This is a genomic window from Streptomyces sp. NPDC059092 (genome assembly GCF_042756365.1).
Classification (GTDB): Bacteria; Actinomycetota; Actinomycetes; order Streptomycetales; family Streptomycetaceae; genus Streptomyces.
Genome location: NZ_JBHZEJ010000022.1, coordinates 1 through 105059, shown reverse-complemented (window position 1 = coordinate 105059; position 105059 = coordinate 1). Strand labels below are relative to the sequence as shown.

Here is a 105059-nt window from a genome sequence, read left to right as displayed (position 1 = left end):
CCATCGGGCCGGTGGCGCCCCGCCCGCACGTGCCTCTGTCTCGGCGCCGGCTGGTTCCCCGTGTGTTCCCCCCCTCGGATTCCCGGATCACAGCACCCGTCCCGCCGCATCGGCCGTCCCACCGCGTGCCGGTCGTCGTCGCCGCGGTCGGCGACGCGGCGCGCCGGGGTCTCGAACGCGGCCACCAGGCCCTCGGTCGTGTACGGCACGCCTCCCCTGAGTACGGACGCAGGTGGGTCGTCAGGTCCTGCCCCAACTGGACGCCGGGCGGGAGCGGATGGCTGCCCGCCCGTACACCGGGTCGCTCGTGCGCGAACCGTGCCGCCCGTTCCATCACCCAACCAGGCGCTCTGGCATAGGTTCGGCGGCATGGACCCGCGCGACGCGGCGGACTCCGCGGGCCGAACCGAGAGCAGCGCTCAGCGCGGAATCTCCTTGTAGTGGTGCTCGTCGTACTCCGACTTCAAGTAACCGTTGACGGTGTCGTTGAAGTGGATCCAGTGCGGCGTCCTGCCGTGCGCGTCGAGGTGCTCCTGCGATTCCCAGTGCTCGACGAGGACGTAGCTGTAGGGATCATGGTCGTTCCGCCACAGCTGGTACAGGCCGCACCCGTCCTCCTTGCCGGACTCGACGACCATGTGGTTCAAGAGCTTCAGGAAGTTCGCCTCGTGCTCCTGAAGCACATCGAAGAAGACGTTCAGAGTGATCATGTCTCTCCTTGTGCCACGCGACTCCGCTCGTCATGCGTGGCGTCGACCGCGTTACGCACTTCGACGGCTCGAAGCCGTCTCACCTGCGGCGCCGACAGCGGCTTCGCCGGACGGGCACCCGTGTGAAGCGGCCGAGTACGGCCAGGACGGCTACGGGTGCGTCCGCCGAGGCTCTGTGGCATGCCGTGAACTGCCGTGGAGTGCGTCCTTGATCGCGGCGACGGCGATCCGGCGGGCCACGTCGGTGGCGTGGCAGTCGCGGAGGCTGTCGAGCATCAGGAAGTCGTGCACCATGCCCAGGACGCGTACGGCGGTCACCGGGACTCCGGCCTCCCGCAGGCGGGCCGCGTAGGCCTCGCCCTCGTCACGCAGCACGTCGGCCTCATCGGTGATCACGACGGCCGGAGGCAGGCCCTTGAGGTCGTCCACGGAGGCACGCAACGGGGACGCGTACCGCTCCTTGCGCTGGGCGTCGTCGGTTGTGTACTGGTCCCAGAACCAGAGCATGCCGTCCCTGGTGAGGTAGTGGCCCTCGGCGAACTGCAGATAGGAGGCGGTGTCGAAGTTCGCGTCGGTGACCGGGTAGAGCAGCACCTGCGCGGCGAGCCGGACGTCCCCGCGGTCCTTGGCCATCTGGGCGAGGACCGCGGACATGTTGCCGCCGACGGAGTCGCCGCAGACCACCATGCGCGAGGGATCGAGCCCGTGCTCGGCGCCCTGGGCGACGACCCACCGGGCGACGGCGTAGTTCTGCTCGATCTGGGTGGGGTACCGGGCCTCGGGGGCCCGGTCGTAGACGGGGAACACGGCGGCCGCGCCCGCGCCGACGGCCAGCTCGCGTACGAGGCGGTCGTGCGTGTTCTCGTCCCCGAAGACCCAGCCGGCGCCGTGGATGAAGAAGATCACGGGCAAGGGACCGCCGGCGTTCTCGGGCCTGATCACGCGAGTCCGTACAGCGCCCCATTCGCCGGCGTCGACAGTGATCCATTCCTCGTCGATGCCCGGCTTGTCCACGCCCTCGCCGGTCTGCAGGCCGGCGAGGACGTCACGCCCCTGCTCGGGCGGGACCTCGTAGATGCGGGGATGGGCCGCGGTGGCGTCGGCCAGTTCTCTTGCCGCGGACTCCAGCGTGGGAGTGGGCGGCGGGGGCAGTTCCTTCATGCTGAACCTCCACATGTGACGGGCCGCCGGCACGGGAGGGCCGGTGGATACGGCCCCTCGGCGTCACCTTCCAGACTTACCCGTACGCCTGCCGCACGCATCACGGGCGGCGGGCTCCGTGCGCGCCGCGGAGACGTCCGGTCACCGGACTCACGCGCATCAGGCGGCCTCCGGGCTGACGAGAACGGGTCTCGGCCTCGTCTCATCCCGGTCGTTGCGGCCGGTCGGAGCCTCGATGGCCAAGCTACCTGCGCCTGCCGGCCGCTGACGTCGGGGCCTGTCGACCACGGTGTGTTCTGTCGGCAAATGGTTCAGTGGAGTGCTGGAACCATCAGGTACAGGCCGTACGCGATGACGGCGGCGCAGGCCGTGAAGCACAGTGCGGCGACCGCCTTCATCAGCGGAGCCGGCCGGTGGGTTTCGCTGTCGGCGGGCGTGTCCCCGAAGGGGGCTCCCGGTGGTGCGAGCGCGCGGACGCCCAGTGAGAACACCGCCACGATCCCGACCGTGGCGGCGACGCCGATGAGGGCCACTTCGCCCAGACTGCTCCAGTTCAGAGTCATGGTCCGCCCTTTCAGGCTTTCGCTTTCGCGGTGTCCGAGCGCAGGGTCACGGTGTGCGCGTCGTTCACATTGCCGGAGGTGACCGGGTGGCGGCGGGAGACGACCACGATGAACGTTGCCGCGGCGACTGCGGCCAGGGCGACGAGGACGGTGCCGACAGTGCCGCCGTGGACGACCACGACCGAGGCGAACGCGCCGACGGACGCGGCGGCGGGCAGGGTGACGCACCAGGCGATGGCGATACGCGCGGCGATACCCCAGCGCACTGTGGAGAGTCTGCGGCCCAGGCCAGCCCCGAGGATGGCTCCGGAGCAGACCTGCGTGGTCGACAGGGCGAAGCCCAGGTGGGCCGAGGTCAGAATCACGGTCGCGGAGGACGACTCCGCGGTGAAGCCCTGCGGAGCCCTGATGTCGGTGAGGCCCCTGCCCATGGTCCTGATGATCCTCCAGCCGCCGAGACAGGTACCGAGGCCGATCGTCAGGCCGGCGGACACGATGACCCAGAGCGGCGGCCCCGAACCAGGGGCCAGCGCACCGACGGAGATCAGGGTGAGCGTGATGACGCCCATCGTCTTCTGCGCGTCGTTGGTGCCGTGGGCCAGGGACACCAGCGAGGCGGAGGCGATCTGCCCGAGCCGGAAACCGCGGTCGACCGAGGCTTCCCGGCCCCGGGCGGTCAGCCGGTAGGCGAGACGGGTGGACAGCAGCGCCGCGAGCCCCGCCACCAGCGGAGAGGCGACGGCCGGAAGAATGATCTTGTCGATCACCTCGTCGAAATGGACTCCCGCCCGTCCGGCCCCCACCCACACGGCACCGATCAACCCGCCGAAGAGAGCATGCGAGGAACTGGACGGCAGCCCCAGCAGCCAGGTCGTCAGATTCCACAGAACCGCACCGATCAGCCCGGCGAACACCATGCCCGGCGTGACCAGTCCGTCGCTGACGATGCCGCCGGAAATCGTCCTGGCCACCTCCGTCGACAGAAACGCGCCCGCGAGATTGAGTACGCCACTGACCAGAACGGCGTGCCTGGGGCGCAGCGCCCCGGTAGCGACCGAGGTCGCCATCGCGTTCGCCGTGTCATGGAAGCCATTGGTGAAGTCGAACGCCAGAGCGGTCAAGATCACTACAGCCACAAGGAACGTGATGTGGTCCATCCGACGGATACAACCGCAGCCGGTGGCACCCTTGTCACCGGACGCAGCGAGAACACCTCAGCTTCCCACCAACGGCGCAGCGCCTTCGCCCCCGGAACAAGCCGCCGGCCGGTCTTCGCCGGCGCGGCCACCAGCCCGGGCTTCGTCCCGGCCGGCCGGCTTCCCACCCTCCGCCTCATCCTGACGCGCTTCCTCAAGGCGCGGCCTGGCTCCTCACGACGGCCCCGGTAGCCGTGCTCCGCCCCGGGGGCACGCCTGGCAGGTCGGTCGGGCGACCCGGCGTGTTCACCAACAGCGGGTGGCCGGAGCGGTTCGCGCCCGGCATACGACGCCAGGCCCGTCGGGACGCCTCGCGCAGCCGGCGCGGCGCCGGCGTGACCACCGGCCCGCACCTTCTGTCCCGACGGACCTCGTGTCCAGCGGGCCGCTCAGTCGGGCAGGCGGTCGAGGACCCACTCGCCGAGTTCGGCCGTCATGCCGGCGTGCGGATCGTTGCTGCCGGAGAGCACGTAGTCATCGAGTTCGGACTCCTCCGGGGGCAGCTCGTCGATGTTGGCGTACAGGTCTTCCTGCCGGTCCAGGTCGCGGATGGCGATCGCGCTGACAGAGGGCACGAAGCACACGGACCGGTGGGCCGTGTCCACGCTCTCCCCGGAAGCGGTGAGAGCGTCGCCAAGAATGCCGAACGATTCGAGGGTGCCGCCCGGCGCCCCGTCCAGTTCGGCCAAGCCGCCCGTGGTGATCGTGTGCGGGCCGCCGAGGACACCGCTCAGCACGGCCGCCTCCGCCTCGCCCTGCGACTGGGCGAGGAAGTACGTGCCGTCGAAGGCCGCTCCGGAGCAGGTCAGCGCCTTCGCTCCGGCCCGCACACCGTTGCCCACACCGTCGCCGCGTCCGCTGGACACCCCGAGCAGCCTCGGGATACGGGGCCACGAACCGACCCGCTGGAGCTGTTCCTTGAACTCGGTCCGCAGCGGGCTCTCCCGCGGTGTGCCCTTCACGCCGTCCAGGTACCTCCAGAGCATCTGCTGCGCGGCCGGGCTGCTGATCTGCCGCAGGTAGGTGTCGTCGCCGGTCTGGGCGAGGTAGTGCGCGAACGCTTGCAGACCGATCGGCACCCACGCCCCGCGGTGCGGGCTGTCGAAGGACAGATGTACGCCGGCCCTGTGGTCCATGCGCTGCGTTTCCATCTTGGCCAGCGCGTACCGGGTGACGAGGCCGCCCATGCTGAACCCGCCGACGAGGAGCCGGGTGTCGCCCATCTGCTCGGCGATGGTCCGCAGGATCGCGGCGGTCACCGTCTCGGCGTTGCGCGGGACCGAGTCGCCGCGCTCGTCGAACCCCACGAGAACCAGCGTGCGCCCGCGGCGCCGAAGCTCGCTGATGAACGGGTACCGTCCGCTCTCCAGTCCGGCCCAGAGCCGGTCGAAGTCGCTCGGCCCGAGGTCGAACCCGTCGGCCAGCACGACCGGCCGGACCACACCCTTCGCCCCCTGCCCGTAGTACACCCGGGCGTTGCCGCCGGGCAGCTGCCACTCCTCGTCGGCGGCGGGCGCCTGGGGCGCCGCCGGCCTGCCCAACGGAGTCACGAGCCCGATCGACCCGGCGGCTTTCCTGGCTGTCTCAGTCCTGCTGTCGGCCACTGACGTCCCTTTCCCTACTGCGGTCGAAGATCAAGGGACATGATCGGCTCAGGAACCTCGCCATTACACGCATACCACGCGGACTTCACCATTTTGAGCGATCCTGCGAGCAGGCCGCTCCAAGAGCGCGCCGTCCTCGTCGTCCGCGCCGCTACCGCCCACCCCGGCCAGTCGAGGACGCGTGCGGGATCTGGAAGGAGCTGGACCGGCCGTACGCGAAACGGCCCACCGGCCCTCCGGTGGTGAACACCCGCCTCGTGATCCGCGGCCAGCGACGTCTACGGAAAACCGCTCCGGCGACCTCCCCGTGGCCGACCGTCGCTACACCTTGGCCGAACCAGGCTGGGCCGTCGGGATCCGGTGGGTGAAGAACAGAGCGACGAGGGCGGTGAGCGCGAGGACGGCGAGTGCGGCGCGCAGTCCGTCGAGTCTCGCCGCGGCGTTCGCGTCGAGTGCGGCGGAGGTCACGTCCGCGCTCGCTCCGGCGTCCTTGAGCGCGGTCTTGAGCTGGGCGTCCGACAGGAAGGGCACGCCACTGCCGAGTTGGGTGTTCGCCTGGTTCTTGACCTCGGACGGGACCGCCGGATTCTGTTCGATGCTGGTCAGGAACGACGTGGTCAGCGTGGCGATCAGGATCGACCCGGCGAGGGCCGTACCGATCGAGGCCCCGAGGTTGGTGACGGAGTTCTGGATGCCGCCGACCTCCGCGCTCTGCTCGTCCGGCACCGCGGACACGGTGACCGAGCCGAGCTGGGACGCCAGCGCGCCCATGCCCAGCCCGATCAGCAGCAGCGGAATCGTCACGATCTCCGCGCCCGCGCCCGCGTCGAGCGCGGCCATCAGGGCCACCGCCCCCGCGAACATGGAGAGGACCCCGAGCCGCACCACCCGCCGCGGCGAGACGTCCGGGAGAAGTCGCGGGATCAGGATCGCGGCGGCCAGCAGCGTCAGCGAGAGCGGCAGGATGCGCGCGCCGGTACCGAGCGCGGAGAGACCGAGCGCCACGGACAGATAGAGCGGTACGACGAAGAACACACCCATCTGTACGAGGTACTGGAAGAAGAACATCGTCAGGCCGCCGGTGAGCTGCTTGTTCCCCAGCAGGGCCGGGTCCACGAGCGGCTCCCTCCCGCGTACGACGAGCCGCGCCTCCCAGCGGAGGAAGACCCAGATCAGGAACAGGCCTGCCAGCACCAGCCATACGACCGGCGAGACCCCCAGCCACGCGGGAGCTTCAGGTTTCGGCCGGAACCAGCCCCATTGGTCCGAGCGCAGGACACCGAACACGAAGATCCCGAGCCCGAGGGCGGAGAGCACGCCCCCGACGAAGTCGACGCGCGAACGCCCGCCGGGCGCGGCGTCGGCGACCCGCCGGGCGAGCACCAGAATGGCGAGCACGAGCACCACCTCACCGGCGAACACCCAGCGCCAGGAGAAGTACGTCGTCGCCACACCTCCGATGAGCGGCCCCACCGCGATCGCCACGGCCCCGGCGGCGGCGACGAGTCCGTAGGCGCCCGGACGCCGTTTCACCGTGAAGTTCCCGGCGACGAGCGCCACGATCGCGGGCAGGATCAGCGACGCCCCGACCCCCTCCAGGAACGCCCAGCCGACCAGCAGCACCGACAGGTTGGGGGCGAGCGCGGTCGTCAGCGAACCGCATCCGTAGATGCCACAACCGATCATGAACGCCCGCTTGCGGCCGATCAGCGCGCCGACCTTCCCGCCGGGGATCATCAGCATCGCCATGACGAGCGTGTACGCGGTGATCGCGCCCTGGATCCCGGTCACGGTGGTGCCCACGTCGTCGGCCACCGTCGCGATGGACACGTTCATGACGGAGCTGTCGAGCGCCATCAGGAACTGTCCTGCCGCGAGCGTCAGCAGGACGACCCACGTCGATGCCGAACTCCCGCGCGTGTCCGCCTTGGGGGTCATGACCGTATTGTCGCGACGGTCGGGCACAACCGGCCGTGACCCGCCGCAAAGATCAGCCGGTTGGCCGGTGGCCGCCTCGGCACGTCGCCGCGGCCCCGCCCGGCCGTGCGTCGAGCGGCTCCGGCGGCGCGTCAGCGAGCAGGACCACCGGCACGTGTGCCGGCGGGCGGGGCGGTGCCCACGTCCAGGAATTCACGGATCGCGAAGCCGGCCAGTGTGAGTACCGCCGTCCACACCACGACCATCATGGTCGGGTAGGTCCAGGTGAACAGGACGATCGCCGCGACCACCAGGATGGCGACCCCGATCCAGCGCTTGAACCGGTGCACGAACCGTCCGACCGCACCCAGGCGAAGTCCCGCCGACATCGCCACCTCGCGCAGCGCGGCGATGCTCCTGCGGCAGCCCGTACGGGTGAGAACGGCGACCCGGGACGGGCCGGAGAGGAACGCGCCGACGGCCGTGAGGAGCGCGACCGCGGCGAGCGCCCGCACGGCGGCGCGCAGGAACGTGACCAGTGCGTCGTACACGGCTCCGGCAGCCGCCTGGGACGTCCCGGGGGGCAGATGGTCGAGGTAGACGTCGCGTGCGACGGTCAGGGAGACACCGAGGACGAGCATGGCGACGAACACCGCCAGTGCGGCCCCGATCAGCGCATGCCGGCGGTTGAACGCCACGTACACCCCGGCAGCGGCGATCAGCAGGGCGATCACGGGCAGCCAGCCTCCGAGGATCTGCAGCACTCGCAGGTAGGCCTTGATCTTTCCGACATCCTTCGACGCGAACACGACGAAGCTCGTGTGGACGGCCGGGATCTTCGCGGCGGGAGCGAGACCGGCGCTGACCAACTGGTCCTTGACTTGGGCGACGATCGGGGCCACGTCGATGGTGACCTGGTTGTCCTTCAGCGAGACCGCGCTGTCGGCCTGCCCCGTCAGGGCCTTGTCGAGAGCAGCGTGCGCACGGCGGTTGCCCTTCACCCAGACCGTCTCGAAGGCGCTGCTGGTGACCACCCGGTCCACTGTGCCGCTGATCAGCTGTTCGAGCCCCTTGGTGATCGGTCCGTCCAGGCTGTTCAGCAACTTCGCCACGCGCGGCGGGACGCCCTTCTGCGACGCCGCCGTCGACACTTCCTTGACCAGCGCGTCCACATTGATCTGTGCCAGTACCACGGTGGTGACCCGATGGGTGACCGCCTTCTGCACCTCGCGGTTGCCGGCCAGCGGTCCGACGGTGGCGACGTAGCGGTCGGTGTCCCGCACGATGCTGTTCGCCCATACCGCCACGACGGACAGCAGCGACAGCAGCGCGGCGAGAAGAATCAACAGGACCGAGCCGAACGAGCGGAGCCCGTGATGGCCCGCCGCCCTCGGCGGCCCAGCCTTCTCCAGGACGTTCAACCGGTTTCGCAGTTCGTCCAGCTCGCCGCGCTCCTGGTCCGAAAGCCCGGCATCGCCATCGTCACTCATGACCACAAGGGGACCCCGGCGGCGGGCAACGCGCGACCTGGGCGAACCGTGCGCGTGAACGCGCAGTTCGGTGCGGGCGGGCCGACGCGTCCCGCCACTCCTCGCGAACGCGGCGCCGACGGCCGGAGGGGCGGGGCCCCACAGGTTCCAGGCGAGGAAGAAGGCAGATCCGAGCTGTTCGCCCCCTCTGCGGGAAGGACCGCCACAACCGTGGCCGCCGCGACGGCCGACCCCCGGCATTCGACCGGCAGACCTACCGTCGGCGCAACATCGTCGAGCGCTGCTTCAGTCGAGCGCTGCTTCAGGGCTCACGGGCGCCGTGGAATCGTCACCGGCTACGACAGGCCGCCCTGGTGACCGACGCTGTGACGGGGAGGCTGTCAGTGTGCGGGTCCGGTCACTTCTTGGGTGCCGAGGACGGCGAGGAGGCCGAGGAGGCCGGCGCTGTCGGTGCCGACCGCGGGGGTGAACCAGAGCAGCCGCTGTCGGCCGTCCTCGCTGAACAGGTTGAGGCAGTTGACCTCGATCAGGCCGAGTGCGGGGTGGTTGAGGCGTTTGCGGTCGTCGCGCCGGAATGCCACGTCGTGGTCGGCCCACAGGGCAGCGAATTCGGAGGAGGCGTCGAGCAGCGAACGGATCATTGAGCCGGCTTCGGTGTCTTTGGCATCTCGTCTGGCGGCGGCTGCCCGCAGGTCGGCCACGAAGGCCCGGGACTGGCCCTGATGGTCGGCTTCGGGATACATCCGCCGGGCGTCGGGGTCGGTGAACCACCGGTGGACGAAGCTGGCCCGAGCGCCCCGGAGGCCGGAGTGGTCCCCGAGCAGAGCCACCGCCAGCGGGTTCTGTACGAGGGTGACGTGCAGGTCGGTGATGACCTGTGCGGGTGTCGATGTCAGACGGGTGAGCAGGTCGAGCATGCCGGGGTGGACGTGCGAGGCCGGTCCGCCGTGCGCGGGCACCGGGCGCTCGGCCAGGTGGTAGAGGTAGTCGCGCTCGTCAGCGCTCAGGCGCAGGGCCCTCGCCAGCGCGGCGATCATCTGCTCGGAGGGCTGAGAGCCGGCGCCGCGTTCGAGTTCGTTGTAGTAGTCCACCGATGCTCCGGCGGGCCGCCGACACAGGGGATGACATCCCCTGGCTCCGTCGGCCGATGCCGGGCATCGTGGAGGACATGACGACGAACCACACCACAGCGACTCCCCCTCCGGCAACCGTGCGGGTTGCCGTCGTTACCGGCGGATCACGCGGCATCGGCCGGGCGGTCTCCCTCAAGCTCGCCAAGGACGGCCTGGCCGTCGTGGTGAACTACGCCCGCGACGCGGCTGCCGCAGAGGAGACGGTGGCGGCGATCGCCGCCACCGGCGGGCGGGCGATCCGCGCGCAGGCGGATGTGGCGGACGAGCACGCGGTCGCCGCGCTCTTCGACCGGACGGAGCAGGAGTTCGGCGGCGTGGACGTCGTGGTGAACTGCGCCGGCCGACTCGCCCTGTCGCCCATCGCCGACCTCGACCTGGCGGTGCTCGATGCCATGCACCGCACCAACATCCGCGGCACCTTCGTCGTAGCCCAGCAGGCCGCCCGGCGACTGCGCGCGGGCGGCTCGTTCGTGGGGTTCTCGACCTCCGTGGTCGGTACCCGGTTCCCTGCTTACGGCGCGTATGCGGCGAGCAAGGCGGCCGTCGAGTCGCTCACGCTGATCCTCGCCCGCGAGCTGCGCGGTCGGGACATCACCGTGAACGCCGTCGCCCCCGGCCCCACCGCCACGGACATGTTCCTCGAAGGCAAGACTCCCGAGCAGATCGACCAGCTCGCCAAGGCCGCGCCCCTGGAGCGGCTGGGCACCCCGGAGGACATCGCCCAGGTGGTCGCCTTCCTCACCAGCCCGGCAGGGCACTGGGTGAACGGCCAGGTCCTGCGGGCCAACGGGGGCATGGTGTGATGACGCAGCCGAACGTCGTGGTGGTCACCGGCGCATCCCGCGGCCTCGGGAGCCTCACCGCACGGGCCCTGGCCGAGGCTCGCCACATCGCGTACGCCGGGACACGCGCCACCGCGGACCGCGGCGCACTCGAACCGCTGCCCCCACCCACCGGCGCCTGACCACTCCGGCACCAGCCGATAAAAAGCCCCACGGACCCCCACTCCCGGACACGCGCTTCCGCATCACGGCAGAACCCGCCCAAGGAGAAGCACCCATGCCTTTCGCCCACTTCAAGGTCCCCGCGAACACCGTCACCGCCGCGGACAAGAAGAAGATCGTCGAGCGCACCACCGACCTGTACGCGGAGATCTACGGCGAGCGGGCCCGTCCCACCACCGTCGTACTCATCGACGAGGTCACCGACGGCGGCTGGGGCGTCGGCGGCAACGTCCTGACCGCCGCCATGCTCAACGGCGACGCCTGACCTCCCCCTCGGTGCCGGGCCCGGCACCACAGCGCCGGGCCCCGCACCGCCGCGGATCCTCGGCCGAAGGACCACGGCCATGTACCGGTCCGCTCAACGTCTCGGCCCCACGAGGGCGCGTCCACGCGTACCGGCCACCCAAGAGCGCCGCAAGAACCCCCGCCGGCGCCCTCGATCGTCGACGGCGTCAGGCGGGCGGCCAGGTCCGCAGGGCCATGTCGGCCACTTGCTGGAGATCGTCACGCAGGGCACCGCCGGCGGCTTGGACGGCGATGCCGTTCGACACCGTCATGACGTAGCGGGCGAGCAGTCCGGTGTCGGTACCCGGCGGCAGATCACCGTCGTCAACGGCCCGCTGGAAACGGTCACGCAGGCGCGAGCAGGATTCGTCACGCCAGGCGGCCAGAGTGTCGCGAGCCGGCCGAGCGGGGGCACCGGCGGCCAGCGACCCCTGCACGGCCAGGCATCCGGCGGGACAGTCGGGGCGAGTGGTCGTTCGGACCGATCCGGCGAGGAACGCTGCGGCCACCTCATGGGCGGTCGGCTCCTCCAGCGCCCGGGCCACGTAAGCGGCGGGGCCTTCGGCGTACTTGCGCAACGCCTTGCGGAACAGCTCTTCCTTGTTCCCGAAGGCCGCGTACATGCTGGTGCGGGTGATGCCCATGGCGCTGGTCAGGTCGGTGAGGCTGGCACCTTCGTACCCCTGCTCCCAGAAGACCCGCATGGCCCGCTCAAGAGCCTCCTCGGCGTCGAAACCCCTCGGCCGACCGATCGGCGCTTTCTGCGGCATCTCCATGAGGCCGATCATACCCCTTCCGTACCGGACGGTGCGTATGTGCTACGGTCTCCCTCAGTACTGATCGGTACTGAACTCCGTGGAGGCATCTTATGGGACAGTTCGAAGGTAAAACCGCCGTCGTCACCGGCGGCAGCTCCGGAATCGGCCTGGCCACCGCCATGCGGCTGGCAGCCGAAGGCGCGCACGTGTTCATCACCGGTCGGCGTAAGAACGAGTTGGACGCAGCCGTGAAGACCATCGGCTCGGCGAGGGCCACCGGGGTGACCGGTGACATCTCGGACCTGGATGACCTGGAACGCCTGTACAACACGGTCCGTGCACGGGGCCGGGGCCTGGACGTGCTCTTCGCGAACGCGGCGAGCGCCTCGTTCGCCACGCTGGAACAGACCACCGAGGAACACGTCGACCGGATCTTCGGCGTCAACGTGCGGGGCACTCTGTTCACCGTGCAGAAGGCGCTGCCGCTGCTCAACAACGGCGCCTCGGTGATCCTGAACTCCTCGGTGCGCGCCGATGACGGGGTCGCGGAGTTCGGCGCGTATGCGGCCTCCAAAGCGGCGATCCGGTCCTTCGCCCGGACCTGGGCCAACGAACTCAAGGGCCGGAACGTCCGGGTCAACGCGATCTCCCCGGGCACCATCGACACTCCGGCGCTCGACAGCATGGTGAGCGCGGAGGACGCCCCGGCCATCAAGGCACAGTTCGCCGCGAATGTCCCCCTCGGCAGGATCGGGCGTGCCGAAGAGGTCGCCGACGTGGTGGCTTTCCTCGCTTCCGAGCAGAGCAGCTTCATCCTCGGAGCCAACGTGTACGTCGACGGCGGCGAGATCCAGGCCTGACCCGCGGGTCGACATCCGCTGCAGGACGAAGCGGCGCCGTCACGAGCGGCATCGCTCCCGTGAGGGAACGGCGGGTGACAATCCCGGCGCCGCTTCGACGCGCCTGTGGCCGAACGGGCGAGGGAAGACTGGGACGGCATACGACGGGAATTGTTTCGGGCTCATCGCCGCAGGTCGGCGCAGCCGGCCCCGCAGTTTCCGTGCCACCGGCGGCAGTTCCGGGGCGGTACGCGGTCGCCGGCGCAGCCCGTCACCTCGCCGAAGCGGGAGGTCCCCATCCGGATCCTTGCCGGCCACCTCGATCTCCTCGTGCGAACAGCCCGCGAAGTTCCACCACATCTCACGCGGTTTCGGCGTTCCAGCAGGACCGACGTGCCTGAGGGCGGGAGGGGTCGGCGAAAGGTCAGCATCACGACAGGATGCTCACCTGCAGGCCACGAGACGGCAGCGCCCCGAGCGGTACGGCGTTCAGCGGTACGCGCCCGAGCCAGGTCCTCTCGTTCGGATCTTGCCGGGCTCGCGCGCCCGCGGTGACACCAGCCGCTGACGCTGCGGGCGCTCCCTGATCCGGCCGGATCCAGACGAAAGACCCTAGTCCTCCGCGAGCACCACGACCGTGTCGCCCTCCCGCAGGGTCAGCGGCGCGGTCTTCGAGGGGTTGAGACGCACCCCGTACAGCGGCGGTTCGTCGCTGCGCTCCGCGAGCCGGTAGCCGATGGCCGTCTCGCCGCGCTGCCGGGCCGCCTCGATCACGGTGGCGAAGTTCGCCTCGGCTCCCGCGAGGAGATAGCTCGGCGCCGGTTTGAGGTAGATCTCCGAACCCTCGGGGTCGAAGAGGTCGGCGAACACCGCTTCCAGCCGGCGGTTCTCGCTGAGCTGGGTGAGCAGCAGGCTGATCAACTTGGTGCTGACGATGAAGTCGTCGGCCTTGGTGACCTGCGCGACCTCGCGGTTGGCGTCGTCGTTCATCTCCGTGACGATCGAGTACGGATCGCCGAGCCGGATCTCGATGTCCCGCAGGTGGAGCAGGGTGACCAGGGTGCGGTCGTCGGCCCGGCCGGGATCGATGGTGTCGTCCGTGAGCACCACGATATGGCGATAGCCGTCCACTTCCAGGGACTCCAGCGACGGGCGGCTGACGGGGTCGCAGTGTTTGAAGCCGACGGTCAGGTTGTCCAGTCGCCCGGTCAGGTCCTCCCGCGGCTGCCGGGGGGCCGCGATGTCCACCACGGAGCCGGGCTGCACCAGACGGTCCAGCAGTGCAACGATCTCCGCCGCACGGGGGTTCCAGCCGATGATCAACGTCCGGTCGGGCAACGGCTCCGGAGCCTCGGCCGTGGTGATCGCCGACCGTACGATCGTGGGCGGGACAGCCGCCCGCTCGATGAGCAGATCGTCCTCGGCGACCATCAACAGCCGGTCACCGCGTTCGATGACGGCGTCCATCGACGGGTTGACCTGTATCTTCCCGTCCTCCCGCTGCAGGCCGATGGGGATGCCGCGTTCGAAAGCCGTCAGCGATTCCCCGTAGGTGGCACCGGCCAGTGCCGGCTCGCTCCAGGGGTAGATCTCGTTGCCCATGAAGCTGAGCAGTTCGTTGAAGACGGTGGACAGCCCGGACTGCCGGTGGGCCTGCACGATCAGCCGTACGGCGATGTCGTCGACATCGATCACCAGCGCCGCATCGCCCGCGGCCAGCCGGGCCGCCGCCAGGTTGGTGGAGTTCTGCACCGCGGCCACCACATTGGGGCGCTGCCCCGGCCATCTACGGTTGTTGAGCAGCAACAGCACCTTGATGACGTCGATATCGCTGTCGTCGGTGAGCGGCGGCAGCACCATGATCGCCTTGGCGGTGTCCGGACTGACCAGCTCCAGGTCCTCGCGCTGCAGGGGACTGCCGGAGCGGCAGATCACCCGGGTCTTCCCGGTGTCCGGGATGCGCCGCCGGATCTCTTCGTCCATGTCGACCTTGTCGCGGTCGGCGAGGATCACCACACAGGAGCGCCGCTCGCTCTGATTGGCCTCCACCAACTCGGCGATCACCGTGAAGATCTGGTCCGACCAGCCGAGCACGATGGTGTGCCCGCGCTCGATCAGTTGCGACTTGCCCTTGCGCAGTTCCTGGATATGGGTCTCCAGGCCGGTCGTGATCACACCGATCAGCGCGCTGACGATGAAGATCCCGCCGATGGTCACCGTGAGCATGAGGACCAGGAACAGCGGCTGCCCGGTGTCCCCGCCCATCGTGCCCGGATCGAGGGTGCGCAGCAGACTCATCCAGACGACGCCCGCCCAGCCGCCGTTCTCCTCCGTGTCCTTGTGGGCCAGCACCACCACCGTGCTGGAGACCAGGGTGATCAGTGCCAACGAGGCCAGCCCCAGCCAGCCGATCAGCGCCGGGGTGCCGCGGTCCATCGTGCCGTCGAACCAGTACCGCAGCCGCTCCCGCAGCGTCTTGCGCATGCCCAATTCCTCCATGTTTCCATCCGCCGCCGTGCCCAACAGGGTGCTCCGGACGGCGTGTTACCCATCAGAGGGTGTCGTCCCGCCCCTGACCACGCCAATCGCGGTGACAAAACCGCACAGAGCGCGGCATGTGGCCGCCGCCCTGAGGGCGATACGGGTCCCGACAACAGCCCTACGCCGCACAACCATTCGCCGCACCCATCTGTCACACCAGGCATCCGTGAGAAGACTTCCAACGAACGGAAGGGTGTATGCGACATGTCATTTCCTGGACGGCGTCGGCGCTTTGGCGCCTTGACCGCCATCGCGGTCGCCCTGCTCGGCGTGGGGCTGATCGGCGCCCCCGCCCAGGCCGAACCATCGGCCGGCAGCGCCGCGCAGCACGGCCCTGAACTGAACTTCACCGTCACGCGGGACAAGATCGGTGTGCCGCAGCCGCTGGTCTACCCGGGCGACCCGGCGCAGATAGGCTGGGGCCTGCCCGGCGATCCTGACGGGGGCACCGCGCGGGACGTGGTCGTCACCATCGACGTGTCCGGCATCTCCGCCTTCGCCGACGTCTCGGGCTTCGGTTGCTCCGGGAACCTGTGTTCCTGGCCGGTCAGGGACATCGAGGCGGACGGTTTCTCCGGCGGCTTCCTGGAGCTGATGGCCAAGCCTGACGCTCCGCTCGGCACCACCGGGACCGCCCGGCTCACCGCGACGTCCTCCAACGCGACGATCGCCCCTCTCACCGTGCAGGTCACCATCGGCACGATGGAACTGGTCGTCAACCGGCTGCCGCAGAAGAACGGTGCGCAGCCCGGCACTTCGCTCCAAGCCCCCTTCACCGTCGCGAACATGGGCTCGCTCCCGGCGCCCGGCGTGGAACTGAAGCTGACCACCACCCAGGGCCTCGACTTCGCACCGCGCTTCGCCAACTGCGCCTACGGCACGACCGACGACTTCCCCTACGGCCATGGGCGAACGCTGGACTCCGCCGTGTGCCGGGTCGACACACCGGTCGAACCGGGCAAGCGCTACCGGCTGTCGGCCCCCGTGGGCCTCGACGTCAAGGGGACGGCCCTCTTCGAGTTCCTGGACTACCGGGTGAAGCCGCTGGCCCGCGCCGTACCCACCGCGGGGGACCCGCGCGGCGGCGGATCCAGGAACCCCGGCCCGAACGACGGAGCGCCTGTGCTCACGCTGGTGCCGGACGGCGAAGCGCCCCCGCCCGGCACCGTGACGGAACAGGCGATGTGGATGATCAACGCCGCCAACACCGCCGATCTCGCGGTCACCGGCGACTCAGCCGAGGCCGGCCCCGGCACGGAGGTGACGCTGACGGCGAAGCTCCGCAACGACGGACCCGCCACCTTCGACCTCCTCACCTCCGACGACCAGATCGGGCTGCTGGTCGACATTCCCGAGGGCACCAGTGCGGTGAGGGTCCCCGAACGCTGCCGCCCCTGGAACGGCCTGGGAACGGACGACCCCCGCCCCGGCGCCCCGCAGTACCTCTGCGCGTTCTACTCGAAGTTCGCCGTGGGCCAGGCCGTGGACCTTCCGTTCACGCTGCGCGTCACCCAGGACGCACCGGGCACCACCCGTGCCACGATGCGCACCATGTCGGTGAACGGCGTGGAGCTGGCCTTCGACACCCATAAGGCCAACAACACCGCCCAGTTCACGGTGCGGGTGAAGAACGGCGGGGGCAACGGCCCTGCGCCGGGAGCGGACGGCGCCGCCGGCGGGAACAGCAACCAGCCTCACACCCAGACCATCAGCGCACCCCGGACCGCCCCGGACACTCCGGGCATGCTGGCCGCCACCGGCAACAGCGGTGTGGCCGCCATCGCCTGGGGGAGCGGCACGGCACTCGTCGCGGGCGCCGCGCTCCTGGCCACCACCCGCGGACGCGGACGCCGCACCGCCGGCTGACCCTGGCGCGACGAGGCCGGCCCCGTCGTTCCTCGGCCGGCCTCGTCGCCTCTCGGGCCCTGGAGGCGCCCGTTGTGTCCCGACGGTCTTCGTGGCGGGCGTTTCCGGGGTGCCTGTCTCGGGAGTGCCGGTCTCCGAGGTGCCTGTCCACGGGCGGCCGGCACCTTCACGTCGCCCGCCACCAGGCTGCTGAACGGGTACGGGCCACCACCCACAGGGGCGCGCGGCGGGCCCGCTCGCCGCGCGCATCCGGAGATCGAGGTCGATCCGGACGTCGGGCAGGTCGACAACGGACAGATGCTCACCCCGGCGGGCACCGCCGCGGGACTGGACCTGTGCCTGCACCTGATCCGCCGCGGCTTCGGCTCGGCCGTCGCCGCCGACGCCTCCCGGCTGCGCTGGTCACGAGCGTCACAGAGCGCTGTGAGGGCGGCGAGAGCGGATCGGACAGCATTGCTCTCGTCTTCCGAACGGGACAACAGCATCGGCAGCTCGCTGCCGATGGCTCGCCGTGTCAGGTATTCAGCCGCGGACTCCTCCCGGGCACCCCCGAGTGCGGTGATGCGATCGGCGAGGGAGACTGCTGCCGCCGGCCCCGACGCGGCAAGCCGCAACAGGTCGCCGAGCAGAACCAACCGGCAGCCGGGAGCGACGCTGTCGTCGCAGACCAGCGCCGTTAGGAACGGGACAGCCTCGATCGTGGTGTCGGTGCAGGTGCCTCGGTGGGCCACGGCATCAGCCAGATCTCCGAGGAACTCACCCGTCGCCTCATAGGGCTCCGGAACGCTCTGCCGGACAGCAACCGAGCCGCCGTCCTTCAAAACGATCAGCCGGATCGTGCATTTCTCTGATGCCAGGACCGTCTCGCCAGCCCGACGGGCACCCTCGTCATCGTGCTCTACCTGGGGGAAGTGAACCTTCACGCCACAAGGGGTTGACCGTACACGCGGCTGCCCCTACCTTTCTCGCAACCCGCTGGTACATCGATTAACCATCACTGGTTGACGTCCTCTGGTTGGAGACATCCCGCTGTGCGCTCACCCCTGAGTCGGCGTGGCTTCCTTGCCGCAGGTTCCGGTATCACCGCCGCCACCGCTCTTCCCGCCCTGTCCGGCTGCTCCTCCATCGCCGCCGCCGACTCCGATCCCGACACCCTGCTCGTCCATACGCAGTTGGGCACCACCGCGCCCGGTTCGGTCACGTACACCGCCATGGTGAAACGGTTCCGGAAGGAGAATCCGGGGCTCCGGGTCAAGAATCTCGTCAACGGCGACGACCTCGCCCAGGTGTACGAGACCTCCCGGCTGGCCCGCAAGGAACCCGACGTCGTCATGGTCAACCTGTACGACAAGACGCTGGCCTGGACCGATGTCGGGGCGACCGTCGACGTCAAGGAGTACCTCGACGACTGGGGGCTGCGGAAGCGGGTCCTTCCCGCCGCCCTGGAGGCGTGGACCGACGGGAAGGGACGGCTGCGCGGCTTCCCGTACTTCGCCACCAACTGGCCCGTCGCCTTCAACACGGCCCTCCTCGACCGGGCCGGGGTGGGTGCGATACCGACCACAGGCGACGAACTCATCGGCGCGGCACGCAAGTTGCGCGCCAAAGGCATCGCCCCCGTCACCGTCGGCGGCAACGACTGGACGGGGCAGAAGCTGCTCGCCCAGATCATCCAGACCTTCCTCACTCAGGAAGAGGCCCAACAGGTCTACGCGAGCGGCGACTTCGGCGGCAGGGGCGCCCGCGAGGGCATCGAGTACTTCGTCTCCCTTCGGGACGCCGGAGTCTTCGCCGACAAGGCGCAGGGGCTCACCTCCGACACGATGACCACGCAGTACAACACCCAGGCCGCCGCGATGGCGTCCGCGATGTCCTCGGCCCTCGCGAAGGTGCCGGCGGGGGTGGCCGCGCACACCGAGGTCGGCGGCTGGCCGCTCGCGCCCGGCGCGGCGCACGACAAGCCGACGATCATGCGCGCCTTCACCCTCGTCGGCTTCTGGATCAGTCCGAACGGCGCGAAGAAGCTGCCCGCCGTGGAGAAGTTCCTGCGCTTCATGTACCGGCCCGACGTGGTCTCCCGCTTCATCACCGAGAGCGGCCGGGACATGGCGCTGGTGACGGACACGGTCAGCGCGGACTTCCCGCTCGTGGCCGCGGCGCAGCGGCTCGGCGACCGGGTCGGCCAGGTGCTGCTGCCCGATCTGTACGTGCCCCCGGCGGCCACGCAGCCGCTGATCACCGCGACCAGTACCGCCTTCACGCGGGGTACGAGCGCCGCCTCCGTACGCTCCGCCCTCGAATCCGCGTACCGCGGGGTCTGAGAGGTCACGCGGACGGGCGGGACGTCGCTCCCCCGTCAGCGTGTCCTCCGGATCCCTCGCCCGAGCCTCCGAAAGTCAGGCCATGACGACGCTCTCGTCCGCCGCCCCCGGCGGCACCAAGGCCCACCGCGTCCCCACCCGTCCGTCCCCCTCCCCCGCCGGCCGCGACCGCCGCAACCGGGGCGGCGTCATCCTGGCCGTTCCGGCGCTGTTCTGGTACCTGGTCTTCATGGTCGGCCCGCTGGTCGCCATCTTCGTCATCGCGGCCCTGCACTGGCCCGGCATGCTCCAGCCGGTGTCCTTCGCCGGCCTGGGCAACGTCCGTACGGTCCTCGCCGACCCGGTCTTCCGGGACGCGGTGGCCAACACGGCCGTCCAGCTCGCCGCCGCGGTGCCGGTGATGATCGTGGCCGCGTACATGCTGGGCTACTACGTGGCGCAGCAGCCGCCGGGCCACCGTGTGCTGCGCTACCTCCTCTTCATCCCCGGTCTGATCTCGACCCCGGCCAAGGCCATGGTGTTCTACGCGGTCCTCTCCCCGGACGGGCTGTTCAACGGGGCCCTGGAGAAAGTCGGTCTGGGCTCGCTGGCCGACGCCTGGCTGGCCTCGCCCTCCACCGCGCTGCTCTGTCTGATCGTGGTGGACGTGTGGAGCGGCATCGGTTTCACGGCGGTCCTGTTCGCCGCGCGCCTGGGCAGTGTGCCGGAGGAGATCGGCGAGGCCGCGCAGCTCGACGGGGCCGGGCACTGGCGCGCGATGTGGCGCGTCCACTTCCCCGTCATCCGGGACTTCGTGGGCGTCGTGACGATGCTCCAGTTCCTGTGGACGCTGTTCGGCTCCGCCCAGAACGTACTGCTGCTCACGCAGGGCGGTCCGGGAAGCTCGTCGACGACGTTGTCCTTCCTCGTGTACCAGAAGGCGTTCATCGCGGCGGACCTCGGCTACAGCCAGACCGTCGGTGTGATCCTCTTCCTGGTCGGGCTGGCCGGTCTGCTCGTCATCCGCCGTGTCTTCCGCCAGAACTACTGAACCGATCCGCAGATCTGGAGCCCGTGCCATGAAGCCCAGTGCCACGAAACTCGGAAAGTCCTGGCTGCCGGCGCACATCCTCGCGTGGCTGTACGCGGTGCTGCTGGTGGTTCCCCTCTACTACCTGCTGGTGTCGGCGTTCAAGACGAACGACGAGGTCTTCGGCAGCCCCTTCGCCCTGCCCACCTCCTTCTCCTTCGGCAACTTCGGCGAGGCGTTCTCCTCCGCGGACCTGGGCCTGGCCGTGGTCAACTCGGCGCTCGTCACCGTGTTCGCGCTCGTTCTGACCCTGCTGCTCGCCATCCCCGCGGCCTTCGCGATCGCCCGCGCGGAAGGGCTGCTGGGGGCGCTGGTGGAGCGGGTGTTCTCGCTCGGGTTCCTGGTGCCCACGTTCGCCGCGCTCTTCCCGACGTTCCTGCTCTCCGCGGCCACCGGCCTGTTCCACACACGCGCCTTCATGGTGCTGTTCCTCCCGGCCACGGCGATGCCGCTCTCCGTCGTCATCCTCGTCCAGTTCATGCGGACCATCCCGCGCGAGATGGAGGAGGCCGCGCGGATCGACGGCGCGTCCACCTTCGCGGTGCTGCGGCACGTCTACACACCGATGTGCATGCCGGGCATCGCGACCGTGTTGCTGCTGAACTTCCTGACCTTCTGGAACGAGTACCTCTACTCGCTCGTGATCATCGGCCCCGATCCCGCGCAGCGCACGGTGCAGGTGGCGCTGCCCACCCTCAGGTCGGTGACCGGCACCGACTACGGGATCCTGACCGCCGGTACGGTATTGACACTGGTGCCGGTGTGGATCGTCTACACCGTGCTCCAGAAGCGGATGCAACAGGCTCTCGTCAGCGGGGCGGTGAAGATGTGACCCAGCATCCCAAGAGGGCGCCCCGGCAACGGGACACCCCGCTCGCCCGGGAGCGCCCCACGATCAAGGCCGTGGCCGCCGCGGCCGGCGTCTCCACCGCCACGGTCTCCCAGACCGTCAACGGCACCGGCCGGATCACCGAGGCCACCCGGCGCCGCGTCCTCGACGCCGTCGCCGAGCTGGGCTGGTCACCGAGCGCGTCCGCGACCGCGCTGCGCCGGGCCCGGACCCGTACGATCGCGCTCGTCGTGCGCCGCGCCACCGATGTGCTCGGCGCCGACCCGCACTTCGGCGAACTCATCACGGGTCTGGAGGGCGAACTGGCCCCGCGCGGCTACGGTCTGCTGCTCCACCTGGTCGCCGACATGGCGCAGGAGAGCGCGCTGTACGAACGGCTGGTCGCCGAGGGCCGTATCGACGGAGCGGTGCTGACCGACGCCCGGGCCGACGACCCGCGCCCGCCGCTGCTGCGTGGGCTCGGGCTGCCGGCCGTCCTGCTGAGCGCGCCCGACCCCGCCTCCCCGGTCGTGAACGTGGGGCTCGGGCAGCAGGGCGCGGGGGTGCGCGAAGCCGTCGCGCACCTGCTGGCGCTGGGCCACCGGCGGATCGCCTGTGTCACGGGCCCCGCCGAACTGACGCACACCCGGCTGCGGCTCGCCGCCTTCGAGGAGGCGCTCGCCGAGGCCGGGGTACGGCCCGCCGCGGTGCGCGAGACCGACTTCACCGAGGCGGCCGCGGTCGCCGCCACCGAGGAACTGCTGGCCCTGGCCGACCGGCCCACGGCCGTCGTGTACTCCAACGACTCGATGGCCGTCTGCGGGATCGGCGCGGCCCAGCGCTCCGGGCTCCGGGTGCCGCACGACCTGTCGGTCGTCGGGTACGACAACCTGCCGCTCGGCCGCTGGATGTACCCCCGGCTGACCACGGTGGACCAGCAGGTGCAGGCCGTCGGCGCCGCCGCGGCCCGGGCCCTGCTCGCCGAGTGCGGTGAGGACGTACCGGCGCCCGTGCTCGACGGCCGGCCCCGGCTGGTCGTACGGGAGACCACCGGCCCGGCTCCCACCGCGCCCTGACCGCCTTCCGCTCCCCACTCGCCCCCTCTCCCCCGTCCCACCTCCCCGTCTCGACCTGTCCACCCGCCGAGATCCAGAGAAAGACCCCATGCGACGCCACAGCGCCCAGCTCACCCATGACTCCGCCGTTCTGCCCTGGCTCGGCGCCAACTTCTGGTCCCGCAGCGGCGGTCCGCTGATGTGGCGGGACTACCGGCCGAAGACCGTCCGCGAGGAACTGGCCGTCCTGCGCGACCACGGCCTGACGATGACCCGGTCCTTCTTCTACTGGCCGGACTTCCACCCGGAACCGCACCGGATCGACGAGGAACTGTGCGACCGCTTCCGTGACTTCCTCGACGCGCACACCGAGGCGGGGATGGGCACGGTCCCCACCTTCATCGTCGGCCACATGTCCGGGGAGAACTGGGACCCGGCATGGCGCGGCGGCCGGGATCTGTACGAGGACGTCTGGCTCGTCGGCCGCCAGGCCTGGTTCGTCTCACAGATGACGCGGCGCTTCAAGGACCATCCCGCCGTCACCGGCTGGCTGATCACCAACGAGATGCCGGGGTACGGCCGTGTCTACCAGGTCGATCCGCCCTCCTCCGACGTCGTCACCGCCTGGGCGCAGTTCATGTGCGACGCGGTGCGCGCGGCGGGCGGTACGCAGCCGGTGTCGCTGGGCGACGGCGCGTGGGGCATCGAGGTGACCGGCCGGGACAACGGCTTCTCGCTGCGCGACACCGCCGAGTACGTCGACTTCGTCGGACCGCATGTGTACCGCTCGGACACGGACCGGCCGCGCCAGCACTACCGCGCCGCCTTCGAGTGCGAACTCGCCGCCGTCACCGGGCAGCCGGTCGTGCTGGAGGAGTTCGGCCTGTCCACCGACACGGTCTCGGCGGCGAACGCGGGCGTGTTCTACCGGCAGACCCTGCACAACTCGCTGCTCGGCGGCGCCACCGGCTGGATCGCCTGGAACAACACGGACTACGACGACCTGTGGGATCGGTCGCCGTACGACCACCACCCCTTCGAGATGCACTTCGGCATCACCGACCACACCGGCCGGCCCAAGGAGCCGCTGCGCGAACTGGCCGCCTTCGCCGCGGTGCTGGAGCGCGTCGACTTCGCGCGCTGCCGCCGCACCGACGCCGACGCGGCGCTGGTGGTGCCCGCGTTCCTGGAACGCGGCTACCCCTACAGCAGGCCCGCCGACCGTCCGCTGATCTTCACCTCGCTGCATCAGGGGTACGTGGCCGCGCGCGGCGCCGATCTGCCCGTCGCCTTCGCCCGGGAGGCGGACGGGCTGCCCGCCGACGCGTCGCTGTATCTGCTGCCCTCGACACGGCAGTTGACCACGCGCACCCGGCGTGAGCTGGAGCGGCGGGCGCGGGAGGGGGCGACGGTGTATCTGTCGTTCTGCTCGGGCGAGCACCCGGCGACGCGCGGCCCGTGGTTCCACGACCTGGACGGGCTCTTCGGGGTGGAGCTCCAACTCTCGTACGGGGTGGCCGAGCCCATCGAGGACGACGTGCTGGAGATGACGTTCACCGAGGACTTCGGCTCCGTCGCGGCGGGCGAGACGCTGCGCTTCCCGGTCGCGGGCAACGAGGACAGCCGCGCCTATCTGCCGGTCGTCCCGGCCGGGGCGCGGGTCGTGGCCACCGACGCGCACGGCCGTCCGGCGCTGCTGCTGCACGAGACGGGCCGGGGCCGTACGGTCCTCGCCACCTATCCGCTGGAGCACATGGCGGCCCGCACCTCGCGCGTCAACCCGGAGGAGACCCACCGGCTGTACGCGGCGCTCGCGCGGATCGCCGGCGCGGCGCGGCCGGTGACCGTCGACACGCCGTACGTCTCGGCGGACACGCTGGTACGGGAGGACGGGAAGCGTTTCGTCTGGCTGGTGAGCCAGGCGGAGCGGGAGCTGATCGTGCACCCCCGCGCGGAGGGTGAACTGCGCGACCTGGACAGCGGGGAGCCGGTGCGGGACGTGGTGATCGCCCCGTACGGGGTGCGCGTCCTGGAACTGGGCTGACCGCGCTCCAGCCGGGTCCCGGCACCTCGTCGCCACCGTCCGTCGATCCTGTCGAGGAGATCCGTCCCATGTCCCAGCCCCGGTACCGGGATCCGGCCGCGCCCGTCGCGGACCGGGTGTGCGACCTGCTCTCCCGGATGACGCTCACGGAGAAGGTGGGCCAGGTCAACCAGCGCATGTACGGCTGGCAGGCGTACGAGCGCACCCCCGCGGGTCACCGCCTCACCGAGACGTTCCACGCCGAGGTCGCCGCGTACGACGGCATGGGCGCGCTCTACGGGCTCCAGCGGGCCGACCCCTGGTCAGGGGTGACGTTCGGGACGGGCATCGGCGCCGCCGAGGGCGCCCGGGTGTCCGACGCGGTGCAGCGGCACGTCGTGGAGAACACCCGGCTCTCCATCCCCGTGCTCATGGTGGAGGAGATGCCGCACGGCCATCAGGCCCTGGACGGCACGGTCCTGCCGGTGAACCTGGCGGTCGGCGCGACCTGGGATCCGCGGCTGTACGAGGAGGCGGCGGCCCTCGCGGCGGCCGAACTGCGGGCCCGCGGCGGCCATGTCGCGCTCGTCTCCGCGCTGGATCTCGTACGGGACCCGCGCTGGGGGCGCGCGGAGGAGTGCTTCGGCGAGGACCCTTATCTGGCAGCCCGTTTCACCGAGGCGCTGGTGCGCGGCGCGCAGGGCCCCGGTGAGGGACGCGGGCGCGGGCCGGTGTCGTACGGCGCGGACCGGGCGGCGGTGGTCCTCAAGCACTTCGCGGGCCAGGGCGCGACGGTGGGCGGCCGCAACAGCGCGGCCACCGAACTCGGCGCCCGTGAACTGCACGAAATCCACCTCCCGGCCGCGCTGGCGGGGGTCAGGGCCGGGGCGGCGGGCGTCATGGCGGCGTACAACGAGTTCGACGGGGTGCCGTGCGCGGCCAGCCGTGAGCTGCTGACCGGGCTTCTGCGCGAACGCTGGGGTTTCGAGGGCCTGGTGATGGCGGACGGGTGCGCGCTCGACCGGCTGACGCGGCTCGCGGGCGGCCCGGTGGCGGCGGGGGCGCTCGCTCTGGCGGCCGGGACGGATCTGAGCTTGTGGGACGAGAGCTTCCCCCGGCTGGCCGAGGCCGTACGGCGTGGTCTGGTCCGCGAGAGCGTGCTGGACACGGCGGTCGGCCGGGTGCTCGCGCTCAAGTTCCGGCTCGGCCTGTTCGAGCGGCCGTACACCGGCGAGCGGCGGGCGCCCGCCGGGCTGCGTGAGCTGAGCGAACGGATCGCGCGGGAGTCGGTGGTACTCCTGCGGCACGACGGCGCCACGCTGCCCCTGCCGGAGCGGATCCACGGGATCGCCGTCATCGGCCCGAACGCCGACTCCGTACCGCGGCAGATCGGCGACTACACCGCGCCCCAGCGCCCGGCGGCCGGGGTCACCGTCCTCGACGGGATCCGGGCGGCGGCGCCGGCGGGCGCCGAGGTCGGGTACGCGCGCGGCTGCGAGCTCGTCGGCGGCGACCGGTCAGGCATTCCGGCGGCGGTCGCGCTGGCCGCCTGCTGCGAGGTGGCGGTGCTGGTGCTCGGCGGATCGAGCGCGCGGGAGTCCACCACCCGCTTCGACTCCAACGGCGCGGCGGTGGTCGGCTCCGGACTTCCCGTGGACATGACCTGCGGCGAGGGCGTCGACCTCGCCGAACTCGGGCTTCCCGAGGGCCAGTCGGCGCTGCTGAGCGCCGTGGCCGCCACCGGGACGCCGGTCGTCGTCGTACTGGTGCAGGGCCGCCCGCACGCCGTACCGGAAGACCTCGCCGCACGGGCGGCGGCGGTGCTCAGCGCCTGGTATCCGGGCCCCTGGGGCGGGCGGGCGATCGCCGACGTGCTCTTCGGCACGGCGGGACCCGTGGGCCGACTGCCGGTCTCCGTACCACGCTCGGCGGCGCAACTGCCGGTGTTCTACAACGGGAAGGACCACGGTTACCGGGGATACGTCGACCAGCCGGCCACCGCCCACCACCCGTTCGGGCACGGCCTGTCCTACACGACGGTCGAGTACGGCGCACCCCGGCTCTCCCGGGAATCGGTCACGGTCTCACCGTCCGGCTCCCTCCCTCCGCTGACCTGTGTGGTGGAGGTCGCCAACACGGGGGCGCGGCCGGTGGACGAGACGGTGCAACTGTACGTGCGCCGGGTGCTGGGCGGCTCGTCCTGGCCGCGCGTACGCGAACTGCGCGGCTTCGCACGGACAGCGCTGGCGCCGGGTGAACGGGCCCAGGTCTCCTTCACCATCGGCACAGAGACCCTGGCCTCGGTCACCCGCTCCCTGGAACAGGCCGTGGAACCAGGGACGTTCGAGATCGGAACGGGCCCGTCCGCCGACCGGACGACCGGGACGGTCCTGACCGTGGGGCCCGGGCAGGAACCGTCCCCGTCCTGACCCGGCGGCCACGGCCGGTCAGCCGCGGACGCCGCCGAGCAGGCGGGGCGACACCCCGGACACCGCCTCCTGGCGCGTCGGCCGCCCGCCGGTACGCCGGAAGGCCCACGTGGTGTTCTCGCGTCGGGAGCGAGGTGCCCCAGCCGGGCGCCGTCCGGTGTCGTGGCACCGCGCAGGTCCGCGGTGATCATCTCGCCGGAACCGGAGTCCTTGAGCGCCACGGCGATGTCGTCCTTCGTGCGGATCGGCCGGGGACACGCCGTGGAGATCCACTCGGCCTCCGGACCTCGAAGTGAGATGAACCGCGTTTCGTAGAGTCCGCCGGTCATGTTTCAGGCCGCGAGCGTGGCGGCGATGTGTTCGGTGGCGGGCAGGTGTCCCCTACGGCGGCCCCACCGCCCGCTCCTGGATCCTCACCCTCGGCCCCCGCGCCCCTCCACAACGGCCGCCGCGAATTCTCTCCCCCACCCTCCACCGCCACGCCGCCCCCACCGGCCCCGACCTCGCCGCCAGCCTCAGCGACTACGCCGGCGCCATCATCGAGGACCAGCTCCTGGTCGCCGTCGACGCCGACGGCTCCGTATCCGGGGCGGGTAGGAGCAGCGGTCGGCCGGCACGTGCCCTCGCACCCGGGCTGGTGACTCAGTGCTGTGCATACCGCCGGCGAGGCCCCCCTTCGTTCCCACCGGCCCAGAGTGCGGGCGGAGTGGAAGCCTCGGAGACGGCAGGGCCAGGAACGCTCTTGCCGTCAACGTGGCGGAGCCCAAGAGCAACCTCGGCAGCGGAACCTCGCAGCGGGCGGAGACGGATCCGGCGTGAACGAAGGCGGCGGTTTCAGGGCGCCGGCCCGCGGATTCTCCGGTGGCAGGAACCGGCCCGTCCATGGCCTCCAGTGAGCTGCGACAATGACGATCTTGTCGCGTCATCTGGGGGGGGATCGTTGATGAAGGTCGGGCCGGCACGTGCCGCCGCGGTCCAGTGGGTCGCCGGGCATGCCCAATCCGTTGGCGGGTTTCGGGGCGCGTACTTCAGTGGTTCGACCGTGGGGCTACCTGATGACGCCGAGCTGCCGCCGTCCTCCGATGTCGATGTCTTCGTCGTCACCGCGACCGATGTCCCGCCGGCCAAGCCGGGCAAATTCCGTTACCGGGGCGCGCTGCTGGAAGTGAGCTACCTGCCCTGGGCCGAGCTTGCCCGTGCTGACGATGTCCTCGGGTCATACCACCTGGCGGGCAGCTTCCGCACTGACGCGATCATCAGCGACCCCACCGGCCATCTGCGCAGGCTGCACGCGTATGTCGCGCCTCGTTTCGCCGCCCGGCCCCAGGTCCGCCGCAGATGTCAGGACGCGTGCCATCGCATCGAGACGCGCCTCGCGTCGATCGACACCTCGGCGCCGTTCCACGAACAGGTGACCGGGTGGCTGTTCCCCACCGGCGTGACCTGCCACACGCTCCTCGTCGCGGCCCTGCGCAACCCCACGGTCCGCTTGCGCTACCGGGCCGCACGCGACGTCCTCACCGAGTACGGCCACCTCAGCCTCTACCCGGAACTCCTCACCCTCCTCGGCTGTACACATCTGCCACCGGAGCGTGTCCAGCACCATCTGCGTGAACTCGCCGCAACCTTCGACGCCACCGTCCGGGTCGCGAAGACCCCGTTCTTCTTCAGCAGCGACATCACCGCCACCGCGCGGCCGATCGCCATCGACGGAGGCCAGAGGCTCATCGACCGCGGCGACCACCGCGAGGCGCTCTTCTGGATCATCGCGACCTTCGCCCGCTGCCACACCGTCCTGGCCACGGACGCTCCTCACCTGCACGAGGCCCTCACTCCGGCGTTCCGGGAAGCCGTCGCGGACCTCGGCCTCACCTCCACCGGTGATCTCCTCGACCGCGCCGCAGAGGTCACCCGGTTCCTGCCCCGGCTCTGGCAGACCACCGAGGACATCCTGGCCGGCAACCCCGACATCACCGAATAGCAGAGGGGAGCGGCGAGGCGTGCGGATGACCAGGATGCACCGAGACCTGGCCGACAACGCGCGGCACGCCCTTTCCCGAGCGGAGGCGCCGGGCGCGTACGGTGCTCGGCGCCTCCGCCGGCCGTGACCTCACCGCGCTCACCCGGGCGAGCGCCTCCGCGCAGTTGGGGAAGGGGATCGGCGAGCCTCGCTGGAAGTCTCTCCTCCCTGGCCTTGACGCGAGTGTGTTCAGGGCGCGCCGACCAGGCGATCCAGCGATGGCGCCAGAACCGGGGCGAGCGCGTTGGCGTACGCCTCCGAGAGGTGGCTGTCGTCACGGTAGACGGCGGTGTCGGCGACGACCACGGGGCAGATGCCGGTGTGGGGGGCGCAGAGCCAGGGGGTGGGGTCGATGACTGTGGTGGCCGTTGTGGATGCGGCGGCGCTGATGGCAGCACTGCGGGTCGCGTCGCGGGTCGCGTCCGGCAAGTGGTGTGCGCAGGCGTGTAGTTGCAGGGGGTTCCTGGCGGCGCAGTCGATCGGGTCGCCCTTGGGCCATGGGGTGTCGAGCAGGGCGGCGACGCGGGCGCCGGAGGTGCCCAGATCGCGGAAGGTGTTCGCGTAGCCGGTGGTCCATTGGCGGAGCGGGTCGGCGGCGGGGCGGGCCGGGTCTCCCGCGTCCGAGGAGGAGACGACGATCAGATCGGGGCGCAGCGCCTTGATCCTCGCCGTGGCGTTGGAGCGCCAGGTGTCGCAGGCGGTGTACGGCTTGTGGCCGCTGAGGATGGTCACGTCGGCGACCTTGCAGGAGGCCTTCGTCAGCGAGACCAGCTTCCAGCCGCGTGTGGTCGCGAGCCGTTGCAGGGCCGGGAACCACTGGGCTGCGTGGGAGTCGCCGAAAAGGACGGCCGTACGGGAGGAAGTCCGGTCGCCGTAGACGCAGGGCCGGGTGGCGGTGGCGGCGTAGTCGACGTGGCAGCCGTCCCGGTAGACCGCGGAGCGGGAGGACTTCGCCTTCGGCAGGGGCGGGACGAGGTTGCTCGGCAGGGCGGTGGGAGACGACGCCAGGAGTTCGGTGAGACGCGCCCGCGGGGCCGGTGCGTCGGAGAGAGCCCGCGCCAGCGCGGGCGCGGGGGCGCCCACCTCGATCGTCGGCGGGACCGCCGTCGCTGTCAGGGACAGCGTCGAGGCACCGGCCGTCAGCGCGGCCCCGAGTGCCAGGGCGCGCCGGGGGCGCCCGTGGAAGGCCCGGTGGAAGCGGACCGGGTTCTCAAGGAGGCGCTGGGTAAGCCACGCCAGGCCCAGCGCCGCCGCGGACAGCCCGAGCGCGAGGGGCATGTCGGCCGTCCCGTCGGCGCGGCCCAGCGCCGCCGGGGCTATGACCAGCAGTGGCCAGTGCCACAGGTACCAGCCGTACGAGAGTCCGCCGAGCCACACCAGTGGTCGCCGCCCCAGCAGCCACCCCGCGCCGTGCGGGGTGGGCGCGCAGCCGCCGGCCAGGACGAGGGCGGCACCGGCGACCGGCAGGAGGGCGTGGTGGCCGGGGAAGGGCGTCCCGTCGTCGTACCAGACCGCTGCCAGCGTGACACAGGCCAGGCCGAGCCAGGTCAGTGGTGCCGCGAGGGCGGCGGGCAGCCGTTCCAGCCGACCGGCGCCCAGCGCCAGGAGCGCGCCGGCACCCAGCTCCCAGGCCCGGGTGAGGGAGCCGAAGTACGCCCAGGGCGCCGAGGAGTTCGTCACGAGGACGCCCGCCGCGAACGACCCCAGGCACAGTGCGCCGAGCGGCACCGCGACCATTCGGCGCCGACCGCGGGCGGCCCGCCAGGTGAGCAGCAGGAGCGGCGGCCACACCAGGTAGAACTGCTCCTCCACGGCGAGTGACCAGAAGTGCTGGAGGGGCGACGGCGGGCTGTTCTGGGCGAGATAGTCCGTACCGGCCGCCGCGAGCCGGAAGTTGACCGCGTACAGCGCGCTGGCGAGGGCGTCGCCCGCGTACTCGGCGAGCCGCGCCTTCGACAGGAACAGCCATGCCCCGCCCAACGTGACGGCGATGACCAGGGACGACGCGGGAAGCAGCCGCAGTGCCCGGCGGGCGTAGAAGGAACGGACCGACACCCGTCCGGTGGTGGCGAGTTCGCGCAGCAGCAGCGACGTGATGAGGAAGCCGGAAATCACGAAGAAGACGTCGACACCGATGTAACCGCCGCTGACCTGGGACACGCCGGCGTGGGAGAGCACCACCAGCCCGACGGCCACCGCACGCAGCCCTTGGATGTCGAGCCGCGGGCCTTTGGGCGGTGCGGATCTGCCGCTCTCCGGGACAGTACGTATCTCGGCGGGCGTGATGCTCGACACCAGGTGACTCCTCGGGGTGACTGACGTGCTTCGGCCAAGAAGATCGGTTCGGCCGCCACACCGGTTCCGCGGCCGGCGCCCCGAACCGCCTCAGCCGCGAAGGTTCAACCGTGTGAAACCACGGGTTAACCCCGATTCAGCCCACACACTCACTCGCGCCCAGCGCGCTGACCGGGAGACTTCCAGTTGGCGGGTTCACCGCACGGGTTTCACCACATGTGCCAGCGCGACGAGGCCTGTTCCGATGCCGAGGAGTGCTGGTGAGCGGACGTACTCGCTGACCAGCATCGGAAGGGTTCCTGCGCCCCCAATGCCTCGGCTGCCGCACTCGCCGCTGGAGCCGGCGGCCAGGTATGCGGCCGAGAAGCGGATCGCGCACCTCAAGGCCGGGACTGCGTGAACGCGGGGTTCGGGGGAGCAACGCCGCCCCGGAACCCCGCGTTCCCTCCGCCGAGGGCCAGGGGTTGCGCGTGCGGTCCGTCCCGGCGCCGAGGGAGAAAAGCCGGAAACGGCATACCTCTCGTGCTCCAGGCACATCCGGTGACGCCTCTTTGCACGATACGACACGACACGGCCGAGGCGACGGGACCGGGCGGTCGAAACCCGATGTGCTCCATCGTGAGCAGGTACAACGGAGTTCCCCCGCCGGTGCGGCGGGGGAACGCCGAGGGCGCTCGGGGCGGGAATCGTTCCGAGCATATCGCCGCAGGTCAGCGCACCCGTCCCCGTGGTTTCAGGGCCACCGGGGGGAGTTCCGGGGCGGGGAGGCGGTCGCCCGCGTAGCCCCGTACCTCTCCGAAGCGGGAGGTCTCCGTCCAGTCCTTGCGGGCCGTCTCGATCTCCTCGTGCGAACGGCCCACGAAGTTCCACCACATGACCAGTTCCTCCTCGAAGGGCTCGCCGCCGAGGAGCATCAGGCCGGCGTCGGACTCGGCGCGCAGGGGGAGTTCGGTGCGGCCGCAGCCCAGGTAGAGCATGGAACCGGGGAGTACGGGCACGCCGTCGACCTCGGTCTCGCCGGACATGCACAGGACCGCGTATTCGAAGTCGGGTTCGAGGGGTAGCCGGGTCTCGGCGCCGCGCGCCAGGGAGAGGTCCGCAGCGACCAGGGGGGTGTAGGTGGTGCCTGGGGAGACCGCGCCGTCGAGCGCGCCCAGGATGACGGTTGCGGCCAGGCCGGGGGCGGTGACTTCGGGCAGGTCGGCGTAGTGCTGGAAGTGCGGGGCGACTTCGCGGTGGGCGTCCGGGAGCGCGACCCAGAGCTGCGCGCCGTGCAGGAAGCGGGCGTGGGAGCGGGGGCTCTCCTCCGAGTGGGAGATCGCCCGGCCCGCGGTCATCAGGCCGAGTTCACGCGGGCGTACGGTCTGGAGGCTGCCGAGGCTGTCGCGGTGCAGCACCTCGCCGTCGTGCAGCCAGCTCACGGTCTGGAGCCCCATGTGCGGGTGCGGCGGGACCTGCATGCCGGGCTCGTCGGCGATGTCGTCGGGCCCGTAGTGGTCGACGAAGGCGAACGCGCCCACCATGCGGCGGCCGAGGTTGGGCAGCAGTCTGCGGACTTCGGTGGATTCGCCCAGCCGGACCGCGCGGGGGCTCAGCAGTTCTCGTACCGGCTCGGCGACGACGAAGCCGCGACCGCCGCAGACGGTGGCGGCGGCCTGACGATCAAGATTGCTCATGGCGACCAATCTAGCGCCGGGGCAGGGGCCGGCGGTCCTGTCAGCGTTCCACGGTGTCCGGGGCGTGCCACACCGTGGTCGTGTTGCAGAAGGCGCGGATGCCCTGCCCGGACAGTTCCCGCCCGTAACCCGAGCGCTTCACGCCGCCGAAGGGGAGGGCGGGGTGCGAGGCCGTCATCCCGTTGAAGAACACACCGCCCGCCTCCAGGTCGCGTACGAAGCGGCCCACTTCGGTCTCGTCCCGCGTCCATACGTTGGAGCTCAGGCCGAACGGTGTGTCGTTGGCGAGCGTCACGGCCTCGTCCAGGTCCTTGATCCGGTAGAGCGTGGCGACGGGGCCGAACGTCTCCTCGTGGTGGATGCGCATCGCGTCCGTGATGCCGGCGAGGACGGTCGGCTCGTAGAACCAGCCCTTGCCGTACTCGTGGGGGCGCTGTCCGCCGCAGAGCGCGGTCGCGCCCTGCCGCAGCGCGTCCTCGACCAGCTCCTCAAGGTCGGCGCGGCCCCGTTCGCTGGCGAGCGGGCCGATGTCCGTGGACTCGTCCAGCGGGTCGCCGACCGTCAGATCGCGCATGCCGGCGGTGAACAGGGCGGCGAAGGTGTCGAACACGTCCTCGTGCACGATGAAGCGCTTGGCGGCGATGCACGACTGGCCGTTGTTCTGCGTCCTGGCGGTCACCGCGGTCCTCGCCGCCCGTTCGATGTCCGCGGAGGGCATCACGACGTACGGGTCGCTGCCGCCCAGTTCCAGGACGGTCTTCTTGATCTCGTCGCCCGCGACCGCCGCGACCGCGCGGCCGGCCGGTTCGCTGCCGGTGAGGGTGGCGGCGGCCACGCGGGGGTCGCGCAGGACGGCCTCGATCGCGTCCGACCCCACGAGCAGCGTCTGGAAGCAGCCGTCCGGGAAGCCGGCCCGGCGGAAGAGGTCCTCCAGGTAGAGCGCGGTCTGTGGGACGTTCGACGCGTGTTTGAGCAGGCCCACGTTGCCGGCCATGAGGGCGGGGGCCGCGAACCGTACGACCTGCCAGAGGGGGAAGTTCCACGGCATGACGGCGAGGACCACCCCGAGCGGCCGGTGGCGGACGATGGCCCGGGCGGCGCCGGAGTCCTTCACGTCGGCGTCCGAGGGGTGCTCGTCGGCGAGCAGCCCGGCGGCGCGGTCCGCGTACCAGCGCATCGCCTTCACGCACTTGGCGGCCTCGGCCCGGGCCGCGGCGACGGGCTTGCCCATCTCGGTGGTCATGGTGCGGGCGATGTCGGCCTCGTCGTGCTCCAGCAGGTCGGCGGCGCGGTTCAGCAGCCTCGCCCGCTCGGCGAAGCCGGTGGTGCGGTACTGCCGGAACGCGCTGTGGGCCGCCGCCAGGCGGGCCTCGATCTCCTCGGCCCCCAGCGGGTCGAAGGTCAGCAGCGTCTCTCCGCTGGCCGGGTTCACCGTCGCGATGGGCATGGCGATTCCTCCTCGAATTCGGCCGCCGGCCCCGTACTCCCGGCTCTTCGGACCTTTCCCCGACTCGCCGCGCCCCGCAACAGGGGAGATACGGCACAGACGTACGGCGTCCAGGGCCGGGCGGGGCCGTACGGCCCTGTTACCGGCCGTTTGACACGGAGGTGAGAGGTGGGAGGGTGGGAGAACAGGGGGACGGCCACGGCCGTCCTGGCTACGGCAGCAAGGGGAACGGAGAGCGACGTGAGCGGCGACAGCGGCCCGGCGATGGGAGACGAGGTCTACCAGCCCGACGGCTCCGACATCGGCGAGGACGAGGGAATCCTCGACGCCGAGGACACGCTGCTGGACCGCGGCTCCGACCCCTTCGACGAGGGCTGGTCGCCGCCCGAACGGCCGCTGGGCGTCGAGAGCAGGGGCACGACCGCCGCCGAGCGCTCCGCGGGCGAGTCACTCGACCAGCGGCTCGCCGAGGAGGTCCCCGAGCTGGGCCCGCCGGACGGGGACGGTATCGGGGACCTGCCGTACGGCGAGGGCGAGCGGCTGGACGACGAGGTGGGCGACGACCGGTCCGGGCGGCTGGTGGCCCCCGACGAGGGCGCGCATGAGGACGCCGAGAAGGACATGATCGCCAGCGATGTGGGGATCGACGGCGCCGGCGCCTCGGCGGAGGAGGCCGCCGTACATCTCGTCGCCGAGGCTGCCGACGAGGCCGAATCCGACGTGGAGTGACCGACCGTCGTCGGCCGGCATGGAGTGCGGCCGAATGGCCCACCGCGACACCGGCACGGCCCCGGGCTCAGCGGTTTTCCAGGCGTACCTGGATCTCCTCCTCCTGGTCGCCGGAGGCCTTGCCGACGACTCGTACGGTGAACGCCGAGGCCAGGGCCTTGCGCACATGTTCAACGGCCGTGTATCCGCCCTGGAGGGTGGCCATGACCGGCGCCGTCAGCCGGGTGGCGGCGGGATCGTGCCGTACCTCCGTCGCGTCGAAGGTCGCGATCCACACGGTGGAGCGCACACCGGGCACGTCCTGCGGGAGATCGTTGGGTGCCCGGTCGCAGATGTAGGCCGTCCGGAGCGCGCCGAACACCGCGTGCGCGTCCTCCTTCGCCCCGCCGGTGAGGGCCACGACGACCTCTGCCCCGGCGTGGTCCGCCGCTCCCGACTCGTCCGCACTGTTCACGTGGATCGTTCCTCTCCGCCATCGCCTCGGATGCTCTCCCCTCCAGGCTCTCCCCGGCGGCGCGGGGCCGCGACCCGGACGCGCACCGCGGTGACCTGGGCGCGCGCGGCGGTGACCTGGGCGCGCAGCCGGTCCAGCGGCGTGGGCGGCAGTTCGCGGGCCGCGCCGCGTGCGTAGTGCCGCTCGACGAAGAACTGCGCCACCGACAGCACGGTGGTGACCATGACGTACCAGAGCGTCGCGACCATCAGCAGCGGGATGATCTGGTACGTGCGGTTGTAGACGAGCTGTACGGAGAAGAGCAGGTCCTGGACGGCGAGCACACTGACGATGCTGGTGCCCTTGAGGGTGCCGATGAGCATGTTGCCCGCCGTGGGGACGATCGAGCGCATCGCCTGCGGCACGATCACCCGGCGCAGCACCCGCCACCGGCCCAGTCCGAGCGAGGCGGCGGCCTCCGTCTGGCCGGCGTCCACGGACAGGATGCCTCCGCGCACCACCTCGGCCGCGTAGGCGGCCTCGTGCAGGGTCAGTCCGATCAGCGCGGTGAGGGTGGGGCCGAAGAGGTTCACCGTCCTGAAGGTGAGGAACTCCGGGCCGAAGGGGATACCGAGGCCCAGGGTCGGGTAGAGCGCGCCGATGTTGAACCAGAACAGGAGCTGCACCAGCAGCGGTGTGGCGCGGAAGATCCAGACGTACCCCCAACTGATCGAGTTCAGCACGGGGTTGGCGGAGAGGCGCATGACGGCGAGGGCGGTGCCGATGAGGAAGCCGAGCACCATCACGGCGGCGGTCAGCCACAGGGTGAGCAGCAGGCCGTCGAGTACGGCGGGGGTGGTGAAGTACCGGCCGACCACGCCCCATTGGAACCGTTCGTTACGGATGACGGAGTTGACGGCCATCGCGAGCGCCAGCAGGGCGACGGCGGCCGACAGCCAGCGGCCGGGGTGGCGGCGGGGAACGATGCGGGTGATCCCGTCGGGTTCGGCCGGGTCCGGTGGCCTCTGCGAGGCGGTGGGTGGGGCGGACGCGTCGGCGGTACGGGGTCCGTCGAGCGAGGGCGACAGGGACATGTGAGGGCTCCGGCGGGGAGGCGGCGGGGTACGGTCGGTGGCGTGGACCGGGCGGCAGGTGTCGTCACGCGTACCGCGTCCCTCAACACGGCTGGTGCGTACCGGAGTTCACACGGACTGATGGAGCGGACGTCCGTGCGGCCGGTGCCGCACACCCCTGGATCGTACGGGTGTACGACGGACCACTGTCAAGTGCGCCGCCGAGCCGTGCGCACCAGCGCGCCTGCCCGGACCGGGGCAACAGGCCCGGGCAGGCGCCGGGCCCGGCCGCCCACAGTGCGAGCACGTGTTGACTTCGCGTGACCTCACGTGCTCAATTGACACCATGCAGAAGCAGCAGCCGTTGGTCACCCGCGGACACATCGACTTCGGTCGCGTGTGGTCCGCCTCTTGTTGCGCCTGACCCGGCAGCGGGCCGCCTGACCGGCCCCTCCCTCCCTCGGTGACCCCGTCGCGGGCCGAGCTCTTCCCTCTCACCGGGCGCACGCTGCCGCTCTCCCCCGGCTTTTCCTGACCCACCTCGGTCGTCACGCACCCGCTCATCCCTCCCTGCCACGGGGTCCGTTCGGCATGCCTTCCCCCTTGCCGCGCCCCGCCGCGCCCTGGCCTCGCCGCGCCCCGGCCTCCGTACGAAAGGTCCGTCATGCCTGTGGAGTTCCTCGGTATCGCCGCCACCCACAACGGGTCGGAGACGACATCCCGCTCCGGCGCCTCGTTCGACAAGGAGTACACGCTCAAGCTCGCCCGGGCCCACGAGGACCACGACTGGGACCGGGTGCTGTTCGCGTACGGTTCGGGCTCGCCCGACCCGGCGCCGGCCGCCGCGTACATCGCCTCCCGTCTGGACCGGCTCCAGATCCTCCTCGCGCACCGGCCGAACGTGTCGTACCCGACGTTCGCGGCCAAGACCTTCGCCACCCTGGACCGGATCAGCGACGGGCGTCTCACCGTCCACTTCATCACCGGTGGCAACGATCACGAGCAGGGCCGTGAGGGCGACACCCTCACCAAGGACCGGCGCTACGCCCGTACCCGGGAGTACATCGGACTCGTCAAGCGCGTCTGGACCTCGCACGAACCCTTCGACCACGAGGGCGAGCACTATCGGTTCCACGACTTCGTCAGTGATGTCTTCCCCGTCCAACAGCCGCGCCCCGACGTCTCGTTCGGCGGCTCCTCGCCGGCGGCGTACGCGGCGGGCGGTGCCGAGGCCGACATCTACGCCCTGTGGGGCGAGCCGCTGGCGAGGACGGCGGAGCAGATCGAGGCGGTGAAGGCCGCAGCGCGGGCCGCCGGGCGTACGGCACCGCCCCGCTTCCAGGTGGCCTTCCGGCCCATCATCGCCCCCACGGAGGAACTGGCCTGGGAAAAGGCACACCGTACGGTCGCGGCGATCAAGGACCGCGCCGCGCAGGGCACCGGGGCACTCGTACGGCACCACTCCCGGCACGCCCCGGAGAACACCGGGGCGCAGCGGCTGATCGCGATCGCCGAGTCGGGTGAGCGGTTCGACCGGGCCCTGTGGACGCCGACGGCCGCCGCCACCGGCGGCGCGGGCAACTCCAACGCGCTGGTCGGCACGCCGGAGACGGTCGCCCGGGCGCTGCTGGACTACTACGACCTCGGTGTGGACATCATCTCGGCCCGCGGCTACGACCTGCTGGGCGACGCCATCGACTTCGGACGCCATGTCATCCCGCTGGTGCGCGCCGAGGTCGCCAGGCGTGAGGCGGCGGGCGCGCCGCGCGGTCCGCAGACCCTGGCCGGGGCGGGCCGATGACCTCCGTCGCCCCACCCCGTGGTCTGACCTGGCGGCGGACCGTGGTCTCGGATCCGCTGGTACGGCCGATGCTGGAGGAGCTGGGGAACGAGTACTCCACGCGGTACGGCAAGGACGCGCACGGTGAGCTGGCCCGCTATCCCGCCGAGGAGTTCGCCCCGCCGCACGGCGAGTTGCTGCTCCTGCTGGGGCGTGGTGTGCCGGTCGCGGGTGGCGCGTTCCGCCGTTACGACGAGCACACCGCGGAGTTGAAGCGGATCTGGACACACTCCGCGCACCGGCGGCGTGGGCTCGCGCGGCAGGTCGTGGCGGAGCTGGAGCACCTCGCGGCCGTACGCGGCTACCGCCGGATCCACCTCACCACCGGACCGCGTCAGCCGGAGGCGCGAGGGCTCTATCTGGCGGCCGGGTACACACCGCTGTTCGACACGGCGGCGGATCCGGAGACCATCGGCCGGCTGCCGTTCGGGAAGCGTCTCGCGGTTCCGGCACCGGACGCCTCCGAAAGGCCCACCGGTAAACCCGGCGAAAGATCCGCCGAAAGCTCCACCGAAAGGGAGGGATGACCACGTGCGCACCCTGATCCCGGGCCGGTCCCGGCCCGCGCGCCGCGCCGCGGCGGGCGCGCTGACGGCCGCCCTGGTCCTGCCGGTCCTGACGGGCTGCGGCTCGGACGCGGCGACCGGGGAGGAGACCGGCGCCGCCCCGCCCTCTTCGAACGCCATCGCCGGGCTGAAGAAGGATCCCGCGCTGGCGAAGCTGCTGCCCGAGGAGGTACGCGAGCGCGGGACGCTCACCCTCGGCGCCTCCGTGGGCGCGGCGCCCAGCTCGTACTTCCCCAGCACGTCGAGCAAGGTCCCGGCAGGTCAGGACGTCGACATCGCCGACGCCGTCGGCACACTGCTGGGGGTACGGCTGACACGGCAGCAGGCGAGCTTCGACGCGATCCTGCCCGCGCTCGGCAGTGGGAAGTACGACGTGGGCACCGGGAACTTCGGTGTCACCGACGAGCGCCGGAGAACGATCGACTTCGTCACGTACATCAATGACGGGCAGGGGTTCGCCGTCCGCGAGGACGACACGAGCCTGGGCAAGGTGACCCGGCTCGACCAGCTCTGCGGCAAGTCGATCGGGGTGGGCGCGGGGACCACGTTCGAGGCGACACTCGACGCCGAGAAGAAGGTCTGCGCCGCCACGGGCAGGAAGCCGTACACGGTGCACGTCTACTCGGACAACGGATCGCTGCTCACCAGCCTCCAGCAGAACCGGGTGGAGGTGGTGATGTCGACGATCAACGGGCTGCGCCACCAGGCGGCCCAACCCGCCGCCGGTACACGGTTCCTGAACGAGTTCCACCGGCTCGACGTGGGGTTCGCGTTCAAGAAGGGGTCCCCGCTGCTGAAGGCGTTCCAGGCGGCCGTCAACGAGCTGATCCAGGACGGTACGTACCGGAAGATCCTCGACAGGTGGGGGACGCGGGAGTCCGCCATCGAGGAGTCCCGGATCAGTCCCCCCGAGCAGAAGTGACCGGAAGAGGCCATTGATGAACACCGCATCCGGCCCCGCGGCCTCGGCGACCTCCTGGACCTCCCCGGCCTCTCCGGCCTCCTCGACCGCTGCGGCCTCCTCAGCCGCCGTGCCCCCTCCGGACTCCGTCACCGCTCCTGTCCCCGTTCCCCCTCCGGTCCCGTACGAGGACGGGACCGCGTCGCTCACGGTCGTTCCGGCGCGCCACTACTGGCGCTGGGCGGCCGGGGTGGCGGCGCTCGTCCTCGTCACCCAGTTCGCGCACGGCCTGGTCACCAACCCGGGCTGGGAGTGGGACACCTTCTTCCTCTACCTGACCGCCGACACGGTCCTCAAGGCCGTCTGGGTCACGCTCCAACTCACGCTCTACGGAACGGCGCTGGGCTTCGCGCTCGGTGTCGTCCTGGCCTTCATGCGACTCAGCAGGAGCGTGATACTCCAGACCGTCGCCTGGACGTACATCTGGGCGTTCCGTTCCATCCCGCTGATCGTCCAGCTCCTGTTCTGGTTCAACCTCGCGTACCTCTACAAGGAGTTGGGGGTCGGCATCCCGTTCGGCCCGGTGCTGTGGAGCTTCGACACGATGAACCTGGTCGGGGCGCTCTCCGCCGCCGTCATCGGACTCGCGCTGCACCAGGCCGCCTACGCCGCCGAGATCGTCCGCGGCGGGATCATCTCCGTCGACAGCGGGCAGTTGGAGGCCGCGGCGGCGCTGGGCATCCCACGGACGCGCCAACTCCGGCGCGTCCTGCTGCCGCAGGCGATGCGCGGGATCCTGCCCAACGCGGCGAACGAGGTGATCTCGCTGTTCAAGGGCACCTCGATCGTCTCGGTGATGGCGATCGGGGAGCTGTTCTACCAGGTGCAGGTGGTCTACGGCAGGAACGGGCGGGTCGTACCGCTGCTGATGGTCGCCACCGTCTGGTACATCCTGCTGACCACGCTGCTCTCCGTCGTCCAGTACTACGTGGAGCGGCACTTCGCGCGCGGCGCCGAGCGCACTCCCCCGCCCACCCCGCTCCAGCGGGCCAGGGCCTTCACCCACAGGATGCGGACTGCCGCCGCCACCGGAGGTCTCCAGAAATGAGCACGGTCCCCGTCTCCGCCCCGACGGGCACGGCTCCGGCCGGCGTCCGTCCGATGGTCGACATCCGCGGCGTCCACAAGAGCTTCGGCTCCCTCGAAGTGCTGCGTGGGGTGGATCTCCAGGTGGGCGCCGGAGAGGTCGCCGTCGTCCTCGGCCCGTCGGGCTCAGGCAAGTCGACCCTGCTGCGCGGCATCAACCATCTCGAAAAGCTCGACCGCGGCCGCATCACCATCGACGGCGAGCTGATCGGCTACCGCCGCTCCGGCTCGAAGCTGCACGAACTCAAGGAGCGGGAGGTGCTGAAGCAGCGTCTCCACATCGGATTCGTCTTCCAGAACTTCCATCTCTTCCCGCATCTCACGGTGGTCGAGAACATCATCGAGGCACCGGTCTCGGCGCTGCGCCGGCCCCGTGCGACGGCGCTCGCGCAGGCCCGGGCGCTGCTGGAGCGGGTGGGGCTCAGCGACAAGGCGGACGCCTACCCGCGGCAGCTCTCCGGTGGCCAGCAGCAGCGCGTGGCCATCGCCCGCGCCCTCGCGCTGGAGCCCAAGGTGCTGCTCTTCGACGAGCCGACCTCCGCGCTCGATCCCGAGCTGGTGGGCGAGGTGCTTGATGTGATCAAGGACCTGGCCCGCAGCGGCACCACCATGATCGTCGTCACCCATGAGATCGGCTTCGCGCGTGAGGTCGCCGACACCGTCGTCTTCATGGACGACGGTGTGATCGTCGAGCAGGGCCCGCCCGCGGACGTGCTGGACCGGCCGCGCCACACACGGACCAAAGCCTTCCTGTCGAAGGTCCTCTGAGACCCGTCGGCGTCTTCCGCGGTCCTCTCTTCCTGTCCCGCTTCGCTGTCCCGTTCTCCGTCCCGTTCCTGTCCCGCCCTGTTCCCCTCCCCCCCCGCCCGCCAAGGAGCCGTCCCGTGCCGCCCCGACGTACTCTCCGTGCCACCGCCGCCCTGCTCGGCCTCGTCTCCGCCCTCTCGCTCACCGCCTGCGGCAACCCGGCCGACGGCACGGGTTCCGGACCGGGCGGCGCCGCGGCCCCGTCCGGTTCCGGCGCCGGCCTCCAGATCGATCTGGGCCCCGACCAGAAGCGGGTGTCCACCTCCAGGGTGGATTCCATCGCCGCTCTCGTCCCCGCGGAGATCCGCCGGAAGGGCACGCTGGATGTGGTCAACTCGGCAGGTTCGGTGCCCCCGTTGACGTTCTACGCCACCGACGACAGGACGGTGATCGGCGTCGAGCCGGACATCGCCTCGCTCGTCGCCGACGTCCTCGGGCTGAAGCTGCGCTACCACCCGGTCGACTGGGCCAACATCTTCATCGGGCTCGACAGCGGCAAGTACGACGTCGGGCTCAGCAACATCACGGTGACCGAGGAGCGCAAGGAGAAGTACGACTTCGCGACCTACCGGCTGGACAACATCGCGTTCGAGGCGAAGAAGGGTTCCGCCTGGCGGGTGAAGGGGCCACGCGATGTCGCGGGCAAGGCCATCGGCGTGGCCTCCGGCACCAACCAGGAGAAGGTGCTGGTCGACTGGAGCGCGTCCAACGTGGCGAAGGGGCTGAAGCCCACCGACATCAAGATCTACCAGAACACCAGCGACTACTACCTGGCGCTCGGTTCCGGCCGCCTCGACGCCTACTTCGGCCCCAACCCGGTCGCCGCGTACCACGCCGCCTCCACCGGACAGACGGAGCTCGTCGGTACGTTCTCGGGGGCCGGGGACGCGCTCCAGGGCAAGATCGCGGCCACCGCCAAGAAGGACAACGGCCTGATCAAACCTGTCCACGAGGCGTTGGACACCGTGATCGGGAACGGGACGTACGGAAAGGTCCTGAAGCGCTGGGGGCTCGGGGACGAGGCAGTGCCGTCCTCGGAGCTGAACCCGCCGGGGCTGCCGAAGACCGCTTCGTAGGGCCGTCGGGCAACGCCCCGTAGCGCCACCGAAGACCGCCCGGCAACGCCTCCCCGCTCCGTCCCGACCGGCACCGCGCGGAATAGTCCACACAGGTCGCGTCATCGTCCACAGGATCCGTCCTAGCCTCGAAGCGTGCCAGCCGCGCGGCACCGGCGCACCCGTACGCACTCTCCAGAAACCCCACGGACGGAGAACCCCATGCGCAGGACGAGCGCACGGCACACCCTCGCCATCGCCGCCGCGACGACCGCTGTCGCGCTGGCACTCACCGGAGCGACCGCCGCCAACGGCGCTCCGGCCCCGCAGGACGACGCGCCGACCGCCGCCGCGGCACCGCGCGGATTCGGCGCCGCCACCACCGGCGGCGCCGGAGGCAGCACCGTCACGGTGACGAACGCGGCCCAGTTCACCGAGGCGGTCCAGCGCAGCGGTGCCCTCGTCGTCAGGGTGAACGGCACCGTCGCGCTGAGCAGCATGACCAAGGTGACGGCGAACAAGACCGTCGTCGGTGTGGGCACGGCCGGGCGGATCACGGGCAGCGGACTCAATGTCAGCAAGGTCAACAACGTGATCATCCAGAATCTCACCTTCACCGGCTCCAACGACGACGCGATCAACGTCGAGTACTCCACCAATGTCTGGATCGACCACAACGACATCTCCAACGCCTACGACGGCGGTGTGGACATCAAGCGGGCGTCCACGAACGTCACCGTGTCGTGGAACCGGGCCCACAACCAGGACAAGAACATGCTCCTCGGGCACTCCGACAGCAACTCGTCGGAGGACACGGGCAAGTTGAAGGTCACGTACGACCACAACTGGTTCGAGGGTACGACGCAGCGCAACCCTCGGGTGCGCTTCGGCAACCCGGTCCACGTGCTGAACAACTACTTCAGCAACATCGGTTCGTACGGTGTCGCGTCCACCGAGAGCGCGGGCGTCCTGGTCGAGGGCAACTACTTCGAGAACGTCAAGGACACCTACCACCTCGGTGAGGCTGCGTCCTCCGCCGGCTCCCTGTCCGCGAAGAACAACACCTTCGTGAACTCCACGGCCGGCCAGACGGGCGGCAGTGTGGCGGCCATCCCGTACAGCTACTCCGCCGAAAGCGCCTCGACCGTCAAGGCGTCGGTGACCTCGGGCGCGGGCGTCGGCAAGATCTGACCGGACTCCGCTCCCCCGTAACCCCTTTCCTCCACCCCACCCCCCACATCCCGGTGCCCGCCGCCACCCGGCCGGGCACCGGGCCCACGGGCCGGGGCAGAACCCGCGGACATCTGCCCCGCCGCCGGTCTTGCCCCGGCCCATCACCTCGTCTACGTTTCCCGAGGCCCGTGGACGCGCGGCCGACGGCGGACGGCACCTGCCGGTGAGCGAGGCACCTCCATGGCTGACGACCCACCCGGCCCGGCCGGCCCACCCGGTCCGACCGGTGCGCGGCGGCCGACCATCGGGCTCGTCACGGCCAACATCCATCTCGGGGTCGGCGCCACCCTCTGGTCGGGCGCGCTCGCCGCCGCGGAACGGGACGACGTCAACCTGATCTGTTTCCCCGGCGGGCCCCTGCGCCACGGCGACGTACCGCGCAGCGCCCTGTACGAACTGGTCGGCCCCGCCCGGCTGGACGGCGTCGTGTGCTGGAGCTCCACCCTCGGACTGCCGGCCTCGGGCGACCGGGCCGAGCGCCTGATGCGGCAGTTGGCCCATCTGCCCGTCGTCAGCCTCAACCAGCCGCTCAGCGGCCAGGAGGACACCCTCACCGTGGACTCGTACGCGGGGATGCGGGAGGCGGTCGGGCATCTCGTCGTCCACCACGGCCGTCGCCGGCTCGCCTGCATCCGGGGCCCGTTGGCCAACCCGGTCTCCCAGGAGCGCTATCGCGCCTACGCCGCCGCGCTGGGCCGCCATCAGGTACCGCACGAACGCGCCCTGGCCTGCGCCGCGGTGGACTTCGGGGCGGGCGGCGGCGCGTCGGCGATGCGGGTGCTGATCGAAGCGCGGGGCATGGTCCCCGGCACCGACTTCGACGCGGTGGTCGCGTGCAGCGACGTACTGGCGGCGGACGCGCTGCGGTTCCTCCGGGCGCGCGGCGTCCGGGTGCCGGAGGAGGTCGCGGTCGTCGGGTTCAACGACTCCCCCGAGGCACGGCTGTCCGACCCTCCACTGACCTCCGTCGCCCTGCCCTTCGCGGAGTTGGGCGCGCTCGCGGTGGACACGCTCGTGGCCCGCCTGCGGGGTACGCGCCCGCCCGCCAGGACCGCCGTGCCCGGGACCCTGATCGTCCGCCGGTCCTGCGGTTGTCACTCGCCGCTGGTCTCTCCCGGACCCGGAGACGGGCATGGGCACGGTACGGCGGCAGCCGCCCCCGCGGGCTCCGTTCCGGTACGGCGGGCCACGGAGGCGGAGCTGTTCGCACCACTGCCGAGGGCCGCTCAGGGGCTCGCCACGGCCTTCCACGCGGACACCGCCCGGGCCGGCACCCCGCGGGCGGGCACCGGCCCGCAGCGGCGCGAGGCGGACACCGTCGGGGCGTTCCTGCCGCTGCTGGAACGGCTGGTGGGCGCTCATGTCCGTACCGCCGAGGATGTGGCGGCGTGGGACGGGGCGCTGGCGCGCCTGCGCGGCCCCGTCGTCGCCGCCCTGGCCACCCCGAGCCGCGCCCATGGTGAACTGCTTCTGGGGCGGGCCCGGTTGATGGTCGCGGAGCAGGCGCACCGCCTGCTGGAGTACGAACGGTGGGCGCAGGGCCAGCAGTCGCAGCGGCTGCGGGAGCTCGGTACGGATCTGACGACCGTGGTGGACGTGGAGGCGCTCACCGATGTGCTGGAGCGCCACACGGCCGCGGCCGGCATGCCCCGCTGCCGGCTGGTGCTCCACGACGAGACCTGGAGGCGCGCGGAACGGCCGGTGCGCGGACTGGCCCGGGCGCTGCTCACCCGGGGCGAACGGTCCACCCGGGGCGGGCCGTTCGTACGCGGCCGGGGCGCACCGCCCGCCGACGCGGCGTTCCCCGCGTCCTTGCTGCTCCCCGACCCGCTCCTGCCGGACGCGGGGCGCTTCACACTCGTACTGGAACCGCTCCACATCGGCGACGACCACCTCGGCTACGCGGTCTTCGACGCCGGGAGCACCGAGGACGCCGGGCGCGCGGGGGCCCTCTACCGCGCGCTCGGTGACCAGATCAGCGCGGCGCTGAAGGGGATACGCCTCTTCGACGAGGTACGCAGGGCGCGGGACGCGGCGGAGCAGGCCAGCCGGTTCAAGACGCGGCTGCTGGACCAGGTCACCGACGAACTGCGCACCCCGGTGGAGACGATCCTGCGGCACACGGAGGCGGACCCGCGCGCCGCGCTCGACCTGGTGCGCGGGGACGCCGCGCAGCTGCTGCGGCTGATCGACAACCTCCTCGACCTGTCCCGGTCCGAGGCGGACGACCTGCATCTGAGCCGCCGTCTCCAGGACCCGGCCCCGCTGCTGGTCCGGGCGTTCGGGGCGTTCCTGGCGCTCCACGTCCCGGACGGGGCTGCCGCACAGGGCACACCGGGCGACACGGGGCGGTGGACGGTCGCGGTGCCGGGGCGGCTGCCCGCGATCCCGGTCGACGGCGACCGGCTCGGGCAGATCGTCACCCATCTGCTGTCGGCAGCGCACTCCCATGCCGGGGAGAGCGGGCGGGTGGCGCTCGCGGCGAGGCCGGGCCCGGCCTCGGTCCGCATCACCGTCACCGTCCCGGTCCCCGTCACCGTCACGGGGACGGGGACGGGGACGGGGACGGACCGGGAGCCGGGCGCGGACACCGGCTTCCGCCCGGGAGAGGCCCGTTCACCCGCCGGGCCGCGGGCGGCCGAGACCGGACTCGCCACGGCCGCCCGGCTGGCGATGCTGCACGGCGGCTCACTGGTCACCGCGCACACCGGCCGGCTGCTACGGCTCGCCCTGGAGCTGCCGCTGCCCACACCCGGCGGCCGGCCGCCGCCCGCCGCCGAGCCGGGCGGCACACTGCTGGTCGTCGCCCCGCGGGCCCCGGGCGCCGAGCTGCTGGGCCTCGCCGGCCGGCACGGTCTGCGGCTGCGCCCGCTGACGGCGGACGACGACATCGACGCCCTGGTGGAGGAGGTGGCCCCGGCCGCCGTCGCCTGGGACACGGCGGCGGCCGGGCCCGGCGCCTGGCCGAGCGCCCAGCACCTGCACGACCATCCCCGGCTGCGGCACACCCCGTTCCTGCTGCTCGGCGCGGAGGGCCAGGACCTCTCCCGTACGCTCAGGGCGCTGCGCCCCGCCGGGCTGCGCCAGCCGGTGATCGCCGTCGCCGCCTCGGAGCGCTCCCGGAAGGACTGCGGCCGGCTGGTGGCGGCGGCGCTGCCCGACCATCCGCTGCGGATCGCGCCGGACGGTACGACGGCGCTGGCCCTGGTCGCCGAGGAGCCGCCCGCGCTCCTCCTCCTGGAGCGGACGCTCCCCGACATGCACGCGCTCGACGTGGTCGACCACCTGCACCACGGCGGGGAGGGCGCGCCCTGGCCCGTCGTCGTCCTGAGCGACCAGGGCTTCACCCCGGCCGACGCCCGCCGCGCGGGGCCGCACCGCGCGCTTCTGCTGCTGGACCACGCGGTGCTCGGCCCCGAGGGCGCGGCGGCGCTGCTCAGCCGTACGGCGCGGGAGGGCGCGCCCTGCCCGGCCCGCTCCCGTACCCCGGTGAACGCCGCGCTGGTCTTCCTGTACGAGCACTACCGGCACCGGATCTCGCGCTGGCAGATCGCGGAGGCCGCCGGGATCAGCGCCGACCATCTGGGCCGGCTGTTCCACCAGCGGTACGGGATGACGGTGTGGGAATACCTCACGCGGCTGCGGGTCCAGCGGGCGGGGATCCGGCTGCGGCACAGCGGCGACTCCATCAACAGCGTCGCCAGGTCGGTGGGGTTCCGTGACCGCGCCTACTTCAGCCGGGTGTTCCGCCGGGTCACCGGCGAGGCGCCGCACGCCTTCCGCAGCCGGGGCCCCGAGGAGCGCGTGGGCTGACGGCCGCTGCCCGCGGTGTCACCACAGGGCGTGCGGGGCCGCGGTGGTGCGGTGTGCTCCTTGAACGGGTGAACGACGCCGGCGCCTAGAAAACCTCTGTGGCGAGGACGAGCGTCACCTCCACCGGGGCGCCGGACGGCAGGCTCGCCACGCCGACGGCCGTACGGGCCGGGGGCGGGCCCGCCAGGAGTGCGCGGATACGGGCGCTGGCGCCGTCGGCGACCCTGCTGTGCGCGGTGAAGGCGGGCGTCGCGGCGAGATGGACGGTCATGGAGACCGCCGGGCCGAGCCGCACTCCCGCCCCGGCCGCCGCCGCCCGGCCCGCCTCGACGGCGCGCTCCGCGGCGAGCGCGGCCAGCGGGACGGCGTCCTCGGCGGAGAGGTCCGCGCCGAGCGTCCCGGCCGCGAGGACGGCGCCGCCGGCCCGCGGGGTCATCCCGGCGGTGAAGACCAGTCCGCCCGCCACGCGCGCGGCGGCGTAGTCGCCCGCGGGGACGGGCGCGTCCGGGACCGTGCGGCTCACCGGCCCGGCTCCGTGTCGCAGGACGTGAGGACCTCGTGTCCGGTCCCGGTGATCAGGACGGTCGCGGAAAAGCCGATTCCTGCGGTGTCCCGCAGCCGGAGCGTGGGGACGACGTGGACCACCATGCCGGGGGCGAAGAGGCGCCGTTCGTTCTCGCCGAGGGAGAGCAGGTGGCCCTCGCCCCAGTCCGGCGCGAAGGCGATCCCGACGGAGTAGCCGCTGCGCTTGCGGTAGGTGTGGGCGAGGCCCGCGTCCGCGATGGCCGCCTTGCACGCCGCGTGTGCCGCCGCCGGGGAGCCGCCGGGCACGACCTCGGCCAGGGCCGCGTCCCTGGCCGCCGCGCAGGCCGGGGCCATCGCCGCGGCCTCACCGGTCAGCGCGCCGGTCCATACGGTGTGCATGAGGGGCGCGTTGTAGCGTCCCGTGGTCGCGGACATCTCCAGCAGGACGGCCTCGTTCGCGCCGATGACCCGGTCGGTCCAGCTCGCGTGGATGGTGCCGGCGCGCGGCCCCGAGGCGACGAACGGCTCCATGCCGAAGTACTCGGAGCCGGACGCGATGAGCCCGCCGAACGCGGCGGCGGCCACGTCGCGCTCGGACGCGCCGGGGACCGCGGCGGCGGCCGCCGCGGCCATGCCCGCGTTGGTGCTCCGCGCGGCCGCCCTGATCTGCTCGATCTCCAGGGGCGACTTGATGAGGCGGGCCGCCGCCAGCGCGTCGTCGATGTGGGTCACCCGGGTGCCCGCGGCCTCCAGCAGGCCGCCGAGGCGCAGGAAGGGCTCGGGCGGCAGGAACCAGGAGCGGGCCTCGACCCCGACCGCCCGTGCGCCGGGGGCGAGTTCGGCGAGGAGGGCGGCCGTGGCCAGGACGGGGTCGGAGCTGTCCGGGTAGCCGGTGATCCGTTCGAAGTAGGTGGTCCCGGCGGCGTTGACGGTCTCGGTCTCCCGCATGAGCAGGGCCGCCTCGCCGTCGGCGGTGACGATCAGACACTGGTACGTGTAGTAGCCGGGCGTGGCGTGACCGGAGAGGTAGCAGACGTTCTCCGGGGTGTGCACGACGACGGCGTCGAGCTCCTTCTCCTTGAGCGTGGCGCGCAGCGCGGTGAGCCGCCGGTCGTACTCAGTCGCGGGAAAGACGGGGGGCATGGAGGGCTCCTGGGGTGGTGTGGCCGGGGTGCGGGGCAGCGGGCGCGGGTGCGGGGGCCGGCGGCGCGGTGACGGAGATACGGGTGAGCGGGGGCGGCGGCGGGTCGCCCAGCAGATCGGTGCGCAGATCGCCGAGGTACGGCAGCCCGCGCCGTACGGCGGCCGTCCGCGGGGCGGAGACGGTCACGACGCGCAGCTCGCTCACGTCGTCGGCGCAGCGGGCCAGCGGCCGGCCGTCGGGGCCCCATGCCCCGCTGCGGCCGAAGTAGTGCTCCCCCGCGAGCTCGCCGACCGCGTTGACGACCAGGACGCAGACGGTGTTCTCGACCGCCCGCGCCGGGTGGTAGACGCCGTAGCGGTACTCGGTCGGTCCGGTGGCGAACGCCGATGCGAACAGGACGGCGTGGGCGCCGGCCCGGGCGTAGGCGCGGGTCAGTTCGGGGAAGCCGGCGTCGTAACAGATGCCGAGCCCGACCGAGACCCCGCTGTCCTCGATCAGGACGAGTCCGGTGCCGGGGTCGAAGGCGTCGCGTTCGCCCTGCCACAGGTGGGATTTGCCGTAGTGGCCGCGGACCGTGCCGTTCGGGTCGAGGACGAGCAGGGCGTTGTGCGGCCGGCCCGCCGTGGCGACGGCGGAGCCGAGGAGGACCCAGACGCCGGCCGTGGCCGCCGCCCGCGCGAGGGGCGCGAGCGGGGAGCCGGGGGCGGGCGCCGTGCCGTCCGGCGGCGGTGCGAGGGACCAGCCGCCGGGGTCGGCGGCGATCGACTCGGGGTCGTATCCGCAGGCGAACAGCTCGGGCAGGGCCAGGACGCGGGCTCCGCGCCGCCCCGCCTCGGCCGTCAGCCGGGCGGCCAGGGCGAGGTTGGCGGGGAGGTCGCCGGGGGTGCTCGGCGCCTGGCCGAGGGCGATCCTCAGCTCCATACCGACCCCTCCCCGGAGCCGGAGCCGGAACGGGAGCGGGAACCGGTTCCGCCCGCCGTGCCGAGCGCCTCGGTGAGGATCGCCCGGTAGAGACCGACGGAGGCGAGCAGTTCGTCGACGGCGATGTGCTCGTCGACGGCGTGCATCACGTCGAGCCGGCCGGGCCCGCAGACCAGGGCCGGCACCCCCGCCGCCCTGAAGTGCGTCATGTCGCAGTTGACGGTGAGGCCGCCGAGGCTGTCGTCGGCGCCCGCCGCCGCCAGTGCCCGGCGGCACAGCGCCACGAAGGGGTGGTCGTCGGGGGTCTCGGAGGGGCCGCCGGTACTGGGGGCGCACGCGACGACGGACGCGCTCGCGCCGTGCCCGCCGTCCGCGCCGCCCGCGTTGAACTCCGCGAGGACCGCGTCGACCTCCGCGAGCACGGACTCCTGGGTCTCGCCGGGCAGCAGCCGCCGGTCCAGGGTGATCCGGCAGCGTTCGGGTACGGCGTTGGGTGCCTCGCCGCCCTCGATCAGTACGGGGGTGCAGGTGGGCGCGCCGAGCAGCGGGTGGCCCCGGGCGGCGAGGGAGCCGGCGTACCGCTCCAGCAGGGTGATCACGGTGGCGGCGGCGGTCACCGCGTTGACGCCCTGGGCCGGGGTGGCGGCGTGCGCGGCCCTGCCGACGACCTCGACGACCGGGCGGACCGAGCCCTTGTGCGCGGTCAGCAGCCGCATCCCGGTGGGCTCCCCGACGATGACGGCGTCGGGCAGCCTGCCCTCACCGGCCAGCAGGGGTACGAGATGGCGGGCGCCCAGGGAGTCGCCCTCCTCCTGTGACACGGCGGAGAAGACGATCTCCCCGTGTACGGGGCCCGTACCGGCCTCGGCCGCCCGTGCCACCTCGATCGCGGCGCACGCCATGGCGGCCAGCGGCCCCTTGGCGTCCGCGGTGCCCCGGCCGTACAGCTTGCCGTCGCGCAGGGTGGGGGCGAACGGCGGGCTGGTCCAGCCGCCGCCCGCGGGGACGACGTCCAGGTGCGAGTTGAGCATGAGGACGGGCCCGCCGGCGCCGAACCTGCGGCGCGCGGTGAGGTTGACGCGCCCGGGGGCCAGCTGTTCGGTCTCCACCGCGAAGCCGGCGCCGGAGAGTACGGCGGCGAGGAGGGCGGCGGTGGACTCCTCCTCGCCGGTCGGGGTGGTGGAGTCGCAGGCGACCATGGCGGTGAGGAGCGCGGTCACGTCCACGGTGGTGCCGGACGTGAATCGTCCACGGGGAGTGGTGCGGGTGGTGCTCATGTCGAGAACGTCCTTGCTCGGTCCGGAGGGCTCAGGAGGTGTGCGCGGGCCGTGCCCACGGGGGTCAGTGCCGCCGGGTCCACACCGACCCGTACGCCGAGACCCGCGCCGTCCGGCAGCCGGACGGCGCCCCGGTGGAGGGTGAGGCCGTCGGTGACGTCGTGCGCGAGGTGGGCGCAGCCCCAGAGTTCGGCCACCTCGATACCGAGGCCGGCGGCGAGGTGGGCGGTGGTCGCGCAGCCCAGGCGTCCGCAGTCCATCTGGCCGAGGCCGACGGCGAGGCCACGGGAGCGGGCCGCGCCGACGGCCGCCGCCAGCGCGTCGACGGTGCCCGCCTTCTCCAGCTTGAGGTGGACGCCGTCGGCGGCGCCCGCGTCGGCGAGGGCGTGCACCGAGGCCGCGTCGCGCACCGACTCGTCGGCCCAGACGGGCACGGGCGAGCCGACGCGTACGGCGGCCATCGCCGCCAGGTCACCGGGCGGGGTGGGCTGTTCCAGCCAGGCGACGCCGTGGCCGGCGAGCCACCGGACGGCGGCGCGGGCGGTGACCACGTCCCAGCCGCCGTTGGCGTCGGCGGCGAGCGTGACCGTACCGGCGCCGGTGACCCGGTCGACGGCGCGGCGTACGGCGGCCACCCGGGCCCGGTCGCGGTCCTGGTCGCCGCCGACGCGGATCTTGACCCGGCCGAAGCCGGCCCGGGCGGCGGCGGTCGCGAGCGCGGCGGCCTCCTCCGGTGTGCCGAATCCGATCGGGGCGTGGGTCGGCAGCGGCGGGTGCGCGGGGAGTACGGGCACGGACGCGGAGGCCGGTCCCGTACGGACGGCTGCCGCGCCCGGACCGTCCTCCCGGCCGTCCGTCCCGTCCGGCTTGCCCGGCTTGCCCGGCGCCGTCAGCGTCGCCCACAGCGACAGGCCACGGGAGCGGGCCACCGCGTCGCGCCAGGCGATGTCCAGCAGCGCGGCGGCCGGCGGGCAGTGGGCGGCCAGGCCCGTGGCGAGCGCGGCGGGGTCGTCCCAGGCCGGGGTACCGGCCGGGGGCAGCCCGGCCAGCGCGGCGGCGATGGATCCGGCCGTGTGGTGGGTGGCGTACGCGCCGTTGCCCCGGGTCTCGGCCCAGCCGGTCCCTCCGTCGGCGAGCCGCACGCGGAGGAAGACCTCCGTCAACTCCGCCGTATCGACGGCATGGTGACGGAGCTTCAGGCGCAGGGGCAGCCCGACGACTCCGTACGCGGCGCCGGTCACCGCCGCCGGGGCGGCGGTCACGCGGGGTCCAAGGAGCCCACGACCTCGATGACGCGGTCGAGCGCCGCGTCCCACACGGTCTCCTCCTGGGCGAAGCAGAGCCGCATCCGTCCGGTGCCCGCGAGGCCGAACTGGTAGCCGGGGTTGACGACGACTCCGGCGTGCTCCTTCAGCGCGAGGGCCACGGCCTGGTCGCTCGCGCCGGTCAGGACCTCGGGGAAGAGGTACGCCGTGCCGTAACTCGCGTTGACCCTCAGCACGGAGGAGGCGTTGATCTTCCTTACGGTGGTGTCGCGCAGCGCCTGGTACTCCACGAGCCGCCGGTCGAGGAAGTCGCCGTCCTCCGCGATCCAGCGCGCCAGCAGGTGCTGCGCGTAGGCGGGGGCGCGCAGCGCGGTGCAGGACTGTACGTCCTCCATCGCGTCGACCAGCGCGGTGGGCGCGACCGCGACGCCGAGCCGGTATCCGGACAGGGACTCGGTCTTGGAGGGGCCGAGCAGGGTGACCGTACGTTCGGCCATGCCGTCGAAGGCGGCGAGGTGGTGGAAGCGCTCGCCCTCGTACACCAGCCGGCAGTACAGCTCGTCGGCGATGACGGTGAAGTCGTGGCGGCGGGCGGCGTCCGCGATCGCCTCGATCGTCTCCTCGCCGTAGATGGCGCCGGTCGGGTTGTTGGGGTGCGAGAAGACCATCAGGCGCGGTCCCTCGGCGGCGGCGTCCTCCAGCGCCTGGAGGTCCAGGGTGGGGCGGGTCCTGGCGCCGCCGGTGGACTCGTCCGGCCAGATCATCGGGATGCGGCGGACGCGGGCGCCGAAGTAACGCAGCATCCGTTCGGTGGAGAGGTAGTCGGGGTCGGGGAGCAGGACGAGGTCGCCGGGCGAGAGAATCGCGGCGAGCGCGGTGAACAGCGCGCCCTGGGTGCCGGGGGTGAGGATGACGTCGGCGGGCCCCGCGGCGGGTATGCCGAGTCCGGTGGAGACGTTGTGGGCGACGGCCTCGCGTACGGCGTGGTCGCCTCGGTAGGGGGTGTACGTCATGCCGTCGCCGCCCGCGGCGGCGGTGAAGGTGGGCAGCGCCCACTCGGGTGCCGGGAAGCGGTGGGTGTCGGCGTAGGTGGCGTCGAGGAGGTGGTCGGGCCCCGGGCCGTTCTCCAACTGGCGTTCGGCGTCGCGTACGGACATCCCGAGCCGTTCGGTGTGTTCGGGCAGGGAGAGTCGGGCGATGGCCTCGGGCTGGTGGATCACGATCTGGTTCCTCACTGTCGCGTGTGTGTGCGGGGGGGGGTACGGGGGGGGAGTTGACGCGGGCGGGGCGGCGGGTCAGCCCCGGTCCGAAAGGGTGGCGGGCTGGTGGTCGATGGATCCGGTCAGTACGCCGAGGCCGCCCAGCACATGGGCGCGGGTGAGCGCGGCGGACTGTTCGGCGTCGCCGCCGAGGAAGGCGTCGAGGATGGCGGTGTGTTCGTCCACGGAGGTCTGCGCGCGGTGGGCGTCCGCCAGGTAGAGCGCGACGTAACGGTCGCTCTTCGCCCGTAGTTGGTCGAGCGCGGCGAGCGTGGCGGGCATCGCGGCCAGTGTGTAGAGGGCGTCGTGGAACTGCCGGTCGAGCAGCCGTACCTGGGCGGTGTCGCCGAGCGAGACGGCGATGCGCTGGCGTTCCAGCAGCAGGCCGAAGTCGGCGGCCAGGGAGCCGCGTTCGCCGAGCTCCGCCTGGGCGGCGGCCGCCGCGAGCACGCTCTCCAGGGCGGCGCGCCCGTTGTAGATGTCCCTGGCGTCCGTGACGGAGACCTCCGCGACCACGGACTTCTGGTGCGGGCGGTCCACGACCAGGTGCTCGGCGGCCAGGCGGGACAGGGCGTCGCGCAAGGGGCCGCGGCTGATGCCGAGTTCACCGGCGAGGGCTTCCTGGCTGAGCTGTTCGCCGGGGGCGAGGACACCGGTGAGGATGCGTTCGCGCAATTGCTGGTAGGCCCAGTCCTGCTTGCGCAGGCTCCAGGGGGCGTGGGGGCGGGTCGTGTGGAGGCGTCCCGGAGGGGGCGGGGTGGTCATGGTCCCACTCTCCGGGGATCCGAGTCTCCGAGGATCTGCTCGAAGAAGACGCGGGTGCGTTCCCGCCGGGGCGTGGTGAAGAGGGTTTCGGCGGGTCCGTCCTCGACGATCCGGCCGTCGGCCATGAAGACGACGCGGTCGGCGCTCTGCCGGGCGAAGCCCATCTCGTGGGTGACGACGACGATGGTCATGCCGCTGTCGGCCAGGTCCCGCATGACGGCGAGCACTTCACGGGTGAACTCGGGGTCGAGGGCCGAGGTGGGCTCGTCGAAGAGCATCAGCTCCGGGCTCATCGCGAGGGCGCGGGCGATGGCGACGCGCTGCTGCTGGCCGCCGGAGAGTTCGTACGGATAGTGGTCGCGGCGCTCGGCGAGCCCCACCCGCTCCAGCAGGGTGTGCGCCTCCTCCCTGGCTCGCTGCCGGGGGACGCCCCGGACCCGGACGGGGGCGAGCGCGACGTTCTCGGTGGCGGTGAGGTGCGGGAAGAGGTTGAACTGCTGGAAGACCATGCCGATCCGGCCGCCGACCGAGCGCGGCGTGGAGCCGGCCTTCGACAGCAGCTCGCCCTGGAAGCCGACACTGCCGGTCTCCAGCGGTTCGAGGCCGGCCAGGCAGCGCAGCATGGTGGACTTCCCGGCCCCCGAGGGACCGAGGACGGCGACGGTCTGGCCGGCCGGGATGGTCAGGTCCACCGCGCTGACCACGGCGTTGCCGTGGTAGCTGCGGCCCAGGTTCTCCGCCACGAGGACGGTCCTTCCCCTGGTGGTCACGGCGGCGCCCGGTGCGGTGGTGCTCATGGCGGTGCCCTTTCCGGTTCGGGTTGTGGCTGTGCGGCCGGTCGCTTCGGCGTCGGCGGCCGCGGCCGTGTCGGCGGCGGTCGCCCGGCGCGCGGCCGTCATCGGGCCGCCGGGTCGAGGGCCGCCGTGGAGCCGGGGGCGGGGTCCTTGGCGCGACGTGCCGAGGCGCGCCGGCTGACGTCGAGCCGTCGCTCCACCTGGCGCAGGACGAGGGTGAACACCGTGGTCAGGACGAGGTAGTGGACGGCGGCGGCGCCGAGGGATCCGACGTAGTCGAAGTCGGCGGCGGCCTGCCGCTGGGCGGTGAGCATCAGGTCCTGGACGCTGACGACGGAGGCCAGCGCCGAGGTCTTGAGCATTCCGATGAACTGGTTGCCGGTGGGCGGCAGGATCAGCCGGGTCGCCTGCGGGAGGACCACCCAGCGCAGGATGCCCGTCTCGGAGAGTCCGAGCATGTGGGCGGCCGTGCGCTGGCCCTTGTCCACGCCGAGCAGTCCGCCCCGTACGATCTCCGCCATGTAGGCGACCTCGTTGAGGCTGAGCGCGATGACGGCGCAGGTGAACGGGGACAGGCTCAGCCCCCACAGCGGGAGCACGTTGAAGACGAAGATGAGCTGGAGCAGCACGGGTGTGCCGCGGAAGAACCAGATGTAGGCGTCCGCGAGCCACCGCAGCGGGGCGAATCGGACCCCCTTGACCAGGGCGAGCAGTACACCTCCCGCGATGCCCAGGGCCATCGAGAGGACCGTCAGCACGAAGGTCAGCAGGGAGGCGGTGAGGAAGTCGGTGGAGACCGCCTTGTCCAGGAATCCCGTCACGACCCACCGGCCGGGGTGGAGGTGGCGGGGGACGCCTCGGCGGAGGCGGTGAGGTAGTCGGAGGACTTGGGCAGTTCGTACGTGGCCATGAGTGCGGCGTAGTCACCGCTGCGGACGAACCGGTCCAGCGCCTTTCTGACGGCGGTCGCGGTCGCGGTGTCCCCCTTGCGGACGGCTATGCCGATCCTCGTCTCGTTCTTGAAGGTCGCCGCGAGGGTGAAGGTGCCCTTGGTCCCGGCGAGGGTGGCCGCCGCGCCCGGGGTGGAGGTGTCGAAGGCGTCGGCGCGGCCGCTCCGGACGGCGAGCATCGCGTCCTGGTTGTTCGGCAGGGACATGATCTTCATCGGCGCGCGGCCCTGTTTCCTCAGGTCCTTGTTGTACGCGTTCATGTACGTCTCGCCGATCGCGCCCCGGGTGACGGCGACGGTCCTGCCGGAGAGGTCCTCGGGCACCCGGGAGATCTTCTTCGGGTTGCCCGACGGGGTGAGCAGGGTCTCCCCGATGATCATGTAGGGAACGAAGTCGACCTGCTTCTCGCGCTCGGGCGTGATGTACATGGCCGAGTTGATGATGTCGGTCCGTTTGCCGGCCAGCGCCGGGATGAGTCCGTCGAAATCGATGTCCAGGGGCTTGGGCTTCAGCCCCATCGACTTCGACAGGGCGGAGATCATGTCGATGTCGAAGCCCTCAAGATCGCCGTTGGCCGCCTTGGACTCGAAGGGCGGGAAGGTGGCCGCCGTGCCATAGGTGAGGGTGCCGGACGAGGCGAGGTTCTCCGGGGGTGCGACCTCGGCCGGCCCCGCCGGCGCCGCCGGCCCCGATCCGCCGCAGGCGGACAGGGCGGCCATCAAAACAACAGCCGTGCACACCGCGGCTGTTCGCGTGGTTCCAACTCTCACCGGACTGCTCCCTACTGGCGTTCTCCCTGTTCAGGAAGGTCTGTAAACAGTTGCCAGTCACTGTCGCCGCGGCCCGGGTCCGGCCGGTTGCGCTTCCGTTAAACCAAGGTTTCCGGTCACCCCGCGCTCATCCGGTCACCCGGCGTGACCGGATCCGGTCGGTTCGGCCGTACGGGTTGTCGCCGTGTGCGCGTGTGTGTCGCGGGCGTCAGCCGGGGCGGTGGGCGCGGTCCGGCGAAGAGACTCGACGGCGTGACGGATACTCAAGCATCCCGGGGCGAGGACGAGACGCTGCGCCTGATCGGGCAGGAGTGGGGGCGGGCGTCCGCCGCCCCCGCCGCGTGGCGGGGCGCGCTGCCCGTCGACCCGGATCTGGGCAGCTACCCCGAGCCCGAGCAGATCGTGCCGCCGCGCTTCGGCAGGTTCGTCCATGTCACCACGGTCGGCGGACCGCCGGGGGCGGTGGTGGGGCCGAGCCGGAAGGAGCCTGCCCCGGCCGGCGGGTTCGGTGCGCGGCTGCGCCGGGCCGTGCTGGGCGCGCCGCTGCGGTCCACGGCGGTCGTGCGGGAGCGGATGCGCAAGGTGGTGGCGCTGCCGGTGCTCTCGGCGGACGCGCTGTCCTCGGTGGCGTACGGACCCGAGGCGCTGCTCGCGGTGCTGGTGCTGGGCGGCACGGCGGGGCTGGCCTACTCGGTGCCGGTGTCGCTGGCGATCGTCTTCCTGATGCTGGCGGTGGGGCTGTCGTACCGTCAGACGATCCGCGCGTACCCGCACGGCGGGGGCTCGTACATCGTCGCGACGGACAACCTGGGGCGGATCCCGGGGCTGGTGGCGGCGGCGGGGCTGATGACGGACTACATCCTCACCGTGGCGGTCTCGGTGTCGTCCGGGATGGCCGCGGTCACCTCGGCGATCCCCGGCCTCTCCGGGGACGTGGTGCCGATCGGGGTGCTGGTCATCGCCGTACTGCTGGCGGGGAACCTGCGGGGGGTCAGACAGGCGGGGGCGCTGTTCGCGGCGCCCACGTACGCCTTCATCGTCGCCATCTCGGCGCTGGTGGCGTTCGGGCTGTACGACGCGGCGGGGCGCGACTTCACCCCCGTTCCGCATCCGCCGCTGCACGCGGTGGAGGGGGTGGGGCTGCTGCTGGTGATGCGGGCGTTCGCGTCGGGGTCGACGGCGATGACCGGGATCGAGGCGATCTCCAACGCCGTCCCCGCGTTCAAGCCCGTCCCCTGGCGCAACGCGCGCACGACGCTGTCCTGGATGATCGGACTGCTGATCGCCCTGTTCGCGGGCACGATCGCGATGGTCCATCTGGAGGGGGTCGTCCCCCGGTCGGACGAGACGGTGCTCTCCCAGCTCGCGCACCACAGTTTCGGCTCCGGCGGGATGTACGTCTTCACCCAGGCGGCGACGGCGCTGGTGCTGCTGCTCGCGGCGAACACCGCGTACAACGACTTCCCCCGGGTGCTCTTCCTGCTGGCGCGCGACAACCACGCGCCGCGCATCTTCCTGCGGCTGGGCGACCGGCTGGCGTTCAGCAACGGCATCATCGTGCTCTCCGTGGCGGCTGCGCTCGTCTATGTGGCGTTCGACGGCAACACGGCGACGCTGATCCCGCTGTACGCCGTGGGGGTGTTCCTCGCCTTCACCCTGTCGCAGAGCGGCATGGTGGTGCACTGGTGGCGCGGACGGGACCGGCACTGGCGCAAGAGCCTCGCCTTCAACGCCACCGGCGCCGTGCTGTCGGCGCTCGTCTTCATCACGGCGGGCATCACCAAGTTCACCGAGGGCGCGTGGCTCGCGATCCTCACCGTCGGGGTGTTCCTGCTGGTGACGACGCGGATCCACCGCCACTACGCGCAGGTGACGGAGGCGCTGCGGCTGCGGCCGCAGCAGATCGAGATCCCGAGCCGTACGATCGCGCCCCTGCCCAACGGGGAGCCACGGCCGGCGAAGAAGGCAGCGGACGCGCGGGACGCGGAGCGTACGGAGAAAGCGGGGAGCGCCGAGAACCCCGAGAGCGCTCCGGACGCGGAGCCGGAGGAGTCCCCCGAGGAGATCCGCCATCTCTCCGTCGTGGCGCTGGACTCGCTGCACCGGGCGAGCATGCGCGCCCTGGCCTACGCCGCCTCGCTCCAGCAGCCGGTCCTCGCACTGCACGTCAGCCCGAGCGACGAGGACGCCGAGCGGTTCCGCGCGGCATGGCTGCTGTGGGGCGACCATCTGCCGCTGCGGATCATCGTCTCCCCGTACCGTGCGATCGTCACCCCCCTGATCAGTTATGTGGAGTCGCTGCATCGGCAGCGACCGGATCTGACCATCACCGTCATCATCCCGGAGATCGTCGTACGCCATTGGTGGCACCGCGTTCTGCACAGCCGGCTGGCGGGGCGGCTGCGGCGCGCGCTCCGGCCGCTGCCGAAAATCGTGGTGACCACGGTCCCCTTCCACGTCCCTGACGGACGGTCGGCCTAGAACGGACATACGGAATGAAGTATCAAACTACTGTCCCAACTGGTTGATTTGTCGATCTATGCCTAAAGTTGGCCTCGGCATAGCCCAGAAAGGGCGATGGCATCTACATGAGGAGCCCACCATGCTTTCTCAGACCATGAGGCCGACGGAAATCACTCTGGACACCGACGCGTTGGGTACGGCGATGGCCGAACCCGAGGCACCCTTGAGCGACGCCCCGGTGTACGCGCCGGAAGCCGCCGGCGTTCTGCTGCTGCTGGCCCTTCTGTCCCCGAAGGAGCCCAAGGAGCCGAAGGGCCGATGAGCCCCGACCGGTCGCAGACCTCCTATCAAGAATCAGCGGCCGGCCTGGCACGACGTGCCCTCGGCGCCCTTCGGGGCGCCGGGGGCACCGCCATGGTCGCCGAACACGTCGAGAGCGCCCCGGACCCCGGCGCGGCGCTGGCCGCCATCAGGATCCTCGGCGCGGACGCCCTCGCCCCCGCCCTGCTCGCCGGAGCCCCCGTGCACCCCCGGGACGCGGAGGCGGTCGCACTGGCCTTCACCGCCCTGCCGCCCGCACGGGACGTCACCCCGCCGCCGCCCGCCGGGCCCGCGAACCCCTGGCTGATGGCCTGGCGTGACTGGGGCACCGTCACCCTGCTGGCCGTGCTGTCCGGTGAGGCCGACGCAGGCAGGGGCCGGGGAACCGACGGGCGGCTCACGGTGGTCCAGCCCGCCCCTCCCCCGCCCGCGGGACCGGCCGCGGCGGACGGCGACGCCTGGGCCGCCTGGTCCGTGACGATGGGACAGCTCTCCACCCTCGCCCTGCCGGGCCTCGACGGCCCGGTGCACGACGCGGCGCGCAGCTCCCCGCTCGGTCTGGCGCGCGGGGCGACCCGCGCCGTACTGCGCCGGGACTACCCGACCGCCGCCCGGATCGTCCGCTGGCTCGCCTGGCTGCACAGCGACGGGGTACGGACACCGCTCGACCCGGTGCCGCTCGTGGAGCACATCTCCCTGCTGGCGGGCGGCGACCGGCTCGCGCTGGACACCGCGATCGCCCGCAGGCTGCTCACCGTATGAACTCCGGTGGCCCCGGCCGCCGCCCGCCCCGCACCCCACCGAACCGCCCCGATCGGACCGAGACCCGATGGCCATGTCCGTCACACAGACCGCCCACCGCGTCAGCCTGCGGGCCCTGCGCTGGCTCCACACCCACCGCGAGCACGGCGCGCTCCCGCCCGACACCACCGCCGAACTCGCCGAGCCCGACACCGTCTACAAGCCGCTGGGCGAGACCGCGCTCGCCGCCTCGCTGGTCCTGCGGGAGGCGGTGGCCGGCAGTACGGAGCTACGGCTCGCCCGCGAACTGCTGGACTTCACCTGGAAGCAGCTCGGCGGCGGGGACATGCTCCATGAGCGGCTGCTGCGCTATCCGCTGATGAGCGATCCGCTGGAGACGTACGCGCACTTCGCGCGCAGCGGCTACCGCCATGACGAACTGGACCGGCTGCTCACCCACACCACCTCGCTGCGCTCGGCGCGCGCCATGGAGATGGTGCCCAACCGGCGCCTCGCCGTCGCCAACGCGGCGCGCATCAGCGGCTTCGACGGGGGCGGGCGCGCCGCCGACTGGGCCCGGCTGACCCGGGAGACCTGGCTGGGCGCACTTCCCGAGCCGTGGCTCATCGACTGGATGACCGCGTACAACATGACGCACACCGTCTTCCACATCACCGACTGGGGACGTCTCCCCGGCGACCTCCCCGCCGATCTCGCCGGCTACCTCGGCCGCTGGCTGCCGGCCTGGATCGACATCTGGGCCGAGATCGGCGAATGGGACCTGGTGGCCGAGCTGATGATCGTGGGCAGTTGTCTGCCCGAGCCGCACATCGACCCGGCCGACTGGGCGCGGCTCGCCGCCGTCCAGCAGGAGGACGGGCTGCTGCCCAGGGACGGCACTCCTCTCGAAGGCGGCCCGGGCGAACGCTTCGAGACACATCACCACACCACCGTGGTGGCGGCCGTCGCGGGCACCCTCGCGGTCGCGCGCTCCCTCGGCGGCGACCGGTGAGCGAACCGGTGACCGCTGTCCGGCCGGCGGACGGCGACGGCGAGCGTGAACCGCCGGTGTGGGCGCGCGCCCCCGCCGCCGCGCTCGCCTCGGCGGCCTCCGGCGCCTGCGCGGTGGTGGTGGCGCTGCGCCGGGGCGAAGAGCGGGCCGTCGTACCGTACGGCACCACCGCGTCCGGCGGCGGCGCGCCGGTCACGGCGGACACCCGGTTCGAGATCGGGTCGCTCACCAAGTGCTTCACGGCGCTGCTCCTCGCCGAACAGGCCGCCAGGGGCGAGGTCGCGTACGGCGATCCGCTGGCCCGCTTCCTGCCGCCCGCCGTGCTGCCCCAGCAGCGCGGCGGCCCCATCACCCCGCTCCATCTGGCGACGCACACCGCGGGGCTGCCCCGGCTGCCGCCCGGTCTGCTCGCCGGGGCGGCGGCCCAGTGGTTCTCCAACCCGTACGCCGCGTTCTCCACCGACGACCTGCTGCGCTCCCTCGCCAGGACCCGGCCGCACGCCCGCCCCGGCGAGCGGGTGCGGTACTCCAACTTCGGTGTGGGGCTGCTCGGTCACCTCCTCACCCGGGCGGCCCCGGGCGGCCCCGGGTACGGGGAACTCCTCGCGGAGCGCGTCCTCGACCCCCTCGGCCTGCGCCGTACCGGCGGCGACCCTGACCTTCCGCAGGCCACCGGGTACTGGCACGGCAGAGCGCGCCCTTCCTGGCGGATCCCCGGTCTCCCGGGCGCGGGCGCGCTCCGTTCCAGCGCGCCCGATCTACTGGCCTTCCTCGACGCCTTGGCGGAGGGGCCGGCGCGCGGCACGGCGGACGGGCCTCTCGGTACGGCGCTCGCGGAGGCGGTACGGCCCCGGCTCGCCCTGCGCGGCGGCACCCGGCGGCTGGCGCTCGTCTGGAACATCCGGGTCCGGCCGGACGGAGCGGTGTACCACCACTCCGGCGGCACCCGGGGCTTCACCGCCTTCGCCGGCTTCGTCCCGGACCGGCGCACCGCCGTGGTCGCGCTGGCGAACACCACCCCGGCCGTCGACCAGGCGTTCCTCCAGCGCGCCTACACCACCCTGGTCACCCTCCACGAATGAACGGCCCAGGAGCGGTGCGCCCGTTCATCCCGTGGGCTCGGGGAGGTCCGGGCCCACCGTGAGCGTCACCGTCCCCGAGGCCTCCGCGTCCGCCGGGGCGGGGTCCATCCCGGGGAACCGCGCGGCCAGGGTCCCCGCCTGATCCGCGAGCCCCTCGGGGTAGGTGAGGGAGGAACGGTCGGCCGGTGCGGGGGCGTTGCCGGTGGCGGCGATACGGAAGCCGAGCGCCCGCAGCCGGTCGGCGGTCTCGCGGGCCCTGCCGGGGACGCCGGTGCCGTTGAGGACGGTCACCGCCACCGTGCCCGCGGCCGGGGGCAGCGGCGGCGTCGCCGCTTCGAGCCGCGCGCGGGTCAGCTCCCGGTCGTGGGTGAGCGCGGTGAAGAGCGTCCGGGCGGCGGACGGGTGCCACAGGACGTTGGCCGTGTCGCCCGGCACATCACGCTGGCGGGGATAGTTGGGCACGGTCAGGAACGAGATCCGGTCGGTGGGCAGGCCCCGCAGGCCCGAGGCGAGTGTGTGGAGGGGAGCGAGGCCGGCCAGTTGGGGATCGGTGGTGAGCGCCCCCGTGGCGGAGTCGAGGAACCGGTAGAGCGCCGCCGGCCGGTGCAGCGCGGCCTTCGCCTTGGTGACGAGCGCCCGCATGAACTCCTGCTGGCGGCCGATCCGGCCGAGGTCCGTACCGTCACCGAGGCTGTAGCGGGCCCGTACGTACCCGAGCGCCTGTTCGTTCCTGACCGTCTGGCAGCCCGCTTCGAGATCCAGCCGGGCCTTCGCGTCGTGGATCGGCGCCGTGGGGCAGACCTCGACGCCGCCGAGGGCGTCGACCATGCCCGTGAACCCCCGGAAGTCCACGATCATGAAGTGGTCGACCCGTACCCGGGTGTTCAGTTCGACCGTTCTGATGGTGCAGGCGGCGGCCCTGGCCGTGTCACCTCCGGAGCCGCCGATCGCGAACGCCTCGTTGATCTTGAAGTGGTGGGGGGCCGAGGTGGTGCCGCCGCCCCGGTCGCAGGCGGGGATCCGTACCCAGGAGTCACGGGGGAACGAGACCACCGTGGCCCACCGGCCGCTGCCACCGACATGCAGCAGCATCAGTGTGTCGGACTGCATCGAGGTCAGTCCGCCGCCGTAGGTGTCACCGGCCCCCGCCCGGCTGTCCGAGCCGATGACCAGGATGTTCTCGCCGCCCTGGGTGGCGCGTGGCCGGTTGTCGCCGAGTGCTCCGGACACGCCCGCGCCGTGGATGTTGCCGCTGAGCCGGGTGTAGATCCAGCCTCCCGCGGTGGCCGCGCCCAGGACGACGAGCGCCGCCGCCAGCGCGAACCAGCGGCCGATCCGGCGGCGTGGGCGCGGCGCCGGCAGGTTCCACAGGCTCTTGTCGCTCGGGTTCACTGCGTCAGACTCCTCACTGCGTCACTGCGGTGTCACCGCGTCAGCGCGTCACCACGCGGACCGGCCATCAGGTCAACAGCGGAGCGGGCCCCCTGGGCACGGCCAACACCCGCGTACCTCAGCAGGCCGCCGGCGTCCACGGGCCGGTACGTCGGACGGCTCTGCCCGGTGGCCCGGCGGCCGGGCGTGCCGTGTAGTGGAAGGCGGGGTCGCCGAGTCCGGGAGAAACGATGTTCTCGAACCAGTTCACCGCGCCCCCGCGCCCGCGGCGGACCCTGGATCTGCTGCGCGCCGTGGCCAGGGTGCTGGCCGCGGCGGGGCTGGCGGTGGACGCGTATCTGCACGCGCATCTCGCGGACCGGTACGACGCCGTCTCCGCCGGTGTCGGTCAGGGCAACCTGTTCCGTGCCGAGGCCGGCCTCGCGGCGCTCGCGGCGCTGCTGGTGCTGGTCTGGCGCCGGGTGCCCGGCGACATCTTCGCCTGGCTGGTCGCGGCGGGCGGCCTGGCGCTCCTGCTGGTCTACCGCTACGTCGACGTGGGCGCGCTGGGGCCGATCCCCAACATGTACGAGCCCGTCTGGTACGGCGAGAAGCGGCTCACGGTGGTCGCGCAGGCCGTCGCCGTTCTCGCCACCATCTTTCTTCTGTGCACCTATCCGCGTCGCCGGGGCGGTGGCGCCCACGCGCGGCGGGAGCGCCCCGAGTGAAGGCCGGCCCTCCGCCTCGCGGAAGGGCCGGTCTCCTCCGTGTCTCAGCCCGTGAAGTGGTGGCTGCCAGGACCGGCGGCGTAGACGGCGCAGCCGTCCTCCGCCCGCAGGAAGCGGGTCTCCCCGTGGCGGACGCGCGCCGCGTCCGCGGTGGGGATCCAGACCTCCGCGGTGGTGTTGGCGGGCAGCGTGACCGTGAGCCGGAAGCTGCCGCCGGCGGCCTTCCACCGGGTGGTGACCGGTCCGTAGAGGGAGTCGTAGCGCCCGCTCGCCTCCGTCACCCCGCCGCCGGGACGGGGCCGGACGATGATCTTCCGGAAGCCGGGGGCGCCCGGTGCGATGCCCGCGATGTGCGCGTACATCCACTCCCCCACCGAGCCGTACGCGTAGTGGTTGAAGGAGTTCATCCCGGCGTCCTGGAAGGTGCCGTCAGGACGGATGGAGTCCCAGCGCTCCCACATCGTCGTGGCGCCCTGGTCGATCTGGTACCCCCAGCTGGGGAAGGTCCGCTGGAGCAGCAGCCGGTACGCGACGTCGATGTGTCCGGTGTCGGTGAGTACGGGCAGCAGCCGCGGGGTCCCGAGGAATCCCGTCGACAGGTGCCCGCCCTTGGCCTCGATGAGCTGGACCAGCCGGTCCGCGGCGGGCGCGCGCTCCGCGTCGGCCAGCAGGTCCATGGAGAGGGCGAGGACGTACGCGGTCTGGGTGTCGCCCTTGATCCGCCCGTTCGCGGAGACGTACGCGGCGCGGAAGGCGTCACGGACCGCGCCGAACAGGGTGGTGTACGGCTCCGGGTCCTTGCCCAGGACCGCGGCGGTCCGCGCGACGAGGTCGGCGCTGTGGGCGAAGTAGGCGGTGCCGATGACGTCCCTGGGCGTCTCGTCCTCGATGTTGAGCCAGTCCCCGAACCCCTCGTCGGGGCGGAGGAGTCCGCTGCTGTGCCCCTTCAGGTAGTCGAGCCACGCGAGCATCGGGTCCCAGGACTCCTCCAGCACGCGGGTGTCCCCGTACGCCTGGTAGAGCGCCCAGGGCACGGTGACCCCGGCGTCCCCCCAGCCCGCCACCCCCGCGCCGACGTTCTCCTCACCGATGTCCGGCGCGACATTGGTGAACGCGCCGTCGCTCTGCTGGCCGTCGCGCAGATCGCCCAGCCACTTGGTGAGGAAGCGCGCCGACTCCATGGTGTAGGCGGCGGTGGGGGCGAAGACGTTGATGTCGCCGGTCCAGCCGAGCCGTTCGTCACGTGCGGGGGTGTCGGTGGGTACGGAGAGGAAGTTGCCTCGCTGTCCCCAGGTGATGTTGCTGTGCAGTTGGTTGAGGAGGGGGACGTTCGTCCGGAAGTCCATGGTGAACGGCGCGGAGGTGTGGATGACCCGTCCCACCACGGCGTCGGCGGCCGGCCGGTCCCGGACGCCCGTCACCTCGACGTAGCGGAAGCCGTGGAAGGTGAAGCGCGGCTCGTACGTTTGCCTGCCGCCGCCCTTGAGGGTGTACGTGTCGGTGGCGCGGGCGGTGCGCAGATTGGCGGTGTAGAGGGTGCCGTCGGGGTTCAGGACCTCGGCGTGGCGCAGCCGTACGGTGGTTCCCGCGGCGCCGGAGACGGTCAGCCGGACCGTGCCGACCATGTTCTGGCCGAGGTCGAAGACGAAGACTCCCGGTCTGGGCTCGGTGACCTTCCGGGGCCGGATCTCGGTCTCCACCCGTGAGGGGGCGTCGATCTGGGCGACCAGAGCGGCGGGCGCCCCCTCGGCGGTGTCGACGGGCAGCCACCCCGTCGCGTCGAATCCGGGGCGCGTCCAGCCGTCGGTCTCCAGCCGGGCGTCGTACTCCTCTCCCATCACCAGATCGGCGGAGGTGACAGGGCCGGTGGCCGCGCGCCAGTCGGTGTCGGAGACCACCCGCTCGGTGGTGCCGTCGGTGTAGGTGACCTCCAACTGGGTGAGCAGTGCCGGGCGTTCGCCGTAGTTGTGCGGGCCGAACCAGGCGATGTTCCCCGCGTACCAGCCGGCGGCGACGGTGACGCCGAGCGCGTTGGCGCCGGGGCCGATCAGGGTGGTGACGTCGTACGTCTGGTACTGGACCCGTTTGCCGTAGTCGGTCCAGCCGGGCGCGAGCCGGTCCTCGCCGACGCGCTCGCCGTTGAGGTGTGCCTCGTACAGGCCGAGGGCCGTGGCGTAGAGCCGGGCCCGCGCGACCGTCTTGCGCGGGAGCCTGAACTCGCGGCGCAGTTGGGCGGCGGGGGCGTACGAGACGCTGATCCGTCCCCAGGGCCCTGATCCCCACGGGGCGAGGACCTGGGCGGCGGGCCAGGAGGCGTCGTCGTAGCCGGTGGAGGTCCAGTCGTCGGCGGGCTGCCGGTCGGTGGTGCGCCAGGTGGCGTCGGTGGGCAGGACGCGTACGCCGTCGGCGGTGGTCAGCTCCAGCAGGCCGAGCAGTCCGGCGGGGCTCTCCGTCGCGTTGACGGCCGACACGGCGATCACGTTGGCGCCGGGGCGCAGCGCGTCCGTCACCTCGGCGACGGTGGGGCGGCGCCAGTTCTCGGCGGGCCCGTCGGCGTCGGTGTGCGCGACCTGTACGCCGTTCACCAGGGCGGTGAGGCCGTCGTCGGCGGTCAGGACGAGGCGGGCGCGGGTGACGCCCGCCGGGACGTCGATCCGGGTACGGAACCAGCGGGTGGCCGCCGGGACGTTGGATCCGGGGGCGCCTTCGGGGAACCAGATCCAGGAGGCGCCGTCCATCTTGGGCGCGCCGACCAGCGCGGCGGGCGCGCCGATCCAGCGCGCCGACCAGTCGGCGGGGGCGGTCAGTCCGGTCTCCCACCAGGAGGGCTCGGACCACGCGGAGGGGGAGCCGTCGGCGCTCCAGACCCGCACGGTCCAGTGGTAGCGGGTGCGGGAGGCGAGCGCCGGGCCCGCGTACGGCACCAGGACGGATTCCGCCGAGACCACCTTGCCGCTGTCCCAGACATCGGGCCGGGACAGGCGGTGCGGGGCGGTGGCGACCCGAATCTCGTAGGCGGTCTGCCGCTGGCCGGGGCGTGCGGAGACGAAGGGCCAACTCAGCCTGGGGTGCGGGGTGTCGATGCCCAGCGGCTGACGTACGTACTCGACGGTCGGCGCGGTGACACGCAGGGCCGCCTTCCCCGCGACCGGGGCGTCGGTGGTGGCCGTGGCGGCCCGAGCAGCGGGAAGGGGCCCTACGGCCAGGGTTGTTCCCAGGACAGTTGCGGTGGTTCCGAGCAGTCGTCTTCTGCTGATCACCATGCGGCTCCGTTACGACTCGGCAATGAATCGTTTCATCTGCCCCGTGAAAGTAGGGAGCCGCGTGTGGCCTGTCAAGGGTCCTGGGGCGGAGGGGCACGCCGGCAACGGCCGTTGCTCCGGGTGCCCCACGAGGTTTCGCCCCAGGTCGTGGGCGCGCGTGCGGGGGTTCACGACGGGGCAGACATGGTCGGGAAGGGCACTACAATGCGGGTCTGCACGGGGTGAGTTCGACGACTGGGGGGAGTCGCGATGTCTTGGGACGAGCAGCGCGGAAACGGGGAATCCGGCAGAGCCGGCGGGTTCGGCGGAGCCGGGAGAAGCGGCGGTTTCGGCGGAGCCGACGGAAGCGGCGGGGCCACGGGGCCCGTCGAGTTCGGCAAGCCCGAGGAACCCGGCGGTCTCGGTGGGTACGGCGGGCCCGGTGGGTACGGCGGGCCCGGTGGATCCGGGGGCTTCACGGTGCCGCCGCCACCGACCGCACCGCCCGCCGTACCGCCGGGGCCGGCCGACCCGCTGCGCGCCGTGGCGGTGGCCCTGCTCAACCTGAGCGGTCTCGGGCTCGGTTACGCGCTGGTGCGCCGCTGGTTCGCGATGGCCGTCTGCTGGGCGGCGACCGGCGCCCTGCTGTTCATCGCCCTGCCCGCGGACCCGGACGGCGTTCCCCGCGGCCCGCTCACCGCGTACCTGGTCTTCCTGGCGCTCGCGGCGGTGCACGGCGCCGCCGGCGGGCTGCGCACCTCACTGGCCTGGCCGCCGCGGGCGCCCGTCGCCCTGGTGCTCGGACTGGTGCTGCTCGCCGCGCCTGTCGGCGGTGTGGTGCTGTACGACCGCGCGCGCGAGGAGGCCACGCAGAAGCTGCTGCTGGACCGGCTCGACGAGGCCGACCAACTGGTCGAGAGCGCGCGGATCGAGCCGTTCGCCACGGCGGAGCCCGCCCTCACCGAGGCGCTCGCCACCTACCACGACCTCCAGGCGGACCACCCGGGCTCCCGGGCCGCGAAGCGCGTTCCGAGCCGGCTCACGGCGTACTACGAGGCGGTCGGCGCCCCGTACGAGGAGAAGGACTACTGCGGAGCCATAGAGCCGCTGACCTATCTGCGTACGGTCCCGGACACGATGGACAAGAAGCGGCTCGGCCCGCTGGTCACTTGGCCCGACGACCGGCTCGCCACCTCGCTGTACGAGTGCGGGGTGGGCGACCTGGGCAAGAACGCCGCCGTCGCGCAGGACGGCGGCAACCTCGCCGAACTGCTCACCACCTTCCCGCGGTCCGGCCAGGCCGCGAAGGTCGAGCCGGCCGTCCGCACGACGATCGAGTCGACCGCCAAGGGCCTCAAGGGCTCCAGCCCGTGCGCGGCCACCGACACACTGCGGACGCTCAGGGCGCAGGCCGCCTCGCTGCCCGGACAGCGGGCGGGCGTGGCCGAGGCGCTCACCGAGGACACCGGCAGGGCGGACGCGCACATCCGGTCGGGTACGTACGCGTGCGGTGTCGAGCAGTACAAGGACGGTGACTTCGACACGGCGCTGACCACCATGAACGACTTCCTGACCGCGTACAGGCACGACAAGAACCGGGCGCGCGCCGAGAAGATCGCCATCGCCGCGGAGATCGCCCAGGACGAGCCCGCCGCGGGCAAGCGGCTGCCCACGACGGCCTCCGGCGGCTCCATCTCGGTCACGATCAAGAACGACAGCCCCGACGATGTCGAGGTCCTGTACACGGGCCCGGTCACCGGCACGATCACCCTCAAGGGGTGCGGAAGCTGCTCGCGGTACTCCACCGCGGTCAGCGCCTCGCTCACCGCCTGCAAGGGCGGCAAGAACTACCCGCAGAAGACGATCAGCCTGCCGGTCGGCACCACGTACTTCCTGCACAAGTCCAAGAGCAGCACGGCCACGTCCTCCGGCGCCGACACGGCGAAGCTCCAGCCCGGCTACATCTACACGGAGTGCGCGTACGTGGTGGAGGGCCTCGGAACCGGGTTCTAGCGTAACGGTGTGCGGGGCGCCCTCCCCGGTGAGTGTCAGCGTGCGGACGCCGGGGACGCGCCCGGTGACGCGGACCCGGTCAGCGGGGCCGGTGTGCGGAGCGGGGCCGATCCGAGCTGGTCGGCTCGATGCAGCGGGACTGGACGTGCTCGTAGATCATCGTGGTCTGCACGTCGGCGACTTCGCGGCGTTCGGTGAGGCGGTCGATGACGAAGGCGTACACGCTGTCGACGTCCGGGACAGCGATGTGGATGAGGAAGTCGTGAGCGCCCGAGGTGACGAACAGGCCGATCACCTCGGGCAGTCGCGCGGCCCACTCGCGGAACCCTTCGATGACCGGGCGGGCCGGAGGCCGGATGCGCACCGAGATGAGCGCCTGAACGGGTCGGCCGGCGGCGTCGAGGTCCAGGGCCGCGTGGTATCCGGTGATGACGCCGCGTTCGCGGAGCAGCCTGACGCGTTCCAGTGAGGTCGAGGGAGAGACCCCGGTCTTGGCCGCCAGGTCGCGGTTGGTCTGCCGCGCATCGTTCTGCAGTTCGCGCAGCAGGGCCCGGTCCAGTGCATCAAGTTCCATGAGATGCACGGTACGCCGGATGAAGTTCGGCGAGCAGGGAGCCCTGTCGGGTTCCTGCCTGGCCTCGCGGTCATGGCTGCACGAGAGAACGGCCCGGCCCTCGGTACGGGGCTGGTGATGGCGGCGGCGGTGCTGTGCCCCCCTGGCCTCGGCCCTGATCGGCGTACTGCTTTCTCCACGAGCGCCTCCCGCCCTTGGCCTGGGCCGGCTGCGCACTGGTCCTCGCCGGAATGATCACCACGTGCCTGCCCACGATGTCTCGCCATCGCCCCTCCGCACGAGCGACGGAGTTTCCGCCCGATCGCCGCATCACGTTCGCCGACCGCCCTGCAAGCGCCTCCTTTGGCGAACAAGATGCGGAGACAGCGCCCAGATCCGGCATATCTGCCTAACATTCTCCGATCTGTCCGCACGAGTAAAGAGGATTACCATGTCTGCGATGAACGCACCGAGCGCGACGACGGTGGGCTTCGCACCGGAGGAGGTGGACTTCACCCTGTCCACCCGCCAGGCCCGGCTCAAGTGGGTCGTGGTCGTCAACGCCGACCTGCCTCCCGGCCGGGCCGCCAACGCCGCCATCTGCGCCGCCGCCCCCACGGTGACCGCGGTCCCCGGTCTGCTGGGCACCGACGCCGCCGACGCGGAGGGCACCGTGCACCCGGGCCTGCCCTGGGCGGGCTGCTCGGTGCTCGTCGCCGACTCCGCCACGCTGCGCACCATCCGCGCCAAGGCGGCCTCCCGCGCTGACATCTTCGTGGCCGACGTGCCCGCCGCCGCCCAGAGCACCCGCGTCTACAGCGACTTCATCACGGCCGTGGGCAAGACCCCGACGGAGGACATCGACTACTGCGCGGTCAGCGTCGTCGGCCCCCGCAACCCGGTCGACAAGATCGTCGGCAAGCTCCCCCTCATGCCCTGAACCAGGCTCACCCCCACGCCCGTCCATACCCACCAGGTACGCGAATGACCGAACGTGACACCCACGGCCGGGGGAACCACTGGCCGGACATGCTCCGGGTGGCCGGCTCCCTGTCACCGGGCAGGTGCGGGCGTACGACCTGCTGCGGATGTTCGGCCACGAGGAACGCCCCACCCCGCTCGCCGGGCACCGCGTTCACGGAGTACGGACGGATCGCCAGGACCCCGCACCTGCTGCGCGCGGTCGACCCGGTCGACGGCGGCCCACGCCCGCCGCGCGCCCCGGGCATGCCGGAGCTGCACGAGGACGACGGCAGACAGGCGTGGGGCGTCCAGCGCTGAGCAGTCAGCGCCAGGCCCGCCAAGATCATCGCTTGGCGGGCCGGCGCATCTGCGCCGCGCCCTCGCCTCAGACGCAGATCACGATCTTTCCGCGTGTGCGTCCGCGCTCGGCGTGCGCGTGGGCGTCGGCGATCCGCTCCAGGGGGTAGGTCTGTTCGATACGGGGTGTGTAGCGGCCTTGCCTGCCCAGTTCCGCGGCCGCGGACAGGAGGGTGGAGTCGTTCTCCGCGTTGACCACATGCGTGCCCAGGCGCTGCCCGCCCGCGTGGTCGGCGACCGTCGCGACGCGTGTCGGGTCGCCCGTGATCGCGACGAGGTCGTCCAGGGATCCGGAGGCCGCGGTGTCGAGCGCGATGTCGACGCCGTGCGGAGCGAGAGCGGAGAGGCGCTGCGCGAGGCCGGGGCCGTAGGTGGTGGGAAGGGCGCCGAGGGAGGTGAGGAACTCGTGGTTGCGTTCGCCGGCTGTCCCGATCACGGTGGCGCCTTGTGCCACAGCGATCTCGACTGCCGCGCTGCCCACGCCTCCGGCGGCGCCCTCGACGAGAAGGGTGCGTCCCGCCAGGGAGCCGAGCGCGTTCAGGCCACGCATCGCGGTCACGGACGCGAGGCCGGCGCCCGCGGCCTGCTCATCGTTCCAGGTGTCGGGGGCGTGGGCCCAGGCGGAGAGGACGGCCAGCTCTGCGGTTGCGCCGGTGACACCGCCCAGCCCGAAGACCCGGTCGCCGATGCTCACCCCCTGCACTCCGTCACCGATTTCGTCGACCACGCCGGCGGCGTCGCGCCCGGGGATGGCGGGCAGCTCCAGGGGAATCAGCTGGTGCAGGGCGCCGGCGCGCAGCTTCCAGTCGATGGGATTGACGCCGGCCGCCGCGACGCGGACACGGATCTCGCCAAGTCCGGGGTGAGGGTCGGGGGCCTGCTCGATCACCAGGCTCTCCGCTCCGCCGTATTCATGGAAGCGTGCTGCACGCATAATGCACTGCCTTACCTTTATAGGTCGAAATGATGGTGTTCATTCGACGCCGTCACTCTAAATCCGACGTTGACGTGAGGTGCGAATCGGCCGGCCGACGGCCTTCCGGCCGGAGGAGGAGGGGTGCGGATCGGCGAGATCGCCGAGCAGTCGGACGGCCACCCGCCCCGACAACCACGATCCTGCCCATCGTCGGAATACCTCCCGTCGAACCGACGCTCCGGAAGATATCCAGAAGGTCGGTCACCGACTGGATACCAAGACCTGAGACGGGAGACCCTCAATGACGCGACGGCCACCGCTGCCACCCGATTTGTTCGACGAGCTGTGCCCGTCCTCGCTGCTGCCTTTCCAGTTCGGTGACAAATGGGCGTCCATGGTCCTCCACTGCCTGGACGACGGCCCGCGCAGATACTCCGAACTCCGCGTACCACTGGGCCGCGTCACACCGAAGGCGCTCACCCAGTCGCTCCGCCGCTTGGAGCGGAACGGGTTCGTGTCACGCACCGTGCACGCCGACCCGAAACTGCGGGTGGAGTACGCGCTGACACCGCTGGGCCGCAGCATGCTGGAGCCGCTGGACGCCGCGTGCCGATGGGCGACCGAGCACTGGGACGAGCTGCTCGACGCCCGCGAGGGCGGCACGTCCCCCATCGGCTGAGCAGAACCTGCGTTGACGCGTGCCGCACCGGACGAGCCGCACCTCCGCGTTCCCTCGGGGATTCGCCAACAGCGGTGTCCGCGGCACCCGGTTCACTCTTCGCCGTGGTGGGTGAGGTGGCCGTTGGTGAGCCGCCGGCAGTGCTGGTGCGGTGCCAGTTGCCAGGTCTCGTCGGCAGCGATCGCCGGTGTGATCCATGCGTGGAGTTGCGGCAGGGCACGCGCTCGCAGAACGGCGCGAGCGGCAGCCCGCCCAATGGCCCGCGCGGACACCACCACCGGCCGCCCCGCCCGTTCCCACACCCTCCCACCACCACCGTTGCCTCTACCATACAAGGCTTGTATGGTAGCCCCGCCGGAGATCGAGGCCGCCGCGACGGACCGGCGTCCACCCCCCATCGGCGAAGACCCACCGAGGAGCCCGCGTGAACACCGACCCGAGCCGGAGCCGGAGCCCGATCCCGAGTGCGCCGCCGCTCTCCCGTTCCCGTCTCCCCGTACCCGGCATGGCCCGCCCCCGCACCGCTCCCGAACAGGGCATCGTCCACCTCGGACTCGGCAACTTCCACCGGGCCCACCAGGCCGTCTACACCGCCGAGGCGCTCCGGCACGTGGAAGGCCCCTGGGGTATCACCGGTGTGGTCACCGGACCGACGCAGCGCTCCAGGACCGTCGTGGAGGGCATGACCGCGCAGGACGAGCTGTACACCGTCCTCACCCTCGGCGGCGACGGCTCCGTACGGGCGGACGTTCCAGGCGTGCACCATCCGGGGCTGCTCGGCGGGGATCAGGCCGAGGCCGTGGTCGACGCCATCGGCGCGGCCGGCACCCGGATCGTCACCCTGACCGTCACGGAGAAGGGGTACACCTTCACCCCGTCCGGCGGCCTGGACCTGGACGACCCGCGCGTCGCCGCGGATCTCACGGGAGAGGCCGCCCCGCGCTCCCCGCTCGGCCTGCTGCTGCGCGGTCTGCAGCGCCGGGTACGCACCCACGCCGCCCCGCTGACCGTACTGACCTGCGACAACCTGATGGACAACGGCAGCAGGCTGCGGCGGCTGCTGGACGAGTTCGCGGCGGCCCTGCCGTCCGGTGAGCGCGAGGAGCTGACCGCCTACCTCGCCGCCTCGGTGTCGACCCCCGGCACCATGGTCGACCGCATCGCGCCCGCCACCACCGACGAGCACCGTGCCCAGGTCACCCGCCACTTCGGGGTGCGCGACGCGGTACCGGTGCCGGCCGAGCCGTACCGGCTGTGGGTCCTCCAGGACGACTTCCGCGCCGGGCGGCCCGCCTGGGAGAAGGCCGGCGCGGTCTTCACGCCCGAGGTCGCGGGCTACGAGACGATGAAGCTGCGGCTCCTCAACGGCGCCCACTCACTGCTCGCCTATGTCGGGCTGCTCCTCGGTCACCCCTCCGTCGACCGCGCGGTCACCGACCCGGGCCTCGGCGCGGCGGTACGGCACGCCATGACCCGGGAGATCCTGCCGAGCCTCGACGTGCCGGACGGAGTCGACGGCGCCGAGTACATCGAAGAACTGCTGGAACGCTTCGCCAACCCGGCGCTCGGCCACCGCACCGCGCAGGTCGCCACCGACGGCTCGCTGAAGATCCCGGTCCGCTGGGCGGGACCGCTCGCCCATCACCTCGCCTCCGGCACGGTGCCCGACGTCCTGGCCCTCGGTGTGGCCGCGTACATCGAGGTCGTCACCCGGGGCCAGGACGCGTACGACGAACGGTCCCTCGGCGCCGTACGGGACGACGCGACCGCCCGGCTGCGCGCACTGGCGGAGCGCGCGGGCGAACCCGGCGCGGCGGCGCGGCTGGTGGTGGAGGCGGGCGACATCCTGCCCGAACCCGTCGCGGGGCGGCCGGAGTTCACCGACCGGGTGGCCGCCTACGCGCGGGACCTGGCCCGGCACGGCGCCCGCGCCACCCTGGACGCGGCGCTGCGCGCCGCCGCCACAACTCCCCTCGCGTGACAGCCTCTTCCTCCACCGCACCTCCGACTCCCCCACCCACACAGAGAAAGGCGGGCCGCCCGCATGGCCACCATCGTCGACGCCCAGGTGTTCGTCACCAGCCCGGGACGCAACTACGTCACTCTGAAGCTGACCACGTCCGACGGTGTGACGGGCATCGGCGACGCCACCCTCAACGGCCGTGAGCTGTCGGTGGCCTCCTACCTGAGCGACCATGTCTGCCCCACCCTGATCGGGCAGGACGCCGACCGTATCGAGCAGATCTGGCAGTACCTCTACAAGGGCGCCTACTGGCGTCGCGGACCGGTCACCATGACCGCGATCGCCGCCGTCGACGTGGCGCTGTGGGACATCAAGGGCAAGGTGGCCGGGCTCCCCGTCTACCAGTTGCTCGGCGGCGCGGCCCGGGAGGGCGTCACCGTCTACGGCCACGCCAGTGGCAACGACATCCCCCAACTCCTCGACGACGTCGACCGTTTCCTCGGCCGGGGCTTCCGCGCGGTCCGGGCGCAGGCCGCGGTGCCCGGACTGGAGCGCGTGTACGGCATGCGCAAGGGCGACGGGGTCACCTACGAGCCGGCGGACGGGAGCCTGCCGACCGAGGAGAACTGGGACACCGGCGCCTATCTCGACTTCGTGCCCACCTACATGGCCGCGGTCCGGGAGCGGTTCGGCTACGGCTTCCAGCTTCTGCACGACGTGCACCACCGGCTCTCGCCGATCGAGGCGGCCCGCCTCGGCAAATCCCTTGAGCCGTACCGGATGTTCTGGATCGAGGACCCCACCCCGGCCGAGGACCAGGACGCCTTCCGTCTCATCCGGCAGCACACCACCACCCCGCTGGCGGTCGGCGAGATCTTCAACAGCATCTGGGACTGTCAGCACCTCATCACCGGCCGGCTGATCGACTACATCCGTACGTCGGTGTCGCACGCCGGCGGGATCAGTCACCTCCGCAAGATCTTCTCCCTGGCGGAGCTGTACGGGGTGCGCACCGGCTCGCACGGCGCGGGCGACCTCTCTCCCGTCTCCTTCGCCGCCGCGCTCCATGTCGACCTCTCCGTCGCCAACTTCGGCATGCAGGAGTACATGAGCCATCTCAGCCCGTACGAGGAGGTGTTCCAGACGTCGTGGCGGTTCGAGGACGGTCTGATGCACCCCGGTGACCGGCCCGGGATCGGCGTGGACTTCGACGAGAAGGCCGCCGCCCGCTTCCCGTACGACCGCAAGTACCTGCCCGTGAACCGGCTGCGCGACGGGACCGTCCACGACTGGTGACCGTGGTCGCCCTCCCGGCGCGAGCATGCTGATCCCCGTGCCGGATCCGCCCTCGCGGCGCCTTTTCCGGCGCCGCGGGTGGTGGTCCGGCACGGCGACCGGGTGCGTGCGCCCACTCCTCCCGGAGGTGGGGCTGGGCCGCGGGCCGCAGCCGGACCGCACAGGCCCGATGGCCGGCTCCCAGACCGTCGGGCCTGTGCCCGCCCCTCACGCTTCTCGGCGTCACCTCACCGGTCGCGGTACGTCTCCAGCAGCCGCAGCCAGATCTCGCTGATCGTGGGGAACGAGGGAACGGCGTGCCACAACCGGCCGATCGGGACCTCACCGACCACCGCGACCGTCGCGGAGTGCAGCATCTCGCCGACCCCCGGGCCGGCGAAGGTGACACCGCGCAGGATCTCCCGGTCCAGGTCGACGACCATGCGGGCGCGCCCCCGGTAGCCGTCGGCGTACAGGGACGCGCCCGAGACGCCGGAGAGGTCGAAGTCGACCGCGTGGACCCGGTGGCCCGCCGCCTCGGCCTCCGCGAGGCTGAGGCCGACCGCGGCGACCTCCGGGTCCGTGAAGACGACCTGGGGGACCGCGGTGTGGTCGGCGGTGGCGGTGTGGGCGCTCCACGCGTCCGTGGCGGACACCGTGGCGCCCTTGGCCCGTGCGGCGATGGCGGCGCCCGCCGCCCGGGCCTGGTACTTGCCCTGATGGGTGAGGAGCGCGCGGTGATTGACGTCGCCGACCGCGTACAGCCAGTCGCTCCCCTCCACCAGACAGGTGTCGTCGACCGTCAGCCACGAGCCCGGCTCCAGGCCGACCGTCTGCAGGCCGAGGTCGTCGGTGCGCGGGGCGCGACCGGTGGCGAAGAGGATCTCGTCGGCCTCGATCCGCTCGCCGTCCGCCAGCACGGCGGTGACGGGTCCGGTCCCGCCGTCGCGTTCGACCGCGGTGACCGACACGCCCGTACGGACGGTGGCGCCCGCCTCGGTGAGCGCCTCGGTGACCAGCTCTCCCACGAACGGCTCCATCCTCGGGAGCGGTCCTTCGCCCCGGATCAGCACGGTGACCTCGGAGCCGAGCGCCCGCCACGCGGTCGCCATCTCCATCCCCACCACACCGCCGCCGACGACCAGGAGCCGCGCCGGGACGGTCGGGGAGCTGGTGGCCTCCCGGCTGGTCCAGGGCCTGGCGCCGGCGAGTCCGGGCAGCTCGGGCAGGACGGCCCGGCTGCCGGTGGCGACGGCGACCGCGTGCCGCGCCGTCAGTGTCCGCTCGGTGCCGTCGGCGCCCGTCACCGTCACCCGCCGGTCGCCGTCCAGCCTCCCGTGGCCGCGGTGCAGGACCGCGCCGGTCCCCTCCAGCCAGCCGACCTGGCCGTCGTCCTTCCAGTGCGCCGTGAAGTAGTCGCGGTGCGCGAGCACGGCCGCGGCGTCCAGCGGGCCCCGGGCCGACTCGCTCAGCCCCGGCACCCTGCGCGCCTCGGCGCGCGCGATGGCAGGTCGCAGCAGCGCCTTGCTGGGGATGCAGGCCCAGTACGAGCACTCACCTCCGACGAGCTCGCTCTCCACCACGGCCACACTCAGCCCGGCCGCCCTGGCCCGGTCGGCGACGTTCTCCCCGACCGGTCCCGCGCCCAGGACCACCACGTCGTACTCCACGGCATCTGTCATGGGGCCAGTCTGGCCGGGACCGGTTCGCATGGCCAGACGATCTTCGGGCAGGGGCCCCGGGTGTCAGGAATACGACGACGGCCCGGGCCGTTGTCGCAGGCGGCTTCACCGGAGAGCAGGAAGAGGTACCAGGCCATGGCCACAGTGGAACTCACCAAGGAGAACTTCGACCGAACGGTGTCGGAGAACGACTTCATCCTGATCGATTTCTGGGCGTCCTGGTGCGGTCCGTGCCGCCAGTTCGCCCCGGTCTACGAGAAGGCGTCGGAGCGTCACGACGATCTGGTCTTCGCCAAGGTCGACACGGAGGCGCAGCAGGAGCTGGCCTCGGCCTTCGAGATCCGTTCGATCCCCACGCTGATGATCGTCCGGGACAATGTCGCGGTGTTCGCCCAGCCGGGCGCACTGCCCGAGACCGCCCTGGAGGACGTGATCGGCCAGGCGCGCGCGCTGGACATGGACGAGGTGCGCAAGTCGGTCGCGGAGGCCGAGGCGAAGAACACGGACGAGGGCTGAGCCCGGGGGCCGGACCAGGGACACGCCCTGGTCCGGGGCGTGACCCGGCCGGCACGCTCCGGAAAGCGTGCTCCGGCACGCCCAGGAAGGCGGGCCACGGGACGGCCTAGAAGGCGTGCCTCGCCGGTTCGCGCCGTACCGTCGTCCAGCGCAGCTCCGTGAACGCCTCCAGATTGGCCTCGCCGCCGAAGCGCGCGCCCGTTCCCGACGCGGCGATGCCGCCGAAGGGCGCGACCGCCTCGTCGTTGACGGTCTGGTCGTTGATGTGGACGATCCCGGTGGGGATACGGTCCGCCAGCTCCAGGCCGAGCGCCGTGTCCCGGGTGACGATGCCCAGCGAGAGCCCGTACGGGCCCGCCGACGCGAGCGAGGCGGCCTCGTCCAGACCGGTGAACGGGCGTACGGGCGCGACCGGGCCGAAGACCTCCTCCGTATAGGCGGGGGTGTGGTCGTCGACGTCGGCGAGGACCGTGGGACGGTAGAACAGGTCGCGGTGGGTACCGCCCGCGACGACCTTCGCCCCGCGTGCCGCGCTCGCCTCCACCAGGGCGTCGATCTTGGCCAGTTGGGCCGCGTCGATGATCGGGCCGAGATGGACCCGCTCACGGTACGGGTCCCCCACGGCCAGCGACTCGGCCTTGGCGGCCAGCCGCTCGACGTACTCCTCGTACAGCGAGGCGTGGACGAGATGGCGTCCGGTGGTCATGCAGATCTGGCCCTGGTGGAAGAAGGATCCCCAGGACGCCTGGGCGACCGCGGCCTCGATGTCGGCGTCGGACAGCACGACGAGCGCGGAGTTGCCGCCGAGTTCGAGGTGGGCCCGTTTGAGGGCGCCGCCCGCCGCCCGGCCGACCGCGCGCCCGGCCGCCGTGGAGCCGGTGAAGGAGATCACCGGCACCCGCGCGTCCGCGACCAGCGCCTGTCCGGTCTCGGCCCCGCCGGGCAGGATGTGCAGCAGCCCCTCGGGCAGTCCGGCCTCCGCGAGGACGGCGGCGAGCGCGAGCCCGCCGCAGACGGCGGTGCGCGGATCCGGCTTGAGCAGCACGGCGTTGCCGAGCGCCAGGGCCGGGGCGACCGACCGGATGGAGAGGATCAGCGGGGCGTTGAACGGCGCGATGACGCCGACGACACCGGCCGGCACCTGGCGCGTGTAGGAGAGCCGGGGCTCCTCGCTGGGCAGCAGCCGGCCGGTGGGGCGCGAGGCGAGCGCCGCGGCCTCGTAACACTCCTGCGCGGCGACGTGCAGTTCGAAGTCGGCCTTGCCGGGGATGGACCCGGACTCCCGTACCAGCCAGTCGCGCAGCTCGTCGGCGTGCGCGGCGAACAGGTCGCCCGCGCGCCGCAGCACCCCGGCCCGTACCAGGTGCGGGGTGGCCGACCAGGCCCGCTGCGCCGCCTCGGCGGCCTCCGCGGCGGCGGTGACGTCCTCGGGAGAGGCGAGGACGACCGTACCCAGGACGTCGCCGGTCGCGGGCTCCACGACCGCGGACTCACCTCCCGACCGTCGGACGGGCTGCCAGGTCTTGGGGTCGAGCAAGGTCATGAAGGATCTCCAGTGGCTCGGATGATCGGGTACGGTACAGCGGATCCGGCGGCCGGCGGGGCGGTTTCGACGAACGCGGGGCCCGCCGCCCTTTCCCGAACTCCGCTTCCTCTGCGGGGAGTTGACGTCGCGCTCAGCGTTCGAGGACGAGGGCCATCCCCTGCCCCACCCCGATGCAGAGCGCGGCGAGCCCCGTACCCGAACCGGCCGCGGCGAGCTGGTGGGCGACGGATCCGGCGATCCTGGCTCCGGAGGCGCCCAGCGGATGGCCGAGCGCGAGCGCGCCGCCGCGCGGGTTGACGAGGGCCGGGTCCAGCTCCGGCCATTCGGCGAGGCAGCCCAGCGACTGGGCGGCGAACGCCTCGTTCAGCTCGAAGGTGGTGAGGTCGGCGAAGGTGCGGCCCGCCTTGCCGAGGGCGCGCCGGACGGCCTCGACCGGTCCGAGGCCGAAGAGCTGCGGCTCGACGCCGGTGACGGCGGAGGCGCGGATCCGGGCCAGCGGCTCGCGGCCGGTCTCGCGCAGGCCGTCCTCGTCGACGAGGAGCAGGGCGGCGGCGCCGTCGTTGAGGGGCGAGGCGTTCCCGGCGGTCACCGTCCCGGTCCCGTCGTCACGGAACGACGGCTTCAGCTTGGCCAGCGCCTCCATGGACGTGGTGTCGCGGACGCATTCGTCGCGGACGAGGTGCACCCCGTCGTACGGGACGACCTCGCCGTCGTACAGTCCGGCCGCCCACGCGTCGGCCGCCTTGCGGTGACTGGCGAGCGCGAAGGCGTCCTGCCGCTCGCGGCCGAGGGCGTGCTTGTCCGCGATCAGTTCGGCGCCCTCGCCCAGCGGAACGCTCCACTCCGCGGGCATCCGCGGGTTGGTCATGCGCCAGCCCAGGGTGGTCGAGTGGAGCTGCTGGTGGCCGGCCGGGAAGGCGCGTTCCGGCTTCTGGAGCACCCACGGGGCCCGGGACATGGACTCGACGCCGCCCGCCACGACGACGGAGGCGTCGCCGAGGGCCACCGCGCGGGCGGCCTGGATGACCGCTTCGAGGCCGGAGCCGCAGAGCCGGTTGACGGTCACCCCCGGGACGGAGACGGGCAGTCCGGCGAGCAGGACGGCCATCCGCGCCACGTCCCGGTTGTCCTCGCCCGCGCCGTTGGCGTCCCCGAGGACCACGTCGTCGATCAGCGCCGGGTCGAGGCCGGGCGAACGGTCGACCAGCGACCTCACCACATGGGCGGCGAGGTCGTCGGGGCGTACGGAGGAGAGGGCACCCCCGAACTTGCCGATCGGGGTACGGACGGCGTCGACGATGTAGACGTCGCGGATGCTCATCGGATCTCCGGCTTCTCTCCCCTGGCGCACGCCCGCCGTCCTCGACGGCTGTTCGCCTGGTGAACTTTGATTCATCACGGCACGACCCGTCAGAGTCTCTGCCCGGCACCGAGCGCTGTCAACGGCCGTCAGGGATCGGACAGGCCGTCAGCGGCCGGGAAGCCGCGGTGCCGAGAAGACCGCGGGGGCCGGAAGGGCCGGGGGGATCAGGCGGGGTCCTGGTCCGGCGGTACGGGGACCACGCGCACCGACAGCCCGTAGTCCAGCTCGTCGCCGTCGATCAGCAGCGCCTCCACGGTGCGGGTCTCGGGGTCGATGTCCGCCTCCATCCCGTTGCCCGCGTACCGCGGATATCCGGACGCCCCGGTGTCGCCCGTCGCCTCGACCACGGCCGAGCGCAGGGCGTTCTCCGCCCAGGGCGGCCCCTCGTGCTCCTCGGTGAACTCGGCGACCAGCAGCAGCTCGAAGCGGCGCGGAACAGTAGTCATACCGCCGACGCTAACCATCCGGCGGGACCGCCGCATGTCGCCCGCTCGCCCGTCCGGACCCGCGCGGGCGACGGACGGCCGCCTGTCAGCTCGACTCACGCGGGACGACCCGCGCCCCCATCAGGTCATGGCGCTCCGGTTCGGCCTCCGGGTCGCGGACCGCACGGTCGACGAGCTGGGCCAGTCGCGGCCCGGTCGCCATGTCGACACGGATCGTGGAGAGCCGGGGGCGCAGCAGCCGCCCGAGCAGCAGATCGTCGGCGCCGACCACCGCGGTCTCCGCCGGCACGCCGATCCCCTCGTCCTGGAGTGCCCGCATCAGGAGCATCGCGTACTCGTCGTTGTACGCGAAGACGGCGTCGAGGCCCAGACCGCGCCAGCGGGCGGCGAGGGCGGCGGCGGCCTCCTCCGTGTACGCCAGGGGCAGCGGCACGACGCGGACGGTGCCGCCCGGTTCCCGGGCGGCGGAGCGGGCGCCCGCCAGGCGCGGGGCGGCGTACAGCTCCAGGCCCGGTTCCTCGGGCATCACCACCCCGATCGCGCGCCGCCCTCGGGCGACGAGATGGGTGACCGCCCGGCCGCCGATCGTGCGCTGGTCCATGACCAGCGCGTGCGCGCCCGCGATCCGCTGCGAGCCGAGCGTGATCACGGCCCTGGCCCCGGACCGCTTGAGCAGGTCCACCGCCTCCGGTGTGAGGGGCGTCTCGCCGAGCGAGACCACGGCGACGGGCCGCAGCTCGGCCCAGGCGCGGGCGGCGCCCGCCGCGTCCAGGCCGAGACCCCCGTACTGCACCACCGTGTAGCCGAGCCGGCGCAGCGCCCGCTGGAACTCGTCGAAGATCCGGCTGTACAGCGGGCCGACGGGGACATGGCCGGTGGGCAGCAGCACCGTCCGGGTGTGTCCGGCGCGCAGGCTGCGGGCGGCGGCGTGCGGCACGTACCCGAGCCGCTCGGCGGCCTCCCGGACCCGCAGCCGGGTGGGCTCGCTGATCCGTACGGCGGTGATGCCGTTGAGCACGTACGAGACGGTGGCCCGGGACACCCCCGCGAGCCGTGCCACGTCGGAACTGGTGGGCAGGGCACCGGTCGGCAGGGGCCCGGCCGCTGGGGCGGCGCGGTCGGCGGAGTGCTCGGTGGGCTGGCTCATCGCACCCGGCATCCTGCCAGAACGGCCCCCGCCGGGGCACCCGGTGGACGGATCCGGCCCGCTTCCGCCGACCCGCCCGGCGGTCGCGGCCGGCCACGTTCTACCGTCTACGGATGATCAATTCTTCCCCCGGTTCCGCCGGTGCCCCCGGCTTCCCCGCCTCTCCCGACTCCCCCGGCCGCAGCGGGCCCGGCGCCACGGCCGAGACCGACCCGCGCGCCGTGGGCCCGGTCCGTACCTCCTACGCGCCCGAGCACGACGGCGACCCCGACCCCGGCGAGATCGTCTGGACGTGGGTGCCGTTCGAGGAGAACGACGGGCGTGGCAAGGACCGTCCCGTCCTGGTGGTGGCGCGCGAGGCGGCGGGCACACTGCTCGCCCTGCAGCTCTCCAGCAAGCGGCACAACCGGGACCGCGAGTGGGTGCCGATCGGGGTCGGGCCGTGGGACCGTGAGGGGCGCGAGTCGTGGGTGGACGTGGACCGGGTGCTCCGGGTCCACGACGAGGGGATGCGGCGCGAGGCGTGCGCCCTGGACCGGGGGCGGTTCAATCTCGTCGTGAACCGGCTGAAGGAGCTGTACGGCTGGAAGTGATCCCTTGGGGGGATCGCTCCGTCGCCCTACGTGGACAGGACCCGCCGGAACGTGCCCAGGGTCGTGGCGTCCGGCGTCCGGTCCAGCACCGCGAAGACGGTCTCGTCGAAGGCCCCGGCGAACCGGCCCGCCCCCGTGAGCAGCGTACGGAAGGCGCCCGCGACGGCCGCCGGGTCGTTGCGGAAGACACCGCATCCCCAGGCCCCCAGCACCAGCCGCCGGTAGCCGCCCGCCACGGCCGTCTCCAGGACCCGTTCCGCGCGGGCGGCCAGGGCGGCCGGGACGCGGTGGACGTCCTCGGGGGCGCGCCGCGCGATCACCCCGGCGTTCGGCGCGGGTGAGGTGAGAAAGCCCACCTGGTAGGGCGTGTCGAGGAGCCGGCCCCGGTCGTCGCGGAAGACCGGCACACCCGGTGAGTGGATCACCCGGTCGGTGTAGAACGGGTCCCGGTCGGCGCGGTGGTGGGCGTAGAACCCGGGCACCGCCCGCAGTGTGACGTAGAGCGCGGAGGCCCGGCACAGCGCCTCCTCCTGCGCCTGCGCGCCGTTGAGATAGCCGCCGCCCGGGTTCCGCGCGGACGCGAAGTTCAGTACGGCCACGGGCGCGCCGGGGTCCGCCGCCGTCAGCCGGCGCGCCGCGTCCAGGCTGCTCTCGCCGGTGACCCCGACGGCCGGCGCTTCTCCGCTCTCCGTACGGCCGGAAGCCGACGCCCGTACGGGCGGACCCGCCGGGCCGACGGGCTCCGGGCCGTACATCCGGGTGCCGGCCACCGCCGCGTCCAGCGCCGCGCGAAGCGCCACCTCACGGCCGTTCGGAGCACGGTAGGCCCCCGATCGGACGATCTGCTCGGTTTCCTTCGCGATGCCCCGCAGCCGTGCGCTCATGCGGAAATCCTGCGTGAACGATCGCTCTCGGGGCAATCGCATTTCTGACGAAAAAGTGACCGCGGGGGCACTCTTGTGCGAAGCGGCGAGAGTGGCTTTAGGTTGGACGAAGCGCTCGCCCCGGACCCGGGGCGGAGTACGGTCACGCGGTCTTCGACAGGAGGATCCGCACATGCCACCCGACAGTTTCACCGAAGAGGGATCACCGCTCGGCGAGAACGACGCCGAGGACCTGCTGCGGGGCATCTGCTTCAAAACGGGCCCGCCCCGCACCGTGGGCGTCGAACTGGAATGGCTCGTCCACGATCTGCGTACCCCCGAAATCCCCGTCCCGGCCCACCGCCTCCGAGAGGCGTTCGAAGGGCTGCGGGCCCTGCACCTGCGATCGGCACTCACCTTCGAACCCGGCGGCCAGTTGGAGCTCAGCTCCGCGCCCGCCGCGTCCCTGACGGAGTGCGTCGCCTCCACCACCGCCGACCTGGACGCCGTGCGCCCGGTGCTGCGCGCGGCGGGACTCACGCTCACGGGTCTGGGCCAGAACCCCTGGAACGCGCCGGAGCGGATGCTGCGCGAGCCCCGCTACGACGCCATGGAGACCTATCTCGACCGGATCGGACCGGCCGGCCGCGCCATGATGCGGTCGACCGCCTCCATCCAGGTCTGCCTGGACGCGGGCCACGAGGAACCGGGGCCGCTCGGCCACGGACGGCGCTGGCAGCTCGCCCACCTGCTGGGCGCGGTGCTCGTCGCCGCCTTCGCGAACTCCCCGATGCGCAACGGCGTGGAGACGGGCTGGCGCTCCACCCGGCAGGCGATGTGGACCCAGCTCGACCCGCCCCGTACGGCCGCGCCGTCCCCGTCACTGCCGCCGCGCGACGCCTGGGCCGCGTACGCGCTGGACGTGCCGGTGATGTGCGTGCGGGCGGCCGAGGGGCCCTGGGCCGTTCCCGAGGGGCTGACCTTCCGCGAGTGGATCCGCTCCGGGCTGCCGCGTCCGCCGGTCCGCGCCGACCTCGACTACCACCTCACGACACTCTTCCCGCCGGTCAGACCGCGCGGCCACCTCGAACTGCGCATGATCGACGCGCAGCCGGGTGAGAACGGCTGGCTGGTGCCGCTCGCCGTCACCACGGCGCTGTTCGACGACCCCGAGGCGGCGGAGACGGTGTACCGCACGGTCAAACCGCTCGCCGAGACGGCGGGCCCGCTGCCCGCCCCGGCCAATCCGCTCTGGGTCAACGCCGCTCGGTACGGGCTGGCCGACCCGGAGCTGCACGCGGCGGCGATCGCCTGCTTCGCCGTCGCCCGGGAAGCGCTGCCGCGCATCGGCGCGACACCCCACGTACAGGAAGCGGTCGCCCGGTTCGTCGACCGTTACGTCCTGCCGGGCCGGTGCCCGGCCGACGATCTGCGCGCGCCCGTGACAGGGAAGGACCTCCGCACATGACCGACCTCGCAGGACCGACCACCGAGGAGCAGCTCAAGCGGCGTGCCGTCGACTCGCTGACGGCGGCCCGGGCCCGTACCGCCCTGCTGACCTCCTGCGTCGACGACCACGACCTCACCGCACAGCACTCGCCGCTGATGTCCCCGCTGGTCTGGGACCTCGCGCACATCGGCAACCAGGAGGAGCAGTGGCTCCTGCGGACCGTCGGGGGCCGCGCCGCCGTACGCCCCGAGATCGACTCCGTCTACGACGCGTTCGAGCATCCCAGGGCCGCCCGGCCCACCCTGCCGCTGCTGCCGCCCCCCGAGGCGCGGGCGTACGCCGCCGACGTACGGAGCCGGGTCCTGGACGTCATCGAGCGCACCCCGCTGCACGGTGGTCCCCTGCTGGACGCGGGGTTCGCCTTCGGGATGATCGCGCAGCACGAACAGCAGCACGACGAGACGATGCTCATCACCCACCAGCTGCGGAAGGGGCCGACCGCGCTGACCGCGCCCCCGCCGCCGGCCGGGGACACCACCGGACTGCCCGCCGAGGTCCTCGTGCCCTCAGGCCCCTTCACCATGGGGACGTCCACGGAACCGTGGGCGCTGGACAACGAGCGGCCGGCCCACCGGCGGATCGTCCCGGCGTTCTGGATCGACACCGTGCCGGTGACCAACGGGGACTACCAGCGGTTCATCGAGGACGGCGGCTACACCGAGGAGCGCTGGTGGGCGCCGGAGGGGTGGGCGCAGATCCGGGAACACTCCATCGGCGCCCCGCTGTTCTGGCGGCGCGACGGCGGGCAGTGGCTGCGCCGCCGGTTCTCGGTGCTGGAGCCGGTCCCGGCGGACGAACCGGTGCTCCATGTGAGCTGGTACGAGGCCGACGCGTACGCCCGCTGGGCGGGGAGGCGGCTGCCGAGCGAGGAGGAGTGGGAGAAGGCAGCGCGCCATGACCCCGTCTCGGGACGGTCACTGCGCCATCCCTGGGGTGACGGCGAGCCCAGCGAGGTCCACGCCAACCTCGGTCAGCGCCATCTCCAGCCGGCCCCGGCGGGCAGCTATCCGGCGGGCGCCTCACCGCTCGGGGTGCGGCAGTTGATCGGGGACGTGTGGGAGTGGACGTCGAGCGACTTCCTGCCGTACCCGGGCTTCGCCGCGTTCCCCTACCGCGAGTACTCGGAGGTGTTCTTCGGCAGCGCGCACAAGGTGCTGCGGGGCGGTTCGTTCGCGGTGGACCCGGTGGCCTGCCGGGGCACCTTCCGCAACTGGGACCTGCCGGTGCGCCGGCAGATCTTCTCCGGGTTCCGTACGGCGCGCACCGCGGCGCCCGTCGATCCAGGCGCCCTGGCCACGGGCTCCGCCGGACGCCCCGGGAACATCTGATGTGCCGTCACATCGCGGCCCTGGGATCGCCGATGACGCTCGGCGCGGTGCTCGTCGAGCCGCCGCACGCGCTGTACCGGCAGTCCTGGGCGCCGCGCAGACAGCGCAACGGGACGGTCAACGCCGATGGTTTCGGCGTCGGTTGGTACGCCGAGGGCGACCCGGTGCCCGCGCGCTACCGCCGCGCGGGCCCCATCTGGGGCGACCTGGGCTTCACCGATCTGGCCCGGGTGGTCCGTACCGGCGCGCTGCTCGCCGCGGTACGGGACGCCACACTGCCCGGCGCCGACGGCGAGGCCGCGGCGGCGCCCTTCGCCGACGGGCCCTGGCTGTTCAGCCACAACGGCTCGGTGGGCGGCTGGCCCGGTTCGCTCGTGGGTCCGGCCGGGGCACTGCCCGCCGGGGAACTGCTCTCGCTGGTGGCGCGCAGCGACTCGGCGCTGGTGTGGGCGCTGGTGCTGCGCCGGCTGCGGGCGGGCGACGACCTCGGTCAGGCGCTGGCCGACACGGTCGTCGAGGTGGCGGAGGCGGCGCCCGGGTCCCGGCTCAACCTGCTGCTCACCGACGGTGCCCGGATAGCGGCGACAGCCTGGGGGGACACCCTCTGGTACCGCGCCGGATCCGGTGACGATCCCACCCTGGTGGCCTCGGAGCCGTACGACGACGACCCACGCTGGCGCGAGGTCCCCGACCGCACGCTGCTGGTGGCGAGCCGTCGCGATGTTCTGCTGTCCCCTCTCAAGGAGCTTCCCGCGTGAGCCCGTTCCTGCTGACCCGCACACTGCCCGACGACGCCACGGACGCCGCGCTGCGCGCCGATGTGCTCCACGGACTGACCCGTACGCCCAAGACACTGCCGCCCAAGTGGTTCTACGACGCCCGGGGCAGTGAGCTGTTCGAGGAGATCACCGCACTGCCCGAGTATTATCCGACGCGCGCCGAGCGGGAGATCCTGCTCGCCCGTGCGCCGGAGATCGCGGCGGCGACGGGCGCGCGCACCCTGATCGAGCTGGGGTCCGGGTCGGCCGAGAAGGCCCGTCTGCTGCTGGACGCTGCGCCGCAGCTGACCAGTTATGTGCCGGTCGATGTCAGCGAGAGCGCGCTGAGCGGGGCCGCCGAGTCGCTGCTCGCCGACCGTCCCGGGCTCGAAGTGCACGCGATCGTCGCCGACTTCACCGGCGGCCTGTCGCTGCCGGGCACCCCGGGGCCCCGGCTGGTCGCGTTCCTCGGCGGCACGATCGGCAATCTGCTGCCCGCAGAGCGCTCCGCGTTCCTCGCCTCGGTCCGCGGACTGCTGGCCCCCGGTGACGGGCTGCTGCTCGGTACGGATCTGGTGAAGGAGGAGTCCGTACTGGTCAGGGCGTACGACGACGCGGCGGGTGTGACGGCCGCGTTCAACAAGAACGTGCTGACCGTCATGAACCGTGAACTGGGCGCCGACTTCCCGCCGGACGCCTTCGACCACGTGGCGCTCTGGGACGCCGGCAACGAATGGATCGAGATGCGGCTGCGGGCCCGCTCCGCGCTCACCGTGAAGATCCCGGAACTGGATCTGGTGGTGCACTTCGACGCCGGCGAGGAGGTGCGTACGGAGGTGTCGGCCAAGTTCCGTCAGGACCGGGTACGTTCCGAACTGGCCTCCGCGCGGATGGAGTTGACGCACTGGTGGACCGATGAGGCGAGCCGGTTCGCGCTCTCGCTCGCGACGGCGGTCTGACGCGGTACGGCCCCCGCCCACGGCGCGGCGCCCCCACGGGCGCCGTGGCCGTGGACATCACGGCCATGGACGTCACAGCCATGAACGGTGTCACCGTGGGCATCGCCACCATGGACATCGCCGCCGTGGGCGAGAGGGCCGTACGCGAGGGCGCCGTAGGTGATCGCGCGGTGCGCCGTACGGGCCAGCGCCCGCCGGTCGGTGTGGGGGCCGGCCGGAACGGGCGGCAGGAGGGTGATCTCCGCGGTGAGTCCGCCGGCCGACACGACCCGCCACAGCGACGCGGGCAGCGTGTCGTCCCCGACGAAGGCGGGCGCCCCCGAGGACTCCCCGCCCGGTGTCCGGTAGGTGATCCGTACGGGCCGGACGGCGGCGCCCGCGTCCACGGCGGCCTGGAAGACGGCCGAGGTGAACCGGCCCTGTTCCCGGCCGCACCAGGTGCACGCCTCGGGGAAGGCGATCACCCGTGAACCCTCCCCGAGGGCGCCGGAGAGGGTGCGTACCGCGTCGGGCAGCGCACGCAGCCGCTCGCGCTCCACGAACAGCGTGCCGCCCCGGGCGGCCAGCGCGCCCAGCACCGGCCAGCGCCGGATCTCGCTCTTGGCCAGCATCCGTCCGGGGAAGACGGTGGCGAGGAGCGGGATGTCCAGCCAGGAGATGTGGTTGGCGACGACCAGCACCCCGGCGCCGCGCGGGGCCACGGCGCCCGCCGCCCCGTACTCCCCCGCGCCGAGCACCGTGATCCGCAGGCCGAAGGCGCGCAGTACGCCGCGGGACCAGCTCCGGGTGAGCCGGTCGCGTACCACCGCGTTCAGCGGGGCGAGGAGCGGCGCGAGGAGCGCGCCGCACAGGACGAGCGGGATCCCCACCAGCAGGCGGCCCGCCCCGGCCGCCGCCCCGGCCGCCGGGCCGCGGTGGCGCGCGCAGCCCCGCGGGGTGCAGGGCGCGGTGGGCAGCCAGGCGCTCATGCGGTGGGAGCGAGGGAGAGGAAGTGCCGCAGGTAGCGCGGGTTGGTGCGGCGCATCGACAGCAGGACGTACAGGTCGGCGACGCCGAACTCCGGGTCGTGCGCGGGCGCTCCGCACACCCAGGCGCCGAGCCGCAGATAGCCGCGGAGCAGCGCCGGCAGTTCGGCGGGGGCGGCGGTCGCCGCGGCGGGCTCCGGGGTCCAGAGCCGGTGCGGGGTGACCCAGTACTCCTCGGGTGCGAGGTGCTTGTCCTTGACGCGGTTCCAGGTGGAGGCGGCCAGCGCGCCGCCGTCCGCGAGGGGCACCGAGCAGCAGCCCGCCAGCCAGTTGTGCCCGGTGGTCGTCATGTAGCGGGCGAGCCCGGCCCAGATCAGGGCGATGACGCCACCGGTGCGGTGCAGCGGGTGGACGCAGGAGCGGCCCACCTCGACCAGGTCGTGGCGGATCGGGGCGAGCCGGGCGAGGTCGAACTCGCTGTCGGAGTAGATCCGTCCGGCGGCCCTGGCGCGCTCGGGCGGCAGCAGCCGGTATGTGCCGACGACCTCGCCGGTGGACTCCTCCCGGACCAGCAGGTGGTCGCAGTACGCGTCGAACGCGTCGGTGTCGAGACCGGGCTCGGGTCCGTCGAGCCGGGCGCCCATCTCCCCGGCGAAGACGAGGTGGCGCAGGCGCTGGGCGGCCCGGACGTCCTCCTGGGTGCGGGCGAGGTGGACGAGGTAGCGCGGCTCGGCGCCGGCGGCGGGGCCCTGGAGGGGGAGCGGGGCGGTGTGCGGGGCGGAGGAGAGCACGGGGACGGTGGCGGGAGCGGGGGCGGGCATGGCGGACTCCTGTGCCGTAGGGAGGGCGGGCCGCCGGGTCCGTCGCGGGCGCGTTGACCCGGCACCTCGTTTCTTCCGTGACCGGCTGGATTTGACATGACCACACGGCGGAATACGGATGTGAGGCGGCTGAATGCCGGGGACCGCGCGGTGAGGACCGGCCCGAACAGCGCGCTCCCCGCTCCCCGGGGCCCGCCCTACAGCGCGCGGCCGGCGGGGCCGCCGTCCCCGGCCGCCACGTCGCGCGGGGCGACCACCGTGCCCGCCCAGGTCAGGGCCTTCCATCCGCCGGACGTCGTTGCTCCGTCGGCGCCCTCCAGGACCACGACGCCCGTGTTGTCCAGTGCGTGGGCGGCGGCGAAGTCCACCTCCACGTTCTCCGCGCGGGCGGCGGTCCACATCCGGATCGCCGCCCCGTGGCTGACCAGCGCCACCGTGCCGGCGCCCGTCGCCGCCGCCTCCGCGACCACGGCGTCGAACCGTGCCAGCGCCTCGGCGCCGCTCTCGCCGCCCGGCATCCGCAGCTCCGTGTCGCCCGCGGACCAGGCGAAGGCGGTGGTCAGATAGCGCCTGATCGCCTCCTCGTCGCCGCGCATCTCCAGCTCTCCCGCCGACAGCTCCCTGATCCCGTCCCTGACCTGCGTCTCCAGGCCGCGCGCGGCGGCCAGCGGCGCCGCCGTGAGCCGCGTACGGACCAGGTTCGAGACGTACAGCGCGCCGATGTCCTCGTCCGCGAGCGCGGCGGGCAGCGCGGCGGCCTGCCGCTCCCCCGTCGCGGTGAGCCCGGGACCGGGCACCGCGGTGTCCAGGAGGCCGGCGAGGTTGGACGGTGTCTGGCCGTGGCGGATCAGCAGCAGGCGCATGAGGTGACGCATCCTCCGGATGGGCGTACGGGTATCCGTACCACTGTCCCAGAGAGCGGCCGGTGCCATCGTGGCCTCGCGGTGGCCGGCGAGGTGGGGCACGGTGGAGGGAGGTCGCGGGTCCCGCGACGCGTGAAGGCGTGAACGTGAGCCCTGAAGAGGAGACGGCCCCATGTCGCACCACACCTACCGGGTCACCGAGATCGTCGGCACCTCGCACGAGGGCGTCGACGACGCCATCCGCAACGGTGTCAGCCGCGCGGCGCGGACGCTGCGCGGACTGGACTGGTTCGAGGTGACACAAGTACGCGGCCACATCGTCGACGGCGACATCGAGCACTACCAGGTCGGTATGAAGGTCGGATTCCGGCTCGACGACGAGGACTGACCGAGGACTGACCCCCCAGGGCGCCCGCCGCCACCCGTACGCCCTGCTCCGACGCTCAGGCAGTGAACCCCGCGTGGACATGGTCGTGGTGGGTGTCGTCGGTGAAGAACTGGCCCGCGGCGCCGCCGGAGAGCCGTACAGGACCGCCCACGTTGTACGAGCCGGCCGCCGCCGCGTCCCGCATGAAGGTCTCCACGAGCCGGCGCGAGGTGGCCGGGTCCACGACCGCGTGACCGTCGATCTGCCAGACGTCGAAGGCCCGGCCGCGCGGATGGTCGCTGGGCCGGTCGGTGCCGAAGACGTCCAGCGGATGGCCGGAGCGGATCACGCTCACGTACATCCGGTACGTACCGGCCAGCCGGAGCAGGGCGCGCAGGACGCTCTCGTGGACGTGGCCGCTGCGGATGTCCGCCTCCGCGGCGGGCGGCAGGGCGATCCGTGACTCCGCCAGCACCCGGCGCGCGGCGGCGGGCAGCGAGGGTGCGGCGGCGCCGGGCCTGGCCGGGTGGAGCGCGGTGACCTCCCAGCGGGGCCGCGCCCGGCGCAGCCGTACGTCGACGGTCGTGCCGGTCGTGCCGGTCGCGTGTCCCGGGGTCCACTGCCGGCAGACCACCAGCACGCTGGCCGAGTCCGCCAGGATCCCGCCGTACTGGGCGTCGATCACCTGGAGCGCGGCCTCGTCGGCGGCGGGCAGCAGCGCCCCCGCCGCGTCCACGAGCGACGGCGCGGCGCCCAGCGCGGCCACCCGCCGTTTCGCCGCGGCGGCGCCGCCCTGCCCGGCGGACCAGCCGCCGATGGCCTCCACGACCTGGACGGCGCGCAGCTTGACGGCGGGGTTCACGTCGTCACGGTCGGGCCGCCACGGGGTGGTCGTCGGCAGCGGTACGGGCGAGGGCGTCGCGGCGGCCACTTCGGCCCCCGCCCGCGAGCCCCCGGAGCACCCGGCGGCGGCCCCCGCCAGCAGTCCACCGGTACCGAGCAGCAGCGCCCGCCGTCCGAGTTCCATGGCTCCACCCGTTCCCTGATCGCTCCTGTGCTCCAGGGTGCGGGACATCGGCCCCGGCCGCACGCCACCGGGGCCGTCCACCGCCGCGACGTGTGAGCGCGTACGCCGTACTACCGCGCGGTCAGCGGGCGACCTTGCGGATGGCCCGCAGCCACTCCTTGTTCATCGCCGCGATCGACGGCAGCGGGATGCCCTTGGGGCAGGCGGTGGCGCACTCCCCGGCGAGGGTGCAGCCGCCGAAGCCCTCGTCGTCCATCGTGGCGACCATGTCCAGGACGCGGGTCTCGCGCTCGGGCGCGCCCTGCGGCAGGACGTTGAGGTGGTTGACCTTGGCCGAGGTGAAGAGCATCGCCGAGCCGTTGGGGCAGGCCGCGACGCAGGCGCCGCAGCCGATGCACTCGGCGTGCTCGAAGGCGGAGTCGGCGTCGGGTTTGGGCACGGGGGTGGCGTGTGCCTCGGGTGCGGCGCCGGTGGGGGCGGTGATGTAGCCGCCGGCCCCGATGATCCGGTCGAAGGAGGAGCGGTCCACGACCAGGTCCTTGACGACGGGGAACGCGCCGGCCCGCCAGGGCTCGACGTCGATGGTGTCGCCGTCGGAGAAGTGGCGCATGTGGAGCTGGCAGGTGGTGGTGCGCTCGGGGCCGTGGGCATCGCCGTTGATGACGACACCGCAGGCGCCGCAGATGCCCTCGCGGCAGTCGTGGTCGAAGGCCACGGGCTCGTCGCCCTTGAGGATCAGTTCCTCGTTGAGGGTGTCGAGCATCTCCAGGAACGACATGTCCTCGGAGATGTCGTCGAGCCCGTAGGTGACCATGGCGCCGGGTGTGTCGGCGTCCGGCTGGCGCCAGACGCGCAGGGTGAGCCTCATGCGTAGCTCCGCTGGGTGGGGTGGACGTACTCGAAGACGAGGTCTTCCTTGTGCAGGACGGGGGCGCGGCCGGTGCCGGTGAACTCCCAGGCGGCGGCGTACGAGAACTCCTCGTCCCTGCGGGCCGCCTCGCCGCCCTCGGTCTGCGACTCCTCGCGGAAGTGGCCGCCGCAGGACTCGGTACGGTGCAGGGCGTCCAGGCACATCAGCTCGGCGAGTTCCAGGTAGTCGACGACGCGGTTGGCCTTCTCCAGCGACTGGTTGAACTGTTCGCCGGTGCCCGGCACCTTGATCCGGCGCCAGAACTCCTCGCGGATCTGCGGGATCCGGTCGAGCGCCTTGCGCAGCCCGCTGTCGGTGCGGGCCATCCCGCAGTGTTCCCAGAGGAGTTCGCCGATCTCCCGGTGGAACGACTCGGGCGTACGGTCTCCGTCGACGGCGAGCAGCAGCCGCAGCCGGTCCTCGGTGTCCGCGATCGCCTCGGCGACCTCGGGGTGGGAGTCGTCGACGGTGTCGTGGTGCGGGTGGCGGGCGAGGTAGTCGTTGATGGTGGACGGCAGGACGAAGTAGCCGTCCGCGAGCCCCTGCATGAGGGCGGAGGCGCCGAGCCGGTTGGCGCCGTGGTCGGAGAAGTTGGCCTCGCCGATCGCGAACAGCCCGGGCACGGTGGTCTGGAGGTCGTAGTCGACCCAGAGTCCGCCCATGGTGTAGTGGATCGCCGGGTAGATCCGCATCGGGACCTCGTACGGGTTCTCGGCGGTGATCCGCTCGTACATCTCGAAGAGGTTGCCGTACTTCTCCTCGACGGCCCGGCGGCCGAGCCGGGCGATCGCGTCGGCGAAGTCGAGGTAGACGCCCTGGCCGCCGGGGCCGACGCCGCGCCCCTGGTCGCAGACGTTCTTCGCGGCGCGCGAGGCGATGTCACGGGGGACGAGGTTGCCGAAGGACGGGTAGATCCGCTCCAGGTAGTAGTCGCGTTCGTCCTCGGGGATCTCGGCCGGGGGGCGGGTGTCGCCGTGCGCCACGGGCACCCAGATCCGGCCGTCGTTGCGCAGCGACTCGCTCATCAGGGTCAGTTTCGACTGGTGGTCACCGGAGCGCGGGATGCAGGTGGGGTGGATCTGGGTGAAGCAGGGGTTGGCGAAGTGGGCGCCGCGCCGGTGTGCCCGCCAGATCGCGGTGGCGTTGCTGTTCTTGGCGTTGGTCGACAGGTGGAAGACGTTGCCGTAGCCGCCCGAGGCGAGGACCACCGCGTCGGCGAAGTACGGGGTGATCTCGCCGGTGATCAGGTCGCGGGCGACGATGCCGCGCGCCCGCCCGTCGATGACGAGCAGGTCGAGCATCTCGGTGCGGGCGTGCATCTCGACGGTGCCCGCGGCGATCTGCCGGGAGAGCGCCTGGTAGGCGCCGAGCAGGAGTTGCTGACCCGTCTGGCCTCGCGCGTAGAACGTACGGGAGACCTGGACGCCGCCGAAGGAGCGGGTGTCGAGGAGTCCGCCGTACTCCCGGGCGAACGGGACGCCCTGGGCGACGCACTGGTCGATGATCTCGACGGAGACCTCGGCGAGCCGGTGCACATTGGACTCGCGGGCGCGGAAGTCGCCGCCTTTGACGGTGTCGTAGAAGAGCCGCTGGACGGAGTCGCCGTCGTTGCGGTAGTTCTTCGCGGCGTTGATGCCGCCCTGGGCGGCGATGGAGTGGGCGCGGCGCGGGGAGTCCTGGTAGCAGAACTGGACGACGTGGTAGCCCTGTTCGGCGAGGGTGGCGCCCGCGGCGCCGCCCGCGAGGCCGGTGCCGACGACGATCACGGTGTGTTTGCGACGGTTGGCGGGGTTGACGAGCTTCGCCTCGAAGCGGCGCCGGTTCCACCGCTCGGCGACGGGTCCGTCGGGCGCTGTGGTGTCGGCGAGCGGTGCGCCGGTGGTGTACTCGGTGTAGCGGGTGGGTTCGTTCATCTCAGCTCACCACTCCGGTCATGACGGCGACGGGTACGGCCACGAAGCCCGCGGTCAGCACCAGTGCCAGGGTGTTGGCGGCGGTCTTCAGGAGGCGGTCGCGGGCGGCGCTGCCCACGCCGAGGGTCTGCGCGGCGCTCCAGAAGCCGTGCCGGACGTGGAGTCCGAGGGCGAGCATCGCGACGATGTAGACCGTGTTGCCGTACCAGGTGGAGAAGGTGTCCACGACGTTCTGGTACGGATGGCCCGGCTGGAAGCCGCCGGGGTGGGCGGTGCCGGTCGTCAGGTCGAGGATGTGCCAGACGATGAAGAGGGCGAGGATGATCCCGCCCCAGCGCATGGTGCGGGTCGCGTAGCTCGCCCGCGCCCGCCGGTGGACGTAGCGGCTCGGGCGCGCCGCGATGTCGCGGCGGCTGAGCTGGTACGCGCAGACCCCGTGCAGGACGACGGCGGCGACGAGGACGATCCGGACGAGCCACAGCGCCCACTCGTAGTGCAGCAGCGGCTCGCCCATGGTGCGCAGCCAGTGGGCGTACCCGTTGAACTCGGACGCCCCGAAGAAGATCTTCAGATTGCCGAGCATGTGCGCGACGAGGTAGCCGAGCATGATCAGGCCGCTCACGGCCATGACCGTCTTCTTCCCTGTCGTCGATCTCCAGAGGGTGCGCGTCATGGACGCCCGTTTGTCCGTCCGGTCCGCCCGGTCCGTCCGCGTTGCCAGAGCCATGTTCATGACGCTAGGCCGTCCCGCCCGAGAGGTCCAAGACATGGTCCGGCTGATGTCCATAGGCCGTGCCTATCGTGGTCGTATCCTGAAGAGATGCAGTTGCAGCAGCTCGTCTACTTCGTGGCCGTCGCGGAGACCCGCCACTTCACCCGCGCCGCCGAGCGGGTGCATGTCTCGCAGCCGTCGCTGTCGCAGCAGATCAGGGCGCTGGAGAAGGAGCTGGGCGCCGAGCTGCTGAGCCGCGCGCGGGGCAATGTCGCCCTCACCGACGCGGGTGAGGCGCTGCTCCCGCTGGCCCGGCGGATCCTCGCCGACACGGAGACCGCGCGGGTCGAGGTCCAGGAGCTGGTGCAGCTCCGGCGCGGCCGGGTCAGGCTGGGCGCGCCGCCGAGTCTGTGCACGGGGCTACTGCCCGAGGTGCTGCGCGCCTTCCACGATCTGCATCCCGGCATCGAGCTGCTGATCGAGGAGAGCGGTTCGCACGACCTGGTACGGGAGCTGGCCCGCGGCGCGCTCGATCTGGCGCTGGTGGTGATGCCGCTGCCGGCCGCCTCCCCCGCGCTGACCACGGTCGAGCTGCTCCACGAGGACCTGGTGGTGGTCTCCTCGCCCGGCGCCCCGGCCCCCGGGAGCCCGGTGCGGATCGCCGATCTGGAGGGCCGGCCGCTGGTGATGTTCCGGCACGGCTACGACCTGCGCGAGCTGACCGTGGCCGCCTGCCGGGCCGCCGGGTTCGAGCCGTCGTTCACCGTGGAGGGCGGCGAGATGGACGCCGTGCTCGGTTTCGTACGGGCCGGGCTCGGCATGGCGGTCGTGCCGAGCATGGTGGCGGCGCGGGCGCGCGATCTGCGGGTCACGCCCCTGGCCAGGCCGGGGCTGAGCCGTACGATCGCGCTCGCCCACCGCAGCGACGTCGCCCCGCCGCGCGCCGCCCGGGAGCTGCAGAAGGTGCTGCTGTCCGCGCAGGGCGCGGCCGGGACTGCGGCGGTGCGGACCGCGGGGGCCGCCCGGCCGGCGGACGGCCGCCGCCCGGCTCAGACGGCGTCGGCCAGCGACAGCGTGTGGAGCCGCTCGGGCGGCCCCGGCCTGGCGTAGTACCAGCCCTGCGCCGTGTCGCAGCCCAGCCGGCGCAGGTGCTCGGCCTGCGCCCCGGTCTCCACGCCCTCCACGGTCACGGCCAGCTCCAGGCTGTGGGCCAGGGAGACGATCCCCTCGACGATCTTCAGATCGACCGGGTCGGCCGGGTGCTGCTGCATGCTCCGGGTGAAGGAACGATCCAGCTTGAGCACGCTCACCGGCAGTCTGCGCAGATTGGCCAGGTTCGAGTAGCCGGTGCCGAAGTCGTCGAGCGCGATGTCCACACCCATCTCGGCGAGCTGGCGCAGCGGTTTGAGCAGATCCTCGTCGGCGCCGATCAGCGCCGACTCCGTGACCTCCAGGCAGAGCGCGCCCGGCGGCAGCCCGACCCGTTCCAGCACCTCGACCGTGTCGGCGACGAGTCCGGGGTGGTGGAGCTGGGCCGGGGAGAGGTTCACATTGATCCGCAGCGGTCCGCAGAGCGCGCCCTCCGGCAGTTCCCGCTGCCAGAACCGTGCCTGCCGTACGGACTGTTCCAGCACCCAGCGGCCGAGCGGCACGATCAGCCCGGTGTGCTCGGCGAGCGGGATGAACCGGTCGGGGCCGAGCACCCCGTGCTGCGGGTGGGACCAGCGCACCAGCGCCTCCGCGCCGTGCACGGTGCCGTCGCCGAGATGGACCAGCGGCTGGTACTCGATGAAGAACTCACCGCGTTCCAGGGCCGCCGGCAGCGCCGTGGTCAGCCCGTGCCGGGTGATGGCACGGGCGTCGGCCTCCGGGTCGGCCAGCTCGAAGCGGTTGCCGCCCGCCGCCTTGGCCCGGTACATGGTGATGTCCGCGCTGCGCAGCACCTCGGCGGGGCTCCGCCCGTCAGCCGGGCCCTCCACGATGCCGATGGAGCCGCGTACGGTGAACTCCCGTCCCTCCAGCCGGATCGGGGTGGCCAGCACCCCGAGGATCCGGGAGGCGAGGTCGGTCACCTCGCTCCCGGTGCCGGGCCTGGTCGTCAGGGCCACGAACTCGTCGCCGCCGATCCTGGCGACCATCTCGCCCGGCGCGGTGGCGCACGACTGGAGCCGGTCGGCGACCTCGACCAGCAGCCGGTCGCCCGAGGAGTGGCCGAGGCTGTCGTTGATCGCCTTGAAGCCGTCGAGATCGAGGTAGCAGAGGCCGAAGCGCGCGCCGGCGCCGGCGGAGAGCGTCTTCTCCAGGCGCTCGAAGAACAGCGTCCTGTTGGGCAGCCCGGTCAGGGCGTCGTGGGTGGCCTCGTACCGCAGCCGCAGATTGAGCAGCCGCCGCTCGGTGGTGTCCTCCATCAGCGCGAGCTGGTACTGCGGGGCGCCCTCGGGGTCCCGGAGCAGCGAGAGCGTCAGGTTGGTCCACAGCACGGTGCCGTCGTTGCGGTAGAACGCCTTCTCGACCCGGAAGTGCTCGCGCTCGCCGCGCACCAGTTCGTCGTAGAGCCGCCACACCTGGGGCCCGTCCTCCGGATGGACCCACTCGCTCACATTGCGGCTGCGGACATGGTGTTCGAGCCCACCGAACATCGCGGTGAGGGTGTCGTTGACCTCCAGTACGTTGCCGTCGAGGTCGGCGATGCCGATGCCGATGGCCGCGCCCTCGAAGACCGCGTGGAAGCGGGCCTGGGTGGCGTGGAGCGCGTCCTCCGCGTCGCTGCGCGCCGCCAGCGCGGAGCGTGCGACGGCCTCCTGCTCGGCGAGGGTGCGCTCGCGCAGGGCCAGGGCGTACCCGGCGGCCAGGGCGTGCTGGAGGCGCGCGCACCGGGCGCGGCTCTCCTCCCCGGGCAGCTCGTCCGTACCGCAGTAAAGGATCAGGTACGCGTCGATGACGCCGAGGGTACGGCTCAGGGCCTCGGGGTCGGTGCAGTGCGCGGCGACCAGGGCGGTGCCCACCGCTCCGGCGGGCGAGCTGTCGAAGGGGCGTGCGTGCAGGGCCTCGCGCAGTGCGCGGGCCAGCGGCAGCAGGCACTCCTCGAACTCGGCGCGCGTGAGCGACGTGGCCGTCGCCGGGAAGATCGCACGGCTCCAGATCGTCGCGAACCGTCTGAGCCTGTCCTCCAGGCCGTCCGGGGCCTCAGCACCCGGCTCCTGTTCCGGCACCCTCACGCCTTGCGTCCCACTCCGGCGAATCCCGAGTAGGCGTACGGATCCTCCTGGTCGGCGGAGCCGGCGGGGCGCCAGTCGGGCATGGACACCAGGCCGGGTTCGACCATCTCGAAGCCGTCGAAGAACCGGGCTATCTGCTCGCGGGAGCGCATCACCAGCGGGCTGTGGGTCTCCGTGTAGACGGCGACGGCGGCGTCCGTGTCCTCCGTGGAGACCGGGACGCCGTCGTAGGAGGCGTGGGTGACGGTGATGAGGCTGCCGGGGGCGAGCGCGTCGCGCAGTTCGGCCACGGCCCGGTAGGGCTGGTCCTTGTCCTCCAGGAAGTGCAGGACGAAGTTGAGCAGCACCGCCACGGGCCGCTCCAGGTCGAGCAGTCCGGCCGCCTCCTGGCTGCGCAGGATCTTGCGTGGCTCGCGGAGATCGGCGTTCACCACGCCGGCGTGGGGGTCGCCTTCGAGGAAGGCCCGGCTGTGAGCGACCGCGACCGGGTCATGGTCGACGTAGAGGACCTTGGCGTCCGGGTCGAGCGCGGCGGCGACTTCGTGGACATTACCGAAGGCCGGAATGCCGGATCCGATGTCGAGGAACTGGCCGACGCCTTCCGCGTGCGCGAATTCCACGGTGCGGCGCATGAACGCCCGGTTCGCTTTCATGATCTTGGGGAGTCCCGGCATGAACCCCATGGCCCGGCGCGCGGCTTCCCTGTCCACCTCGAAATTGTGCGAACCGCCCAGATAGTAGTCATAAATGCGGGAAACGCTCGGCACCGAAATGTCGATGCCTTGCGGGGCCCAGGCGGGACGCTCCATCGATGTCTCCAACAAGTCGCCACGGAGTGCGGCCTGATAGCGGCCGGTTGTTCGAGCCGAGGCTACTGATCGACCGCCAAGAGAGCGAGCCCAAACGGAAATTAACGATCCGTTCTTGGTCACATACAGTCGGCATGTGCATGTGGTCCGCCGCCACACCGAGGAGTGTGACGGCGGACCGTTGGGCCGGAGACGCGGCGTGGGGACTACTCGGACGCTCCGACCAGCTCATTGTCGGGAGAGACGGCGAACCAGGTGCCGCCGACGCCCTGACCATTGGTGTCGCCGGGCTTCTTGTCCCCGGCGAAGGTGTAGATGGGCGAGCAGTTGAGGGTCTGCTGCTTGATTCCGTCGGGCCGGTCGAAGGTGACGAAGCCCTTGGTGGTGACGCCGTCGACGTCGTTCTTGGAGACGGGGGCGACAACCGGCCACTTGTCGAGGCAGGCGCCGGTGCAGGCGGTCTTCATCGGCCAGGCCGAGTCCTTCGTGAAGCGGTAGACCGTCATGCCCCGCGCGTCCACCACGACGTCGCCGAGCTTCGGGTCCTTGCGGACCGAGAGGCCCGCCAGGTCGCCCGAGGACTCATCCGCGGCACCCGAACCGCCGCCGGCGGCCGTCGGGGAGGCCTTCTTGCCGTCGGGGGCGGACGCGAACCAGGTGCCGCCCACGGCCTGCCCCTTGGCGTCGCCGGGGCTGGTGTCCTTGGCGAACCGGTACATCGGCCAGCCGTCGACGGTGAGCTGCTTGGTGCCGTCGGTCCGGGTGATCTCGCCGAGCAGGGAGGCCTCGGTCCCGGCCGCGGCCTTGGCGTCGCCGGCGGTCACGACGGGCCACGTCGTGGCGCAGTCGCCCTCGCAGTTGGACTTCGGCGGGGCCGGAGTGTCCTTGTCGAAGCGGTAGAGGGTGAAGCCCTCACTGTCGGTGAGGACCTTGCCGAGCTTCTTGCTGTCCCACACGGCGAGTTGGCCCGCGGGCTTGGCCGCCGCCGCCGTTCCGGCCCCGGCCGCACCCGCCCCTGCCCCGGCGCCGGTGTCCGCGCCGTATCCGCTGTCGGCGGCGCCGGCCGGGTTCGCGGCGCCCACGGACTGTCCGTTGGTGTTGGTGCCCGGGTCCTGACCGCACGCCGTCGTCAGGGCCAGTACGGCCGCCGCGGTGACCGCGAGCGAGGCGTTCCGCCAGGTGTTCATGTCAACTCCTGATATCCATGGGCCGGTTGAGGCGCTCGGGTGCGCTGCTCATGGTCCTAAGTACGGAACGGAGGCGGCATCCCGTTCAACGCGGCCGGAAAAAACTTCCGCGGCGTGTTCTCGCCGATGCCGAATACCCCCTATCAGGGGGAATCCGAGCGACTTCCGGCGTGCCGGGGCCCGTTGAGGTCCAAGCTCCTGCCCGTGCATGGATCGCTCGTCGGACGGCTGCTCACAGCCGCCGCACTCATCTCGCTGTCGGCCGCCGCCCCGGCGCCCGCCGCGGCGGACAGTTGCGCCTACGCCTCGACCGGTACGAGCGGCACGGGGTCACTGGTGGCCGTGGCGGGCAGCGGCGGCTGCCGGCCGACACCGACGCCTCCCCCGCCACCCGAACCACCACCGAAGCCACCACCCCCGCCACCCCCGCCACCCCCGCCTCCGCCTCCTCCGCCGCCTCCGCCGCCTCCGCCTCCACCACCTCCGCCTCCTCCGCCGCCGACGCCGCCTGAGCCACCGCCCGTCGTCCGGCCCCCCGCCCCACGACCGCCCAGCCCGGTACCCGCCCCACCGCCCGTCGCGGCGCCCCGCCCGCGTCCGGTGACCGTCGCGCCCGCGCCACCGCGTCCCGCGCCGCCTCCGCCCGCCCCGTCCCCGACACCGAGCCCGACCCCGTCCGCCGAACCGTCGCCGTCCGCCGTGGCGCTGCCCGCCTATCACCGGGCGACCCGTCCCCAGCCGTCCGGCTCCACCTCCCCCGTCCTCCGGATGCTTCTGATCACGGCCCCCGCCGTACTCACCGCGGCCGTGCTGCGTCCCCGCTCCCGCCCCCGTTCCCGCTGATCCACGGAGGTCCCATGTCGGACTGGCTCGTCCTGGGCATCGCGATGGCCGCCGCCTGCGCGGTCGTCCTCACCATCGTCATCTTCAACAACCGGGGCGTCACCGAGGACGACGACGAACCCGCGGAGGTCCCCGGTGTCATGGACTACATGACCATGATGATCGGCGTGGTCTACGCGATCGTCCTCGGCCTCGCGATCGCCGGCGTCTGGGAGGCCAGGGGCGCCGCCCAGGAGTCGGTGCGCCAGGAGGCGCAGGCGCTCCACGAGATCAGGCAGCGCGTACAGGTCTACCCCACGGAGGTACGGGAGCAGATCCGCGGCGACGTCGACGCGTACGTCTCGTACGTCGTGCACACCGAGTGGCCGCACATGTCCCGGCACGAGGCGCTCAGCGCGAAGGGCACCCAACTCCTCGACAAGCTGCGCGCCGACGTCTCGCAGTACGCGCCGCGCACCGACCTGGAGGGCCAGGCCTACCAGCCACTGGTCGACCAGGTGGCCACCGTCGACGACGCCAGAGGCACCCGGGGGCAGAACGCGGGGGCCACGATGCCGGGGGTGGTCTGGTTCGGCCTCATCATCGGCGCGGCGGTGACCGTGGGGATGATCTTCGTCCTCCAGATCAGACGCTCGTTCCGCGAACTGCTGCTGGCGGGGCTCTTCAGCGTCCTGATCGCCTTCCTCCTCTTCCTCATCTGGGACTTCGACGCCCCCTACGGGCGCGGCATCGGCGCGACCACGGCGCCGTTCCTCGACCTGTTCCCACAGATCGGCCGCTGACCGGCGGCGAACGGGGCACGGCTGTCCGCCACGCGGGGGACGGCCGTGCCCCATTCGCCCGTCAGCGATCGCGGCTGTGGTAGGGCGCTCCTAGCGTTTCCGGCATCGAGGCGCAGGTACCGGCTTCTGTGGAAAAGGTTCCACTGCTGCTCCTCGGGGACCCGGAGGCTCACCATGCGCGCGATACGTGCCACGACCACCGCTCTGCTGGGAGTGGCCGCACTCGCCCTGACGGCGCCCACCGCGGTGGCGGCGGTGCACGGCGGCGCCACGCCGTTCGGGTTCACCGTCACCCCCTCCACGGTCGCCCCGGGCGGGAGGGTGACCCTCTCCGTCACCAACTGCGCGTCCTCCGCGACCGCCTCCTCCGCGGTCTTCGACACCGTGACGATCCCCTCGGGCCGTACGGCCGCCGCCACCGTGGACTGGGACGCGAAGCGGGGCGCGGTGTACCAGGTCTCGTTCACCTGCAACGGGACGACCGGCCGTACCAACCTCACCGTCGCGGGTGCGGCCGCCACCGCGACCCGCGCGCCGGTGGTGTCCGCCACCAGCCTCGCGCCCGCCGGGGTGCGGGGCGGTCTGGGCGGCAGCGTCGGCGGCGTCGGTACGGGCGAACTCGTCGCGGGCACGGCGCTCGTGGTGACCGCCGCCGCCGGAACCGTGTGGACCGCGCGCCGGCGGACGGAGGGCCGGGCCCACTGACCACCCACCACGGACGCCGGACGCCCGTCGCCCCGAGCCACGTTCCGGCT

89 protein-coding genes are annotated in these 105059 nt (G+C 72.2%); 44 read left to right on the top strand and 45 right to left on the bottom strand.

What is annotated here, in order from left to right; translation table 11 throughout:
- Positions 1 to 419: 419 nt before the first annotated feature.
- From ACFXPL_RS15950 to ACFXPL_RS15915, 8 genes are all read right to left on the bottom strand, one after another.
- Positions 420 to 710, bottom strand: coding sequence for a putative quinol monooxygenase (locus ACFXPL_RS15950; RefSeq protein ID WP_384918675.1), 291 nt, complete (start codon positions 708 to 710; stop codon positions 420 to 422).
- Positions 711 to 860: 150 nt separating this feature from the next.
- Positions 861 to 1871 carry an alpha/beta hydrolase gene (locus ACFXPL_RS15945; protein ID WP_384918673.1) on the bottom strand — a complete coding sequence of 337 codons (1011 nt, stop codon included), beginning with the start codon at positions 1869 to 1871 and terminating at the stop codon, positions 861 to 863.
- Between the two features lie 311 nt (positions 1872 to 2182).
- Positions 2183 to 2434 carry a hypothetical protein gene (locus ACFXPL_RS15940; RefSeq protein WP_384918670.1) on the bottom strand — a complete coding sequence of 84 codons (252 nt, stop codon included), beginning with the start codon at positions 2432 to 2434 and terminating at the stop codon, positions 2183 to 2185.
- An 11-nt stretch (positions 2435 to 2445) separates the two neighbouring features.
- Positions 2446 to 3591 carry an anion permease gene (locus tag ACFXPL_RS15935; RefSeq protein ID WP_384918668.1) on the bottom strand — a complete coding sequence of 382 codons (1146 nt, stop codon included), beginning with the start codon at positions 3589 to 3591 and terminating at the stop codon, positions 2446 to 2448.
- Between the two features lie 428 nt (positions 3592 to 4019).
- Entirely contained in the window at positions 4020 to 5180 is a 1161-nt protein-coding gene (locus ACFXPL_RS15930) for an esterase/lipase family protein (RefSeq protein ID WP_384918665.1), read from the bottom strand.
- A 375-nt stretch (positions 5181 to 5555) separates the two neighbouring features.
- Positions 5556 to 7172 (bottom strand): MFS transporter, encoded by a 1617-nt coding sequence (locus ACFXPL_RS15925; RefSeq protein WP_384918662.1) that lies wholly within the window; start codon positions 7170 to 7172, stop codon positions 5556 to 5558.
- A 131-nt stretch (positions 7173 to 7303) separates the two neighbouring features.
- Positions 7304 to 8641 (bottom strand): hypothetical protein, encoded by a 1338-nt coding sequence (locus ACFXPL_RS15920; RefSeq protein WP_384918659.1) that lies wholly within the window; start codon positions 8639 to 8641, stop codon positions 7304 to 7306.
- A gap of 380 nt (positions 8642 to 9021) precedes the next feature.
- On the bottom strand, positions 9022 to 9759 hold the full coding sequence (locus ACFXPL_RS15915) for a helix-turn-helix transcriptional regulator (RefSeq protein ID WP_384918689.1): 738 nt from the start codon (positions 9757 to 9759) through the stop codon (positions 9022 to 9024).
- Between the two features lie 50 nt (positions 9760 to 9809).
- On the opposite strand from ACFXPL_RS15915, the gene ACFXPL_RS15910 reads away from it, so the two are divergent.
- From ACFXPL_RS15910 to ACFXPL_RS15900, 3 genes are all read left to right on the top strand, one after another.
- The gene (locus tag ACFXPL_RS15910) at positions 9810 to 10577 is read left to right on the top strand and encodes an SDR family oxidoreductase (protein WP_384918656.1); all 768 of its coding nucleotides are present in this window, start codon (positions 9810 to 9812) and stop codon (positions 10575 to 10577) included.
- Positions 10577 to 10738 carry a hypothetical protein gene (locus ACFXPL_RS15905; protein WP_384918654.1) on the top strand — a complete coding sequence of 54 codons (162 nt, stop codon included), beginning with the start codon at positions 10577 to 10579 and terminating at the stop codon, positions 10736 to 10738. The genes ACFXPL_RS15910 and ACFXPL_RS15905 overlap by 1 nt, the downstream gene beginning before the upstream one ends.
- A gap of 95 nt (positions 10739 to 10833) precedes the next feature.
- Positions 10834 to 11043 carry a tautomerase family protein gene (locus tag ACFXPL_RS15900; RefSeq protein ID WP_384918651.1) on the top strand — a complete coding sequence of 70 codons (210 nt, stop codon included), beginning with the start codon at positions 10834 to 10836 and terminating at the stop codon, positions 11041 to 11043.
- A gap of 187 nt (positions 11044 to 11230) precedes the next feature.
- On the opposite strand, the gene ACFXPL_RS15895 is transcribed toward ACFXPL_RS15900, so the two are convergent.
- A complete protein-coding gene (locus ACFXPL_RS15895; RefSeq protein WP_384918648.1) occupies positions 11231 to 11839 on the bottom strand; it encodes a TetR/AcrR family transcriptional regulator in 609 nt (202 codons plus the stop codon).
- Between the two features lie 92 nt (positions 11840 to 11931).
- Here ACFXPL_RS15895 and ACFXPL_RS15890 point away from each other — a divergent pair, with 92 nt between their 5' ends.
- On the top strand, positions 11932 to 12681 hold the full coding sequence (locus ACFXPL_RS15890) for an SDR family NAD(P)-dependent oxidoreductase (protein WP_384918645.1): 750 nt from the start codon (positions 11932 to 11934) through the stop codon (positions 12679 to 12681).
- A gap of 591 nt (positions 12682 to 13272) precedes the next feature.
- On the opposite strand, the gene ACFXPL_RS15885 is transcribed toward ACFXPL_RS15890, so the two are convergent.
- Positions 13273 to 15144: a potassium transporter TrkA gene (locus ACFXPL_RS15885; RefSeq protein WP_384918642.1), complete on the bottom strand. Its 1872-nt coding sequence runs from the start codon at positions 15142 to 15144 to the stop codon at positions 13273 to 13275.
- A gap of 297 nt (positions 15145 to 15441) precedes the next feature.
- Between ACFXPL_RS15885 and ACFXPL_RS15880 the strand changes: the two genes are divergently transcribed.
- From ACFXPL_RS15880 to ACFXPL_RS15845, 8 genes are all read left to right on the top strand, one after another.
- Positions 15442 to 17067: a hypothetical protein gene (locus tag ACFXPL_RS15880; protein WP_384918639.1), complete on the top strand. Its 1626-nt coding sequence runs from the start codon at positions 15442 to 15444 to the stop codon at positions 17065 to 17067.
- A 1031-nt stretch (positions 17068 to 18098) separates the two neighbouring features.
- Complete coding sequence (locus ACFXPL_RS15875; RefSeq protein WP_384918637.1) at positions 18099 to 19388, top strand: ABC transporter substrate-binding protein; 1290 nt, start codon at positions 18099 to 18101, stop codon at positions 19386 to 19388.
- Positions 19389 to 19470: 82 nt separating this feature from the next.
- The gene (locus tag ACFXPL_RS15870; RefSeq protein ID WP_384918634.1) at positions 19471 to 20418 is read left to right on the top strand and encodes a carbohydrate ABC transporter permease; all 948 of its coding nucleotides are present in this window, start codon (positions 19471 to 19473) and stop codon (positions 20416 to 20418) included.
- Positions 20419 to 20446: 28 nt separating this feature from the next.
- Positions 20447 to 21289, top strand: a complete 843-nt coding sequence (locus ACFXPL_RS15865; protein WP_384918631.1) for a carbohydrate ABC transporter permease — start codon at positions 20447 to 20449, stop codon at positions 21287 to 21289.
- A gap of 71 nt (positions 21290 to 21360) precedes the next feature.
- Positions 21361 to 22362, top strand: a complete 1002-nt coding sequence (locus ACFXPL_RS15860; RefSeq protein WP_384918686.1) for a LacI family DNA-binding transcriptional regulator — start codon at positions 21361 to 21363, stop codon at positions 22360 to 22362.
- Positions 22363 to 22450: 88 nt separating this feature from the next.
- Entirely contained in the window at positions 22451 to 24385 is a 1935-nt protein-coding gene (locus tag ACFXPL_RS15855) for a cellulase family glycosylhydrolase (protein WP_384918628.1), read from the top strand.
- A gap of 68 nt (positions 24386 to 24453) precedes the next feature.
- The gene (locus ACFXPL_RS15850; protein WP_384918625.1) at positions 24454 to 26793 is read left to right on the top strand and encodes a glycoside hydrolase family 3 N-terminal domain-containing protein; all 2340 of its coding nucleotides are present in this window, start codon (positions 24454 to 24456) and stop codon (positions 26791 to 26793) included.
- Between the two features lie 943 nt (positions 26794 to 27736).
- Positions 27737 to 28774: a hypothetical protein gene (locus ACFXPL_RS15845; RefSeq protein WP_384918622.1), complete on the top strand. Its 1038-nt coding sequence runs from the start codon at positions 27737 to 27739 to the stop codon at positions 28772 to 28774.
- A gap of 228 nt (positions 28775 to 29002) precedes the next feature.
- Here the strand turns inward: ACFXPL_RS15845 and ACFXPL_RS15840 are convergent, their stop codons facing one another.
- From ACFXPL_RS15840 to ACFXPL_RS15830, 3 genes are all read right to left on the bottom strand, one after another.
- Positions 29003 to 31108 (bottom strand): acyltransferase family protein, encoded by a 2106-nt coding sequence (locus tag ACFXPL_RS15840; RefSeq protein ID WP_384918619.1) that lies wholly within the window; start codon positions 31106 to 31108, stop codon positions 29003 to 29005.
- A gap of 710 nt (positions 31109 to 31818) precedes the next feature.
- Positions 31819 to 32784, bottom strand: a complete 966-nt coding sequence (locus ACFXPL_RS15835; RefSeq protein WP_384918616.1) for a pirin family protein — start codon at positions 32782 to 32784, stop codon at positions 31819 to 31821.
- 40 nt (positions 32785 to 32824) lie between these two features.
- The gene (locus ACFXPL_RS15830; protein ID WP_384918613.1) at positions 32825 to 34231 is read right to left on the bottom strand and encodes an NADP-dependent succinic semialdehyde dehydrogenase; all 1407 of its coding nucleotides are present in this window, start codon (positions 34229 to 34231) and stop codon (positions 32825 to 32827) included.
- Positions 34232 to 34495: 264 nt separating this feature from the next.
- Here ACFXPL_RS15830 and ACFXPL_RS15825 point away from each other — a divergent pair, with 264 nt between their 5' ends.
- Positions 34496 to 34960, top strand: coding sequence for a DUF5709 domain-containing protein (locus ACFXPL_RS15825; protein ID WP_384918684.1), 465 nt, complete (start codon positions 34496 to 34498; stop codon positions 34958 to 34960).
- A 67-nt stretch (positions 34961 to 35027) separates the two neighbouring features.
- Here the strand turns inward: ACFXPL_RS15825 and ACFXPL_RS15820 are convergent, their stop codons facing one another.
- Both ACFXPL_RS15820 and ACFXPL_RS15815 read right to left on the bottom strand, forming a co-directional pair.
- The gene (locus ACFXPL_RS15820; RefSeq protein ID WP_384918610.1) at positions 35028 to 35414 is read right to left on the bottom strand and encodes a hypothetical protein; all 387 of its coding nucleotides are present in this window, start codon (positions 35412 to 35414) and stop codon (positions 35028 to 35030) included.
- The gene (locus ACFXPL_RS15815; protein ID WP_384918607.1) at positions 35411 to 36487 is read right to left on the bottom strand and encodes an amino acid ABC transporter permease; all 1077 of its coding nucleotides are present in this window, start codon (positions 36485 to 36487) and stop codon (positions 35411 to 35413) included. The genes ACFXPL_RS15820 and ACFXPL_RS15815 overlap by 4 nt, the downstream gene beginning before the upstream one ends.
- 643 nt (positions 36488 to 37130) lie before the next feature.
- On the opposite strand from ACFXPL_RS15815, the gene ACFXPL_RS15810 reads away from it, so the two are divergent.
- The 8 genes from ACFXPL_RS15810 to ACFXPL_RS15775 all read left to right on the top strand — a co-directional run bounded on the left by ACFXPL_RS15810 (position 37131) and on the right by ACFXPL_RS15775 (position 47827).
- On the top strand, positions 37131 to 38267 hold the full coding sequence (locus tag ACFXPL_RS15810) for an LLM class flavin-dependent oxidoreductase (protein ID WP_384918604.1): 1137 nt from the start codon (positions 37131 to 37133) through the stop codon (positions 38265 to 38267).
- Complete coding sequence (locus ACFXPL_RS15805) at positions 38264 to 38833, top strand: GNAT family N-acetyltransferase (protein ID WP_384918601.1); 570 nt, start codon at positions 38264 to 38266, stop codon at positions 38831 to 38833. Before ACFXPL_RS15810 ends, ACFXPL_RS15805 begins: the two co-directional genes overlap by 4 nt.
- A 4-nt stretch (positions 38834 to 38837) precedes the next feature.
- Complete coding sequence (locus tag ACFXPL_RS15800; protein ID WP_384918598.1) at positions 38838 to 39794, top strand: ABC transporter substrate-binding protein; 957 nt, start codon at positions 38838 to 38840, stop codon at positions 39792 to 39794.
- Positions 39795 to 39810: 16 nt separating this feature from the next.
- Positions 39811 to 40881 carry an amino acid ABC transporter permease gene (locus ACFXPL_RS15795; protein WP_384918596.1) on the top strand — a complete coding sequence of 357 codons (1071 nt, stop codon included), beginning with the start codon at positions 39811 to 39813 and terminating at the stop codon, positions 40879 to 40881.
- Positions 40878 to 41687: an amino acid ABC transporter ATP-binding protein gene (locus ACFXPL_RS15790; protein ID WP_384918593.1), complete on the top strand. Its 810-nt coding sequence runs from the start codon at positions 40878 to 40880 to the stop codon at positions 41685 to 41687. Before ACFXPL_RS15795 ends, ACFXPL_RS15790 begins: the two co-directional genes overlap by 4 nt.
- 116 nt (positions 41688 to 41803) lie before the next feature.
- On the top strand, positions 41804 to 42802 hold the full coding sequence (locus tag ACFXPL_RS15785; RefSeq protein ID WP_384918589.1) for an ABC transporter substrate-binding protein: 999 nt from the start codon (positions 41804 to 41806) through the stop codon (positions 42800 to 42802).
- A 201-nt stretch (positions 42803 to 43003) separates the two neighbouring features.
- Positions 43004 to 43972, top strand: a complete 969-nt coding sequence (locus ACFXPL_RS15780) for a polysaccharide lyase family 1 protein (RefSeq protein WP_384918586.1) — start codon at positions 43004 to 43006, stop codon at positions 43970 to 43972.
- Between the two features lie 222 nt (positions 43973 to 44194).
- Positions 44195 to 47827: a substrate-binding domain-containing protein gene (locus tag ACFXPL_RS15775; protein WP_384918583.1), complete on the top strand. Its 3633-nt coding sequence runs from the start codon at positions 44195 to 44197 to the stop codon at positions 47825 to 47827.
- An 85-nt stretch (positions 47828 to 47912) separates the two neighbouring features.
- Here the strand turns inward: ACFXPL_RS15775 and ACFXPL_RS15770 are convergent, their stop codons facing one another.
- The 10 genes from ACFXPL_RS15770 to ACFXPL_RS15725 form a co-directional block, all read right to left on the bottom strand.
- Positions 47913 to 48350, bottom strand: coding sequence for a RidA family protein (locus tag ACFXPL_RS15770; RefSeq protein WP_384918580.1), 438 nt, complete (start codon positions 48348 to 48350; stop codon positions 47913 to 47915).
- On the bottom strand, positions 48347 to 49495 hold the full coding sequence (locus ACFXPL_RS15765; protein ID WP_384918577.1) for a M24 family metallopeptidase: 1149 nt from the start codon (positions 49493 to 49495) through the stop codon (positions 48347 to 48349). The genes ACFXPL_RS15770 and ACFXPL_RS15765 overlap by 4 nt, the downstream gene beginning before the upstream one ends.
- On the bottom strand, positions 49470 to 50417 hold the full coding sequence (locus tag ACFXPL_RS15760) for a carbon-nitrogen hydrolase family protein (protein ID WP_384918574.1): 948 nt from the start codon (positions 50415 to 50417) through the stop codon (positions 49470 to 49472). The genes ACFXPL_RS15765 and ACFXPL_RS15760 overlap by 26 nt, the downstream gene beginning before the upstream one ends.
- Entirely contained in the window at positions 50408 to 51694 is a 1287-nt protein-coding gene (locus tag ACFXPL_RS15755) for a M20 family metallopeptidase (protein ID WP_384918571.1), read from the bottom strand. The genes ACFXPL_RS15760 and ACFXPL_RS15755 overlap by 10 nt, the downstream gene beginning before the upstream one ends.
- On the bottom strand, positions 51691 to 52956 hold the full coding sequence (locus ACFXPL_RS15750; protein ID WP_384918568.1) for an enolase C-terminal domain-like protein: 1266 nt from the start codon (positions 52954 to 52956) through the stop codon (positions 51691 to 51693). Before ACFXPL_RS15750 ends, ACFXPL_RS15755 begins: the two co-directional genes overlap by 4 nt.
- Entirely contained in the window at positions 52953 to 54179 is a 1227-nt protein-coding gene (locus ACFXPL_RS15745; protein ID WP_384918566.1) for a pyridoxal phosphate-dependent aminotransferase, read from the bottom strand. The genes ACFXPL_RS15750 and ACFXPL_RS15745 overlap by 4 nt, the downstream gene beginning before the upstream one ends.
- Positions 54180 to 54254: 75 nt before the next feature.
- Positions 54255 to 54983, bottom strand: coding sequence for a GntR family transcriptional regulator (locus ACFXPL_RS15740; protein WP_384918563.1), 729 nt, complete (start codon positions 54981 to 54983; stop codon positions 54255 to 54257).
- Positions 54980 to 55780 carry an amino acid ABC transporter ATP-binding protein gene (locus ACFXPL_RS15735; RefSeq protein WP_384918561.1) on the bottom strand — a complete coding sequence of 267 codons (801 nt, stop codon included), beginning with the start codon at positions 55778 to 55780 and terminating at the stop codon, positions 54980 to 54982. Before ACFXPL_RS15735 ends, ACFXPL_RS15740 begins: the two co-directional genes overlap by 4 nt.
- A 98-nt stretch (positions 55781 to 55878) precedes the next feature.
- On the bottom strand, positions 55879 to 56598 hold the full coding sequence (locus ACFXPL_RS15730; RefSeq protein ID WP_384918559.1) for an amino acid ABC transporter permease: 720 nt from the start codon (positions 56596 to 56598) through the stop codon (positions 55879 to 55881).
- Entirely contained in the window at positions 56595 to 57446 is an 852-nt protein-coding gene (locus ACFXPL_RS15725; RefSeq protein ID WP_384918557.1) for an ABC transporter substrate-binding protein, read from the bottom strand. Before ACFXPL_RS15725 ends, ACFXPL_RS15730 begins: the two co-directional genes overlap by 4 nt.
- Positions 57447 to 58070: 624 nt before the next feature.
- Between ACFXPL_RS15725 and ACFXPL_RS15720 the strand changes: the two genes are divergently transcribed.
- The 5 genes from ACFXPL_RS15720 to ACFXPL_RS15700 all read left to right on the top strand — a co-directional run bounded on the left by ACFXPL_RS15720 (position 58071) and on the right by ACFXPL_RS15700 (position 63116).
- Positions 58071 to 59978 (top strand): APC family permease, encoded by a 1908-nt coding sequence (locus ACFXPL_RS15720; RefSeq protein ID WP_384918681.1) that lies wholly within the window; start codon positions 58071 to 58073, stop codon positions 59976 to 59978.
- Positions 59979 to 60099: 121 nt separating this feature from the next.
- Positions 60100 to 60282, top strand: coding sequence for a hypothetical protein (locus ACFXPL_RS15715; RefSeq protein ID WP_384918554.1), 183 nt, complete (start codon positions 60100 to 60102; stop codon positions 60280 to 60282).
- Positions 60279 to 61043, top strand: coding sequence for a hypothetical protein (locus ACFXPL_RS15710; RefSeq protein WP_384918551.1), 765 nt, complete (start codon positions 60279 to 60281; stop codon positions 61041 to 61043). The genes ACFXPL_RS15715 and ACFXPL_RS15710 overlap by 4 nt, the downstream gene beginning before the upstream one ends.
- A 67-nt stretch (positions 61044 to 61110) precedes the next feature.
- Positions 61111 to 62034, top strand: a complete 924-nt coding sequence (locus ACFXPL_RS15705; RefSeq protein ID WP_384918548.1) for a DUF6895 family protein — start codon at positions 61111 to 61113, stop codon at positions 62032 to 62034.
- An 8-nt stretch (positions 62035 to 62042) separates the two neighbouring features.
- Positions 62043 to 63116: a serine hydrolase domain-containing protein gene (locus ACFXPL_RS15700; RefSeq protein WP_384918545.1), complete on the top strand. Its 1074-nt coding sequence runs from the start codon at positions 62043 to 62045 to the stop codon at positions 63114 to 63116.
- 24 nt (positions 63117 to 63140) lie between these two features.
- Here the strand turns inward: ACFXPL_RS15700 and ACFXPL_RS15695 are convergent, their stop codons facing one another.
- Entirely contained in the window at positions 63141 to 64508 is a 1368-nt protein-coding gene (locus ACFXPL_RS15695) for an LCP family protein (RefSeq protein WP_384918542.1), read from the bottom strand.
- A 230-nt stretch (positions 64509 to 64738) separates the two neighbouring features.
- On the opposite strand from ACFXPL_RS15695, the gene ACFXPL_RS15690 reads away from it, so the two are divergent.
- Entirely contained in the window at positions 64739 to 65215 is a 477-nt protein-coding gene (locus ACFXPL_RS15690; protein ID WP_384918539.1) for a hypothetical protein, read from the top strand.
- Between the two features lie 44 nt (positions 65216 to 65259).
- On the opposite strand, the gene ACFXPL_RS15685 is transcribed toward ACFXPL_RS15690, so the two are convergent.
- Positions 65260 to 68475 carry an alpha-L-rhamnosidase gene (locus ACFXPL_RS15685; RefSeq protein ID WP_384918678.1) on the bottom strand — a complete coding sequence of 1072 codons (3216 nt, stop codon included), beginning with the start codon at positions 68473 to 68475 and terminating at the stop codon, positions 65260 to 65262.
- A 252-nt stretch (positions 68476 to 68727) separates the two neighbouring features.
- Between ACFXPL_RS15685 and ACFXPL_RS15680 the strand changes: the two genes are divergently transcribed.
- Positions 68728 to 70470, top strand: a complete 1743-nt coding sequence (locus tag ACFXPL_RS15680; protein WP_384918536.1) for a hypothetical protein — start codon at positions 68728 to 68730, stop codon at positions 70468 to 70470.
- Positions 70471 to 70549: 79 nt separating this feature from the next.
- Here the strand turns inward: ACFXPL_RS15680 and ACFXPL_RS15675 are convergent, their stop codons facing one another.
- Entirely contained in the window at positions 70550 to 71044 is a 495-nt protein-coding gene (locus tag ACFXPL_RS15675; protein ID WP_384918533.1) for an Lrp/AsnC family transcriptional regulator, read from the bottom strand.
- A 439-nt stretch (positions 71045 to 71483) separates the two neighbouring features.
- Here ACFXPL_RS15675 and ACFXPL_RS15670 point away from each other — a divergent pair, with 439 nt between their 5' ends.
- Both ACFXPL_RS15670 and ACFXPL_RS15665 read left to right on the top strand, forming a co-directional pair.
- Positions 71484 to 71963, top strand: a complete 480-nt coding sequence (locus ACFXPL_RS15670; RefSeq protein ID WP_384918530.1) for a DUF2000 domain-containing protein — start codon at positions 71484 to 71486, stop codon at positions 71961 to 71963.
- A 44-nt stretch (positions 71964 to 72007) separates the two neighbouring features.
- On the top strand, positions 72008 to 72304 hold the full coding sequence (locus tag ACFXPL_RS15665) for a Tn3 family transposase (RefSeq protein ID WP_384918527.1): 297 nt from the start codon (positions 72008 to 72010) through the stop codon (positions 72302 to 72304).
- Between the two features lie 67 nt (positions 72305 to 72371).
- Here the strand turns inward: ACFXPL_RS15665 and ACFXPL_RS15660 are convergent, their stop codons facing one another.
- The gene (locus ACFXPL_RS15660; RefSeq protein WP_384918524.1) at positions 72372 to 73277 is read right to left on the bottom strand and encodes an NADP-dependent oxidoreductase; all 906 of its coding nucleotides are present in this window, start codon (positions 73275 to 73277) and stop codon (positions 72372 to 72374) included.
- 283 nt (positions 73278 to 73560) lie between these two features.
- Between ACFXPL_RS15660 and ACFXPL_RS15655 the strand changes: the two genes are divergently transcribed.
- The 3 genes from ACFXPL_RS15655 to manD all read left to right on the top strand — a co-directional run bounded on the left by ACFXPL_RS15655 (position 73561) and on the right by manD (position 77197).
- A complete protein-coding gene (locus ACFXPL_RS15655) occupies positions 73561 to 73938 on the top strand; it encodes a winged helix-turn-helix transcriptional regulator (RefSeq protein WP_384918521.1) in 378 nt (125 codons plus the stop codon).
- Positions 73939 to 74362: 424 nt separating this feature from the next.
- Positions 74363 to 75919 carry a mannitol dehydrogenase family protein gene (locus ACFXPL_RS15650; RefSeq protein WP_384918519.1) on the top strand — a complete coding sequence of 519 codons (1557 nt, stop codon included), beginning with the start codon at positions 74363 to 74365 and terminating at the stop codon, positions 75917 to 75919.
- Between the two features lie 63 nt (positions 75920 to 75982).
- Complete coding sequence (gene manD / locus ACFXPL_RS15645; protein ID WP_384918516.1) at positions 75983 to 77197, top strand: D-mannonate dehydratase ManD; 1215 nt, start codon at positions 75983 to 75985, stop codon at positions 77195 to 77197.
- A gap of 227 nt (positions 77198 to 77424) precedes the next feature.
- On the opposite strand, the gene ACFXPL_RS15640 is transcribed toward manD, so the two are convergent.
- The gene (locus ACFXPL_RS15640) at positions 77425 to 78858 is read right to left on the bottom strand and encodes a dihydrolipoyl dehydrogenase family protein (protein ID WP_384918513.1); all 1434 of its coding nucleotides are present in this window, start codon (positions 78856 to 78858) and stop codon (positions 77425 to 77427) included.
- A gap of 135 nt (positions 78859 to 78993) precedes the next feature.
- Here ACFXPL_RS15640 and trxA point away from each other — a divergent pair, with 135 nt between their 5' ends.
- Positions 78994 to 79374 carry a thioredoxin gene (gene trxA / locus ACFXPL_RS15635; RefSeq protein ID WP_384918510.1) on the top strand — a complete coding sequence of 127 codons (381 nt, stop codon included), beginning with the start codon at positions 78994 to 78996 and terminating at the stop codon, positions 79372 to 79374.
- A 106-nt stretch (positions 79375 to 79480) separates the two neighbouring features.
- On the opposite strand, the gene ACFXPL_RS15630 is transcribed toward trxA, so the two are convergent.
- From ACFXPL_RS15630 to ACFXPL_RS15615, 4 genes are all read right to left on the bottom strand, one after another.
- A complete protein-coding gene (locus ACFXPL_RS15630; protein WP_384918507.1) occupies positions 79481 to 80917 on the bottom strand; it encodes an aldehyde dehydrogenase family protein in 1437 nt (478 codons plus the stop codon).
- 133 nt (positions 80918 to 81050) lie between these two features.
- Positions 81051 to 82241 carry a thiolase family protein gene (locus ACFXPL_RS15625; RefSeq protein WP_384918504.1) on the bottom strand — a complete coding sequence of 397 codons (1191 nt, stop codon included), beginning with the start codon at positions 82239 to 82241 and terminating at the stop codon, positions 81051 to 81053.
- Positions 82242 to 82447: 206 nt separating this feature from the next.
- Entirely contained in the window at positions 82448 to 82729 is a 282-nt protein-coding gene (locus ACFXPL_RS15620; protein WP_384918501.1) for a hypothetical protein, read from the bottom strand.
- Positions 82730 to 82814: 85 nt separating this feature from the next.
- Entirely contained in the window at positions 82815 to 83876 is a 1062-nt protein-coding gene (locus tag ACFXPL_RS15615; RefSeq protein ID WP_384918498.1) for a LacI family DNA-binding transcriptional regulator, read from the bottom strand.
- A 113-nt stretch (positions 83877 to 83989) separates the two neighbouring features.
- On the opposite strand from ACFXPL_RS15615, the gene ACFXPL_RS15610 reads away from it, so the two are divergent.
- Positions 83990 to 84469: a type II toxin-antitoxin system PemK/MazF family toxin gene (locus ACFXPL_RS15610; protein ID WP_384918495.1), complete on the top strand. Its 480-nt coding sequence runs from the start codon at positions 83990 to 83992 to the stop codon at positions 84467 to 84469.
- Between the two features lie 26 nt (positions 84470 to 84495).
- Here the strand turns inward: ACFXPL_RS15610 and ACFXPL_RS15605 are convergent, their stop codons facing one another.
- A complete protein-coding gene (locus ACFXPL_RS15605) occupies positions 84496 to 85353 on the bottom strand; it encodes a TIGR02452 family protein (RefSeq protein WP_384918492.1) in 858 nt (285 codons plus the stop codon).
- Positions 85354 to 85525: 172 nt separating this feature from the next.
- Between ACFXPL_RS15605 and egtA the strand changes: the two genes are divergently transcribed.
- Genes egtA through egtD form a run of 4 tightly spaced genes read left to right on the top strand, consistent with a single transcriptional unit; the run spans position 85526 to position 89887 of the window.
- Complete coding sequence (gene egtA / locus ACFXPL_RS15600) at positions 85526 to 86800, top strand: ergothioneine biosynthesis glutamate--cysteine ligase EgtA (RefSeq protein ID WP_384918489.1); 1275 nt, start codon at positions 85526 to 85528, stop codon at positions 86798 to 86800.
- Positions 86797 to 88170, top strand: a complete 1374-nt coding sequence (gene egtB / locus ACFXPL_RS15595) for an ergothioneine biosynthesis protein EgtB (protein ID WP_384918486.1) — start codon at positions 86797 to 86799, stop codon at positions 88168 to 88170. The genes egtA and egtB overlap by 4 nt, the downstream gene beginning before the upstream one ends.
- Positions 88170 to 88928 carry an ergothioneine biosynthesis protein EgtC gene (gene egtC / locus ACFXPL_RS15590; RefSeq protein WP_384918483.1) on the top strand — a complete coding sequence of 253 codons (759 nt, stop codon included), beginning with the start codon at positions 88170 to 88172 and terminating at the stop codon, positions 88926 to 88928. Before egtB ends, egtC begins: the two co-directional genes overlap by 1 nt.
- A complete protein-coding gene (egtD, locus tag ACFXPL_RS15585) occupies positions 88925 to 89887 on the top strand; it encodes an L-histidine N(alpha)-methyltransferase (protein WP_384918480.1) in 963 nt (320 codons plus the stop codon). Before egtC ends, egtD begins: the two co-directional genes overlap by 4 nt.
- Here the strand turns inward: egtD and ACFXPL_RS15580 are convergent.
- The 3 genes from ACFXPL_RS15580 to ACFXPL_RS15570 form a co-directional block, all read right to left on the bottom strand.
- Entirely contained in the window at positions 89782 to 90855 is a 1074-nt protein-coding gene (locus tag ACFXPL_RS15580) for a lysophospholipid acyltransferase family protein (RefSeq protein ID WP_384918477.1), read from the bottom strand. The two genes, egtD and ACFXPL_RS15580, sit on opposite strands and share 106 nt — an antisense overlap.
- Entirely contained in the window at positions 90852 to 91673 is an 822-nt protein-coding gene (locus ACFXPL_RS15575; RefSeq protein WP_384918474.1) for a GNAT family N-acetyltransferase, read from the bottom strand. The genes ACFXPL_RS15580 and ACFXPL_RS15575 overlap by 4 nt, the downstream gene beginning before the upstream one ends.
- A 197-nt stretch (positions 91674 to 91870) precedes the next feature.
- Complete coding sequence (locus ACFXPL_RS15570) at positions 91871 to 92536, bottom strand: histidine phosphatase family protein (protein ID WP_384918471.1); 666 nt, start codon at positions 92534 to 92536, stop codon at positions 91871 to 91873.
- A gap of 172 nt (positions 92537 to 92708) precedes the next feature.
- Here ACFXPL_RS15570 and ACFXPL_RS15565 point away from each other — a divergent pair, with 172 nt between their 5' ends.
- Positions 92709 to 92924, top strand: a complete 216-nt coding sequence (locus ACFXPL_RS15565) for a dodecin (RefSeq protein WP_384918468.1) — start codon at positions 92709 to 92711, stop codon at positions 92922 to 92924.
- A 55-nt stretch (positions 92925 to 92979) separates the two neighbouring features.
- On the opposite strand, the gene ACFXPL_RS15560 is transcribed toward ACFXPL_RS15565, so the two are convergent.
- From ACFXPL_RS15560 to ACFXPL_RS15545, 4 genes are all read right to left on the bottom strand, one after another.
- Positions 92980 to 93930 carry a hypothetical protein gene (locus tag ACFXPL_RS15560; protein WP_384918465.1) on the bottom strand — a complete coding sequence of 317 codons (951 nt, stop codon included), beginning with the start codon at positions 93928 to 93930 and terminating at the stop codon, positions 92980 to 92982.
- A gap of 121 nt (positions 93931 to 94051) precedes the next feature.
- Entirely contained in the window at positions 94052 to 94798 is a 747-nt protein-coding gene (locus tag ACFXPL_RS15555) for a succinate dehydrogenase/fumarate reductase iron-sulfur subunit (RefSeq protein ID WP_384918462.1), read from the bottom strand.
- On the bottom strand, positions 94795 to 96753 hold the full coding sequence (locus tag ACFXPL_RS15550) for a fumarate reductase/succinate dehydrogenase flavoprotein subunit (RefSeq protein WP_384918459.1): 1959 nt from the start codon (positions 96751 to 96753) through the stop codon (positions 94795 to 94797). The genes ACFXPL_RS15555 and ACFXPL_RS15550 overlap by 4 nt, the downstream gene beginning before the upstream one ends.
- Position 96754: 1 nt before the next feature.
- Complete coding sequence (locus ACFXPL_RS15545; protein ID WP_384918456.1) at positions 96755 to 97480, bottom strand: succinate dehydrogenase; 726 nt, start codon at positions 97478 to 97480, stop codon at positions 96755 to 96757.
- Between the two features lie 93 nt (positions 97481 to 97573).
- Between ACFXPL_RS15545 and ACFXPL_RS15540 the strand changes: the two genes are divergently transcribed.
- Positions 97574 to 98575 carry a LysR family transcriptional regulator gene (locus ACFXPL_RS15540; RefSeq protein ID WP_384918453.1) on the top strand — a complete coding sequence of 334 codons (1002 nt, stop codon included), beginning with the start codon at positions 97574 to 97576 and terminating at the stop codon, positions 98573 to 98575.
- Here the strand turns inward: ACFXPL_RS15540 and ACFXPL_RS15535 are convergent.
- The 3 genes from ACFXPL_RS15535 to ACFXPL_RS15525 form a co-directional block, all read right to left on the bottom strand.
- Positions 98515 to 100683: a putative bifunctional diguanylate cyclase/phosphodiesterase gene (locus ACFXPL_RS15535; RefSeq protein WP_384918451.1), complete on the bottom strand. Its 2169-nt coding sequence runs from the start codon at positions 100681 to 100683 to the stop codon at positions 98515 to 98517. The genes ACFXPL_RS15540 and ACFXPL_RS15535 overlap by 61 nt on opposite strands.
- Positions 100680 to 101492, bottom strand: coding sequence for an SAM-dependent methyltransferase (locus ACFXPL_RS15530; protein ID WP_384918448.1), 813 nt, complete (start codon positions 101490 to 101492; stop codon positions 100680 to 100682). Before ACFXPL_RS15530 ends, ACFXPL_RS15535 begins: the two co-directional genes overlap by 4 nt.
- 206 nt (positions 101493 to 101698) lie before the next feature.
- Positions 101699 to 102679, bottom strand: a complete 981-nt coding sequence (locus tag ACFXPL_RS15525) for an SCO0930 family lipoprotein (protein WP_384918445.1) — start codon at positions 102677 to 102679, stop codon at positions 101699 to 101701.
- Between the two features lie 293 nt (positions 102680 to 102972).
- On the opposite strand from ACFXPL_RS15525, the gene ACFXPL_RS15520 reads away from it, so the two are divergent.
- The 3 genes from ACFXPL_RS15520 (at position 102973) to ACFXPL_RS15510 (ending at position 105009) form a co-directional block, all read left to right on the top strand.
- The gene (locus ACFXPL_RS15520; RefSeq protein ID WP_384918442.1) at positions 102973 to 103191 is read left to right on the top strand and encodes a hypothetical protein; all 219 of its coding nucleotides are present in this window, start codon (positions 102973 to 102975) and stop codon (positions 103189 to 103191) included.
- A 345-nt stretch (positions 103192 to 103536) separates the two neighbouring features.
- Positions 103537 to 104304, top strand: coding sequence for a hypothetical protein (locus ACFXPL_RS15515; protein WP_384918439.1), 768 nt, complete (start codon positions 103537 to 103539; stop codon positions 104302 to 104304).
- Positions 104305 to 104478: 174 nt separating this feature from the next.
- Positions 104479 to 105009 carry a hypothetical protein gene (locus ACFXPL_RS15510; protein ID WP_384918437.1) on the top strand — a complete coding sequence of 177 codons (531 nt, stop codon included), beginning with the start codon at positions 104479 to 104481 and terminating at the stop codon, positions 105007 to 105009.
- Positions 105010 to 105059: the final 50 nt, after the last annotated feature.

Bases quoted from the DNA above. Each gene is read 5' to 3' on its own strand.
- ACFXPL_RS15950 (WP_384918675.1), bottom strand. From the start codon at position 710: ATGATCACTCTGAACGTCTTCTTCGATGTGCTTCAGGAGCACGAGGCG.
- ACFXPL_RS15945 (WP_384918673.1), bottom strand. From the start codon at position 1,871: ATGAAGGAACTGCCCCCGCCGCCCACTCCCACGCTGGAGTCCGCGGCA.
- ACFXPL_RS15940 (WP_384918670.1), bottom strand. From the start codon at position 2,434: ATGACTCTGAACTGGAGCAGTCTGGGCGAAGTGGCCCTCATCGGCGTC.
- ACFXPL_RS15935 (WP_384918668.1), bottom strand. From the start codon at position 3,591: ATGGACCACATCACGTTCCTTGTGGCTGTAGTGATCTTGACCGCTCTG.
- ACFXPL_RS15925 (WP_384918662.1), bottom strand. From the start codon at position 7,172: ATGACCCCCAAGGCGGACACGCGCGGGAGTTCGGCATCGACGTGGGTC.
- ACFXPL_RS15920 (WP_384918659.1), bottom strand. From the start codon at position 8,641: ATGAGTGACGATGGCGATGCCGGGCTTTCGGACCAGGAGCGCGGCGAG.
- ACFXPL_RS15910 (WP_384918656.1), top strand. From the start codon at position 9,810: ATGACGACGAACCACACCACAGCGACTCCCCCTCCGGCAACCGTGCGG.
- ACFXPL_RS15905 (WP_384918654.1), top strand. From the start codon at position 10,577: ATGACGCAGCCGAACGTCGTGGTGGTCACCGGCGCATCCCGCGGCCTC.
- ACFXPL_RS15900 (WP_384918651.1), top strand. From the start codon at position 10,834: ATGCCTTTCGCCCACTTCAAGGTCCCCGCGAACACCGTCACCGCCGCG.
- ACFXPL_RS15895 (WP_384918648.1), bottom strand. From the start codon at position 11,839: ATGGAGATGCCGCAGAAAGCGCCGATCGGTCGGCCGAGGGGTTTCGAC.
- ACFXPL_RS15890 (WP_384918645.1), top strand. From the start codon at position 11,932: ATGGGACAGTTCGAAGGTAAAACCGCCGTCGTCACCGGCGGCAGCTCC.
- ACFXPL_RS15885 (WP_384918642.1), bottom strand. From the start codon at position 15,144: ATGCGCAAGACGCTGCGGGAGCGGCTGCGGTACTGGTTCGACGGCACG.
- ACFXPL_RS15870 (WP_384918634.1), top strand. From the start codon at position 19,471: ATGACGACGCTCTCGTCCGCCGCCCCCGGCGGCACCAAGGCCCACCGC.
- ACFXPL_RS15865 (WP_384918631.1), top strand. From the start codon at position 20,447: ATGAAGCCCAGTGCCACGAAACTCGGAAAGTCCTGGCTGCCGGCGCAC.
- ACFXPL_RS15855 (WP_384918628.1), top strand. From the start codon at position 22,451: ATGCGACGCCACAGCGCCCAGCTCACCCATGACTCCGCCGTTCTGCCC.
- ACFXPL_RS15850 (WP_384918625.1), top strand. From the start codon at position 24,454: ATGTCCCAGCCCCGGTACCGGGATCCGGCCGCGCCCGTCGCGGACCGG.
- ACFXPL_RS15845 (WP_384918622.1), top strand. From the start codon at position 27,737: ATGAAGGTCGGGCCGGCACGTGCCGCCGCGGTCCAGTGGGTCGCCGGG.
- ACFXPL_RS15835 (WP_384918616.1), bottom strand. From the start codon at position 32,784: ATGAGCAATCTTGATCGTCAGGCCGCCGCCACCGTCTGCGGCGGTCGC.
- ACFXPL_RS15830 (WP_384918613.1), bottom strand. From the start codon at position 34,231: ATGCCCATCGCGACGGTGAACCCGGCCAGCGGAGAGACGCTGCTGACC.
- ACFXPL_RS15825 (WP_384918684.1), top strand. From the start codon at position 34,496: ATGGGAGACGAGGTCTACCAGCCCGACGGCTCCGACATCGGCGAGGAC.
- ACFXPL_RS15815 (WP_384918607.1), bottom strand. From the start codon at position 36,487: ATGTCCCTGTCGCCCTCGCTCGACGGACCCCGTACCGCCGACGCGTCC.
- ACFXPL_RS15810 (WP_384918604.1), top strand. From the start codon at position 37,131: ATGCCTGTGGAGTTCCTCGGTATCGCCGCCACCCACAACGGGTCGGAG.
- ACFXPL_RS15805 (WP_384918601.1), top strand. From the start codon at position 38,264: ATGACCTCCGTCGCCCCACCCCGTGGTCTGACCTGGCGGCGGACCGTG.
- ACFXPL_RS15795 (WP_384918596.1), top strand. From the start codon at position 39,811: ATGAACACCGCATCCGGCCCCGCGGCCTCGGCGACCTCCTGGACCTCC.
- ACFXPL_RS15790 (WP_384918593.1), top strand. From the start codon at position 40,878: ATGAGCACGGTCCCCGTCTCCGCCCCGACGGGCACGGCTCCGGCCGGC.
- ACFXPL_RS15780 (WP_384918586.1), top strand. From the start codon at position 43,004: ATGCGCAGGACGAGCGCACGGCACACCCTCGCCATCGCCGCCGCGACG.
- ACFXPL_RS15775 (WP_384918583.1), top strand. From the start codon at position 44,195: ATGGCTGACGACCCACCCGGCCCGGCCGGCCCACCCGGTCCGACCGGT.
- ACFXPL_RS15765 (WP_384918577.1), bottom strand. From the start codon at position 49,495: ATGCCCCCCGTCTTTCCCGCGACTGAGTACGACCGGCGGCTCACCGCG.
- ACFXPL_RS15760 (WP_384918574.1), bottom strand. From the start codon at position 50,417: ATGGAGCTGAGGATCGCCCTCGGCCAGGCGCCGAGCACCCCCGGCGAC.
- ACFXPL_RS15755 (WP_384918571.1), bottom strand. From the start codon at position 51,694: ATGAGCACCACCCGCACCACTCCCCGTGGACGATTCACGTCCGGCACC.
- ACFXPL_RS15740 (WP_384918563.1), bottom strand. From the start codon at position 54,983: ATGACCACCCCGCCCCCTCCGGGACGCCTCCACACGACCCGCCCCCAC.
- ACFXPL_RS15735 (WP_384918561.1), bottom strand. From the start codon at position 55,780: ATGAGCACCACCGCACCGGGCGCCGCCGTGACCACCAGGGGAAGGACC.
- ACFXPL_RS15725 (WP_384918557.1), bottom strand. From the start codon at position 57,446: ATGGCCGCCCTGTCCGCCTGCGGCGGATCGGGGCCGGCGGCGCCGGCG.
- ACFXPL_RS15720 (WP_384918681.1), top strand. From the start codon at position 58,071: ATGCGCAAGGTGGTGGCGCTGCCGGTGCTCTCGGCGGACGCGCTGTCC.
- ACFXPL_RS15715 (WP_384918554.1), top strand. From the start codon at position 60,100: ATGCTTTCTCAGACCATGAGGCCGACGGAAATCACTCTGGACACCGAC.
- ACFXPL_RS15710 (WP_384918551.1), top strand. From the start codon at position 60,279: ATGAGCCCCGACCGGTCGCAGACCTCCTATCAAGAATCAGCGGCCGGC.
- ACFXPL_RS15705 (WP_384918548.1), top strand. From the start codon at position 61,111: ATGGCCATGTCCGTCACACAGACCGCCCACCGCGTCAGCCTGCGGGCC.
- ACFXPL_RS15690 (WP_384918539.1), top strand. From the start codon at position 64,739: ATGTTCTCGAACCAGTTCACCGCGCCCCCGCGCCCGCGGCGGACCCTG.
- ACFXPL_RS15680 (WP_384918536.1), top strand. From the start codon at position 68,728: ATGTCTTGGGACGAGCAGCGCGGAAACGGGGAATCCGGCAGAGCCGGC.
- ACFXPL_RS15675 (WP_384918533.1), bottom strand. From the start codon at position 71,044: ATGGAACTTGATGCACTGGACCGGGCCCTGCTGCGCGAACTGCAGAAC.
- ACFXPL_RS15670 (WP_384918530.1), top strand. From the start codon at position 71,484: ATGAACGCACCGAGCGCGACGACGGTGGGCTTCGCACCGGAGGAGGTG.
- ACFXPL_RS15665 (WP_384918527.1), top strand. From the start codon at position 72,008: ATGACCGAACGTGACACCCACGGCCGGGGGAACCACTGGCCGGACATG.
- ACFXPL_RS15660 (WP_384918524.1), bottom strand. From the start codon at position 73,277: ATGCGTGCAGCACGCTTCCATGAATACGGCGGAGCGGAGAGCCTGGTG.
- ACFXPL_RS15655 (WP_384918521.1), top strand. From the start codon at position 73,561: ATGACGCGACGGCCACCGCTGCCACCCGATTTGTTCGACGAGCTGTGC.
- manD (WP_384918516.1), top strand. From the start codon at position 75,983: ATGGCCACCATCGTCGACGCCCAGGTGTTCGTCACCAGCCCGGGACGC.
- ACFXPL_RS15640 (WP_384918513.1), bottom strand. From the start codon at position 78,858: ATGACAGATGCCGTGGAGTACGACGTGGTGGTCCTGGGCGCGGGACCG.
- trxA (WP_384918510.1), top strand. From the start codon at position 78,994: ATGGCCACAGTGGAACTCACCAAGGAGAACTTCGACCGAACGGTGTCG.
- ACFXPL_RS15630 (WP_384918507.1), bottom strand. From the start codon at position 80,917: ATGACCTTGCTCGACCCCAAGACCTGGCAGCCCGTCCGACGGTCGGGA.
- ACFXPL_RS15625 (WP_384918504.1), bottom strand. From the start codon at position 82,241: ATGAGCATCCGCGACGTCTACATCGTCGACGCCGTCCGTACCCCGATC.
- ACFXPL_RS15620 (WP_384918501.1), bottom strand. From the start codon at position 82,729: ATGACTACTGTTCCGCGCCGCTTCGAGCTGCTGCTGGTCGCCGAGTTC.
- ACFXPL_RS15615 (WP_384918498.1), bottom strand. From the start codon at position 83,876: ATGAGCCAGCCCACCGAGCACTCCGCCGACCGCGCCGCCCCAGCGGCC.
- ACFXPL_RS15610 (WP_384918495.1), top strand. From the start codon at position 83,990: ATGATCAATTCTTCCCCCGGTTCCGCCGGTGCCCCCGGCTTCCCCGCC.
- ACFXPL_RS15605 (WP_384918492.1), bottom strand. From the start codon at position 85,353: ATGAGCGCACGGCTGCGGGGCATCGCGAAGGAAACCGAGCAGATCGTC.
- egtA (WP_384918489.1), top strand. From the start codon at position 85,526: ATGCCACCCGACAGTTTCACCGAAGAGGGATCACCGCTCGGCGAGAAC.
- egtB (WP_384918486.1), top strand. From the start codon at position 86,797: ATGACCGACCTCGCAGGACCGACCACCGAGGAGCAGCTCAAGCGGCGT.
- egtC (WP_384918483.1), top strand. From the start codon at position 88,170: ATGTGCCGTCACATCGCGGCCCTGGGATCGCCGATGACGCTCGGCGCG.
- ACFXPL_RS15580 (WP_384918477.1), bottom strand. From the start codon at position 90,855: ATGAGCGCCTGGCTGCCCACCGCGCCCTGCACCCCGCGGGGCTGCGCG.
- ACFXPL_RS15575 (WP_384918474.1), bottom strand. From the start codon at position 91,673: ATGCCCGCCCCCGCTCCCGCCACCGTCCCCGTGCTCTCCTCCGCCCCG.
- ACFXPL_RS15570 (WP_384918471.1), bottom strand. From the start codon at position 92,536: ATGCGCCTGCTGCTGATCCGCCACGGCCAGACACCGTCCAACCTCGCC.
- ACFXPL_RS15565 (WP_384918468.1), top strand. From the start codon at position 92,709: ATGTCGCACCACACCTACCGGGTCACCGAGATCGTCGGCACCTCGCAC.
- ACFXPL_RS15560 (WP_384918465.1), bottom strand. From the start codon at position 93,930: ATGGAACTCGGACGGCGGGCGCTGCTGCTCGGTACCGGTGGACTGCTG.
- ACFXPL_RS15555 (WP_384918462.1), bottom strand. From the start codon at position 94,798: ATGAGGCTCACCCTGCGCGTCTGGCGCCAGCCGGACGCCGACACACCC.
- ACFXPL_RS15550 (WP_384918459.1), bottom strand. From the start codon at position 96,753: ATGAACGAACCCACCCGCTACACCGAGTACACCACCGGCGCACCGCTC.
- ACFXPL_RS15545 (WP_384918456.1), bottom strand. From the start codon at position 97,480: ATGGCTCTGGCAACGCGGACGGACCGGGCGGACCGGACGGACAAACGG.
- ACFXPL_RS15540 (WP_384918453.1), top strand. From the start codon at position 97,574: ATGCAGTTGCAGCAGCTCGTCTACTTCGTGGCCGTCGCGGAGACCCGC.
- ACFXPL_RS15530 (WP_384918448.1), bottom strand. From the start codon at position 101,492: ATGGAGCGTCCCGCCTGGGCCCCGCAAGGCATCGACATTTCGGTGCCG.
- ACFXPL_RS15525 (WP_384918445.1), bottom strand. From the start codon at position 102,679: ATGAACACCTGGCGGAACGCCTCGCTCGCGGTCACCGCGGCGGCCGTA.
- ACFXPL_RS15515 (WP_384918439.1), top strand. From the start codon at position 103,537: ATGTCGGACTGGCTCGTCCTGGGCATCGCGATGGCCGCCGCCTGCGCG.
- ACFXPL_RS15510 (WP_384918437.1), top strand. From the start codon at position 104,479: ATGCGCGCGATACGTGCCACGACCACCGCTCTGCTGGGAGTGGCCGCA.